This window comes from Occallatibacter sp., assembly GCF_036502485.1.
Lineage (GTDB): Bacteria > Acidobacteriota > Terriglobia > Terriglobales > Acidobacteriaceae > Telmatobacter.
The window spans coordinates 1-94,067 of the sequence record NZ_DASXYM010000016.1 but is presented as its reverse complement, the minus strand read 5'-3'; the positions used below and the strand labels follow the sequence as shown (position 1 = coordinate 94,067).

Below are 94,067 nucleotides of genomic sequence, written 5' to 3'. Positions count from 1 at the left end.
CGTTGAGGGTGGCGAAGTCGACGCCGTCAATGACCACGCGGCCGGCGGTGGCCTGGGTGAGCCCGCCGAGGAGATAGAAGAGAGTGGACTTGCCGGAGCCTGAGGGGCCCACGATGGCCACAAATTCGCCGCGGTCTACGGCGAAGGAGACACCGCGGACGGCGGGGACTTCAATGCGTCCGGAGCGGTAGACCTTGGTCAGGTTTTCAACCTGGATGATGGGCGAAGACGCTGGAGCCTGCACGGAATTGATTGTAAATGGCCTCCGTTGCGCAGGGATCGGGTTTGGTATGGCAGGGTGGCGTGACTCTCGCCAGGTGGCAAGGTTGGTGGAGGGGTGCTGCTTCGGCTGGCAGACCACCTGCGCCACCTGCAGTGGGGCCAACCGCGCCACCTGCGGTGGGGCCAACTGCGGCTTCGCCGCCTCCATTCTCAGAGGAGGGAGGGGGGTGGTGCATTGCAGGATTTTCCGGGGAGAATGCCGCTGTAGAGCTGCTCAACAAGGCGGTCTATCTCTTTTTGATTCATGAGCGGAGGAGTTGTGGAGGGCTTTCGAGGCGCCGCCACCACCTGCGCCACCTGCGCCACCTGCGGTGGGGCCAACTGCGGCTTCGCCGCCTCCATTCTCAGCGGAGGGAGGGGGGTGGGGGGTGGAGCAGGGACAGAGGTGCAGAGGGGCAAAGGGGCAGGGATTTCAGCCGAGGGGGAGGGGGTGGGGGTGGGTTGCTGGGATTTGGATTGGGCGCGGAGGGCTTCGGTGCGGGCGCGGCGGGAGCCGATGGCGGTCTGGGCGGCGTAGAGGAGTTTGGAGGTTTCGGCGGGGGTGAAGACTTCAAGGATCATGCCGTGGGTGACACAGGCGATGAAGGCGTCGATGGCGTCGGGGTCGGGGGTGAGGAAGGGCATGGCTTCGCGCCAGACGCGGCGAGTGCGCCGGAGAGATTCGGGGCTGTAGTCGTTGCGGGCGTCGTCGTGGGCGCAGGCCTTCAGGTAAGCGTCAAGGCAGCGTTGGACGGCGGATTCGGGGGTGGGGGTAGACATGGAGGGTTCCTTTCTTAGCGGGTTGGCGGGCGTTGGCGGTGCAGGAGGGTTCGTGCCGGAGTTGAGTTCCATCCCGCCAAAGCAGAGCCAGGGGGGTCACCCGCGTCCGGTCGAGGGGCAACGAAAAGGCCCGCCGGTTTTGGGCCGGCGGGCCGTGGTTTTTCTGATCTAAAACCAGTATGGCAGAATGCGTGGTTACTTTGACACGTTTTCCACATTTATTTGGCGTTGATTCTGAAGGCAGTTAGGGCGGTTTTAGAGGGGGTGGGGGCTTGACAGGTTTTCCACAGACGCCTGTGGTGGGGCCAACTGCGTTTGGCGCCGGGACAGGATTGTGGCACCCGGAGTCATGAGTCATCCGGAGAGTGTAAAAGCGGGTTCTTCGCTCTGCTCCGAATGACAAGATCTCTCCGGATGACAAGATCTCTCCGAATGACAAGATCTCTCCGGATGATCTCTGGGAATGATCGCTTAGATCTTGCGGGTATTCAGGGGGTGTAGCGCTGTTCGCCGGCTGAGAGGGCGATGGGGAGGCGGTTCTGGTCGGGGGGGAGGGGGCAGGTGGCGTAGGGGGTGTAGGCGCAGGGCGGGTTATAGAGCTGGTTGAAGTCGAGGACAAGGGTGCCCGGCTGGGTGAGGCCGTGGTCGGGGAAGTTGGTGCGGAGGAAGCGGCCGGCCTGGTAGGTGTTGATCTGGCTGGTGGCGTCGCGAAGGATCAAGAAGAGGGTGGTGTCGTTGGGGGATTCGAGGACGGGTTGGAGGCGGAGGGTTTTGCCGTCGAGGGTGAATTCGGCGATCCCGGGCGAGGGAAGGTCGAGGGTGGTTCCTATGACGGTGGGGATTTTGAGGTGGCGGGGCGGGTTGGAGGGGATCCATTTCGCTTCGACGGTGTAGTGGAGGTCGGGGGCGTACCAGTGGAGTCCGCGGAAGGCGGTGCGGGTGGCGGCATTGGCGTCTTTGATGCGGAGGGCGTAGCGGTCGCCGCGGGGGAGGACGACCATGGTGACGGTTTGCCAGACGAGGGTGGAGGGGTGCTGGTCGTCGGCGCTGAGGGGGCCTTCGCGGGCAGGGGCGCCATCCAGAGTGAGCGCGGCGGGAAAGCCGGCGTGGGGTGCGAGCAACTGGACGGTTTTGCCAGAGACGGTGAAGAGGCCGAGGTGCTCGGGGGCGTTGGCGATGTGCACGGAGTTGTCGGAGGCGGAGCCGACGGTGTTGACGCCGGATTTGAGCCAGTCGAGCGCGATGAGGCTGAGCCAGCCGTCGGGGGCTGAGAGCTCCTTTTCGCGCTGGGAGCGCCAGGATTCGAGCTGGTGGCGCCAGTTGGTTTCGGCGTTGGAGGGAGCGGGCGGGGCCTGGGAATGCGCGGGGAGTATGAGGGCGTAGAGCAGGAGGATGGCGGAGAGCTTGCGCATAGGGTCAGGGTAGCGCAGATCTGCGGGGGGAACTGGGGTTCGCGTACACCCGCCCTGGCGGCAAAGACAAAGACGCCGGCACCTGCGGTGCGGCCCACTGCGGCTTCGCCGGCACCTGCGGTGCGGCCAACTGCGGCTTCGCCGGCACCTGCGGTGCGGCCAACTGCGGCTTCGCCGCGTTTAGGGGGGTGCTGCGGGATGGCAAATTCGTGAGGGGGTGGGGGTCAGGAGGGGCGGAAGGCGTGCTGGGCGGTGGGGCGGCGCGTGCGGAGGAGGCGGGTTTTGCGCAGCCACCAGAAAGCGACGGAGAGGATGAGCCACGCGAGGGTGGCGAGGGCGAAGACAGCGAGGGGGGCGAGGCGCGGGAGGCAGAGCCAGCAGAGGAGGGCGAAGCCGGCGAGGCCGATGCAGCCGATGGAGGCGCCGGCGGCATCGATGCCGGCGACGGTGTGGCCGCGCTGGGTTCCGTCGATGCCGGCTTTGGCTTTGTGCTGCTTTTCGTGAGACTCGACGAGGCTTGCGCTGGCGGGGAAGATGGCGGGAAAGGCGAGGAAGAGGCCGCCGATCTCCGGGCCGAAACCTTTGGACATGAGGCCGGCAAGGACGCAGACGGCTCCGCCGAAGAGGAAGCGGATGATCCACTCATGGGGCTTGATGCCTTTGATCGATTCGAATTTGACTTGAACCATCACGGATGGGCCACCAGGTAGAGCAGGCCAAAGGAGACGCCGGCCCAGATGGGCATGAGGGCGACGGTGGCGACTATGGCTCGAGTTTTTTTATGCATGAGGACCCAGCTGCAGGCGCCGGCGTAGCAGAAGAAGCCGATGGCGCCGAGGATCATGGAGCGGGATTCGAGGGCTGCGTAAGGAATGCCGTGCCGGGCGATGGTGATGCCGATGGTGGCGAGGGCGATGGAAGGGGCAGCGGAGAAGAGGCCGGCGAAACTTTTGGGCCGGACCATCTCCGCGAGCACAGCGAAGAAGGAGAGGACAGCGCCGCCGATGAGGAATCTGAGGATGTATTCAGTCATGGCGGTCAGGCGGCGCGCTGAGCCTGTTTGATCAGGCGTTTGGCGTGGGCGGTGTCTTTGCAGCCGAGGAGCTTGTATTCCTTGCCTTCGAGTTTGTGGTAGTTGACGAAGAACTCCTCGAGCTCCTTGATCCATTTGTCGGGCAGGTCGGTTTGTTTTTCGATGTCGGCGTAGAGGTGGTTGGCTTCGGCCACGGCGAGGAGGCGGTCGTTGCGGTTTGTCTTTTTGCCTTCGATCTGCTCGCCCTCAATGACGCCAATGAGGCGGGCGCGGACGACGACGCCCGGGAAGGCTGGTTCGTCCATGAGGAGGAGCACGTCAATGGGGTCGCCGTCTTCGGCCCGGGTTTGCGGGAGGAAGCCGAAGTCGTGGGGGAAGACCATCCCTGCGGGCAGGACCTTCTTGAGCATGAAGATTTTCTGCTCGGGGTCGTAAGAGAACTTGTTGCGGCTGCCTTTGGGCGTCTCCACGATGACCTGCAGAAGGCCATCCTCTTCATCGATAGGGGTGAGCCGGATGGGATTCGCCATGCCCTTAACGCCGTTCTTTGGCAATTTGTAACCTCCTGTTGACCGGACATTCACCAGTACATAGAGCGGTGGGAGGGGGGTTCAGGTTGCTTTGAGGCTGGGTAAGCGAAGGGTTAGCGAGGGGAAGCACGGGCGCCGCGGCGGGGTCAGTATTGCCAGCTCACGCTGATGGATCCGGCGCCGGTGGAGGGGACAGTGTAGGAGTGATTCGATCCGTTCTCCCACACGACATTGCCGTTGGACTGGATGTCAATGAACTTGAACTGCACGGTCTTGCCCGCGGGTAATGCGACGTTGAGGAACCAGTTGGGGTAGCCGGGAGCGAGCATGGGTCCGATGGCGGTCTGGAAGGTAGTGCCCCAGTTACCTAACTCGATGGTATTGCCGGTTACGAAGATATAGTCGCCGGTGTTGGTGGGGGTGGCGTTGTTGACGGTGAAGGTGACCGGGATGAGCCTGGCGGCGAGGACTGTGAAGGCGGCGGTGTTGGCGGCGGTTCCGGCGCTGGTTTTGAGCTGCACGTTGTAAGTGGCAGCGGCGACGGATGGAACTGTAAACGTGACGGAGGTGTTGGACCAGGACTTGATAGTGGCCGCGGTGGCGCCGTAGAGGACAGTGCCTGTGGATGTGCCGAAGCCGTCGCCGGCGAGGGTGACGGTGATGCCGGGCTGGCCAACGTGCGGCCCGATGGAGCCAACCTGGGGGGCGGTGGCGTTGGCCTGGTATTGCCAAACGCTGATGCTGGCGGGCGCGATGGTGTAGTTAGCCGCGGGATTATTGCCGCCGCTGCCGGTAGTTACTGTGAGGCTGTTGCCGCTTTGCAGGCCGAGATAGTCAGAGTAAGTGCCGGCGGGGAGGGAAGTGTTGAGGCCGGTGATGTTATAGGGGGTGGTGTCGTTCTTGTTGATGGCGACCAAAACTACGTCATTGAAGAACTGGCGCTCGTAGATATAGACGTCGTTGTTGATCCAGCGCTGCTTCCATGTGCCGTAGGCGATGGCGTCGTTGGAGGCGCGCAGAGCAGCGAGTTTGGCGATGACCTTATAGGCAGTGGTGCCGGTGTTGTAAGCCGACATCCAGACGCGATTGTAGGGGTCATTGCCTCCGTTGGAATTGTTGAAGAGATACTGCTCGTCTCCATAGAGGAGGATGGGGATGCCGCGGCCGGTTAGGATGAAGGCCATGGCTTCATGCAGGCGTTTCTGGTTGTTGTTGATGGAGAGCAGGCGCGACTGGTCATGGGAATCGAAGAAGGTCACGAGATCGTTGGGATAGGTGAAGTTGGCGTTCTCGGTGTTGATGGTCGAGTCTACTTCGCTCCAGTTGGCGTTGTTCGCGAATACGTCGCGGAGGGCGGTGTTGAGCGGGAAGTCGAGAAGATTGATGCCGCTTTTGTTGGAGAACTTATAGGAGTCGGCGTAGAGCGGGTCGCTGGTGTTGCTCTCCATCCATTCGCCGTAGAGGAAGGCGGGGGCGTTAGTGGAGACGGCATTGGCGAAGGAGTATTCCCATCCCCAGGTGACGTGTTTGATGGCGTCGAGACGGAAGGCGTCGATGTGGTGGTTTTGTAGCTGAAGGGCGGCGTTTTTCAGGTAGGCGTCGACGGTGGCGTTCTCCTGGTTGAGGTCGGCGAGGTCGCTGAGGTTCCAGTACTGGAGCTGGTAGCGATCGTTCCAGTCAGAGATGTTCTGGTTGTGATGGAAGATGCCGTTGGGATCGTTGTTGGCGGCGGCCATGAACACTCCGTTGTTGTAGAGGGAGCCGATCTCGCCGCAGTTATCGGGGCTGGAGTGATTATTGGCCTGGTCGATGATGATCTTCATGTTGTTGGAGTGCAGGGCAGTTACCAGGCTGTCAAAGGTTGAGAAGGAATTGGAGTTATCGCCGAAGTGCTCTTCGATCTGCATGAAATCGCGGTTCCAGTAGCTGTGGTAGGGTGCGGAGACGCCCGAGGAAGAGCAGTTGAGGTTTTCATTGTTGACGACGGGGGAGACCCAGATGGCGGTGGCGCCCATGCCCTTGATGTAAGCGAGTTTCTGCTGGATTCCAGCGAGGTCGCCGCCCCAGTAGGCCTGCCAGTTGGTGTGCGAGGAGTCAAAGAGGCCGGGACTTTCCGCCGGGTTGTCATTGGTGGTGTCGCCGTCGTAGAAGCGGTCGGTGACTACCTGGTAGATCACTTGTTTCTTGAAGTCCTGCGCGTGGGCACAGATGCCAGCGAGGAGAGGCGCGGCCAAGGCGGCAGGAAGGGCGCGAGGGATGCGCTGCATGGGTTTTCTCCTTCAGTGAGCTGAAGTGTGTGGTGAGTTTGTCGGGGATCCGGAATGCAGTGAGCGGGTCTGGCTGCGGGGCGCGTGCGATTGAGCGAACAGGGGAGCGCCGTAGTTCAGCCGGGTGGAATGGTGCGCCGTTTTGGAGGGCGTGTCAAGAAGCGGGAGGGGTTACGAAGGTCTATGGCGGCGGCGGGCGGCGAGTCTTAGCGTTGGTCGCGGAAGATAATCAGCGTTGGTCGCGGACGATATCAGTGTTCGTCGCGCACGAGCAGCCAGCGCACTTGTAACTGCGCGCCGCCGGGGACGCGCTGCGCCCAGAGGTCGAAGTCGCCCATCTGGGTTTTGCGCTTGAGGCTCACGAAGGGGCGGTTCTGCCAGGTGCGTTGCTTGCAGATGCCGCCGCTGTAGCCCACGCCGGTTAGCCAGCGGGGTTTGGCGTTCCACTCGACGCGGGCGCGGTCGACATCGAGGCCCCAGCGTTGCGCGGAGTCGAGGGGAATGGTGGGAAACATCACGGCTTGCGAGGAGAGGTGATGGGGGTAGCGGCCGTCGAGGACGGGCCAGATCCAGAGGGAGCGTTTGTTGTGGGATTCCGGTCCGGCCTCCTGAGTGAAGTAGAACTCCTGCGTCCAGTCGAAGCGATCGCGATGCAGGATCTGCGCGCCGCCGGCGACGAACCAGATCTGATCCTGCGCGTAGCCATTGTCTTTGTAGCCGAGGTCGGGGAGGATCCAGCGGCCGCGTTTCTGCGCCCATTCCACCACGCGATAGGTCACGATGTGCGGGGATTGTAGCTGCTCGCCGAAGCGAACAACGTAGATGTTTTTGACGGGGCTGGAGTGGGGAGTTTCTGCGAACAACGTGGATGCGCAGAGTAAGAGGACGCCCAGAGGACTCGAGCAATGCCTGACCCAGGATTTCATTTCGGCTACCTGGGTTCAGTCTAGGAATGGTTTGGTTGGGGCGCGGTGCGTTACGACACAGGAGTGCGGGCGGCGTGGGGTTTGTCTCACATTGCGGGCAGCGAGTTGGCGAGTCAGCGGGGTGGCGAGTTAGCGGGTGTCAGCCTGCGATCCAGGAAGTCGGCGGCGGCGGTGTAGGCCTTGATCCAGCTGCGGTGGAGGAGGAAGCCGTGAATTTCATCGGGGAAGATGAGCTGCTCGAATTCGACTTTGTGTTTGCGCAGGGCCTCGACGAGTTGCACGGTTTCGGCGAACGGTACGTTGCGGTCGTCGTCGCCGTGAATGAGGAGGACGGGAGAGCGCCAGGTTTCGATGCTGGACATGGGGGAGGACTCGAAGGCCTTGCGGGCGATCTGCTCGTGCTCGCGCGCGTCGTAGGAAGGGACGAAGGTGGGCATTTCGAGGTTCCAGTCGTGGACGCCATGAAAGTCGACTCCGGCGGCGAAGAGGTCAGAGGCGCGGGCGAGGGCGAGGGCGGTGAGGTATCCGCCATAGCTGCCGCCCCAGCTGGCGATGCGGGAGCCATCGACTTGCGGGAGGGAGCGGAGATAGACGCCTGCGCCCATGACGTCATTGAATTCGCTGGCGCCGTCGGCGCCGTAGTTGAGGGCTTCGCGGAACTGCATGCCATAGCCGATGCCGCTGCGGTAGTTGGCGGCGAGGACCACGTAGCCTTTGGAGGCCAGGTACTGGTTCATGGCGTAGGCGTTGGAGTAGTAGTCCATGTAATGGAAGCCGAGGAGCATCTGGCGCTGGCTTCCACCGTGGAAGAAGACCGCGGCGGGGCGGCGCTCGCCGGGTTTGAGATCGGGCGGAAGAAAGAGCTGGCCGTGGATCTGCATGCCGTCAGCGGCGGAGAAGATCACCTGTCTCGGGGTGACGAAGTGCTGGCCGGGGTAATCGGCGGGTATGGCGGAGGGGGCGAGATCCGCAAGGTCGTTGCCGCGCACGAGGGCGGGGTGGATGGGTGTATGGGCATCGGAGCGCAGGACGACTACGGCGCCGTCGCTCGTGACTTCGGGTTGGGTTTCAATTCCTTCGCCGCGGGTGAGGGCCTCAGGCGATCCGGCTTGCGATGCGACGGAGATGCGCCACCCGTGGCGGCGGTCGATGTCGTTCTGGTTGGAGTCGAAGACGAGGGTTTTGCGGTTGTAGCTGAGGGAGACGTGCTCGACTTCGAAAGCGCCGGGGGTGAGCAGGCGCGCGGTTCCGCCGGTGATGGGCACGGCATAGAAGTGCAGCCAGCCGTCGCGCTCCCAGGGGAAGATGATTTCACTGCCGGCGGTCCAGTGCAGTTGATTGGCGGAGGGGGTTTCGCGGTAAGCGCTGCCGATGCCTTCGGCGGCTTTCCAGATTGCGCGGGACTTGCCGGTGGCGGCGTCGGCGATGTGGATGGACCAGGGGAGCGCCTCGCGGTGGGCCATGAACATGAGGGCTTCTTTTTCCGCGGGAACGCGCAGGAAGGCGATCTGTTTGGAATCGGGCGACCAGACGGGGGCGTCATCGCCATCGGTGGAGGGATCCATGTAGGTCCAGGCCTTGTCGTTGACGGAGTAGGAAACGACGAAGCTGTGGTCGCCGCGGCCGCTGACGAAGGCAAGGCGGGCGCCGTCGGGGGACCAGCGGAGGCCGTGATGGGAGCCGCGGATGTTCATGAGTTGCTCGGGCTTGGCCTGGGGGTCGTCGAGGCGAACGGACCAGATTTGCCCCTTGGCGACGTAGGCGAGGGTTTTCCCGTCGGGAGAGACGGCGGGTTCGTGTCCTTCGGCGAGGAGGCGCGGGTCGCCGCCGTTGATGCTGACGAGGGCGATTTGTTCTTTGGCACCCTGGAGGAAGTCGGCGGGGTTGGGGACGGCGGGGTTGAGGCCTTCGGTGTCGCCGCCGCGCACGTAGACGAGGGAGGCGCCGTCGGGGGTGAACTGGACAGAGCTGATCTCCTGGCCATCGTCTTCGGTGTAGGGGGTGACCTGCTTCGCGGAGTTTTGGGTGGCGGGGGCGGCGACCCAGAGATTGCGGCGGCCGGCAATATCGGCCACCCAGGTGACGCGGGCGCCGGAGGGGGCGGCGTGCAGTTCAGAGCAGAAGGGGGCGCTGAGGGCCTGCTGGATGGTGAAGCGCTGGGCGGAGGCGAAGGGGGTTGAGATCGCCAGGATTACGGAGAGAAACAACAGGGGCGTCGAGCGCCGACGCGCGGGGAATGGTTTCTGCACCTTGACCTCCGGAAAGGGCCATTGTGCCATACGGACCCCTGGGGGGAAGCGCGAGGCAATCGGATGGCGGTGGGTTTTGAGCGGACCGGACGGGGCGCGGTGGAAGCGCGTAGAGGGCGGTTTGCCGGACGCGGCGGGGAGCGGTTTACGTCTTGAGTTGATTGGAGTTGAGCGGCGCGGTAATTTCTAACGGTTGACACTCAAATTTAATGATCTTTACACTTTAAGCGGGGCTCTTCGTCTCTGACGCCGTGTTTTGAGCGTGCGAACGCCGGCGGCGGCGGTGGCCAAGGGGAGGACCCGCTCCACGAGGAGCCAGAAAAGTATGGCGGAGATGCGCATCAGCCCGCGGGAGCGGATGGTGCTGACGGCGATTATCGAGTTGTACATAGCGACCGGCGAGCCGGTGGCATCGCAGGCGGTTGCGCAGACGTTTGCGAACCGCGATGGGCTGAGCTCGGCGACGATCCGGAATGTGATGGCTCAACTGGCGGATTCGGGGTTGCTGGAGCAGCCCCACACGTCGGCGGGGCGCGTGCCCACGGCGGCGGCGTTCCGGTTCTATGTGGAACAGCTTATGCAGCCGGCGCGGATTGTGCTGGGCGCGCCGCCAGCGGCGCATCCCTTGAGCGAGCAGCGCAGGGAGCAGATCGAGGACAGTTTCAGCGGGGTGACGAGCACGAACGAGTATCTGCAGCGCACGTCGCAGGTGCTGGCGCTGTTGTCGAGCGGGCTGGGGGTGGCGCTGGCGAGTTCGACGGGCTCGCAGATTCTGGAGCACATTCATTTTTCGCGGCTGGGCGGGAACCGGGTGCTGGCGGTGCTGGTGACGCAGTCGGGCGTGGTGCAGGACCGGGTGCTGGGGCTGGATCGCGATCTGTCGCACCTGGAACTGGAAACGGCGGCGCGCTATCTGAACGAGAATTTCCGCGGGTGGCCGATTGAGCGGATTCGCAACGAGGTGACGCACCGGGTGGAGATTGAGCGCGAGGCGTATCAGCAGTTGCTGACCTCGATTGAGGAGCTGTGCCGCAAGGGGGCGCTGGCGGGCGAGTCGGGCGCGACGCTCTATGTGGATGGGATGGCGAACCTTATCGGCGCCGAGGTGGACCGCGAGCGGCTGCGGCAGATGCTGGTAGCGCTGGAAGCGAAGCAGCGGCTGGTGGAGCTGCTGACGGCGTATGTGGATGGTAAACGGCAGGAGGTTCGCGTGGTGGTGGGGCTGGAGCAGGCGTCGCCGGCGATGCAGGATCTGGTGCTGATTGGGTCGCCGGCGAATCTGGGCCATGCGAATCTGGGTACGGTGGCGGTGATTGCGCCTACGCGGATCCAGTACCAGGAGATGATCCAGGCGGTGCGGTATATTGCGCAGCTTTCGGAGCGGATCCTGGACGTTCCGGCCGAGGGAAGATGATGTAGAGGATGGGTTCGTTGGGTGAAGCAAGGTGGGAGCGGAGCAGTGAACGGGTGCTGGGGAACGGCTTAGCGAACTTTGTGGCACGGATATGGGAGCAGCAGGGGGAAAAGCCCACACGTTCTATGCGGCGCATTCGGCATGACTGAAGTCATGCCCTGTTTACAAAGCCATCTCCTGCCGGGTCTTTCGACCAGTGAACTCGTCCCTTTCAGGGCGACCATTATGTCGGTCGCACATCCAATGACTACGGCGGGAAAACTAGAATTGAAATAGGCGACTTATGTTGCGGAGATTTCGGAGACGTATGCCAAATCAGGAAACGGACATGAAGGAAGTAGAAACGAAGGACGTGGGCGGGAGTGACGACGCGGTGCAGTCGGAAACGGGAACGGTGCCGGGCGGAGCGGAGGCTGCCGCCCCGGAAGATGGCGCGGGGCCCCAGCTTGTGGAGGAGGCGCCGGCTGCCGAGGAGACTGTGGCGCGCGCGCAGTATGAACAGTTGAAGGCCGAGCGCGATCAGCTTGTGGATCGGCTGGCGCGGATGCAGGCGGAGTTTGAGAACGCTCGCAAGAGGACGGAGCGCGAGAAGGCCGAGTATCGCGATTATGCGGCGGCGAATGTGGTGGAGCAGTTTCTGCCGGTGCTGGATAATTTTGAGCTGGCGTTGAGGGCGAAGGGTTCGGCGGAGCAGTTGCGATCGGGCGTGGAACTGATAGTGAAGCAGATGGAAGAGGTTCTGCGGCAGATGAATGTGACGCCGGTACCGGCGGTAGGCGAGGAGTTTAATCCACATCATCATGAGGCGCTGGGCTCGGTGGAGCGGGACGATTTGCCGGATCAGCATGTGGCGGAAGAGATTCGCCGCGGATACAAGATGCGCGAGAAGCTGCTGCGCCCGGCGATGGTGCGCGTCGTTTCGAATCCAAAACAGACGGTAGAATAAAGTGACTGTGAGCAAAGCGGACTACTATGAGGTGCTGGGGGTCAACCGCAACGCCAGCGACCAGGAATTGAAGAGTGCCTATCGGAAGCTGGCGCTCAAGTATCACCCTGACCGCAATCCGGGTGATCATGCATCCGAGGAGAAATTCAAGGAAGCGAGCGAGGCTTACCAGGTTCTGTGCGATGGCGACAAGCGCGCGGCGTATGACCGATTTGGTCATGCGGGCGTGGGCGCAGCGGGAGCAGGCGGCCCGTTTGGCGGCGGCTTCGCGGGCGGCGTGGACATTGGGGACATCTTCGGCGACTTGTTCGGCGAGATGTTCAATATGGGCGGCGGCGCGGGCGGCAGGGGATCGCGGCAGCAGCGTGGCGACGATCTTCGTTTCGACCTGTCGATCGAGTTTGAGGGCTCGATCTTCGGGACGGAGACGGAGGTAAAGATCCGGCGGCTGGAGCCGTGCGGGACGTGCAATGGGCGCGGGAGCGCTTCAGGGCGCGGTCCGAGCATCTGCAGCCACTGCCAGGGACGCGGCCAGATTCGCTATCAGCAGGGATTTTTCAGCGTGGCGCGCACGTGTTCTTCATGCGGCGGGACCGGGACGACGATCAGCGATCCGTGCCAGACGTGTCGCGGCGAGACGCGCGTGAGCAAGGAACTGAAGCTGAACGTGAAGGTTCCGCCGGGTGTGGAAGACGGCACGCGTATCCGGTATGCGGGCGAAGGCGACGCGGGGCGATCGAATGGGCCGCGCGGCGATTTGTATGTTGTGCTGGCGGTGCAGCCGCATGACTTTTTCGAGCGCGACGGGCACGATCTGCGGTGCGTGGTGCCGATCAGCTTTCCACAGGCGGCGCTGGGCGCGGATATCGAGATCCAGGGTGTCGACGGGCCGGTGGCGCTGAAGGTTCCAGAGGGCACGCAGAGCGGCAAGGAGATTCGCGTGCGGGGACGGGGTGTGCCGGTGCTGAACAGCAAAGGGCAGGGCGACCTGGTGGTGAAGGTCGTGGTGCAGGTGCCACGGAAGTTGTCGCGGCAGCAGCGGGAAGTGGTGAACAAATTGTCGGAGATGCTGAGCGTGGAGAACAAGCCGACGTCGCCGAGTTTGCTGGAGAAGATGAAAGATCTGTTTAATTAGTGGTGAACTGGTGATCAGGTGAACAGGTGGCCCTGCGGGTGAGTGTTCGCGGGGCCTTTGTTTTTGGGGGGCTGGTTGCGTGGGCTGAGGATGGCCCGATAGACTTTTGGGCTGACGAACGTGTTGAGCCGGAATAGCTTTGGAATTCCGCATTCCCCAATTGGATGTGGGCGCGGCGGCGCAACGGCCTGTTCGGGCCAGACGCGGAAAGCTTTGACAATCGGAATTGTTTTTGGCGGCGCTGTGGTGCGCTTGAGAGAGCTTGCAAGGAGAGGTCGTTTTTCTAATGAGATTGTTTCGATGGGTGGTGGTGGTTGCCGGGGTGGTTTTCGCGCTGGGTGGCGGGTCGCGCGGGTGGGCGGGGCAGGAGCTGGACTCTGCGCAATTGCTGCATCCTTCGTCCGACTCGTGGCCGCAGTATCACGGGGATTATTCTGGCGAGCGTCATAGCCGGCTGAGCCAGATTTCGAGTACGAACGTGAATACTCTGGGGCTGGCGTGGGCGTTTCAGACCAACCAGGAGGCGTCGATCAAGTCTTCGCCATTGCTGGTGGATGGGATTCTTTACTTCACGGTGCCCGACAACATCTGGGCAGTGGATGCGCGATCCGGGCACATGCTCTGGCATTACAAACATCCGACAGGGGAGGGCGAGCACATTGGGCATCGCGGGGTGGCGATGTACAAGGGGTGGCTTTACTTCACGACGCCGGATGCGCATTTGCTGTCGCTGAATGCGAAGGATGGGAGCGTGCGCTGGGACAAGGTGATCGGCGATGTGAAGAAGGGCTACTGGTCGACGATGGCTCCGCTGGTGGTGAAGGACCACGTGATTGCGGGCGTGGGCGGGGACCTGGATAACTTGCCGGGGCTGCTGCGGTCGTTCGATCCGGATACGGGCGCGCTGCAGTGGGAGTGGCTGGCGACGCCGCCGGCTGAGGAGTCAAAGGTGGGGACGGGGGGCACGACGTGGATGACGGGCACGTATGATGCCGCGCTGAATCTGCTGTACTGGGGCACGGGCAATCCAACGCCGGTGTTGAACGGCACGGCGCGGCCGGGGGACAATCCGTGGACGTGCAGCATTGTGGCGCTCGATCCGGATACGGGCAAGCTGGCGTGGGGATTCTCGGCGTCGCCGCACGATACGCATGACTGGGATGCGGTGGAGACGCCGGTGCTGGTGGATGCGGACTTTCATGGCAAGCCGCGGAAGATGCTGATGCAGAGCTCGCGGAACGGATACTTCTTTGTGCTGGACCGGACCAATGGGAAGAGCCTGCTGACGGTGCCTTACGGGCCGGTGAACTGGGCGTCGGGCGTGGACAAGGATGGGCGTCCGATTCCGAACCCGGACAAGGACCCGCAGCGGGATGGGCGGTTGATTGCACCGGATGAAGGCGGGATGACCAACTATCGTTCGCCGAGCTTTGATCCGAAGACCGGGCTGTTCATCGTGGACACGCGTTTCAGCTACAGCATTTACTTCACCAAGCCGGAGGATGGCGCGTACGGCTGGGCCGGGGCCGACTACGGTTTGTGGGGGCAAAGCTTTATCCAGGCCATCGATTACCAGTCGGGGAAGATCCGCTGGCGGCATGATGTGGGGCCGGGAGCCGGAGCGGGCGTGCTGACGACGGATGCGGGGCTTACGTTCACCGGGGATTCGACGGGGAACATGCTGGCGCTGTCGACGGCGGACGGGAAAACGTTGTGGCATGCGCAGACGGGAGCCCCGATGCAGACGTCGCCGATTACGTATGAGCTGGATGGGCGGCAGTATGTGGTGAGCGGCAGCGGGGGCGTGATGTTTGCGTGGGCGCTGCCGGCGGGGGCGCGCGGGAAGTAGACGGGGCGAGATCGCGCTGATGCCGCTGCGATCATCCGGCCAAGGGAGGAGGAGCAAGTTTCAATCAAACCTGCTCCGCCGCCCTTAGACCGGTCTCGGTTCAACGTCTCATTTCGCCTGCGCCAGCCCTGCAACAACCGCTGCGACCTTATCGAGTATCTCGTTCCAGCCTTCCAATTGACCGCTGTCTTTCGCGCTCTCCATGGTTTCATTTCCAACAAGGGTGAGCTTTGTCTGACCGTCTCCGAAATCCTCAAAAGTAACTACATCGTGCGCACCCTCTATGGCCTCATGTTCTATTCCGTATTGCTCGGCCTCGACCTTGTTTCCATCCGGGTCGGAAAAGTACATGGAATAAACAATCTTCTCGTGCGGAACGATCTCGTGGTATTCACCACCACTCCAGAAATCCTGCCCATCCGGCGATCGCATGCAGCAGAGGAATTTTCCTCCCACGCGGAAGTCTATCCTGCAAAAAGGCGCTGTAAAACCTTTTGGTCCCCACCACTGCATGACATATTCCGGGTCAGTCCACGCCTTCCAAACCAACTCGCGTGGGGCATCAAAAACTCTTGTGACAACCATCCGCTCGGACTCGTTAACCACGTCTTTTGTCATTTCTGACCTCCGCTTTTTTCATCTGCTTCACCACCACGTCCAGCTTGTCGAAACTCTCTTCCCAGAATCGGCGATAGTTTTTAGCCCAGTCGCTGACTGTCTTTATCGTCTCTGGCCTGAGCGTGCACACGCTTTCTCGTCCACGCCTGGTCTTGGTCACAATCCGCGCCCGCACCAGGCAGGCAATATGTTTTGAAATCATCTGCTGCGAGAGTGCAAACGGTTCCGTCAGTCCACGCACAGAGGCAGGCCCATGGGAGAGCCGTTCGATCATTGCCCGCCGGGTTGGATCAGACAGAGCCGCAAATGTCGTGCCGAGATAATCCACAACCACATGGTAGTGAATTGTCTGGGTGAATGTCAATTGGGATTGTTGCGATCGCCGATTGGGGTTTGTGGTTTCCCATCCTGTCGCCAGAAATAAAGCGACAGGATGGGGCACGGGGGGGTGTGGCGGAGGGAGAGGCGGGAAAGCGGGTTCTTCGCTCTGCTCAGAATGAAAAGGTTTGGGGGAGAAGCAGATTCTCTGCGGGAATGACAGAGAAGAAAAGCCAAAGCAAAAAGCGAAAAGCGAACAGCGGGTTCTTCGCGGCGCTCAGAATGACAAGGTTTGTTTGGGGGATGTGGGCGGGGGGTTAGGTGGCGAGGAAGACGATGGCGGCGGTGGCGACGCCGATGAGGAGGCTCATGCGATCTGTGATGGCGAAGACGACGGGATCTTCGTCGAGCTTGCCGCGAGAGGCGAGGAGCCAGACGCGATTGAGCCAGAGGAGCATGAGCGGCACGACGAACCATAGGTAGTTGGGATTGTGGTAGAGCTTGGTGACGTCGCGGCCGCTGATGTAAATGGCGAAGATGACGACGGCGGCGTAGGCGCTGGAGGTGCCGAAGGTGCGTAGCTGCTCGAGGTCGGTGAGGAAATAGCCGCGGCCGTTGCTGGGCTGGGTTCCGCTGGCGCGCAGGTTTTCGAGCTCGGCGAAGCGCTTCACGATGCCCAGGGAGAGGAAGAGGAAGATGGAGAAGCCGGCGAGCCAGTGGGAGATGGGGGTGAAAGTGGCGGCGCTGCCGGCGAGCAGGCGGAGGGTGTAGAGGCCGGAGAGGATGAGCACGTCGACCAGAGGGACGCGCTTGAGATAGCCGGTGTAAGCGATGGTGGTGGCGAGATAGAGCAGGAGCCAGAGAGCGAACGCAGTGGGGAGGAAGCCGGCGCCGAGCGCGGCGAGCGCGAGGAACGAGGCGACGATGGCGAAGCCTTGCGTAGCAGACAGGTCGCCGGCGGCGAAGGGGCGCATGCGCTTGCGGCGATGGCGGCGGTCGGCTTCGATGTCGAGCAGATCATTGACGATGTAGGTGGCGGAGGCGGCGAGGCTGAAGCTCGCGAAGGCGAGCAGCGCGCTCAGCAGGCGCTGGGGGTGGAAATCGTGCGCGAGCAGGAGGGGGAAGAAGATGAGGGCGTTTTTCGCCCACTGGTGCACGCGGATGGCTTTGAGGAAGGAACGCAGGGGATGAGCGCGCTGGTCAAAGCGGCGCACGGGGTGAATGGAGCCGAGCTTGAGGCGGAGGCGCAGGGTGGGGTTGGCGACCATGGGCTCGGCGGAGTGAGCCAGGAGGGGGAGGTCGGGCGTGTCGTTGCCGATGTAGTCGAAGGACTCGCCGGGCAACTGGCTGCGCAGGCGCTCGAGCTTGTTTTTTCCGGTGAGGTTGGTGGCGCCGTCGCTGCCGAGGACGCCGGCGAAGATACCGAGGTGATCGGCGACACGCTGGGCGAGGCGCTGGTCGGCGCCCGTAGCGAGATAGATGTCGCGGCCCTTGGCGCGCTCGGCCTGAAGGTAATGCAGGAGGTCGCGGTTATAAGGCAGGTGGGTGACGTCGAGCGAGACGGTATGGGTGACGAAGGCTTTGAAGGCGGCTTTGCCTTTGAGGACCTGGGCGGGAAGCTGAAGGGCGGTGAAGGGCTTGGAGCGCAGGAGGACGAGCAGGGAATCGATGAGGGTGTCGGATTTGACCAGGGTTCCGTCGAGGTCGACACAGAGAGGAGTGAGCGTAGCCGGACGGGCCGCGGTGTAAGTGGCGGGGGGTGGCAATGGTCCTCCTTTCTGTGCGGGCTGTCGTATGGAGCCGTTTTGGCGGATCGATCTTTCGCAGGGCTAAAGCCCGCGCTCATTGAGTGGTCGACCTGCCGGCACGAATCAAGCGATGCCGGTTACAAAGCACTTTGGCCGGTGTGCAGGGAACCTGAGCCTCTTTCAGTATACAAATGGGTGCAAACCCCTGATAAGCAGGGTGATTCAGGGGTATGTAATGCCCTGTTCAGTGAAACCCGGAGTGAGGGGGTAAGTTTCGTGGGGTGGTGCCGGGTGGCAGCGGATGGGTAGTAGTTCCCAAGTCTCAGAATCAAGACCTGGGGTACCGCGAGACCGCAGCGGTCGGGTTCGTGGTTTCCCACCCTCGCGCCAGGAAAAAGGCGCGGGATGGGGCACGGGGGGTTCGTTGATGAGGGAGGAGGCGCAGAAGGGGGTTCTTCGCCGCGCTCAGAATAACAAGGTTGCGGGAATGATTACTCGCAGCGCTGCTGCTGGTGTTGGAAGGGGAGGAAGAGGGAGAAAACGGTGCCGTTGTGGGGTTCGCGCTGGCTGCTGCGGACGTGGAGCGCGCCGTGGTGGCGGTTGACGATCTCCTGGCAGACCCAGAGACCGAGGCCGTTTCCGGCGGTGCCTTTGGTGGTGTAGAAGGCCTCAAAGATGTGCTTGCGGGTTTCGCGCGACATGCCCGTGCCGGTGTCGGCAATGGTGAGGACGATGCCGGGCTCGTTGGTCTTCCAGTTTCGTCCTTTGCGGCTGCGGATGATGAGGCGGCCGCCGAAGGGCATGGCTTCGAGCGCGTTGGAGACGAGGTTGTTGAGGACCTGGCGCACATCGCCCTGAAAGCAGAGAACGGGTTGTTCTGTGCGGAACTGCTGGTCGATGTGGACGTGGGCGTTGCGCAGGCGGCCCTCGTAGATGCGCATGACGGTGGCGAAGAGATCAGCGCTGGTGGTGGGCTGCGGGTGCGAGGACTGCTTGTGGAAGCGAAGGGTCTGGTTGGCGATGATGGAGACGCGGCGGATCTCCTGGTCGGCGAGATCGAGATAGCCGCGCACGTCAGCGCCTTCCGCGTGGCGGGCGAGGAAGATGAGGTTCATCACCGATTCGAGGGGGTTGTTGATCTCATGGGCGATGGAGGCGGCGAGGCGGCCGACGGCGGCGAGCTTTTCGCTGCTGAGCAGGGCGGACTGGGCGCGCTTGAACTCGGTGATGTCACGGCTCTCGGGCACGATGTAAATGACGCGTCCGGACTCGTCGCGGACGGGGGTGAGGGAGAAGTCGAACACCACGGGTTCGCCGGAGGGGCGGATCAGGGTGAGCTCCGAGCGGAAGGTGTAACCGGTGTTGGCCTGGGCGATGGCGCGGCGGACCAGGGTGGACATGCCGGGAGTGTGGACGAACCAGGGCGTATCGGCGAAGTGCCGGGAGATCACTTCTTCGCGGCGCATGGGGCCGAACGCGAGGGAGGCGCGGTTGCACTCGAGAACCAGGCCGTCGGGGGTGAGCAGTCCGATGTATTCGAGGCTGGTGGCATACATCGCTTTGAGGCGGGCTTCGCTTTCGCGCAGGGCCTCGGCCTCGCGGCGCTGGGAGGTGACATCGCGGAAGAAGATGACGATGCCATGTTCGGCGGGCTGGACGGAGATACGGTACCACGCGTTGTGGGGGGCGGGATAGAAGGCCTGAAAGGTCCCGGGGGTGCCGTGATCCATGGCGCGGTAGTAGTGCTCGATGAAGGGCGATCCTTCAAAGACGGCTTCAGGGAATGCCTCCCAGAACAGGCGAGCGGTGAGTTCGCCGCTGGCGCGCAGCATGTCCTGGGCGCGGCGATTGCGATAGACCATGCGCCAGTTGCGGTCGATGCTGAGCACGCCGTCGGTGGTGGCGTCGAGGACGAGCGAGAGCTGACGGGCGAGGTCGGCGCGATCGCGCTCGGCGGCACGGCGTTCAGTGATATCGCGAAACACGAGCACGGAGCCGGTGAGGGCGCCGTGGTCATCGAAGATGGACGAGGCGCTTTCGTCGATGACGATCTCAGAGCCGTTGCGGCGCAGCAGAACAGGGCACCGGTCGCGCGTGACGGCGGAGCCGAAGTGTTTTACTTCTTCCGCCGAGCTTTCAATGGGATGGCCGGTCTCTTCATCGACGATGCGGAAGATGTCGGCGAGCGGCTGGTTGGCGGCTTCCACGAGGTTCCAGCCGGTGAGCCTCTCGGCCACGCTGTTCATTTGCACGATGCGGCCTTCGGCGTCAGTGACGATGACGGCGTCGGCGATGCTCTGCAGGACGCGCCAGGCGCGGGCTTCATTCTCGCGACGCGACCGGGCGGCCGTGACTTCATCGGTGACGTCATGGAGCAGGCCGAAGAGACCGGCCACGCGGCCGTCGGCAAAGACAGGGCTGTAGGAGTAGTTGAGGTAGAAGTCCTTCATCCCGTCGGGTGTTTCGATGGGGACGCAGAGGCGCTCGTAGGAGAAGGTGCTTCCGCTGGCGAAGGCTTCTTCAAGCAGGGGGCCGACGACGCCCCAGGATTCGCGGTAGACCTCGCGGGCGGGCTTGCCGAGGGCTTCAGGGTGGCGCTTGCCGGGTATGTGGCTGTAGCCGTCGTTATAGATGAGGATCAGGTCCTCGCCCCAGAGGGTTCGCGCGGGGTGGGGAGAACTCAGGGTGAGATTGACGATGGCCACCAGTTCGGCGGACCAGCAGTCGACAGGGCCGAGGGGTGTGGAAGCCCAGTCCAAGGCGCGGACGAGATCGGCCATCTGACCGGCTCCCTTGATGCGGTCCGAGCCGGAACGGGTCGGAGCCGCGGTGGGGAGCGCGGTTGGTGTCAATCCGTTCGGGATCATTCTGGGCATCTCCTGTAGATTCAACCGGAAAAGGCGATCAGAGCCGAGCTTGACGCGCACATCGGACCCGCGCGCAAACCCCGGCTGTCGATTTCGCTACAACGGCACCTTATTTTTTGTTGGATGCTGAAAAGAGGTGCAGTTATGCCACCGGTTCCATTCAGCTTTCGTTGCTCGAGCCGGAGTAAGATGAGGGGACCGGCTACCGAGGTGCGAGCGGTTGCCGTCTTTTTAGCAGAACGCCAGGAGGGGCTGCACCTCTCCGGAGTTTTCTGGATCACTACCAACTGGTTCTACTCCAACGGAACCATTACAGCCTATCCTTCTCAACCGGCCTGGGAAACTCGACGCCATGACAACAGGATTTATTAACAGGATCGCGACCGCCGTCCCGCCGCACGATGTGCATCGGGCCTTTGTGGATTTTGCTCAAACCATGCTGCCGGAGGGCACAGTGCGCAACCTGTTCAAGCGCATGGTGCGGCTCTCAGCGATCGACCATCGGTACTCGTTTGTGGAGCCCGTGAAGAGCGAGGGCGAGCTGTGGCGGGATGCCGAGGAGATTTACGTTCCGGGCAGCTTTCCTACGACGGGACGGCGGATGCAGGTGTTCGAAAAGTTTGCGCCGCGGCTGGCGGAGTGCGCCCTAAAGCGGCTGTGCGTAACGGACGAGGAGCGGCGCAGCATCTCGCACGTGATTATCACGTCGTGCACCGGACTGTATGCGCCGGGGCTGGATTTCGATGTGATCCGGCTGCTGGACCTGAATCCGTCCGTGGAGCGAACCATGATCGGGTTCATGGGCTGCTATGCGGCGGTGAACGCGTTGAAGTCAGCGAACTATATTGTGCGCGCGCAGCCGGACGCGAGGGTGTTGGTGCTGAATCTGGAGCTGTGTTCGCTGCATTTCCAGGAGACTCCGGAGCTGGAGCAGGTGTTGTCGTTCCTGCTGTTTGCGGATGGGTGTGCGGCGAGCCTGGTGAGCGCGGAGCCGCAGGGGCTGGCGATGGACAGCTTTCTGGCGGTGCGGCTGCCGGAGACCAGTGACCTGATCACATGGCGGATCGGGAACGGCGGGTTCGACATGCACCTTTCCGGACAGGTGCCCGGTGAGATCAAGCGGGCGATGAAGGGCCTGGGTCAGGAAGTGACGCGCGGGCGCGGGGCGCAGGGGATCGATCTGTGGGCAGTGCATCCGGGCGGGCGGACGATTCTGGATTCGGTGGAGCAGGGGCTGGAACTGCCGCCAGAGGCACTGCGCTTCTCTCGGGACATTCTGTCGCGGTTCGGGAATATGTCGTCAGCGACGGTGATGTTTGTGCTTCAGCAGGTGATGGCGGAGGCGAAGGCTGGGCAGCAGGGATGCGCGATGTCGTTTGGGCCGGGAGTGACGGCGGAGACGATGTTGTTTCATGGCGCCTAGCGGCGCCATGAAACAGGGAATAGGGAGTGGGGGGCGAATAGGGCCGGTGGATTTTTCGCGGCGGGCGGATCTGGATGAGTTTGCGGAGCTGATGGATCAGCCCTCGAGCCGGGAGGACATGCGGGCTTGCCTGCGCGATCTGGCGCGGGTGAACCGGTGGTTTCTGGGGTACAGGCCGACGCTGGAGTGGCTGGAGGGGTTGCGCCGGGACGGGCGGCTGAGTGGGCAAGGGCCGGTGCGGATTCTGGATGTGGGCTGCGGGTATGGCGATGGGCTGCGGCGGATTGCGCAATGGGCGCGGCGGCGCGGAGTGGCCGTGGAGCTGATCGGACTCGATCTGAATCCGGATATTGTGGCGATTGCGGAAGAGGCAACTCCGGCAGGGAGCGGGATCCGGTGGGTGGCGGGGGACGTTTTCGCATATCCCAGCGCAGACCGCGTGGATGTGGTGGTGAGCGCGCTGTTTGCGCATCATCTGCGGGATGGGGATGTGGTCCGGTTTGTGCGCTGGATGGAGGAGCACGCGAGGTTGGGGTGGTTTATCAATGACCTTTCGCGGGCGGCGGTTCCTTACCACCTGTTTGGCTGGTTTGCGCGGGTGATGGGGCTGCACCGGTTTGTGCAGCATGACGGGCCGGTGTCGTTCGCGCGGGCGTTTCAGGCGGCGGACTGGCGAAGGCTGTGCGGCGAGTCAGGTATCGCGGAGAGCCAGTACCAAATCTTGCCGTACAAGCCGGCGCGGCTGTGCGTGGGGAGGATGAGATAGAGCAGGGACCAGGGATTAGGGAGTAGGTCAACGTGCCGCAATCGGTTGAGTATTTCGTGATTGGCGGGGGGCTGGCGGGGGCGATGGCAGGGCTGCGGCTGGCGGAGGCCGGGCGCGCGGTGTTGCTGGTGGAGCGTGAGCGCGGGCCGCGGCCGAAGGTGTGCGGCGAATTTCTGAGCGCGGAAGCGGTGGAGTATCTACGCAGCGGTGGCGTGGACCCGCTGCGGTATGGCGCGCAGCCGGTGAGAGGGATGCGGTTTTCAGCGGGCGCGCGGGTGGTTGAGACGGAGCTGCCGTTTCCTGCGCTGGCGCTGTCGCGCGCGGTTCTGGATGAGCAGTTGCTGCTGCGCGCGGAGGAGCGAGGCTGCACGGTGAGGCGGGGTGTGACGGTGCAACAGCTCTGGCGCACTGACGGGGCGTGGCAGGCGTTTACCGATGGCGGCGAGATGGTGCGCGCGGAGCAGGTGGTTCTGGCGAGCGGGAAGCACGATGTGCGTGGATGGATGCGTGCGCAGGGCAGGCAGAACGACCTTGTGGGGTTCAAGATGCGGTGGCGGCTGGCGGCGGGCGCAGCGCGGGAACTGGCGGGGCATATCGAATTGCACCAGTTTGCGGGGGGATATGGCGGGCTGGTGACGGTGGAGGACGGAGCGGCGAATCTGTCGGCGGTGGTGCGGCGGCAGTTGTTGCAGCGCGTGGGCGGATGGCCTGGCTTGCTTGTGCACATGCGGACGCAGAACCGCTTGCTGAACGAGAGGCTGACGGGCGCGGCGGCGGCGTGGGAGCGGCCGATGGCGATTGCAGCCATTCCTTACGGGTACATGGCGCGGGAGGCGGATGGGTGCTGGCGCGTGGGCGACCAGGTGGCAGTGATTCCGTCGTTTACCGGGGATGGGATGGCGATCGCGCTGCACTCGGCGAGCATGGCGGTGGAGAGAATGCTGGCCGGTGCGAGTGTGGACGCGTATCAGCGGGAGCTGGCGGCGCAGTTGCGGGGCGGGATGCGGATTGCGACGGCGCTATCTCGGCTAATGGCGAGTGGGGGTGCGCGGTTGGTGGCGCCGATGGCGATGGCGATGTTGCCGATGGTGCTGGGGTCGATTGCGCGGGCTACGCGGATTCCGGCGAGAGCGATGCTGGTGGAAGGGGTCTGAGCGGCATCTTTGCGGGGCGGTTGTGGCGGAAGAAAAGCAGATCCCCTTGGGGGATGACAGGCAAGAAAAACAAGAGCAAAGGCAAGTGCAAGCAAAAGCGGGTTCTTCGCTTCGCTCAGAATGACAAGCAGATGAAATGACAAGCCGGATAGAGGAGGGAATTGGTGGAGCTGAGCGGGATCGAACCGCTGGCCTCCTCGTTGCGAACGAGGCGCTCTCCCAGCTGAGCTACAGCCCCACAGGTGACTTCCCTATCTTAGCAGCCGAAGGGAATTTGGCAAAGGCCGGTGAACCTGATTCGGGACGCGGAGAAAGTCATTCAGCGGAGCGTCGATGGATGGTTCGCGTCCCCAAGGAAAGCAGAGCCGTTCTGCGGGTTTTGATTGTCTTTCTTGTCTTTGCCCCAGGTCCAGTAGAGCCCCAGGTAGGCGTAGTTCTCGGTCTGGCCGGCCACAGAATGGCCGTAACAGAAGAGGAGCTGCTGATTGGGGTTGCGTTTGAAGTGGTAGTATCCGCCGGCGTCGATCATGGTGGAGGCTTCGATTTGCGGGGGGGCGGGGCCTTCGGCTCCGTGGGAGAAGGCTTCGACTCCGAGCTCGAGCCGCTCGCTCAATTGCCGCTTGACCAGGAATCCGCCGTAGGGGAAGTTGTGGAAGCCGGTTTGCGGGATGATGGTCTCACCGGCGCCGCCATCGACGAGCCATTTGCCGAAGTTTTTTTGCATCCACAGCGGAATTTTGTACCAGGTTGTGCCAACTCCCAAGCCTTTGTCGGCATTCCCGGCGGGCAGCTCAACCATGGTGAATGTGCCGATCTGGGGGACGTGTTTCGACTCCTTGATGATGGCGATTTTTGCTCCGATTTCCATATCGAGAAGGCCGAACTCCGTGGGGCCTGTGCCTGACGGCAGGTAGACGGGACGGTTCAGAGGGGCGGCCACGCCGAAGGGAAGAACTGCGTGGAGCTGGACGCGGGGAATGGCGCCCCAGTTGAATTCGAAGGCCGGCCCTAGAGAATCCATCTCCACGGGCGTGCCGTCGGCGGCGCCGAAGATGTAGAACTCGTAGTGCTGGAAGTCCACGGGAACGGGATCATCGGTCTGGTAGGGCGGCCCCTGGGCGCGGAGCCGGGTCGCGAAGCATGCCAGAAGAGCGATGGTGACCAGAAATGCCGGATGGGAGATTCTCCTCATCGAATGTCCCGGTGATGCCTGGAGGGGCGAATAAGGGAAGGCCTCACGATCGATCCTCCAGGAAAGGGAAGGAGAGTCAGTCGCCTTAGAGGATGGCACGGGACGGATTGCGCGGTCAACGGGAGGGCGCGGCTACAGCATTTCTACCGATTGCGCGGCAGCCGGCCGCGTGCTACGGTAGCTGGATCTCTGCGGGTCCGGGGTGAAGAAGATGCGCGTCCGCGGTTTTGAATTCGCGTGCAAAACCCTAGTGTTCATGGGGTTTTTGGCGATCGTGTGGGTTGCGACGGGGAGCCCGGCGGGGGCGCAGGTATTTGATGCGAGCGATATCCAGAAGCCGGTGTACGTGGATGCCGCCTGGAGGGTGCAAGCGGGGGATAATCCGGCATGGGCCAAAGCTGATTTCGATGACTCAAAGTGGCTGCTGGTGGATCCGTACAAGAGCCTGGTGGAGTATTTGCCCGACGAGCGTCCTGAGGTTGTGTGGTACCGGATCCGCTTGAAGGTGTCTTCGCGCCAGTCGGGGCTGGCGCTGGAGGTTGAGCACCTGTCGCATGCGTTCGAGATATACGTGAACGGCGACCGGTTGCTGCGGGCGGGCAGTGTGGCGCCGTACCACCCGTACACCGATTCGGCGCGAAGGATCGCGGCATTCGACTGGGCCGATATGGAGACGGGGACGCTGGTGCTCGCATTGCGCGTGCATATTTCGCGGGGGGAGTGGTCGAGCGCGTTGCCGGGGCTCTACTACGACAACCTGATGGTGGGGCGGCGGCCGCAGCTGCAGGACTATCTGTGGCTGGCGTGGATTTCAAGCTTTGCCGGGTATGCCTTGATCGTGGTGCTGGGGCTGATCACCGGGATCATGGCGTTGGGATTGTACTGGGTGCAGCGCGACCGGACCGAATACCTGTGGATGGCGGTGGTGGCGCTGGGGTACCTGGTGGACCTGGTGTGGAGTGCGCTGCTGCGGGTGCAGAATCTGCCCCTGGAGTGGGCGACGTGCCTGGACGGTGTTTTGCTGCTGTGGGTGCTGCTGGGTCCGGTGTTCATGTACCTGGCGTTTCTGCGGATCAGGATGCCGCGGCGGGTGGCAGTGGCGCTGTTGGTGGCGGCGGGGCTTTCGTTGATCCAGGTGGTGGGCAGGGACTACGAGTGGATGCGTCCGGGTTTGCGGATTGCGCTGTCTGTGCCGCTGTACGCGGCGGCTTACTTTGCGCTCCCGATTGTGCTGCTGGTGCATTGGCGGCGGGGGAACCGGGAGGCGGGAATCTTGTTGATTCCTGCGCTGCTGCAGGCCCTGGAGGCGAATCTGCAACTGTTCTTCGACGCCATGGGAGCGGTGCCGCGCTACAGCACATGGGCGTATAACCTGGGCGTGGCCTGGACCAGTTATCGGCTGGGACCATTCAATGTACAGCTCACGCACATTTCGAATGGCCTGTTCTGGATTTCGCTGGCATTGATCCTGGTGTTGCGGACGATTCGGATCAGCCGCGAGCAGGCGCGGATGGAGCACGATCTGGAAGCCGCGCGGCAGGTGCAGAGCGTGATTTTGCCGCCGGCGCAGGATGTGGTTCCGGGGTTTACGGTGGAGACGGTGTACCGGCCCGCACAGCAGGTGGGCGGAGATTTCTTTCAGGTATGGCCGGCTCCCGACGGAGGGCTGTTGCTGGTGCTGGGGGATGTGGCGGGGAAGGGGCTGCCGGCGGCGATGATGGTGGCGGTGCTGGTGGGTTCGATACGGACGCTGGCGCAGGTGACGTCGGATCCGGCGGAGATTCTTGCGCACATGAATGAGCGCATGCAGGGGCGGACGGGAGGGGGATTCTCAACGTGCCTGGCGCTTTATCTGCACACGGACGGAACGGGATTGCTGGCGAGCGCGGGGCATCCCGCACCGTATATGAACGGGTGCGAGGTGGACGTGGAGGGAGCGCTGCCGCTGGGGATTGCGCCGGGGGTGGAGTATGCGTCGCAAGCGGTGTATCTGGATGGGGGGGCGCGGCTGACGTTCTATTCGGATGGGGTGCTGGAGGCGCAGAATGCACGCGGCGAGTTGCTGGGATTTGAGCGGGTGCAGCAGTTGTCGCGGTTGAGCGCGAAAGAGATTGCCGATGCGGCGAGCGCGTTTGGGCAGAATGATGACATTACGGTGGTGGTGATTGAGCGGGCGAAGGCAAGGACGGAAGGGGCTGCAGCCCGACCGGAGCATATTTCGCTGGTAGCGGCTGGGCAGCGATAGTCCACTTATGGATCGGGCGCTAAAGGACGGCAGCCTGGACAAGTAGGGAACAAAGGCGAAGGCCGGGGGAAACCCCGGCCAACCGAGCCTTGGGAACGAGTCCGGCTAGAGCTGGTTCATGTTCTGGAGGAACTCGGCGTTGTTGCGGACCTTCTCGAGACGGCTGATGAGGAGTTCCATAGCTTCAACGGGCGAGAGCGGATTGAGCACCTTGCGGAGGACCCAGATGCGCTGCAGGTCTTCCTTGGGGATGAGCAGCTCTTCCTTACGGGTGCCGCTGCGCTGGATGTCGATGGCCGGGAAGACGCGCTTGTCGACGAGTTTGCGGTCGAGGATGATTTCCATGTTGCCGGTGCCCTTGAACTCTTCGAAGATGACTTCGTCCATGCGCGAGCCGGTGTCAACGAGGGCGGTAGCGATGATGGTGAGCGAGCCGCCTTCTTCGATGTTGCGGGCTGCGCCGAAGAAGCGCTTCGGGCGCTGCAGGGCGTTGGAATCGACGCCGCCGGAGAGCACCTTGCCGGAGGGCGGCACGATGGTGTTGTAAGCGCGCGCGAGGCGGGTGATGGAGTCGAGGAGGATGACGACGTCGCGCTTGTGCTCGACGAGGCGCTTGGCCTTTTCGATGACCATCTCGGCGACCTGCACGTGGCGGGCGGCCGGTTCGTCAAAGGTGGAGCTGATGACTTCGCCCTTGACGGAGCGCTGCATGTCAGTGACTTCTTCAGGGCGCTCATCGATGAGCAGGACGATCAGAACGACTTCAGGATGATTCGTCGTGATGGAGTTGGCGATGGACTGCAGGAGCATCGTCTTGCCGGTCCGCGGCGGAGCGACGATGAGACCGCGCTGGCCTTTGCCTACAGGGGTGAGCAGGTCCATGACGCGGCCGGAGACGGCTTCGCGCACGGTCTCCATCTTGATGCGTTCCTGCGGATAGAGCGGCGTCAGGTTGTCAAAGAGGATTTTGTTGCGTGTTTCTTCGGGCGACTCGAAATTGATGGCTTCAATCTTGACGAGTGCGAAATACTTTTCGCCTTCGTGGGGGGGCCGGACGTTGCCGCTGATGGAGTCGCCGGTCTTGAGGTCGAACTTGCGGATCTGCGAGGGCGAGACGTAGATGTCGTCGGGGCCGGGCAGGTAGTTGTAGTCAGGAGAACGAAGGAAACCGTAGCCGTCAGGAAGGATTTCAAGGACGCCTTCAGCGAAGATGTGTCCTTCTTTTTCGCTCTGCGCCTGGAGAATCTTGAAGATCAGATCCTGCTTGCGAAGGCCGCTGGCGCCGGGAATCTCGAGGGTGCGCGCAATGCGGCTCAGTTCAGTGATGTTTTTTTCTTTAAGCTCTGCGATGGTCATATTCACCTGCGGGTGGGCGGGATTGTGATGGGAGGAGAGTCGGAGGGATGTACTCCGGAATCAGGAGGGGAATCTAGGCAGCATTGTAACGCAGCTGCTGCGACGTTGGTTCCCCGGGATGAAGTGGAATTTTAGTGTTGCGGCAGTGGGTTTTGAGTTGGGCCTGTTCCCGAATTGCAAGTTTCCCGGTCGGCGCGTGATCTGCGAACCTGTCTGGAAATTTGAGTTGATGGGGACAGGAGGAACCGAAGGGCGGCTGACCTGGAGAGGAAAGCCGCCGGTTCCTGGAGGGAGCGAGCCTAGGCGGCGCGACGTTGCTGAACGGATTCCTTTGCGGGCGCGGCGACGGGCGCCAGCGTGCCGGGATTGGTGCTGCGGAAGCGATGCAGCACGTCATTGGTCGTGTCCTGGAGCCGGGTGTTCGGCTTGTGCAGCTTGCGGGTCGCCTTGCTGGCGAGCTGGCAAAGCTGGTAGCGATTGGACACATGAGAGAGTGCCCCAAAAACCAAATCAGAACGCATTATGAGTTTCTCCTTCTTCGGTCTGCCCGGCCGGAACTGCTTGGCGCCGCCAGTGCAGCCAGCGACCTGTTTTGGTCGCCAAAATTTCCATCACAACAGTTAGACGCACACGTCCGGTGCGCAGTTCAAAAACCTTTGATGCAGTTCTTCACAATGTGAAACGCATTTGCAGATTTTTTTTGGTGAAGCCTTAGCGTTTTCCGTTTTTCGCGGCGGGCAGAACTAAACACGACGCGTCATCAACTCAAAGGCCACAGGCTGCTTTGTTTGATGCTGGAAACGGACAGACGGATTCACCTTGCCGGACCTGTGCGATCTCCCTTGTGGATGGCACCTTTAAAGTTAAACCGGAGCGGGGTCACGGTCAACAGTTTTTTAACGATTTGCACCGGTTTGTGGACGGGGTGTGGATTGTCACGATCAATGGAGATAAGGACATTGATTTGTGTTCGTTAAGGGGGAACAAGGGGTGCAGTTCAGGCACTGAGAGAAGCTTTTGGGGCGATTGGATTTCCACAATTTGGGCTGTCAGTGGAGCAGGCGAAGGGGTCGGATTGCGGAAGAGGACGGGCCTGCCGTCCGGGTCATATAAATAGGATGCGTTGCCGTCCGCCTGACAGAAATGGCGGCGGGTTGACCGTTCCCTGGGCGCGGTGACCCGCTCGTCAAGCCGAAACAACCAGAGGATCAGAAAGCCGAAGATTGGCACCATGAGGATGGCCATATCCCAGTGGTCAAGCATATTGGGGGTGTACATGGGTGCCTCCGTCCAGGCATTTGGAGGATGAGAGGGTTCTCATCTCCTGACCGGCTCATCGGCTGGAATTGGAATTCTCTTAAGAACGGAAGTAATGAAAGGCAGGGAGTAGGGAGTAGAAAGGCCGACGGAGTTACCGAGTTACAGGGTCGCAAAGTTACAGAGTTACGAAGTTTGCGGGGAGGCGTGGGATGAGTTAGGTCAGGACCAGTAGCTGCGGTCCAGGGTGCGGTATTGGATAGCCTCTGCGAGGTGGGAGACGGTGACGCGTTCCGCGGCATCGAGGTCGGCGACGGTGCGGGCAACTTTGAGTATGCGGTCGTGGGCGCGGGCGGTGAGGCCCTGTTGCTGCATGGCGCGTTCGAGGAGGCGCTCGGCATCGGCGCCGAGCTCGCAGTAGACGCGAATCTGGCGGGTGGTCATCTGCGCGTTGGAGTAGATTTTTTCGCCGTGGCTGTGGAAGCGTTCCTGCTGACGGGCGCGGGCGGCGAGGACGCGGTCGCGAATCTCGGCTGAGCCTTCGGCTGCGGCTCCGCCACGCAGTTCCTTGTAGTGCACGGCGGGAACTTCAATGTGGATGTCGATGCGGTCGAGCAGCGGGCCAGAGATTTTGGCGACGTAGCGCTGGATCATGGGCGGGGTACACATGCATTCGCGCGACTTGTCATTGAAGTAGCCGCAGGGGCAGGGGTTCATGGCGGCGGCGAGCATGAAGCGAGCGGGGAAGCTGAGCGACATGCTGGCGCGGGCAATGGTGACGGTGTGGTCTTCAAGAGGCTGACGCAACACTTCAAGAACGTTGCGAGGGAATTCCGGCAACTCATCGAGGAAGAGAAGGCCATTGTGCGCGAGCGAGACTTCGCCGGGGCGGGGAACGACGCCGCCGCCGATGAGGCCGGCGTCAGAGATGGTGTGATGCGGGGAGCGAAAGGGCCGGTGGGTGACGAGTCCGGCTGCGGCATCGAGCACGCCGGCGACGGAATGGATCTTGGTGGTTTCCAGTGCTTCATCGAAACTGAGCGGGGCGAGGATGGAGGGCAGGCGTTTGGCCAGCATGGTTTTGCCGCTGCCCGGGGGGCCGATCATTAATATGTTGTGGCTGCCGGCGGCTGCGACCTCGAGAGCGCGCTTGGCGGTCTGCTGGCCGCGGACATCTTTGAAGTCGACGGTGAACTGTTGCAGTTCGCCAAGGAGCTCTTCGGTTGATACGCGAAAAGGCGGACGCTGCACTTGGCCGAGCAGGGTGGAGTTGAGGAGTTCGACGACATCGAGCAGGGATGTGACGGGAAAGATGTTGACTCCCTCGACTACGGCAGCTTCCGGAGCGTTGTCCGCGGGGAGGATGAGGTTGGGAATGTTTTTTTCGCGGGCCATGATGGCGACCGGAAGCATGCCGGGGACGGCGCGCACTTTTCCGTCGAGGCCGAGTTCGCCGACGAGCAGGAACGGGCTCAGATCGCGAAGGGTGATGGCGTTGTAAGCGCCGAGGATACCGACGGCGATGGGGAGATCGAAGCCGGAGCCTTCCTTCTTCAAGTCGGCCGGCGCGAGGTTGACGGTGATGAAAGTCGGGGGAATGAGGTAGCCGGAGTTCTTGATGGCGGTGCGCACGCGGTCGCGGCTTTCGCGCACGGCGGCGTCAGGCAGGCCGACCATGTGGAAATGTTCTTCATTGGTCGTAGTGCCGCTGTAGTCGACTTCGACGTCGATCAGGTTGGCATCGATGCCGTAGACGGCTGCGCTGAGAGCCCTGAAGTGTGCCATGGATTTGGCCGGAGTGTATCACCGCGTGTAGTGGTGCGGTATGTGACGGATGACGCTGCAGATGGATCGAGGACTTGGGAGCTGGTTGGAGGGCGGTTGCTGGATTCGCAGCATGCGTTGCTGCGGAGAGAACGTGACCAATGCGTGTCGCGATAGAATCTGGAACGTGACGAGTCTGTTTGACTTATATAAGGTCGGTGTCGGGCCATCGAGTTCGCACACCATGGGTCCCATGCGCGCGGCATTCCAATTTGCAACGGAACTGGCGAAGGCGGGGAAGCTTGATCGCGTGTTCCGCGTGCAGGCGGAGTTGTACGGGTCGCTGGCTCTGACGGGCGTGGGGCACGCTACGGATCGTGCGGTGCTGCTGGGGCTGGTGGGATGCGAGCCGGCGACGGTTGCTCCGGAATCGATAGAGCCGACGATCGGCGCGATCCGCGGAGACAAAGAGATCAACCTGGCTGGGAAGAAAAGGGTTGCGTTCGACGAGGCGCGCGATCTTTTGTTTCATCGCTCGACCATGTTTCCGCCGGAGAGCGTGTTGCACCATCCCAACGGATTGCGGCTGACGGCGTTTGATGAGGCGGGGAGTGTTGTCGAACGGCGAACGTTCTTTTCGATTGGCGGCGGATTCATCACCGAGGATGGGGCGGGTGCGGATGCGCGGGCTGCGCAGGGCGAGGCGCGGATTCCGTTTCCCTTTCACAGCGCAGCGGAGTTGCTGGAGCTGGCTGAAACACACAAGCTCACGGTAAGTGAGTTGATGCTGGCGAATGAGTCGGCGCGGTTCGGGCATCTGTCGCGTGCGGAAGCGGAAGAGTGGGTACGCAGCGGAATCGATCGGATATGGGAGACGATGCGCGGATGCATGGAGCGTGGGGTGGCGACGGAGGGCACGCTGCCGGGCGGGCTCAATGTGCGGCGCAGGGCGCATCGGCTTGCGGAGAGGCTGCGCGAGAAGGAAGGCGAAGGGAAGGTAGCCGATCCGCTGGCGCCGCTGGACTGGGTAACGGTGTGGGCCATGGCGGTGAACGAGGAGAACGCCGCGGGCGGGCGCGTGGTGACGGCGCCGACGAATGGAGCGGCGGGCGTGGTGCCGGCGGTGGCGCGCTACTACGAGCAGTTTATTGAGGGCGCGGATCGCGCGGGCATTCATCGCTTCTTCCTGACCTCTGCGGCGGTCGGCATCCTATATAAGGAGAACGCGTCGATAAGCGGCGCGGAGGTTGGCTGCCAGGGCGAGGTGGGAGTGGCGTGCTCGATGGCGGCCGGCGGCTTGATTGCGGCGCTGGGCGGGACCAACGGGAATGTGGAGCATGCGGCCGAGATCGGCATGGAGCATAACCTGGGCATGACGTGCGATCCCATCGGGGGGCTGGTGCAGATTCCATGCATCGAGAGGAATGCGATGGGCGCGGTGAAGGCGGTCCAGGCATCGCGGATGGCGCTGAACGAGACGGAAGGACACAAGGTTTCGCTGGACCAGGTGATTCGCACGATGTATCTCACGGGGATGGATATGCAGTCGCGCTACAAGGAGACCAGCCTTGCGGGGCTCGCGCTGAATGTCATCGAGTGCTGATGGGTTGCGCGCCGGCCGTGCGGCGGATGTAAATTTTTCCTGAAAGGATTTACTTGTCCGATCAAACTTATCCGCCCTCCGCTGAACCGGTGTTCAGCATCACACCCGGATCGACCACCCCGATTGCGCCGGTCTGGCATACGGTTGTGCTGGTCGCGGGAATCCTTCTACTTTCCTTGGCAGGCGCGAAGCAGTTTTCCGGAGAGCATGAGGCGCATGTGAACCGGCTGCAGACGTATGCGACGACGCTTGCGACGGAGTTCGTGATGGTGGGTTGGATCTACCTGGGGATGCGGCTGCGGAAGATTCCGTTTCGGTTGATCTTCGGGAATGTCTCGGGCTCGCGTTCGCTGGGGATCGATGTTCTTGTGGCGGCGGGTTTCTGGATCAGCTCGCTTGCGGCGCTGGCGACGATCAATGCGACGTGGCTGATTACGGATGCGCTGATTCATCATCGTCCGCTGATGAACAATGGCAAGCTTGACCCATCGCAGGAGAAGACGGTCCACACGCTGGCCGGCCTTGCGCCCTCGAACATGAGCGAAATAGCCGCATGGATACTGCTCTGCGTGATGGCGGGCATCAGCGAGGAGATTGTGTTCCGTGGGTATCTGCAGCGGCAGTTCACGGCGTGGGGAAGGGGAGCGCTGGCGATGGGCGTGGTGTTTTCAGCGCTTATGTTCGGCTGCGCGCATGGGTACCAGGGCGTGCATTACATGATTCTGCTGTCGATCTATGGTGCGCTGTTCAGCGTGCTGGCGATCTTCCGCCGCAACATTCGAGCGGGCATGATGGCGCATGCCTGGCAGGACATCATTGCGGGTTTGGGGCTCGCACTTTTGCATTCACGCGGTGTGATTTGAAGTCGCAATCCGATTGCGAATTCAACTTGAAGAAATTGTTACCACTTTTTCCACGTAGTGTTCGTTTTTCTCTTGACACTTGTGACACATGAATCTATACATTCCTCAACTGCAATTCATTTGCAGTATCGATGCGAACCATCGAAAAGGGAGAATAGGCAAATGGCAACTAAGAAGGCAGCCAAGAAAGCACCTGCGAAGAAGGCCGCGAAGAAGGCCGCAAAGAAGAAGTAATTCGCGACCAACAACAAAACAGGCAACACTCAAAGGGGACGCTTAGAGCGTCCCCTTAGTGTTTCTGGAGACGGATGACGGAGCCGACAAAGTACGCAGTTGACGAGAACCATCTCTCAGGGGGTGAAGCCCGCGTCGTCCGGGTGCTTTGCGGCACGACTGAAGTCGCGCCCCTTCAAAGCGCGAATGCTTAGTGTTTCCTGGCAACGAATGACGGACGGTTGGTCGCGTGGTGGCGACTAGAATCTACCGAGGAGAGACGAACGATGACGCGCCGCCGTTGGATTGCCGAACATTGGGATGAGGCCACTGCCACGCTGGTGGGGCCACAGGCCGAACACCTGGCACGCGTGCTGCGCGCACAGCCCGGGATGCAGGCGGACGTGGTGGCCGGCGGACATGTGTATCACGCCGAGGTGGCCGCGGTTGCGGCGAACGAAGTGCGGTTCAATTTGATCCGTGAACTGGATGCCGATCCTGCGCTGCCTATCACGCTGGTAGTTTCCATCTTCAAGTTCGATCACATGGAGTGGGGAATCGAGAAGGCGACGGAGTTAGGCGTGGGCGCGATCGCTCCGGTGATTGCGCGGCGCACGGAGAAGCATCTGGCGCAGGCCGCGGAGAAACGCGTGGAGCGGTGGCGGCGCATTGCGCATGAATCGGCGAAGCAGTCGCGGCGCTCGGATGTGCCGTTTATCCATGATCCCGTTGCGCTCTCCGACAGGGTGCGTGCTGACTCGGAGGCGATGCGGATTGTTCTGGCGGAGCAGGAACGCAGCACTACGCTGCGCGCGCTGGTGCAGGAAGCGATGGATGCGGGGGAGAACCAGATGCCGGTGCTGGAGTTGGCGTTTGGGCCGGAGGGTGGATGGGCGCCGGAGGAAGAGGCGCTGTTCGATGCGAATGGATGGCGGGCTGCTTCGCTGGGGCCGCGGATTCTGCGGGCGGAGACGGCGGCGGTTGCGGCGTTGGCGGTGGTGGCTTCGTTTCTGGAGTAAGGACTGCTTTTTAGACTGCCGGCTGTTGCAGTCGCCTGGAGTGAAGCAGAGAAGCGGGCCCATCCGCTTCGCTTCACTCAGCGTCAGGATGGCAAGGAAGAGGAAGCGGACAGCAGATTCGCTTCGGGAATGACAGAAAGAAAAGCAAACACAAAACCCAAGCCAAGATACGGCTTCATTGAATCCGGTTTAGTCCGGAGTTTAGAGTGACACGCCGCGTTTCCAGGGAATGAAGTCGTATTGGCCTAACTGCTCCGCTCTTGTGAGGCGAGTGCCGTTGGCGACGTCGAGGCAGAACTCCAGCAGCTGCGCGGCGCAGTCGGCGATAGTCGTGTCGCCGGTGATGATGCCGCCGGCGTTGAAGTCGATGATGTCGGCCATGCGCTCGGCTAGCTGCGAGTTAGTCGCTATCTTCACGACGGGTGCGACGGGGTTTCCGGTGGGCGTGCCGAGGCCGGTGGTGAAGAGGACGAGGTTGGCGCCCGCGCCGCTCTGGGCTGTGACGCATTCTACGTCGTTGCCGGGCGTGCAGAGAAGGTTGAGGCCGGGCGTGGTGGCGTACTGCGGGAAGTCGATCACGTCGCGCACGGGTGACACTCCGCCTTTGCGCGCCGCGCCGGCGGATTTGATGGCGTCGGTGATGAGGCCGTCCTGGATATTGCCGGGAGATGGATTCATGTCGAAACCGGAGTGCACGGCCTTGGCGCGCGCGGAGTACGCCTGCATGAGGTCATAGAAGCGCTGCGCGACTTCGTCACTGACGCAGCGGTTGATGAGTTCCTGCTCGACGCCGTGCAGTTCAGGAAACTCCGAGAGGATTGTCTTGCTTCCTAACTGGACGAGGAGGTCGGAGAGATATCCGAGGGTGGGGTTGGCGGAGATGCCGCTGAAGCCGTCAGATCCGCCACACTTGAGACCGACTGTTAAAGCTGACAGGGGAGCGGGCGTGCGCGCAGCGGTGTTAGCCCGCTCGAGAGCGGCAAAGGTGGCATCGAGGGCGGTGCTCATGAGTGCCGAGTCGCGCCCGGACTTCTGCTGATCGAAGACGAGCACGGGCTTGGACATCTGCGGATCGCGCGCGCGGAGTTCGTCCATGAGCATGCGGACTTCGGCGTTCTGACAGCCGAGGCTGAGTACCGTCGCTCCAGCGACATTGGGATGATGGATGTAACCGGCGAGCAGGCCGCATAGGGCCTGCGCATCCTGGCGCGTGCCGCCGCAGCCGCCCTGGTGCGTGAGGAAGCGGATGCCGTCGATGTTGGGAAATACTCTTCTGGTGGAAGCTTTGCTTGCGGCGGTGCCTGGGTCGTTGGCCGCGCTGGTTTGCTTTTGCTCGAGCAGCTTTCGCACGTGCTGGCGATAGCTGTTGGCCTCACTGCCATAGCCGAGTTCTTCTTCGAGGGCTTCTTTCATGCGCTCGACGTTGCGGTTCTCGCAGAAGACGAGCGGCAGCACGAGCCAGTAATTGCGCGTGCCCACCTGGCCGTCCGCGCGGTGGTAGCCCATGAAGGTGCGGTTGGCCCACGCGGTCGGATCCGGTAGCGAAAGAGACACGGAGTGGCGCTGCGCTGAGTAGGCTTCCGCGCGGTGGCGCACGTTGCGTGTGGAGACGAGGCCGCCGCGCGCGATGGGCTGCGTGACTTCGCCGACCACCATGCCGTACATGCGAATGAGGTCGCCCGGCGCCAGATCGACGAGAGCCATCTTGTGCTTGGGCGGAATGTTCTCCGTGACGGGGCTGGTGGCGTGGCCGAAGCGGACGTCGGTTCCCGCAGTGAGGGGCTGAAGGGCAACGAGCACGTTGTCGCGGCTGTCGAGTTGAAGAGCGGTTTCGGACATGGGGTCCTTCGTGGTGGCGATGCGTACAGCCCAGAATACAACTGCCGGCGATAGAAGCCCGCCTCTCCTGGGGCTCCTCAGGAATCCGGCGCGGGGCCGCCGCCCCTACGGGGCTCAGGAGATCTAGTCGATCGCATACCCAGGAATTTGTCCTCGGCTAACCTGCTGACGTCCCGCGGGGACTGTGCGGTGGCAGTTGCGGTATCCAGGTTCATTCCATTTGCAGCACGGCTGTGACGCTGATCGATATGATGGCCTGTGTCCAAGGAGTGACGGATGAAAGCACTGATGCTGCAGGGGCCGGGCGAAGCTGTGGTCGCGGAGGTGAGCGACGCTGTTCGCTCAGGAGAGGATGATGTGCTGCTTCAGGTGCGTCGCGTGGGATTATGCGGCAGCGATCTGAATTCGTATCGCGGACGGAATCCGCTGGTGAGTTATCCGCGGATTCTGGGCCATGAGATTGCAGCGACGGTGGCGGAGGTGAATCCGCGGCATCCCGAGTGGCTGGCCGGCAGTGCTGTGACGGTATCGCCGTATACGAATTGCGGGCGCTGCGCGTCATGCTTGCGGGGGCGGCCGAATGCATGCCAGTTCAATCAGACGCTGGGCGTGCAGAGGGACGGCGCGCTGACGGAGTCGATCGCGGTTCCAGCGGGGCGGCTGTACCGGGCTGAGCTTGGGATTGAGGAGCTTTGCCTGGTGGAGCCGTTGACGGTGGGGTTTCATGCTGTGTCGCGAGGGCGGGTGGCGGCGGAGGATGTGGTTGCCGTGATGGGGTGCGGCGGAGTGGGGTTGGGCGCGGTGAGCGGCGCAGCGTTTCGTGGAGCCACGGTGATCGGCATCGATGTGGACGACGGCAAGCTGGAGACGGCGCGCAAAGCGGGCGCGGCGCACACGATCAACACGGCCGCGGTGGATCTTCATGCGGTGCTGGCGGAGTTGACGGAAGGCCGCGGGGCGGATGTTGTGATTGAGGCGATCGGCCTGCCGCTGACGTTTCGCGCTGCGGTGGAGGAAGTCGCGTTTACGGGGCGCGTGGTTTACATCGGGTACGCGAAGGAGCCGGTGGCGTACGAGACGCGGCTGTTTGTGCAGAAGGAGCTGGATATTCTGGGATCGCGGAATGCGCAGCCGGAGGATTTTCAAGACGTGATCCGCATGCTGGAGGCGAAGCGGTTTCCGGTGGAGGAGGCGATCACGCATCGAGTGGCGCTGGGTGAAGCGCCGGAGATTGTGGCGGCCTGGGATAGGGAGCCGGCGCGGTTCGGGAAGATTGTGGTCGAGGTGAGCTGAGGGTTTTTGGATCAGTGCGAAAGCAGATTCCCTTGGGGAATGACAGACAAGAAAAGCAAGGGCAGAAGCACGTAGAGGCCGCGCTCCCGTCGGTCACCACGGGTGCGCGAACTTCACGAGGACACCGGCGAGTGCGCCGCCGATCAAGGGACCGAGGACGGGGATGGGAGCGTAGCTCCAGTTGGAGCCGCCTTTGCCTGGAATGGGCAGTATGGCGTGGGCGATGCGCGGCCCGAGGTCGCGCGCGGGGTTGATGGCATAGCCGGTGGTGCCGCCGAGCGAGAGGCCGATGCCCCACACCAGGCTGGCGACGAGCCATGGGCCGATGCCGGCTGCGGGTCCTTTCTCCGCGACGCCGGGAGAGAAGATGGCTCCGGCGACGAGGACCAGCAGCGCGGTGCCGATGACTTCGCTGAGGGTGTTCCATATGGGAGCGTTGATTGCGGGGCCGGTGCAGAAGATGCCGAGCTTGGCGGCGGGATCAGGGGACTGCGCCCAGTGCGGTGCATAGTGAAGGGTCATGAGGGTGGCGCCGCAGAATGCGCCCGACATTTGCGCCGACCACATGGCGAGCACCGATCCATATTTGCCGCTAACGATGGCGCCGGCGAGGGTGATCGCTGGGTTGAGCGCGGCGTCGTGGCTGCCGAATCCTTGTGCCACCATGACTCCGCACATCACGGCGAGGGCCCATCCGGTGGTGACGACGATCCACCCCGAATCTGCCGCGTAGGACTTGCGCAGGGTTACGCCGGCGCACACGCCGTTGCCGAGCAGAACAAGGACCAGTGTTCCCATAAACTCGCCGAACCACGGAGAATGCATTGCTAACTCCTCAACTCGTTGGCAAAACGTCAATAGAAATTTCGCAGGCCGAAGTTAGAACCAGGTTTTCTGCTTGTGGGCGGTGGAGGCGGGGGTCGCAATGTTGAGCTTCATACCTCTCGCATCGACGCCGCCCGTGGTTCGGAGCCGCTGCGTTTCAGGGCGCATCAGCCGGGGATTTCTGGAACGAATGCATTCTCTACTGCGAATCGATCGTTTGCCAAGAGCAGGCCGCGACGTCGTTAGCGGAGGTCAGAGTACTTGCTCCAATTTGTCAGCAGTTCATGCACGACGGTGTGGCCGACCTTGTAGGCAGACTCGAGCGCGGGGACATACGCGCTGTAGGTGCCGATGCGCTGTCGCGAAAGGCTCTGGGCGGCATCGAGATCGCGCGGCTGCTGGTCGTAGTTGCTCACCGTGCGCAGCACCAGGACGCGGCGAAAGTCGACGCGGCCGGCGTGAGCGAGAAAGTCGAGGGACTGCAGCGTGCCCGAGTCCTCCATGGCCGTGGTGGCGAAGTCGCCTTTGCCGGCGGTGAAGTAGCGCATCCACTCGGATGCCCAGGCGTCCTGTAGCTTGCCGTGCCAGTAGCGGGAACTGCTTACTTCATCGCCGATGGTGACAAAGGGAGACCGCTGCGCTGCTGCACCGTCGAAGCCGGTGCGGACCTCCTTGAGGTGGTCCGAGTCGGCGAGCGGGATATCTCTGGTGAGCTTGAATGCCCAGTCAGCCAAGGCAGGATTGAGAGCATACACCTGACCGGCGAGTGGTGCGGCGGGCGATTCGAAAGGGCGGGTCTTGCGTAAAGGGAGATATCCGGTGGGCCAGTCCTTTGGAATTTCGCGCGCATCGATGTCGTAGCCCAGGTCACCGTCGACGACCCAGCGTGCCCAGGCTGCGGAGCCGAGGGATATGCGATCCGGATTGCCGCCGGCGATGCCCGCGATGATCCAGTACGCGCGCGAGAGGTCAAAGCGCGGATCGAGACCAACGGCCATGATGGTGGCGGCCGCATGCGCTGTGCCCGGGCCGGTAAGGACTGCCATTTCGCCCTGGTCATTGATGTGCACGGGGTGATAACCGGCAGGCAACGGGTAGACGCGATCGAGATGGTCGCGCTCCACCCAGTACTGCAGCTCGCCGGGCGCGTCACCGGTGTCTTCTCCCACTTCAAACATGGTGACGACCACGACTTTCACGGGGAGAGGGTTTTGTTGGGGGAACGCGGCGCCCGCGACGACGCATAGAAGGACGTAGAGAGAACAATGGCGGAACGAACGAAGCATGTTGCGATCGTATATTCCTGAGGCTGGCGGAATGGATGCGTCTGTGTATCAGATGAGGGAGATCAGTCGCCTGAAGAGGAGGTGTTCTGCTTAAAAGCGCGAAGAACAGCGGCGGCGGGGCGCATGCGGCGGCAGCTCACAGTGGCCGGATAGGCGCGGGCCTGGGGTATGGACGGAGGGCGGCGGGAGAAATCATAATGGCGCCATGGCGCTGAAATTTACCACGTCGTATCTCGAGGATTCGCTGGAACTGTTTCGCCACTATAAGCGGCTGGCTGACCGGGCGATGGCGCAGGTGGCGGACGAGAAGCTGTTTGCGTCTCTGGGCGAAGAGTCAAATTCGATTGCCATCATCGTGAAGCATATGGCCGGGAATATGCGGTCGCGCTGGACGGACTTTCTCTCGAGCGACGGGGAGAAGCCGACACGCGATCGCGACAGTGAATTCGAAGATCCGGCGGCGACGCGCGAAGCGCTGATGCGCGATTGGGAGAGCGGCTGGGCGGCGGTGTTGGGCGCGCTGGAGCCGCTGACGGATGATGATCTGGAGCGCACGGTGACGATCCGCGGCGAGGCGCACTCGGTGATGCAGGCCATCAATCGACAGGTGGCGCACTATGCGCACCATATCGGACAAATTGTGCTGCTGGCCAAGCACTTTGCGGCCGAGGAGTGGGAGTCGCTGACGATTCCACGGAGGCAGTCGGCGGAGTTCAATCGCCGGGTGTCGGCTGGCGAGGCGAGCCAGCGTTAGGGCTTGCGGCCATTTTTTGGCGGGAGAGAAAAGCAGATTCCCTTCGGGAATGACAGAAAGAAAAGCACAATGCACGCCTAGCGGATGGCTTCAAAGCGGCTGCGCGAGCAAAAACAGGACGGGCAGATCCTTGCTTCATCTTCGAACTCGGACGTAAAGCCGCAGACCGGGCACACGTAGAAGTCGCGGACCATGGTGATCCACGCGTCCTCGTCCTCGATCTCGAGCAGAGCGAGAGCTTCATTGAAGAGGCGGGCGTGGGTCTTCTCGGCTGCCAGAGCCCAGGTGAAGGTGCGCACCATGGAGACCTCGCGCGCGGTGCGGGCCATATCCGCGCAGGTGGGATAGATGCTGCCCACTTCGCAGAGTTCGGCGGCCAGAGCGGTGCGGACGTTCTCGATCGTGGTGCCTTCTTCCGTTCTGGCTGGAACGAAATGCAGATCTGGCTCGAACTGGTGCAGGATGCGGCGATGATTCGCGGCGTGGATTTCTTCAGCCCGCGCGACGCCGCGGAACAGGCTGGCTACCCCATGCCATCCTTCGCCGTCAGCCTTTTCGGCAAATTCCAGGTAGCGCAGGTGGGCGTTGGATTCGTTGTCGAGGGCGTTCTGGAGCTTCTCGATGAGGATTTCCTGTTCAGAGGCGACGGCATGCATGGTTCACCTCGTACTTCCGATCCAGCTTGCGGCCAGTTGGAATTCTGCGCTGTGACGGCGGTTACGTAAGGGCAGGGACCAGGAACCGGGGATTAGAAAGGCAGGGAATAGGGGATAGGGAGCAGGCAAAAAAGAGCGGACAGACTTTGGGGTCTGTCCGCTCTTTGAGACGGTGGGAATCGAACGACTAGGGGCGGGCGGCGGCGGCGCCCTGCGGGGTCTCGTGGGCCTGGGCCTTCTCGGCCAGCACCTTGTGGGCGTTGTCTTCGAGAGCCTGGGCTTCAGGGAGGAAGGTGAGGGCCTTCTGGATCTCGGGATCCCAGTCGGCGTGCGCGCGGAGCCCCTGCAACTGGCCGTACTGACTGGTCAGCAGCGCCTGCTTGATATTGATTTTCAGCCAGTCCGCGTTGTCGTTGATGTCTTTCTCAGCGAAGGGGATGTTCATGCTGGTGAGGAACTGCTTGAACTCGTTCATCACCGCATCGTCCACCTTGAAGTCCTTGTCGACGGTGTGGTTTGCCAGGTAGTGCGGGGCGAAGTGGAAGAAAGTGTACTGATAGCCGACTTCATCTTCAAACTTGTTGGCCTTGGGCGAGTCGATCTTCTCGTCCGGGGTGATGCCGCCACCGCCGTAAACCGTGCGGCCGGAGTCGGTCATCTTGACTTCCTGGTTGGTCTTGTCGGCGGGCTGGGCGCCGGCGTGATTGTAGTAGTAGTCGTAGAGCGACACGCCGGAGTAGTTGCGCTGGATAAGGCGGCCGGAGGGCGTGTAGTAGTGATAGGTGGTCAGGGCGAGGCCGGTGTTTTCGCTGAGGTTGTAGACCGTTTGGACCAGGCCCTTGCCGAAGGTCGTTTCGCCCACGATGAGGGCACGGTCGTGATCCTGCAGGGCGCCGGAGACGATTTCCGCGGCTGAGGCGGTGTTGCGGTTCACGAGGACGACGATGGGAAAGCTCTTGCCGTCGTTGCCGTGGGTGGCAGTGTAGTTCTGGTCGGGATAAGCGCGGCCGCGTTGGGAAACGATGGTCTGGCCCTTGCTCAGGAGGTGATCGCAGACCTCGACCGCCTGGCTGAGCAGGCCGCCGGGGTTTCCGCGGAGGTCGAAGACGAGGCCCTTGATGTTGCCGAAGCTGTTGACGGCGTCGATGACTTCCTGGGCGGTGGTTTCCTGAAACTGGGTGAGATGGACATAGCCTACGCCGGGGCGGATCTCATATTTGAGGTCCACCGAAGGGTGGGGGATCTCATCGCGGACGAGGTCGAAGGTGATGGGCTTGGTCTGGCCTTCGCGGGCCATGGTGACCTGAACGTGGGTGCCTTTAGGTCCCTTGAGGGCCTTGGCGACGGCGTCGGACGAGGCGAGCGAGTCGGGATTGTTGCCCTCGGTGACGACCTGCTTGCCGTCCACGGCGGTGATCACGTCGCCGGGGCGGATACCGGCGCGGAAGGACGGCGTGCCCTCGTAGGGAGTAATGACGTAGATCTTGTTCTTCTGCTGCTGTATGACCATGCCGACGCCGTAATAGTGGCCGCGCTGGTCTTCGCGCATTTTGGCGTAAGCCTTTGGATCGTAGAAGTTTGAGTGGGGGTCAAGGGTGCGGAGCATACCCGGGATGGCGCCGTCGTAGATGACGGTGTCGACCTTGTCGCCGGTGATGGCCTCGGCGTAGTTCTGCTCCACCAGCGCGTATACGTTGGTGAACTGCTTGAGGTTATCGCGGATCTGGCTTTCGTCCTCAGAGGACTGGGCGCCCACTTTGCGCTGAAGCATGGTTCCGAGCATGGCGCAGACTGCGAAGAAGAGAATGATGCTGAATAGTGCCCGGCGGGCGCGGGGAGTCATAGGCGGACAGAACCTCCGGCGGCAGATGCAGCGGCGGCAAGAGACACGCCTAGCACAGCAGCCTTTGCACTAAAGTATAGCGCACTGATTGTTGGACGCGGGAGACAGGAATTAGGGAGTAGGGAATACGGTCCTCTAGTTCCTATTCTCTATTCGCTATTCCCTGCCTTCTGTCTTTCCCGCTCGCCCAACATTTACAATGGCGTCTATACCTCAGGTGGGGATCGTTGGACCCCTGCCGTGTGTGCCGACCTATGACCTTGACTTTTCTTCGTATCCCCGCGGTGGCCGCTTTGACGGCAGCCCTGCTTGCAACTTCCGCCCTGGCGCAGACGCGTCCTGCTGAGCCGGCGAGCCCCTACGGCGGCGTCACGGTAGAAGAGATTCTTGCCCGCGTGAATGACCAGATCATCACCCGGTCCGATTACGACCGCGCTCAGAAGGAGCTGGACGACGAGGCCCGCAAGCAGGGCGCGACGATGCAGCAGATCTCCGATGCGCATAAAGACTTGCTGCGTAACCTGATCGATCAGCAGCTCTGGATCTCGAAGGGCAAGGAACTGGGCATCACGGGCGAGACCGAGCTGATCAACCGCCTGAACGAGATCCGCAAGCAGTACAACCTGGGTACGCTCGAGGACCTGGAGAAGGCGGCCCAGGAGCAGGGCGTCAGCTATGAGGACTTCAAAGCTAATATTCGCAACCAGATCGTCACGCAGCAGGTGATGCGCGACGAGGTGGGCCGGCACATCTCCTTCACACCGGGCGAGGTGCAGCGCTACTTTGAGGAGCACAAGAAGGACTATGAGCAGCCGGAGAGCGTGAAGCTGAGCGAAATCCTGATCAGCACGCCGGCCGACGCCAGCGACGCGCAGGTTGCGGCGGCGAAGACGAAGGCTGAGGGGGTCGTGGCCAAGCTGAGGGGCGGCGAAGACTTCGTGCAGGTGGCCAAGGCATCCAGCGAGGGGCAGACGGCCGCGCAGGGCGGCGACCTGGGGACGTACAAGCGCGGACAACTCAACAAGGTGTTTGAGGACGCGACGTTCGGCCAGCCGACGGGAACGATTACCGACCCGATCCGCACGCGCCAGGGATTTGTGATCTTCAAGGTGGTGCAGCACAATGCGGGCGGCGCTCCTGAATATAAGGATGTGGAGCAGCAGGTTGAGCAGGACTACTACGGGTCGAAGATGGAGCCGGCGATCCGCGAGTATCTGACGAAGATGCGCGAAGACGCGTACATCGACATTTCTCCGGGGTTTACGGACACGGGCGCCAGCACCAACAAGCGCGTGAATCCGATTGCCTACTCGGCGTATACGCCGCCCCAGCCGAAGAAGAAGAAGAAGGTTGAGCGCACGCGGTTCCGCGAGAACACCCATTTCCGCTCGAAGACGTCGATGCCTGGACAGACCTCTTCAGCGAGTGGCGAAGCAGCGCCGACGGCGGCTGCCGCGGGGTCGACGCAGACCAGCACGGCCAGCGCGGCTGCTCCGACGATGAAGCCGGGCAAGAAGGAAAAGATCCGCTTCGGGCAGGCGCCGACCAAGACGCTGCCTGCCGGACAGGAAGCTCCGACGGAAGATGCCGGCGCAACCGGGCAGGGCGTGGGCGAGGGAGCTCAGACTGCGCAGGCGGCACTGCCGGAAGCTCCGGTGGAAGCGACGGCTCCGGAGGCGAAGAAGACGCGCTTCAGCGATCGTGCGCGTTTGCCTAAGGAGAAGAGGGAGCAAGAGCACGTTAACCCGCAGAAGGTGAGCTATCCGTCGCAGAACCCGGCATTGGCGCCGGATGCGGCGGAGGTGGCGGATCGCCAGACGCAGTCGTCAGCGCTGGGCTTGCAGGGCGAAACGAAGAAGAAGAAGAAGCAGGCGACGACTACGGGAGAGAAGACCCGCCTGAGCGACAAGAAGAAGAGCGACGAGCCGCAGCAGAATGCGGCCCCGGTTCAGCCCACGCCGATTCCGGCGGTTCCGGGCGCGCCTGCTCCCACCACGGCTCCGCAGCCGGCACCTGCGCAGACTCCGGCGTCCCCGACGCCACCGGCCCAGACACAGCCTCAGCAGTAAATTTGCTCTGTGAGATTCGGCCCTGAACGATGCGTTCAGGGCCGAACTGTTTTTGCGGGAGTGTCAGGCGGGTCTGGATTTCTCGAAGACCAAGGACGTTTTGACCTGGTGATAGCCATCGCGCAGATAGAAGCGATGGGCATCGGCGCGGGTGCTGCGCGAAGTGACGCGCAGGGTGTCGAGGCGGTGATCCCAGGTCCACTGTTCGGCGCGATGGCAGAGCAGGCGGCCGATGCCGCGGCCGCGCACGCGATCGCTGACGACCAGGCCGCCGATCATCGCGAAGGGCTCGGACTGGAGATGGCGCTGAATGGAGACTTCGATCCAGCCAACGATTTCGTCGCGGATGCAGGCGACAAAAGCCGCCTGCCCGGCAGGTTGTTCCGCGAGGCGCGCAATCCAGGCGTTGACGTCGTGGGGAGTGCGTGAATAGCCGAGCTGGGTGGTGAGCTGCGAGACCGATTCGGCATCGCTCTGCCGCATGTCGCGAATGGTGCTGAACTCGGGGATAGAGGGGAGCGCGTCGGGCACGGATTCAGGATACCGGTCCTGGTCAGCTGGCCTGCTGTGAACGGGTCCTTCCGCCCTGTTATTCTTCCCCTCAGCATGAAGGACATCTATATCGCCGATCTGGCTTCCTATGAGGAAGGCAAGCTGTTTGACAGCCATTTTCTTGTGCTGGCGCGGCAGCAGCGCACCACGCAGACCAACAAGCCATACCTGAGCCTGACGTTGTGCGACAAGACGGGGCAGCTCGAGGGGCGCGTGTGGGACGTCAACGATCCCCGGGTTGTGAAGGACTTTCAACGTGGCGACGTGGTGAAGGTGCGCGGGTGCATTTCGCGGTTTAACGATCGCCTGCAGATGAAGGTGGAGCAGTTGCGGAGGGCGCAGCCCGGCGAGGCGGAGAAGGCCGACATGATGCCGGCTACCACCTATGACGTGCAGGAGATGTGGCAGCGGCTGCTGGGATTCATCGATTCGTTCACCGAGCCGCATCTGAAGGCGCTGGTCGGAAACATCTTCAGCAATCTGCAGATTGCCACGGCGTTTCGGGAGGCGCCGGCTGCCAAGCAATTGCATCATGCGTACCTGGGCGGGTTGCTGGAGCATGTCATCAGCCTGCTCACGCTGGCGGATCGCATTGCGCCGCACTATCCGATTTTGCATCGCGATCTGCTGCTTACGGGCGTGATGCTGCACGATATCGGCAAGATCCAGGAGCTCTCGTGGGATGTGGGGTTTGAGTACACCACGGAGGGCGTGCTGCTGGGGCATATCCAAATGGGCGCGTCGCTTGCGGAGAAGACCATGGAGTCGATTCCGGGGTTTCCGCCGCGTCTGAAGACGCTGGTGCTGCATGTGATTCTTTCGCACCATGGAAAGCTGGAATTCGGATCGCCCAAGCTGCCCATGATCCCCGAGGCCCTGGTGTTGAATTTTGTCGATGATCTGGATGCGAAGATGCAGGCCATGCAGGGCGAGTTCGATCGCTGTGCGCGGGAAGGCAAGAGCGCCGAGGAGATGACCGGGAAGGTGTGGGCGCTGGATCAGAGGCAGTTGCTGAGTACGCGGGCGTGGCTGGCGGGGGACGAGACAGTTCCGAGAGAAGCGGCGGAGGCGACAGAGGCGGAACAGAGTCAGGCGGACTTGTTCTTCGGGTCGAAATAACGGCGTGGATGCGAGGCAAGAGCGATGAAGACGCTGAGTGATCCGGAAGGCAGGAGAGAGATTCTGCGGAGGCTGGCTTTGATTTGTCCTGACACGCCGCATCGCTGGGGCAGGATGAATGCTTCGCAGATGATCTGCCACGTGAGCGATGCGTTTCTGGGCGTGATGGGCGACAAGCCGATCGAGATGCCGCGCGGTTTCAACCTGTGGCCGATGATGAAGCCGTGGGTTTTATATGCGCCGTTCAACTGGCCGCAGGGCGTGCCCACGCGTCCGGAAATGGACCAGCAGATCGGCGGCACGCGGCCCGTGGAGTTCGACCAGGATATGCGGAGGCTGCTGGCTGCGATTGAGAGGTTTACGGCTCAGCCGCGAACGTTCCGGTTCCGGCCGCATCCGATGTTCAAGGAAATGAGCGAGAAAGACTGGATGCGGTGGGGATATCTGCACACGGCTCATCATCTGCGGCAGTTCGGGGTGTGATGAAGGCAGGGACCAGGGACCAGGGATCAAAGATCAGGGATTAGGGCCGCTGGGCGGGTCTGTGCTGAAGCGGGTCTTCCGGGACGACAGAATAAGAGCAGTAAAGGCAAGTGCAAAAGCGGGTCCTTCGCTTTCGGCTCAGGATGACAAGCTTGCGGGCGTATCGCGGAAATGTTTTCTACTCGCTATTCCCCTTTCGCTATTCCCTCCTTTCGCTATTCCCTTTTCCCTGTTTATGCCAGGAACCAGTCCCATTGGGCTTCGGTGAGCGGGACGACGGAGAGGCGGCCGATCTTCACGAGAGGTGAGTCGTGGAAGAGGGATGCGGCTTTGATGGCGTCGAGGGTCTTGGGCGATTTGAGGCGCTTTCCGACTTTGACCTTCACGACGGGCACCTTGGGATCGGATGCGTCCACGCTGGTTACGGTGCCGGTTCCGACGGCGCTGCGCTCCTCGCCGGTGTGGTAGAAGATCCATTTTGTGCCCTTCTTCAACTCGCGCAGGTGCTTCACGGCGGTGGGATTGGTAACGCCATCCCAAACCGTCTCGTTGTCGCGGAGGAAGTCGTCGAACGAGTACACCGTGGGCTCGGTTTTGAAGAGGAAGAAGTCGCTCATGGGGTTCATCGTACGGCATGGCGGCGCGGTGGCGCACTGGGAAATTGGGATCGGGTTGTGCGCTGAATGCTAGATTGAGAATCTGTAAATCGCTCGGGAGAAGGGGCCGGGGTGATGAGGTTGCGCGTGGTTCTTGCAGTTGCGGGTGCGTTGGTTGGGTTGGGGATGGCGGCGGCAGCGCAAGGAACGGGCGCGACGGATGCGGCGCGGTGGAAGGATGAAGCTTCGCGCGTGACTATCGTTCGCGACGACTGGGGTATCGCGCACATTCACGGCAAGAGCGACGCGGATGCTGTGTTCGGCATGATCTACGCGCAGTGCGAGGACGACTTCAATCGCGTGGAGACCAACTATCTCACCGCTTTGGGGCTGCGCGCCGAGGATGAAGGCGAGGCCGCCATCTGGCAGGACCTGAGGCAGCGGCTCTATCTGGATCACGAAGAACTCAAGCGGGATTATGCGGAGAGTCCTGACTGGTTGAAGAAGCTGATGGACGGGTGGGCCGATGGGATCAACTTCTATCTCGCGCAGCACCCCGCGATGAAGCCGAAGGTGATCACGCATTTCGAGCCGTGGATGGCCTTGTCGTTCACGGAGGGAAGCATTGGCGGGGATATTGAGCGCGTGGATTTGAAGCGGCTGGAGGCGTACTACGAAAAGAAAGGGATGCGAAGTGCGGGGAAAGAGGGAAAGAGGGAACAAGGGAAAGAGATAGCGGGTTGGGAGGTGCGGCCGCATGTGGCAGTCCCGTGGATGGAGCCGCGGCCGAGCAGTTCAAATGGGTTTGCGATTGCGCCTTCGAACGCGGCCAATCACCATGCGCTGTTGCTTATCAATCCGCATACGTGGTTCTTTTTTCGCAGCGAACTGCAGATGTCGAGCGATGAAGGCCTGAATGCGTACGGGGCGGTGACCTGGGGGCAGTTTTTTGTATACCAGGGATTCAACGAGCGCGCGGGGTGGATGCATACGTCGAGCGGCGTGGATGCGGTGGATGAGTATCTCGAGGCGGTGGTGCTTCAGGACAAGAAGCTGAGTTACCGCTATGGCAGCGAGACCCGGCCGTTCACAACCAGGCAGATTACGATTCGGTACAAGACACCGGAGGGGCTGAAGTCGCGCACATTCATGGCCATGTATTCCCTGCATGGGCCGGTGATTGCGCAGGACGGCGAGCGGCTGGTGACGATGCAGTTGATGAATGTGCCGATTGCGGCACTGGAGCAGAGTTATTTGCGCACCAAGGCGCACAACTACGCTGAATACAAGAAGACGATGGAATTGCGCGCCAACTCGTCGAATAACACCGTGTTTGCGGATGCGGATGGAGAGATTGCGTACTGGCAGGGGGATTTCATTCCCAGGCGCGATCCGCGATTCGACTATGCGAAGCCGGTCGATGGCAGCGATCCTTCGACGAACTGGCTTGGATTGATGACGGTGGAGGAGGTGCCGCACCTGCTGAATCCGCAGGTGGGATACCTGTTCAACGCGAACGATTCACCATGGAACGGGGCCGGGCCTGACTCGTTGAAGAGGAGCGATTTTCCGGCGTATGTGGAGGAGGGGATCGAGACGCCGCGGGGTGTGCACGCGATGCTGCTGCTGGCTCCGGGCGGGAAGCCGCGGCGCGACTGGACGGTGGAGACGCTGCGGGCGGCGGCGTATGACTCCTATCTTCCATGGTTCGCGCGCACGTTGCCGGTCCTGGCAAAGGCATACGACGATTTGCCGGCGAGCGATCCACTGAAGGCGAAGCTGACGGAGCAGGTGAAGATGCTGCGGGCATGGGATTGTCGATGGGGAACGGGTTCGGTGGAGACGGCGCTGGGGATGTTCTGGGGAACGGAGTTGCTGAAGACGGTGGCGAGGCCGGCGCGCGAGGCAAAGATTCCCAGCGAGGAGTGGGTTGCGTCGGAGCTGGGGCCGCATGATCTGGTGCAGGCGCTGGAGACGGCGTCCGATCAGCTTGCCGCAGATTTTGGAACATGGCGCACGCCATGGGGCGAGATCAATCGTTTCCAGCGGCTCACGGATGAACTGGCGCCGAAGTTTACCGATGCGGGCGCGAGTACTCCGGTGCCGTTTGTGCCGGGTGGTTTTGGCTCATTGGCGGCGTTTGTGGGGCGTGCGTATCCCGGCACCAAGCGGTGGTATGGCAATTATGGGAACAGCTTTGTGGCGGTGGTGGAGTTTGGAGACAAGGTGCGCGCAAAGGCTGTGACGGCTGGAGGCGAGAGCGGAGATCCGGCGTCGTCTCATTTCGGGGACGAGGCGGCGCGCTACGCTTCAGGCAATCTGCGCGATGTGTATTTCTATCCTGACGAACTGAAGGGGCATGCGCGGCAGACGTACCATCCCGGCGAGCAGGGAACAGGCACCAGGGATTAGTCTTCAGGGATCAGCAAGAACCAGACAGGCTGTTTTCTCATCTTCTCTGCTTATTTTGTGGAGATTGTAGTCAGATCTGAAAACAAACTTTGTAGTCAGACCTGACTACACACATCAAGGAGCAGGTTTCCTCTCATCAACTGATTTCGAACACATCCTTGCTCGCCGCCGCCGCAGCATCTGCCCGTTCCATCAACTTCTGGGCCACATCGAAGAACGCGGTCGCCTGCGGACTCTTTGGCCCCGCCAGCGCAACCGGCAGACCCTTGTCGCCACCTTCACGAATTGCCGGGATCAATTCGATTGACCCGAGGAACGGCACCTTGAACTGTGCGGCAGTCCGTTCCGCTCCGCCCTTCGAAAAGATGTCAATGACCTCATGGCAATGCGGGCAAGTGAAGTAGCTCATGTTCTCCACGATGCCGAGCACCTCCACATTGACCTGCCCAAACATCTCCAGCGCCTTGCGCGCATCCTGCAGGCTCACGTCGCTGGGTGTGGAGACCACCACCGCGCCGGTCAGGGGAACCGTTTGCACCAGCGAGATCACCACATCGCCCGTGCCCGGCGGCAGGTCGACTACCAGGTAATCCAACTCGCCCCAGTTCACCTGCTGCAGGAACTGCCGGATGATCTGGTGCAGCATGGGGCCGCGCATCACCAGCGGCTTATCGCCGGGCGAAATGTAACCGATGGAGATCGTCTTCAGTCCGTGCGTCTCATTTGGTTCAATGACGTTGCCGGCGCCCACGCGCGGCGACTGGCTCGAACCCATCATCAGCGGCACATTCGGCCCGTAGATGTCGGCATCGATCAGCCCCACGCGCTGGCCCATCTTTGACAGGGCAATGGCCAGATTCACGGCCACGGTGGTTTTGCCTACGCCGCCCTTGCCCGAACCAACCGCAATGATCTTCGATACGCCCGGCAAAGCCACGGGCTGAGGCATGGCATTTCCATGTGCCATAAGATTCGTACACTCCTTCTTTTTACTTCGTTCTGTTTCGTCTCGCGTGGGAGGCTATGCGTTTTCAGCCGTGGCCTTGCGAGCCGCCTTGCGCCGCGCATGCTCGCGTTCGCGATGTTCGCGCCGCAGCAGCGCATCGTGGTGGCGGCGCTCCTCATCCGCCGTCACAGGTTTCAATTCGGGCACGCGCACGCGCCGGCCGTTCTGGTCGACAGCAACAAAGACGAGATAGGCGCTTGCCACGTGCAGCATCACTTGGGTCTGTGTGTTCTCCACCCAAACTTTTACGCCCACCTCCATGGATGTGGAAAACGCGCGGTTCACACTGGACTTCAGCGTCAACAGGTCGCCCACGTGCACCGGCTGAATGAAGTCGATGTGGTCCATCGCCGCCGTCACCACGTGCGTGCGCGAGTGCCGGTAAGCTGCCATTGCGCCTACCAGATCGATGAAGTGCATCAGCCGTCCGCCCAGCAAATTGCCCAGGATGTTGGCATCGTTCGGCAGAATGATTTCGCTCATTTCCGACTGCGATTCGGGGACTGTGCGCGCGCTGGAGGGAACACTTTCAGTGGAACTCATACCTTGCCGGCTCCATTCTTGTTTTCAATCAACCCGAAAACCCTTCCTCCGGCTACAATGGAACGACGGGGACCGAGCATCGGGGCCACTCTGTTCCAGTTTCGGCAATCCCCTTCAATAACGCAAATCGCATAGGTGGCCGTGATTTCTATATGAGCACCATGGACAAAATCGCAGGTTTAAAAGAGATTCTCGCCTTGGATCCCAAAAACAGCTTCGCACGGTACGGGATCGCCGTGGAACTTGCCAGCCGGGGCGAGACCGATGCTGCCATGGCTGAATTCGACGAACTGCTCCGGAAAGACCCTGACTACACAGCCGGATACTTCATGGCCGCCCAGACGCTGTCCAAGGCGGCCCGCACCCCGGAAGCGGTCGCCCGCCTGAAAGACGGTATCAGCTGCGCTGCCAGAACCGGCAACCGCCATGCATTGAGCGAGATGCAGGCTATGCTCGACGAGCTCAACGGCTGACCCCCTCCTCGGGCTGGCTCCTCTCCGGCCCTCTTCTCTCTCATTTCGGTAAATCCTTTGAAAATCACCCGCGTCTATACTATTGATATGCCGAAGTACTCTATCGTCGTCCCTTTCCACAACGAGGAAGAGAATGTCACCGCCCTCTACGACCGCCTTAAGCAGGTCATGGAGCAGGTGGGCGACTCCTTCGAACTGGTTCTCGTAGACGACGGCTCCTCTGACCGCACGTACAAGTTGCTGGAAGAGATCGCCGCCGTTGACAGCCGGGTTCTGGTGGTTAAGCTGCGCCGCAACTTTGGCCAGACCGCGGGCCTTGCTGCCGGTTTCGACCATGCGTCCGGCGAGTTCATCCTGTCAATGGATGGGGATCTGCAGCACGATCCCGACGAGATTCCCAACTTTCTTGAGAAGCTTGAAGAGGGCTACGACGTCGTCTCCGGCTGGCGCGAGAAGCGCATTGACAATTTTGTCATGCGCCGCATTCCTTCGCGCATCGCCAACTGGCTCATGGCCAAGCTTTCCGGCGTGGACATTCACGACTTTGGCACCACGTTCAAGGCCTACCGCCGCGAAGTGATCCACAACATACCGCTCTACGGGGAGATGCACCGCTTCATTCCGGCGCTGGCCGCCTGGTATGGCGCGTCGATCTGCGAGATTCCGATCAAGAACGTGAACCGGCTGCGCGGCAAGAGCCACTACGGCATTGGCCGCACCTTCCGCGTGTTCTTTGATCTGCTGACGATCCGCTTCCTGATCAAATACATGAGCCGGCCGCTGCACTTCTTCGGTTCCTTCGGCGCGCTCGGCATTCTTCTCGGCAGCTTCATCTCCGCACTGCTGCTGGGCATGAAGGTGTTCAACCCGCACGCCAACATCATGGATCAGCACGGCCCGCTGTTTGTCATCGCCGGTGTGCTCATCCTGGCGGGCGTTCAACTCCTCGCGCTCGGCCTGCTGGGCGAACTGCAGGTGCGCCACTACTACAGCTCGCAAAACAACACGCCCTATGCGGTGGATCGCCTGGTCCGCCTGCGCGCCCCTGAAGAGCCGGGCATCCTGAGGGACAGGGATTAGGGAACAGGAAGCAGACAGCAAAGCCCGCCGGTACGCCGAGCGGGCTTTTTTCATGCTGGTTGCGTCAGGCCACGTTGAGGCTTGATGGGCGACGGTATACTTGCGCGGATACTCCTAAAGGACTCCCATGCTGCACATTCGTATCCACACTCTCCTGCTATCTGCATGCCTTCTTTCATCTTCTCTGATCAACGCTCATGCCCAGGTTGCGTCCGATGCGGAACTGGCGACAATCGCGGCGCGCGGGCGTGTGCTTTACGAGTATGACCAGGCCGCATGGCATGCGAGTGACGCCGCCGCCGCGACGCTTCCGCGCAAGGAACAGATGGCGCAATACATTGCGCGAAAAACCGCGGCAGGATGGGAAGTGGCCTTCGGGCAGATCAGCTCCTCTGGCGATGCCTTCCTGATTGCCGTGTTGGCTAAGCAGGGTAAGTCGATTGAGGAATTCACTGCAAAGAAGTTCGACCAGCCGCAGCGTGACACCGGGTTCTATTTGTCAGCGTCGAAGGGTATTCGCGCGGCCACCAGCGACTTTGGCGGGATGAATCGGCTTTACAATGTGGCGGCCGTTCCGGCTACTAACGGCCAGTTGTATGTCTATCTTGTGCCTGCGCAGACGGACGAAGGCGATTACCCGCTGGGCGCTGATGTGCGCTACCTGGTAGCTGCGGACGGCAAGATCATCAACAAGCGCCCCTTGCACAAAGGCCTGATCCCGCATGGCGACGTCCCTCCTGGAACCAAGATGGCGGGAGGAACTCACTCGCACGTGCTGAGCAATGTGCCGGAGGACACGGATGTGTTCTATGTCCTCACACGGAAGCCGTCGATGCCTGAGTACATCAGCACGCAAACTGCTGTTTATTGTGTGAATGCAGACGGGTCCATCAAAGTGGCGGAGCGGGTGAAGAGCCAGCACTGACCTGAGGGCGCTTTCCTTCATCGCCCTGAGGCGTTGCGCCTCGTGGCGTGAGCGCAAGAAGCACCACGCCAATGACAGCGGTGATCACGACATCGGCAATCTGGCGAGGCGTTCCGTTGCGGGCAGCCTCCACCGTCATTACCGTCATCACTGCGCAGTGAAACAGGCTTTGATAGGCCGCGAAGTTGATCATCAGGCGATGCTGTTCCGGGCGGCGCGCCGCGATCACAAGGAACAGCCCAAGCGCGATGAAGAAGCTGATGAACATCGGATCGCATTCCTGGTTGTGCATCTCGATCAGCCAGCGGCTATGGTGCAGGTCGACGAACAACGGATAGATCAGGCACAGGTAGAAACACCCGATGCCGCCGACCACGATCTGTCGTACGCGATGAAGGGACATGGTTTCATCAAAGCACATCGCCAGGACGCACACAATTTCAATGTGTATTCCCCTGCACCTGCTCCGGTCGGGTATTCTTGGCTGTTATGAAAGCCATCCAGATTCGTGAGATCGGGGGGCCAGAGGTCCTCCAACTCGTCGATCTGCCCATCCCCGCACCCGGGGCCGGGCAGGTGCTCCTCCGCGTCGAGTCCATCGGAATGAACTTCATCGAGCTCTACTTCCGCAAGGGCCAGTACAAAGCCACGCTGCCGATGACACCCGGCAGTGAAGCCGCCGGCACTGTGGAAGAATGCGGACCCGGCGTCAACGGCTTCCGGCCCGGCGATTCCGTGGCTGCGGTCGGCGTGCTCGGCAGCTACGCCGAATACGCGCTGGTGCCCGCTGCGCAGCTCGTCAAGGTCCCCGATGGCGTCACGCCCGAGCAGGCCGCCGCGGCGATGCTCCAGGGGATGACGGCGCACTACCTTGCCTACTCCACCTGGCCGCTCAAAGCCGGCGAGACCTGCCTCATCCACGCCGGTGCGGGCGGGGTCGGGCTCCTGCTCACGCAGATGGCCGCAAAGATCGGCGCGCGCGTCATTACTACTGTCTCCACGGAAGAAAAGGCGGAGCTCTCCCGTGAGGCCGGCGCCAGCGATGTGATTCTTTATTCGCAGCAGGACTTTGTTGCCGAAGTTAAGCGCCTCACCAACAACAAAGGGGTGGACGTGGTCTACGATTCCGTAGGGAAGACCACCTTCGAAGGCAGCCTGAATTGCCTTCGTCCGCGCGGGCTGCTTGCTCTCTTCGGCGGATCGAGCGGCCCCGTCCCGGCCATCGATCCTATCCAGCTCTCGAGCAAGGGCTCGCTGTTTATCACGCGGCCCACGCTGTGGCATTACATCCTGACGCGCGATGAACTGGAGCGCCGCGCCAGCGATGTTCTCAACTGGGTGAAGAGCGGCGATCTGAAGCTGCGCATGGAGCACATCTATCCGCTCACGGAAGCGGGCCATGCGCAGTGCGAGATGGAGAACCGCCGCACAACGGGGAAGATTTTGCTGGAGCCGTAGCCGAGTTGTCAGTTCACGGTTCTCGGTTTTCAGTGACGATGTTGGCCGGCCGGCAAACTGTTCGCTTGAAATGGAATTGAAACCTGCCGATTTTGAGCAGAACTATGAACTGTGAACGAAGAGCTATGAACTACGCATGTGAACCATGATCCCCATCTCATCGACTGACCGCGTTTTCGTCCTGACGGGCGCCGGCATCTCGGCCGAGAGCGGCCTGCCTACCTTCAGAGCGTCTGATGGGTTGTGGGCCGGCTACAACATTGAAGAGGTTTGCACTCCCGAAGCTCTGCAGTCCAACCCCGCCCTCGTATGAGAGTTCTACTCGCAGCGGCGCGCGCAGGGAGCTACAGCACAACCCAACGCCGCCCACGTCGCACTTTTTAAGCTCGAGTCGAAACTCGGCGAGCGCTTTTTTCTGTGCACGCAGAATGTCGACGACCTGCACGAGCGCGCCGGTTCGAAGCGTCTCGTCCACATGCATGGGGAACTCGCGAAGTCTCGTTGTGAAGATGAGTGCGGCCGTCCGGCTGTTCCGGACACAACGGCCTACAAGAGCCTCGACGAAGTTCCGCGTTGCGCATGCGGCGCCCGCCTACGGCCGCACATCGTCTTTTTCGGCGAGATTCCTCTCGACATGGACCGCATCCAGAGCGAGATCGACCGCGCCACGGTGATGATTGTCATCGGCACGTCGGGCTCGGTGTATCCCGCGGCCAACTTCGTCAACTGGGCCCGCCATCACGGCGCTAGGACGGTTTATATCGGGCCGGAGCGGCCGTTGAACGCCCAGGCCTTTACCACCATAGTTGAAGGCAAAGCCGGCGAAGTCATGCCTGGGTTGTTCGACGCGCAGTAACCTGAGCGTTTGCCGACTCCGCTAACCCCGCTGCCTGTCAAAATCCAAACCGGTACCGAACCTCTGCCGTCACGGTCCGCGGATCGTTGTAATGAAATCCGCCGATCGTCTCCGAGTTATCCATCAGCACGCGGTGATCCAGCACATTCACGGCGCTGGCTGACACCTTCCACCGCTCGCCGAAGTTGTGCCCGGCCGACACATCGAACGTGGTGTGCGCCGGGAGATAAGCGCCCTGGTACGGCCCGATGCCCGAGTCCTGCATCCCGTTCACAAAGCCAGACCCATAATAGACATTGGTCGCAAACCACGTCCGCAGCGGCAGCCGTGCTGTGAATCCTGTATTCAGAGTGTGCCGCTGGTCATGGTCGAGGGCCTGGTAGTCGAAACCGTCATTGCACGCCGGGTCCGTCGCAAGCCGGCACGTGAATCCGCCGGTAATGCCGCCGCGCTGCTGGGCGATCTGGTTGGAATAAGCCAGGTGGAACTGCGCGTGCCGCGCGATCTGGGGCGAGCGCACCGTCATCTCCCACCCGCGGATCAGCGCGCCGTCAATCGAGATGGGGAAGTAGAGATTTGACTCACCGAGAGTCGCGTGGTCCAGGTAGTTGTTCACGCGCGTGCGGAAGGTATCCACGTCCAGCGTCCACCCGCGCACCGGAATCTGCACGCCGAACTGATGCTCCTCATCGCGCTCGGAAGGCAGCGGCACCAGTGTATTCGGCCCTTGATCGCCCTGCCCCCGCACATAGTTAAGGAGCGCGCTTGACACCGTAAGCACCGGCGCAGGCTGGAAGAACTTCCCATAAAATCCGCGCAGCACCCAATGCAGCTTTGGAATCTCCGCCGTCGCGCCCACTCGCGGAGAAAGCACGTTCTCCGTCAGCGCCTGGTGATAGCTGGAGAAGCGCAACCCGCCCAGCAGCGTGACATACCGGCCCACGTGCAGATGATCTGACACATGCGCCTCGATGAGCCCCGCCGGCATGGCCGCGTTGGTTGTTGCGAGGCCGCCGCCCTCGCTGTCAGTGAGCGCGAAGCGATCGTGCTCCCACTGCGCAAAGGAGTAGAGCCCCGCCGCCAAGTTGTTCGGCCCAGCATCGGCGCGTGCATCGGCCTGCATTCCGGCATAGTTCGACGTCTGGTGCCACGTCGTCGCCACCGGAATGTCGTGCGGAGAGGAATCGTAGTTCGCCAGGTTGTAATGCCAGAAGGGTGCCAGCTCGAACATGGCTTTTGGTGAAATGGTGTGCACCCAATTGGCGATCACAAATGAGTCGCGCTCCGTCTGCGCATCGCGCAGGCCGGACGAATTGTAGGCGCTGTTCTGCCAGTCTTCAGCGTTGGGATCATTCGGCACCTGAAAGTAATCCTGCCGCCATTGTCCGGTGAGGCGAAGCTGATCGCCGGCGGTCTGGTTGCGGATCAGCGACCCGAAGGCGCTTTGGGAATTGGTGCGGTCATGCATTACCTCGGGGATGGGCGTCTCCAACCCATAATCTGCCCGCGATCCCGTGCCGCTCAGATACCAGGCGGTCTTCGCGCTGTGATCGCCCAGCGCCAGTTGCGCTTCCCCGCTTGCGAAGTTTCCGCCCAGCAGCATGAGCTCGCCCTGGCGGCTGAACTGAAACCCGTTACGCGGCAACACGTCGAACACCCCATAGGTGCGGTCGCCTACATCTGCCCCGTAGCTTCCGCGCTGCACTTCCAACTGGTCAATGTCCTTGGGGTCGATCTGCGGGCCGACATTGGCATCGATCTTCGTGTTCGGAATGGAGATGCCATCGATGAGCCAGCTCGCCTGGTGGCCGCCGCGGATGTGCAGCATGTCGTGCGTCATGTAGGCGCCCGGCACGTAATCCGTGATCATCTGCATGCCCAGCGTGCGGCTGGCGCCGGGGGTCGACTGAATGTCCTCGCGCGTAATCAGCGTCGTGGGCGTGGTGGTATCAAGCGCTGCCATGGTTCCATCCGTCGCATGCACCACGACGTTCTGTGCGGCGGCAGCCAACTCCAGCGGAATATGCAGCAAGGGATTCGTTCCTGAGCTGAGCGTCAGAGCCTCCGTCACGTGCGCAAAGCCTGCCGCATCCACCTCGAGCCGGTAATTGCCGATTGGCACGTTGGGCAGCGTGAATCCGCCGTCGGACACGGTCTCCGCAGCGAGGTGAAAATCCGAATCGCTGGCCCGCAGCCACACATGAGCGCCGGAAACCGGCCTGTGCTGCGGATCGTGCACGATCCCATGCACCGTGGCAAAAACGGTGGCAAACGCCGGCGCACCTCCCGCCATCAGCATCGACACCAAAGCAATCAATATGCAGAGAGGAAAACGTCTCATGAAGCCCGACCTCCAAAAGCAGCACGAACGAGCAGCAGCAAAAAGCTGCTTGCGACAGAACCAGGGGAAATGGTTGATTGAAGGGAAGAGAGTGCTGTTTTAGAGGAGGGCGGGAGGGCCGCGATCGGCGGCAGGGCGCGCCTGATGCGCGGTGACGATCTGTACGCTGGGCACGATCGGCTCCGCGGCCGTCGCGTGCGCAATGGAAAATCCCCCCGGTAGAGTGAAACCGCAGCGTGTGGCGGGCGCGGGCCGGTGATACCGGGGGCAACTGGCAGGGGCGCTTACAACGTGCACCGGCCCGGAAGCCTCGTCGATCGACATCACGCAACGGTGTACGCCGTGGCGGCGGCAGCAGGCGGGCAGCTGCGACTCATCGCTGCCGGGCAGGAGGGCGCTCAGAGGCCCCAGCCAGAACAGCAACACCATCGCGATGGAAACGAGCCGCCGCATGCTTTCAATCCTTACATGAGCTTTATCAGCAGTCTTTGTGTTAAGGCAAGCACTCCTTTGGGAGCGCGGCAATCAGATAGATGCGGGACGCGGCTCAGGTATGATCGGCACATCGCATTTTTTCACCGTCCCCCTTTCCGGAGAGGAGTATCCGTGTCTCAAGCAACTGTTCCGTCAGGCTCGGCCGCGGCCCCGCAGGAGGCGCGCAGGCTGCGTCCGCTGCGCGCAGCCATCTTCGGATTCGGCACGGTCGGCAGTTCCGTGGCCCGTATCCTGGCCGAATGCAAGCCTGAAGGGGTGGAGCTGACGCACGTCTTCAATCGCAATGTGGGACGCAAGCGCGCCGATTGGGCAGGGACCGCCGTCCAGTGGAGCGAAGACGCCGACGCGGTTCTGGCGTCCGATGCGGACGTGATCGTGGAACTTATGGGCGGGCTGGACCCCGCAGGCAGCTTCATTCGCCGTGCCCTCGAGGCAGGCAAAAGCGTGGTCACAGCCAACAAGAAGCTCATCGCGTTTCACGGCGTGGAGTTGGAAAAGCTGGCCGCACAGCGCGGCGGACATATCAAGTACGGCGCTGCCGTGGCGGGCGGGATTCCGGTCATTCCCGGCATCGAGCAGGGCCTGGCCGGTGACCGCATTGAGAAGCTGGAGGGCATCCTCAACGGCACGTGCAACTTCATTCTCAGCCAGATGGAAGCGGGCGCGGAATATGCGCCGGTGCTCGCCACGGCCCAGCAGCGAGGCTATGCCGAGGCAGACCCGACGGAAGACGTGTGCGGATTCGACGCGCGCGCCAAGCTTGCCATCCTCATGCGGCTGGCTCTGCGCGTGGAGGTCGATCCCGACGAGATCCATCCGCGGCCTATCACCGAGGTGACGGCGGTTGACTTCAGCTATGCGCGCGATCTGGGCTGCACCATTCGCCAGGTGGCCCGAGCCCAGAAGACCAACGGCGCTGTCGCCGCGACCGTCGGCCCCACGCTGATCGATTTGCATTCGCCCATGGCGTGGTCGCGAGGTACGGAGAACATGGTCATCCTCAGCGGCCACTACGGCGGGGACGTGGTCTTCAGCGGCCACGGCGCAGGCGGGCACCCGACGGCTGTGGCCGTGGTCAGCGATCTGATCGCCCTGGCACACGGATCGCGCCGCGTAGATATCCCGTCGCAGACGACAAGAATCGGGGCGGAGTTTGAAGTGCCGCACTACATCCGTTTTCTGGTCAACGACCGGCCGGGCATTGTGGCTGAAATCACCGGAGCCCTGGCCCGCGAGCGCATCAACATTCGCGCCATCATGCAGAAGGCCGGCTATCCGGCCAATGCGCTGCCTTTCGTCGTCACCGTGGAACCGTGCAAGTCGTCGGCATTGCAGCGGGCTCTTGCCAGCATCCGCACCATGGACTGCCTGCTGGAACCGCCGCTCGATCTGCAGATGCTCGAGTAGCAGGGAGCAGAACCAGGGAGCGGGGCCAGGGATCAGGCACCAGGGACCAGGCATCAGGGTCCAGAAGAGCCTTAGACCCGGGCGTCGCCGCAGCAGCATAACCAACCTAACATCTAACCGTTGTCCTCCGGAGGCTGCCCCCAAATGATTGAAACCAACTATCGTTGTGAGATTTGCGGAGAAGAGAGCCAGAACCCGGTGCGGTGGTTCGTCATCCACTGCGGGGACACGCAACTGGCCATCCATCGCTGGACCAAGGAAGCCGCCAATGCGCCGCACGCACGCCATTACTGCGGTGAGGCTCACGCGCAGGTGTACATCAGCCGCTGGTTCCAGACCTTCTGCGGGTGAGCGTCGCTCGGGGCTGGATGTGTTTACCAGTAAGTAACTTTTGCCCCCGAAAGGTGATTCGGGAAGGTGGGTCTTTTTTCGCCGGACATTCGCAATATCTTCGGGTTCAGGGCGAAAATATGACCTGCGGCCATTTTTCGCATAAACTGTATAAATTTCATCAACTTACGCGCTATATCGGGGTGAAAGGTTTGCAGCGAATGGGGGTAAAACCCTATTAGTTTTGTAGTAAACACTCTCCAGGGCGTGAGGGGCAGGTTGTGAGTTAGGTTACGGGATTGCGCAAGACTGGCCATGATTGGAAGGAGTCCATTGTGCACCAGAGTGACCCTGCGAAGCTGTGCCGGTGGTCACAAGGCTGGCCCGGGGAGCGGTCGTGATTCAGGCCGTGGGCGCAGGTGCGGTGGATTCGCGCACAATCAGCTCCGGCTCCATCGTGATCTCGGCCGGATATTCCTTGTCGCGGTTCGCGATCCGGTCCAGCAGCACCTCTGCGCCGCGCTTGCCCATCTCCAGCAGCGGCTGCCGCACGGTGGTCAGCGAAGGCGTGGAGTAGGCGGCGGACAGGATGTCGTCGAACCCGACCACGGACACATCCTGGGGGACCGAGCAGCCTGAGTCCTTGAGCGCGCGGATGGCTCCGATGGCGGCGATGTCATTGAAGCAGAACATGGCGGTAAAGCTGCGGTGCTTGTCGAGCAGCGCCTTCATGGGCTTGTAGCCGATCTCGGGCGCCATGGGATGATAGCCGGTTTTCATCGACCAGCCTTCGGCATCGATGCGGATCACGTTGGCTGGGTCGATTTTGAGCCCCATCTCCGCAGTCACTTCCTGAATGGCATCCCAGCGGTATTCGGAGTCGGGAATCGCTTTGGGGCCGCGCATGAAGGCGATGCGGCGATGTCCCAGGTCGTAGAGGTGCTTCAGGGCGAGTTCCACCGCGGCGTGGTGATCGAGAACGATATTGGTAACGTTTTCGACCTGGCTGTGGGCGGAGATGGCGACCACCGGCACGGGCACCTGGATCTGGTCTGCCGGCGTGTTCAGCAACAGAAACCCGTCGACGGCGCGCTCCACCAGCATGCGCGGATACTGCTCAATCAGTTCCTTGCGCCAGTCGTGGCAGGCGGTGAAGTAGAAGTAGCGGGCGGCGGTCAGCTCCTGCACAACGCCGTTCATGACGCGGGTGAAGTAGCCTTCGCTGAGGTCGGGGGCCAGCACGCCTACGCTCATGGAGCGGCTCTGCCGAAGCGATCTGGCGAAGTAGTTGGGCCGGTAGTTGAGCTTTTGCGCCGCTTCCATGACGCGCTGCCGGGTTTCCGGCGGAATGGATTTGGCCGAAGGGGAGTTGTTCAGCACCAGCGATACGGTAGTCTGCGAGAGCTCGAGGTACTCCGCGAGCATGCGCAGATTGACGTGTCCCGGAGGCATACTTGTCTTTCCCTTTGGCATGACGAAGTTGTAACACGATTTACCCGCGGCGTGAAACGGTATGACGTCCCTGCCGGTGCTTGATCGGATTCCTTGTCCGCTGCGGACCAGTAGACAGGGAAAAGGGAAAAGGGAAACAGGGACGAAGGGACTACCACGGGGGCATCGCGCCGGCAGGAGGCGTTACTTCATGGGTATCTCGACGCGATTGACGCCGGGCTTGAGCTCCTGCGTTCTGCCATCGAATTCGAATGTCCCATTGAGAGAACCCGGCAGGGTGATCGTGGCGTGGAAGACGGAACCGCCTTTCATCTGCACATTGCGTTCAGCGGGAGTCCAGTGGTACTCCACTGCGATCATTCCCTCCGGATGCGGATACGAAGCGCTGAGGGAAGGCAGGTCGCCCAGATGCGGCGCGATGCGGACGGTCTTGAATCCAGGACTGGCGGGCTCGATGCCGACGACCAGGGTGAGCAGGTCATAGATGGGGTGAGCCGTCCAGGCGTGCGAGTCGGAGCGCGTATTTCCGGGCTGCTCCGGCCAGGTGCTGAAGTGCAACGGCAGCAGACTGCGCCACGCATCCAGCGATTTCAGATAGTCGTCCGCCATGCCGGCGTGGTCCAGGGCTCGGGCCAGGTAGAAGCGGAAATAGAGCGAGGCGCTCTGCATGCCGTTCGGAGTTTCGCCGGGTTGGATGGGAAGCATGCGGGTGAGCACGTCCTTCTGCTGCTCTTTGGGAATCACGTCATAGAGGACGCCGAGGATGTTGGCCTGCTCCGAGAAGTCTTTGCGGTCGGGATTGTCTGCCAGCAGCTTTCTCTCCGTGCTCCAGCACTGCGAGGCCAAGCCTGACCGCAGGCGCGCGGCGCGCTCCCGGTGTTGGCCGGCGATGTGCGGGTCGCCAAAGGCCTGTTCGAGATCGGCGGCATCGTTCAGCGCGCCGAGGTATTCGAGAGAGGTGAGGCACGACTCGCCTTTCGCTCCGTAGCTCCCCAGCTCACCTTTGATCACCCAGTCCACGAACGACCACCACGGCACCTTTTTCAGCAGGCCGTCGGGCTGCTCATATTGCGCGAACCAGTTGAGCACGGAGCGTGTGCCCTGGAGGGACTCCTTGACTGGCGCGGGATCGGGCCGGTACATCCACCAGTCGTGGAGCATGCCAATCCAGAGGAGGGAGAAGGTGGGGATGTTCTGGGGCAGGGAACTGGGATAGCGGGAGCGCGTGATGCCTTCGGGAATGCGCGATGTGTTGAAGGCTTCGAGGGCCTGTCGCCCCAGCCGGTCATCGCCGCCTACGGTGTACGAGATGAGCGCCTGAATGCGCGTATCTCCGATGTATTGAAGCTGCTCGTAGTACGGCGTATCCATATAGGTTTCGTGGGCATCGAGCCGCGCCGTCCGCCAACTGATTTCCCAGATCTTGTCGAGGTCCGGCTTTCCGGTGGTCAGCCTGGCACGCTCTTCAAATGGATAGGCCGTGAACTGCGCTTTCAAGGACTCGAGCGTGAGCGGCTGATCGCCGGTGGCGATGTCGAGATCGAGATACCGCCAGGTGCGCCACCAGAGGGGTTCGAAGGTGCGATGCCGGCCGCCATCAGGAAGGAAAAGGTCATTCAGGCCGGCGGCTTTGCGATCGTGTTTTTGACCCTGCGCGCCGGTGTAGTCGAGGGCGTCGCGGTCACCCTTGTGAAACTTGTCGTCGAAGAGGGCTTCAGAGTAGGTGAGTTGGATTTTGGCGCCTTTTCCGCCGGAGACGGTGAGTTGCGGGTAGGCGGTGGTGAGGGCTTTGCGGTCGAGCAGCAAGGCCAGATGCGCGTGCGCCGGAACGACGCCGGATTCTGCCGGGAAGCCCTCGAACGAACCATGAGGAGAACTCACCGATGCGCTCACTTTGCCTGGCTCGCCCGGGACCGATTCGCCTTTTGTAGCGGTGGCACGGACTACCTTGCCGGGGTCGACGGGAGAGTACGCCATGTGCGGCAGCTCGTCGGGCACAAGTCCCCAGGGGTTGTCGCCGGTCTCGTCGGCGGAGTGGGCGCGGTTGGTGCCGGGGGAGGCGCTGTCGCGCATGGGGTCGCCGGGTTTGACCCAGTTGGATCCGGCCGCGGATTGCGCATCCCAGCTCCAGTCATATTGGGCAGCGTCGAGTTGCTCGCCGGGGCCGGAGGCGTAGTAGGCGGTGTAGGTGAGGCTGGAACGCGGAAGCGGGGTCTGGCCGGGTTCGACTTCGACCTGCCATCCGCCCGGGGTGCTGATGCCTGTATCGCCTGTGGCTTCGCTTTCGAGCAGGAAGGCGGTGCGGTCGCTCATCTGGGCAATGGGGGCAAGGACTCCGAAGTTCCAGACTGTGGCGGTGATGAGGTTGGAGCCGGCGCGAAGGTGCGGTGCGAGATCGAACCGCTCGTAGCGCCAGTGGGTGAGGTCGCCGCGGGCGGGGCCATCGCCGACGCGCTTTCCGTTCACATAGAGGAGGAAGCGATTGTCGGCGCTGACGCGGACGATGTAGGTGGCGGGGGCGGCGGTCAGATGGAGGTCGCGGCGGAAGTGCAGGACGAGGGGATCCCGCAGCGGGGCGGTCGGATGGGTGATCCAGGAGGCATGCCACGGGCGGGTTGGAGGGTCTGGGTTGGCATCCACGGCCGGACCGGAAGGCTGGGGTGTCTGGGCGCCCAGGGGCAGGGAGGCGGCGGCGAAAAGCAGCAGGGCAAGAGTACGGCGCATCGGGCTCCTCAAGAGGTGCATCAGGGAACTAGGGTATCTGACAGGGGGGCTTTTTCACCGGCTGTATGCGTCTGATTTTGCTGGACTGTAACGTTATGTTCATAATTGCCGGGTAGCCTTGTCACTGGTGATCGGACAAGTGCCCGAGATACGTGTACCCCAAATCAAACCTCCGCCTGCACCGGGATCTTCCACGCTGGAAGCGCCCAGGGCGCAAGCACCGGCGCGTGAGTCGGAAGTCCGGAAGTTCCTCCTGTCCCGCGGAAACTCCGCGATGGCGGACAGGGGTTTTCAATGGCTGATGTTTCTGTGCGGATTGAGCATCTTCGCCATTGTGGCCCTGATCGCTTTTGAGCTGGTGCTTCGGTCCGATCTGGCGTGGAAGAACTTCGGATTTCAGTTCTTTTTCAGGGCCGATGTCGACCCGTCGACGCACAAGCCCTGGTACTGGGACCCGGTAAACGGGCATTTCAGCGCGCTGCCTTTTGTTTACGGGACGCTGGTCACATCGTTTATGGCTCTGCTGATTTCCGTTCCGCTGGCCATTGGCGTGGCTGTGTTTCTCACGGAAATGTGCCCCAAGGCACTGCGCACCGCGCTGGCGTTTCTGACGGAACTGCTGGCCGCGATTCCCAGCGTGATTTACGGGCTGTGGGCTGTGTTTGTGCTGGTGCCGCTGTTGCGGCAGTATGTAAATCCCCTGCTGATCCGAAGCCTGGGATGGACCGGAATGTTTGGCGATGACAATCCGACGGGGCTGGGCTATTTTGCCTCGGCGGTAATTCTGGCGATCATGATTTTGCCGATTATTTCTTCACTCACGCGCGAGGTGATGATCGCTGTACCGCACTCGCAGCGCGAGGCGGTGCTGGCGCTGGGCGCCACTCGTTGGGAGATGATACGCACGGGGGTGTTGCGCAATGCTCGGATTGGCATTGTGGGCGCGGTCATCCTGGGACTGGGCCGTGCGCTGGGCGAGACCATGGCGGTGACCATGGTGATTGGCAATACGCCGGAGATCAGCAAATCGGTGCTGGCGAACGGGACATCGATGGCAGCGGTCATCGCCAACGAGTACGCCGAGGCGGTTACGGATCTGCATCGGAGCGCCTTGACGGAGATCGGACTGGCATTGTTTATCGTGACGATCATCGTGAATGCGCTGGCGCGGTTCCTGGTGTGGATGGTGACGCGCGGCGCCCCGGCGCGGGTGCAGTAAGGAGCCAAGGTGCAGACCAGGGAGCATAGCTACAACTCGCGGGTGCGCAGCGTGACCGATCACATGGTGACGTTCCTGGCGATCGCGGCCACGGGGGTGGTGATTCTGCCGCTGTTTGCGATTTTTATCTACCTGGTCTACAAGGGCGCGAGTTCGCTGAATCTCGACTTCTTCACCAAGGTGCAGAAGCCGCCCGGCGAGATGGGCGGGGGCATGGCGCACGCGATTGTCGGCTCGGCGGTGCTGCTGGGTCTGGCGAGCCTGATTGGAGTTCCCATTGGCATCGGCGGCGGTATCTACCTGGCCGAGTTCGGGCGAGGAACGCGCCTGGCACACGGCATCCGGTTTACGGCCGATGTGCTTAACGGGGTGCCTTCGATCGTGATGGGGCTGGCGGCGTATTCGCTGGTGGTGATGCGGCAGGGGCACTTTTCGGCGCTGGCGGGCGGAGTGGCTTTGGGCATCATGATGATTCCCACGGTGACCCGCACCAGCGAAGAGATGCTGCTGATGGTGCCGAATGCGGTGCGCGAGGCGGCTCTGGGGCTGGGGCTTCCGAACTGGCGTTCGGTGCTGTCGATCACGGTGAAGACGGCGTCGCCGGGCATTATCACGGGTTGCATGCTGGCGTTTTCGCGGGTGGCGGGTGAGACGGCTCCGTTGCTGTTTACGGCGCTGGGCAACTCGTTCTGGAGCACCGACCCGAATCGTCCTATCGCGGCGTTGCCGCTGCAGATTTATGTGTTTGCGCTTTCGCCTTACGACGACTGGCACCGGATGGCGTGGGGCGGCGCATTAGTACTGATTCTTCTGATTGTGTTTGCAGTATCGCTGGTGCGGTATGTGACCAGCCGCGGCGTGTTGAAGGGGGCGAGCTAAGTGGGTGTCGGAATCGAAGTGGAAAAGCTGAACGCGTGGTACGGCACGAATCACACGCTGCAAGACATCAGTTTGCATATTCCGGCCAACGAGGCGACTGCGCTGATCGGTCCCTCAGGCTGCGGTAAGAGCACGTTTGTGCGCTGCCTCAACCGGATGCACGAGACCAATCCGGTAGCCCGCGTCACCGGTGTGGTGAAGATGGGCGAAATGGATATTTATGCGGATTCACAGCCGGTATCGATTCGCAGGCGGGTGGGCATGGTGTTCCAGCGGCCCAACCCATTTCCGACCATGTCGATTTACGACAACGTTGCCTCGGGGCTGAAGCTGAACGGCTTCCGCAACCGCCGGGTGCTGGACGAGACGGTGGAGCGCTCGCTGAAGAAGGCAGCGTTGTGGGACGAGGTGAAAGACGACCTGAAGAAGAAGTCGGGAGCGAGCCTTTCGGGCGGCCAGCAGCAGCGTTTGTGCATTGCGCGCGCGCTGGCTGTCGACCCTGAGGTTCTGCTGATGGATGAGCCGGCATCCGCGCTCGATCCCGTATCGACATCGAAGATCGAGGATCTGATTTTTGAACTGAAATCGCAATACACCATTGTGATTGTGACGCACAACATGCAGCAGGCGGCGCGTGTTGCGGAGAAGACCGGGTTTTTCCTGAATGGGCGGCTGGTGGAGTTCGACTCCACGCATAAGATCTTCACCAATCCCAGCGACAAGCGGACAGAAGACTACATCACAGGCAGGTTCGGATGACACGCATCAAATTTCAGCAGAGCCTGGAAGACCTGAAGGAAAACCTGCTGGTCATGGCGGGTCTGGCCGAACAGTCTATCCAGCGGGCGGTAGAGGCATATCGCACCCGCGATCTGTCGATCTGCGATCTGGTAAGCCGCAGCGAGATAGCGATCAACCGCATGGAGCGCGACATCGATCATGCGGCGCTCGATCTGCTGGCGATGGAACAGCCGATGGCCTCGGACCTGCGCTTCATTCTGAGCGTGATCAAGATCAATTCCGATCTGGAGCGCGTGGGGGATTCCGCCAAGAACATCAGCGATCGCGTGCGCCAGATTGAGCAATTGCCCAGTGCCGAACTGCCGGTGGATATTCCGCGCATGGCGACGCTGGCGGCCGATATGGTGCGCAAGAGCCTGCAATCTTTTATTGACGCGAATGCCGAACTGGCGCGTTCTGTGCTCACCATGGATGACGCGGTGGACGCGATGAATCGCAGTGCATACAAGGCACTGACCAAGGTGATGGAAGAGCAGAGCCACCTGGCTCCGCAGGCGCTTAACGCGCTGATGATCAGCCGCAGCCTGGAGCGGGTGGCGGACCACGCCACCAATATTGCCGAAGACGTGATCTTCTGGGTGCAGGGAGCCGATGTGCGGCACCACAAGAGCGTGATGGCGCGGCAGCAGGCGCAGAACAAGCCGACGCCCTCCTCGGCCGATTGAGCAGACAGCCGGGGGCGTTCGGCAGACCAGAGGGCCAGCGGTCACGATAGTCTTGAGTGCAGGTTATGAATCCTGCTCCGGAACGAGACGCGGCGCAAACTGGCGTGGGCACGCCCCGGCCTCCTGAAGCCGAATACAAAAATCAGCTCGAGGGTCTGGAACGGCTGCAGTTGGCGGCGAAGCGACGCGGCCGCATCTACGGCGCGAGCAAGCTTGGTATCGCGGCATTCACGTTGATTGCTGCCGGCTTTCTGATTCACCATGCGACGGGGTTGCTGCTTTTACTGGCGCCGGCACTGGTGTTCGTTGTCCTCGCAATATTGCATGAAAAGCTGCTCGAGTCGATGCGCCGGCGCGCGCGGGCGATCCGTTTCTATCAGGATGGACTGGCGCGACTGCAGGATCAATGGCAAGAGCTGACCCAGACAGGCGAGCGGTTCCTGAAAGGCGATCATCCGTATGCGCGCGATCTCGACATGTTTGGAAATGCATCGGTATTCCAATATTTGTGTACGGCTCGCACGCACAGCGGAGAAGATACTTTGGCAGGCTGGCTGCTGGAACCGGCGCCTGCGAGGGAGATAGCGGCTCGCCAGGCGGCGGTGCGGGAGCTGTCATCGCGTCTGGCATTCCGGGAGAAGATTGCGTCGGCAGGCGAGCCGGTCCGCAATGCAGTGGATCCGGAGGTGCTGATGCGGTGGGGAACCGCGGCGCCGGTGCTTACCTCGGCCGCTACGCGCACGTTGACCTCTGTGCTGGCAGTGCTCTGGATCGGCAGTCTGGTGGCGTGGGCCATGTGGGGAACTCCGGCGCCTGCGTTGCTGATGACGCTGCTGAACTTTTCTTACGCGCACAAGATCGCCGCCCGACTGGATGCTGCCGCGCAGGGAATTGAAAGAGCGGGTGATCTGAGGCTGCTGGCCGCAGTGCTTGCTCTATTTGAAGCGCAAAAATTCGCTGCTCCGAAGCTGAAGGCGTTGCAGTCTGCGCTGCAGCGGCAAGGGGTGTCGCCGTCGCACGCCATCCGCAAGCTGGCGCGCCTTGCAGAACTGATCGAATCGCGGCACAGCCTGTTCGCGCGGCCGCTCGATCTGGTTACATTCTGGAGCGCCCAACTGATTTTTGCCGCGGAGCACTGGCAGCGTAGTTTTGGGCCTGAGCTTCAGACGTGGTTCAACGCGGTGGGCCAACTGGAGGCGCTCGGCTCGCTGGCAAGCTTCGCGTTCGAGCACCCGGATTATGCGTTTCCCGAGATTGTGCCTGAGGGCTCGATCTTCAATGCCGAATGCCTTGCGCACCCTCTGCTGGCGATTGGCAAAGCAGTGGAGAATGACTTCCATCTGGATGGCGAGCGCCAGTTGATGATTCTGAGCGGGCCGAATATGGCCGGCAAGAGCACATTCATTCGCGCCATTGGGGTGAATGCTGTGCTCGCGCAGTGTGGCGCGCCGGTGCGTGCCCGCAGGCTGGCGATGTCTCCTTTGCAGGTAGCGGCGTCGATCTGCATTCTGGATTCGTTGAGTGGGGGCGTGTCGCGTTTTTATGCGGAGATTCGCAGAGTCAAGATGATTGCCGATCTGGCCGCAGGCCCGGTCCCGGTGCTGTTTCTGCTGGACGAATTGCTGTCGGGCACCAACTCGCATGACCGGCTGGCGGGGACGGAGTTTGTTTTGCGCGAGATGGTTCAGCATCGGGCGATCGGGATTGTGAGCACGCACGATCTGGCACTCACGGGCATTCCAGATGGGATGGGCGGCCATGCATTCAATGCGCATTTCGAGGATCGAATCGAAGGCGATGGGCTCATTTTCGACTACAAGCTGAAACCGGGCGTGGTGCAGACCAGCAACGCGCTGAAGCTCATGCGAGCTATCGGGCTGGGCGTCACAGAGTGACGGGGTGTTACGCCTCCCACCAGTCGAACTGCAGCATGCGTGGATAGTAAAGGCCGGCGCGGATCGCGATGTCAGATCCATGCAGCTTGCGCAAGACGCTGGCGTAGACATTGAGCTGGGGTGCGAAGAACTCCCGCAGTTCTGCGACTGAGCCTGCATCGCCGGCATGCGTCTTGTAGTCCACGATCCACCACACGTGCGAGCCCGGTTGGAGCGGGCCGGCTCCGGCGCGGAACACGCGATCTGCCTGCACGGTACGCAAATCGCCATTGAGGATGCCGGTCCAGCTCGCCTCGGCGGCGGCATCGGCGTGCGGCGAGAGGATCCACGCGCCGGGCGGATCGAATGAAACGCGCCGGGCTGCGTCGACGGCTTCCGTGGCGATATCACGTGCGCTCTGGGGATCAATGCCGGTGGCGCGCACGCGGGCGGAGATACGTTCATGGATGTTCTCGAGCTTCGCACGCGCGGTATCCCAGTCATGGGACGAGCGGAGATTTGCGAGGTGCTCGAGTGCGAGGTGAATGGCGGTGCCGCGCGCGCGCGAGAGCAGTCCCCCTTCGTGCCGCTGATAAGGCGCCGTGGCGGGCTGTCCTGTCGCGGCTTCTGCAGCAAGAGAGTCGATCTTCCGAGGCGGTGCGAAGTCGCTGGGCAGACGATGCAAAATTGCGGGCTTGCCCGCCGGCCGGATCGGAATCACATTGTCCGCGGCGGCGGCAAGCGAGAGGGCCTCTGCCGGCTGCGGCGCGGCTTTCCATTGATTGAATAGATCGCGGAGTTCGTCTTCCAGGGCGGGCCATGCTTTCAAGAGAAGGCTCTCGGCGGGATCGCAGAGGGCCGGCTCTTCATCGGAGAGTTTGTAGCTGAGGCGCGCGAACAGGTGCAATTCTTCGCGCGCCCGGGTTGCAGCCACATAAAGGATGCGGCGGGTCTCCTGCGCCTCCTTGGTGCGGTACTGGCAATCAACCCATCCCTTCGATGGGCCGCGGTCTCCTCCCCTGGTCTGGAGAGGCGCGATGAGGAATTCGGTGATCTCGCCGGATTCGTCAGGAGTTTCAACGCCGCGCTCGAGCCAGCCGAACATGGAAGTTCGTGTACTGCCGGAGCGAGCCTGCAGTTCCGGCACGATGACCACTTCAAATTCCAGGCCCTTGGATTTGTGAATGGTCATGAGGTGCACGCCGCAATCAGATTCAGCATCGGGATCAGGAAGGGCGGTGAGTTTATTCAGGGCGGCTGCAAGCGCGGGGCTTGCGAGGTCGCAGTCTCCAGCGGGCAGGTGATCGAGGCTGCGCCACAGCAATTCGATATTGGCGTATGCCGCAGCATCGACGCAGGAGGCTCCCCCCAGGCGCAACCACACCTGCTGCAGCCATGTTCCGGGCGCGATTCCGGGCATGGCAGCGCGGAACGAGGCGGCCTCGTCATATGCATTCAGGAGACGGTCGATGGCGAGCCGGCCGCTTGCACTGAGCAGAGGTCCGCGTTCCCGCATCAGTGTGAGGATGGGCCGAGATTGAATGGCGGGATCGTCGGCGCTGGTCAGCAGGTGCAGGTCAGCGAGCGAGAGCGCACACCACGGCGCACGCAATGTACCGAGCCAGGCAACACGATCCTCGACGTTCTGCAAGGCGCCAGCGAGGGCGAGGGCGTCGAGGACCTCGGGACGATCGCCGAGTTGTTCAAGCTCGACGGCGCGAAAGGGAATGGCTGCGTCGCGCAGCGCGTGAGCAATGGGTGCGAGCGCGGTGCGGGCGCGGCCAAGCACGGCGATGCGATATTTTTCACCACGCGCGCGCGCCTCCTGCATGGCGCCCATGCGGCTGCGAATGAGGTCGACGATCTCGACGATTTGAGCTTCGAGCGCGGCGTCGCATTCGGCAGCCGATTGTTCCTTGAGCGATGCAGAGTCGGGATTGCCGGGATGGGCGCGCACCGCCTGCGGAACGAATTCGACGTGCAGGGAAAACCCGGAACCGGGGTTCTGGCCAGGGGGTCGTGCGGGCTGCGATGGGGTGAAGCGCACGCTGCTGCCATCGTTGACGGAGAAGACGGCTTCGAAGGTGGTGTTGATCCGGCGCACGAGATCGGGGCGGGTGCGGAAGTTGGATTCAAGCTGTATGGATTCGAGTGACAGCGCTTCGCGGGCCGGCAGTTCAAGCCCTGCCTGCTGCACGCGCGGGAACAGCTCGGCGTCGGCGTCGCGGAAGAAATAGATGGACTGCATGGGATCGCCGACAACGAAGAGCGAGCGGTTGACGGTGTCAGGCCACGCCGCTACCAGAGCGGCGAGCAGCTTGTGCTGGCGGCGGCTGGTGTCTTGAAATTCATCGACAAGCAGGTGATGGATGCCATCGGCGATGCGGAGCGCCGCTTCGCTGGGCAGGCGGTCTTCGCCTTCGAGAATGCGCAGCGCGATCTGGGCAATTTCAGAGAAGTCGACGGTGCCCGCTTCAGCAAACGCGACCTGAAGCTGGGCGGCGGCGTGGCGCAGCAGGATGAAGCAGGCGCGCACGATGCGCCAGTCTTCCTCAGAGTATTGGACCGGCGGGAGGTCGCGGACGCCTGCGAGCGCCTGCGCAAAGCCTTCAACACCTCGGAGATTTTTAACGAGCTCCTGGTGGCGTTGTTTCTCGCGCTTGTAGTCGGATGGGAAGCCTCGTCGAGTATCAACTGCCTTCCTAAAGTCGCCATCGTTGGTGAGAAGAAGGTGAGCGAGGCAGGTATACGCCTGGCGCGCGGCCTCAAGATCGCTGGGCGAGGCGAAGGGGGCATGCGGGAAGTCGGCCATCTCCGCCAGTTCACGATAGAGCGAGCCATGCTGTGCGCAACCGAAGCGGGCGAGGTCGTGCGCTTCATCGCAGGCGCCGGGGATGCTGAGAAGCAGGCGGCTTGTGTGCGAGAGGTGTTCGGCAACGGCGCGTGCAAAAGGGCGCTCAAGGAGTTCGCGCAGGGCGTTCCAACTGCTTTCGTCGTCGCGGAAGTCGCGCAGCCAGAATTCCTGCATCCAGCGGTCACGCTGGCGGAGCATGGTGATGAGTTGATTTTCGAGTTCCTGCCAGTTGTTGTCGCGCCAGAGGAGCAGCGCTTCGATGGCCTGCTGCAACTGCGAGGAGCGCTGGGCTGCGCCGAGCTGTTTGAGTGTGCTGCGGGCGGCGTTGCGGTAGAGCTCGTCGGGCTGCTCGGCGATGTCGACACCGCCACCGAGACTGGTGAGGAGCGGGCGCTCGATGGCGATCTCGCGGCAGAACGAATCGATGGTGGAGATGCGGAGCTGGCTGGGCAACTCCAGCAGGTTCCAACGCAGCCGGTTGGAATGCGCGAGGGCCCGCGCCGCGAGAGTGTCCATCGCGAATTCGTCGTGTGTCGCCGGGGACGGATGGGGCGACGATGCTTTCTCGAGCTCAGCGAGGATGCGGTGGCGCATCTCCGCGGCGGCAGCTTTTGTAAAGGTGATGGCGACGACTTCGCCGGGGTCGTTTACTTCCGCGAGAAGGCGAAGAAAGCGGCGGGTGAGCAGGTCAGTTTTGCCGGAGCCGGCGGGCGCCTGCACAATGAGCGATCGAGCCGGATCGAGGGCACGTTCGCGTTGCGCCTGATCGGAAGGCGCGGGGCGGGCGGGGGCTGGGCGCGCCGAGCTAGTCATAGGCCGCCTCCGCTTCCGGTTCGTCGAGGGGGACGGCTTGTTCGCCGATGCGGCAGATGGTCTGCAGGCCGCAGCGTTTGCAGGTTGTCGCGGAGTCCCGTGGATCCACGTCAGCGCGACCGGCGAGGAAGTTGCGCGCGAGCTTTCGGATCTCGTTGCGCCAGGCCATGAGCTGTTCGAGATCGAACGGATTTTTGACGAGGGAGGATGTCGATTTGAGATTGGTGTCGAGGGTAGCCCTGGCGTCGCCGATACGGCCGGCGAAGCATATGTCGCCGGGGCGCACCCTGGCGAAGGTGAGGCCGCCGATGGTCTCGTCTTCGTCGAGGCCGAAGCCGGCATAAAGCGGCAACTGGACGTCCTCGGGGCGGGGAAGGTCCCAGTCTTTCGGCGCGACGTCGCCGGTTTTGTAATCGATGACGAGCACGGCGCCGTTGTTGAGGCGGTCGAGCCGATCAAGACGGAGGTCGAGAGACAGCCCATCAATGGTGCGTGTTTTATCGATTTCAGTACCGACAACTTCGAAGTCGACGCGCTTCTGTTCGAAACGCAGCCACTCGCTGAGAAGACGGATGAGCCGCTCGGCTTCGAGTTCGAGATAGCGGGAGGGCATCTCATCGCGCACGCGCGAAGGGGCGTGGTCAGCGATGGCGCGGCGCACGTGGATGGCGACGAATTCCGGCAGGTCGGCGATGTGATTGAGTTGGCGGGAGGAGCGCATGCCATCAGGAGGGCCGCCCCAGATGGAATGCAGGGCGGCGTGCAGTAGTTGTCCTCGTTCGGCGGCCGTGAGGCCTGTCTGAGCGGGGTCCCACGATTTGGCCTGCAGGCGACCGGTGGCAAAACCTTTGAACGGGCATTGCGACTGTGCCGTGAGCAGGGCTGCACCGCCGCGCAGGGGAACGGATGCATCCGGTAAAGAGGCCGCAGCAAGAGGAAGGGCTTCGATGTCTTCAACGGCATGGGTGAGGTCGGCGGCGATGGGCGAGGGGATCCACTCGGAAGGCAGTGGCTGCGGAGGGCCGGCGAACGCCATAACGATTCGCGAGGCGCGCGCCTCTACGCCTTCGGCCTGGCGCGGGCAAGTGAATATCAGTTCGCCGGCGGATGCGGCGATGCGGGCCGTCATGGTCTGGGCCAGATCCCAATCGAGTTGAGCGGAGGAGTGCGGCATGCCAGCGCGCCGTTGCACATCGAGGGGCAGAAGGGGGTGGGAGTCGCCGGCAGCGGGCCATGCGTCTTCGGTCGCGCCAAGGAACCAGGCGGCGTCGGCAGTGAGGCCGGCTGATTCGGCGGGCCCGGAGATCAGGATGGGGGCATCCTCGGACTGGGGCGCAAACAAGGTTTCGTTTGCCGCGTGCGTCAGCTCGGCGAGAAACTCGCGCCAACTGATGCGGCTGCCGCTGAAGCCAAGCGAACCGCAGGTGTCGAGGACGTCCTGCCAGCGGCCGAGCACCTGGAACTCGGCGCTGGTGAGGGCGTTCGCGCCCGGCCAGCCCGATGCAGCCAGGAGCTGCGGAACGGCGTCGGCCCATTCCAGGGGGCTGCGCCGGCGCTGCATGAGGCTATCAAGCTGCGCCTGCGCCGCCTGCATGCGATGGAGCCACGTTTCCGGAAGGGGTGCGGGGGCGGCGCCCTGGCGGAACGTTTTCAGCGTCCAGTGGGTGCGCTGTAAGCCGCGCTTTCGGAGGGCACGCATGCGTGCCTGCAGGGCAGCGGATTCGAGTTGAGCGGCGGCATACGGGGAGGCGATGAGCCAGTCCACTTCATTCTCGGCGAGCTCGCCATTCAGCCAGCGGAGAAGCAACTGCGCGGCACGAACGGGGGCGGTTTGCGCGAGCGGCAGCCCGAGGGAGAACTCGAAGCGGAAGTGCGGATCAGAGATTGCGTGGTGAAGGAACGCGCGCTCGAACTCGCCGCGGCGGTTTCTGACGTCCTGAGCGATGACGAGGATACGACGGTGCGGGGCTGCGCGGAGTTGGCGGCTGCACCATGCGGCTGCGGCAGCCAGTTCGACAGCAGGATCCGGTGCTGTGAAGAACTGGATGGCCGGTGCCGGATCAGAGGGAGCGACCTGCGCCCACGAACCCCAGGCGGATAAGACGGCAGATTGAACCGGCTCGAGGCGGTCGAAGCCAGCCAGCAGCAGGTGTGGCCGCAGGTCCGTATCGGACTGGAGCAAAGGGATGAGTTGGAGCGGCAGGCGATTTGCGCTGACAGCGTGATGGGCGCGGCAGAGCTCGTCGAACTCTGAGAGCCAGGCGCTGAAGGCGGCGCAATCCTGGTCCCAGGCGGTACGTGTTCTGGGTTCGAGGAACTGCGGCGCGTGCGAACAGAGCAGGGCGTGGCCACGCATGGCCATGGCGGCAAGATTCCGCCGGGGCGCTTCGAGCAGGGCGGCTGCATGGTTTCCGGCGCCGACCAGTTGTTCCCACAAGGTCAGTTCCTGGGTGGGATTGAGGATCAGGGGCGGGGCCGACGCGCGCTCTTCCCATGCGAGCCTGATGAAGGTGTGCCAACTGTAGATTCGGGGGGAAGCCCATGCTTCTTTGCCCTCGGCGCGTCGAGAGCGGTGGTAGGCGGCTGCAAGGGCCCGGGCGGCGCGATCGCTTGCGGCAACGACAGTACCACCGGCGCACAGGTGGGCATCGATCTCAGCCGCTGGTTGGGACCCCATTTCAGCGTTATACGCTGTCCGGGTACGCATTGCCATGCTGCCGAACACAGCTCGTCCGGGGTTGTAGACTGAGGGGTGATCCGCCGATACGCCAGCCTCACAATTCTCGCCGCTACGATCCTGCTGCCGGGGTGCCATAAGGCTGCCAGCAGCGACCAACCCTCCTCAGCGGATTCGTCTTACAAGACCTACAAGCTGAAGGGCAAGGTCATGTCGACGAACCTGAAGACCGGCGAGGTGACGGTGAACCACCAGGCAATTCCTGGCTTCATGGAAGCCATGACGATGCCGTACAAGGTGAAGGACCCGGGCGTTCTGAGCGAACTGCACCCAGGCGATGTGATCACTGCGGACGTGCTGGTGTCGCAGACTCCCGATGCCGATATTCTGCTTGATCATATCGTGGTGGTGGCGCAGGGCAAGCCCGATTACAAGCCCACGTCGCAGTATCATGTGCCCTCGCCTGGCGACGCTGTTCCGGACTTCAAGCTGCGCAACCAGGATGACCGGGCGATATCGCTGAATCAGTTTCGCGGCAAGCAACTGCTGGTTACGTTCATCTATACGCGCTGCCCGATGCCGGAGTTTTGCCCGCGCGTGACGCGGCAGTTTGCGCAGATCGATCGGCAGCTGCAGTCCGATCCCGCGGTGTACAGCAAGACGCATCTGCTGTGTGTGAGCTTTGATCCGGAGAATGACACGCCGGCGCGTCTGCGGGCGTACGGAGCGACATACATCGGCAGCGATGCGAAGAGCGCATTTGCGCACTGGGACTTTGCGGTTCCAGACAAGGCGACGGTCGACAAGATGGCGCAGTTTTTCGACGTCGGGATCACGAAGGATTCAGAGGCGAACATTACGCACACGCTTTCGACGACGCTGATCGGCGCGGATGGCAAGGTGAACCAGTTTTATCCTGGAAATGAGTGGACGGTCGAGCAGGTGCTGGCGGACGTAAAGCACGGCGCGGGCGCATGAGCAGCCCGATATTCCCCAAACAGAAATCAATTCCCTGAGAGCACAAAGGAGCGGAGCGCATGAGCTTGCAGATTCGGAAGGATGCTGAACTGGATTTCCTGTCGCTGGGAGCACTTGTGCATCGGCTCGATCCGGGGATCGTGCCGCTCAGGAAGGCGACGGAGTGTCACATCCACGTGAGTGGCGGGGAGTTCAACGTGGCTGCCAACCTGTCTGATTGCTTTGGAATGAAGACGGCCCTTGCGAGCGCGATGTCGGACTACCCGGTAGGCGACCTTATCGCTGAACGCGTGAAGGCGATGGGCGTGAAGCCGATCTACAAGCACTTTCAGCACAACGGCGTGAACGGGCCCAACATGGCCACGGTGTACAGCGATCGCGGTTTTGGCGTGCGGCCGCCGGTGGTGTTCTATAACCGGGCGAATGAGGCTGCGGCGTTGCTCAAGCCGGGGGATTTCGATTGGAAAGCGATCTTTGCCGGCGGGGTTCGCTGGGTCCATAGCGGAGGCATCTTCGCGGCACTTTCATCCACGACGGCGGAATTGGCGGCGGAGATGATGAAGGCGGCGAAGGAGGCGGGAGCGGTCACTTCGTTCGACCTGAATTTTCGCGAGAAGCTGTGGAAGGTGGCGGGGGGCGAGAGCAAGGCGGTGGAGACGATTCACCGTATTGTGGAGAACGTTGACGTGCTGGTGGGGAACGAAGAGGACCTGCAGAAGGGGCTGGGAATTCCCGGACCCGAAGTTGCGGCAAAGTCAAAGCTCGATGCCAACGCATTTTTCGGCATGATGGAGAACGTGACGAAGAAGCTGCCCCACGTGAAGGTGGTTGCGACGACGCTGCGGGAGGTGCACTCCACCAACCGGCACAGCTGGAGCGCGGTGGCGTGGATGGAAGGGAAGACCTACACCGCGCCCACGGCGGAGTTGGACGTCTACGATCGGGTAGGCGGCGGGGATGGATTCGCGTCGGGTTTCATTTATGGCCTGCTGACCGGGGAGAAGCCGGAAGACGCGGTCAAGCTGGGCTGGGCGCATGGCGCGCTGCTGACAACGTTCCCGGGCGACACGACGATGGCTACGGTGGACCAGGTGCGAGCCTTTGCCAAGGGCGGCTCGGCGCGTATTCAGCGTTGAGCTTCAGGAGGGGGTGCGAGGCAGGTTCTACCGTGTTCCCGTTGCAGTTGAGGCATGCCGGTTGTAGGTCAGGTCATATTCGACAGCCCATGTCTTGCCTCCGTCGCGGGAGCCCTGGCTGAATTGCCTGACCTTATCCGGCCCTAGATTGAAGAACTGCAGGTGGCGACGGAGAGGCGTGCCGTTCGGCTGGGGGATGTCCTCCGTCCAGTAGTCCATGACGCCATCCTTCAACTCACCGTGGAAGAACATGGTGCCTGCCATGTTGTCGACCCAGAACTGCTCCCAGCGGCGCAGGGCGGCGTTGTAAGTGTTGTAGCTTTTGCCGAAGTACGGCGATCCGGCCGAACTCCAGTTTTCCCACACGGCACAGCCGTCCATCTCACGGGCGATGTGGCTGGTCCCGCGGGGTATCCCGTCCTGAGTGGACACGACGTCCCAGTCGCCCAGCCAGAAGTCGAACTGGCGGAATTCCGGATCGTCGCAGGGCATGGCATTGTGGTGAACCTGGCGGGCGAGAGCGACAAACTCGGGCTTCTGACGGAGCGCTTCCCACTCGGGATCATTGGCGAGGCGGTCAGGCTGGAAGAAGCCGCCGTCCGCGGCTGCTTTGAGCTGCTGCAAAGCCTTGTCTGTGTCGCCGCTTCCGGCCAGGGTTTCGGCCACTTCGTAGTCCACGACGGAGGGCAGGAGGCCTTTGCCGGCGCCCAGGTTGCGGGCACGCGCAAATGACTGCAGTGCCGCATCGAAGTGGTGATTGCCGCGTTGCGCTACGCCGAGCCGGAACCACAGACGGGCCGAATCAGGAGATTGCCGGGTGAGCGCCGCATACAGCTCTTCCGCGCGGGGCCATTGCCTGGCGGTGTAGGCTTCTTCGGCCGCTTTGAGGTCTGGGCTGTTCCGGGCGGCGGCTTGAGCGGCCGCGGTTGAGCAACCGCCGCAGAGCAGGGCTATCCAGGCGATCGAGATCAGTATCTGAAATCGCAGCGAGTTTCTCATAAATGATTCCAGGCACAAGGCATGGGAGCTAAGTATGGCTTGAGAAGCGGGGAAATGGGGCCGGTTGTGACGAAGCGACGCGTTTGCGGGATGAGGCGGACGCGCCGTGTGCTCATGAGGATTTGCGATAGGCGCTATCCTGCCTGAATTCTGCGCTTTCTTCGGTTCTTTGCAGCGGCTCGCGCATCCATCCAACTGGTAGGCTGATACCTGAGGTCGTCCATGGCGAGAATGTCGATTGTGTTTGGTGTGGTTTTGATTGCTCTTGGGCTGGTGAGCTATTTCGGAACCGGGAGTCAGCATCCTACGGCGCTGATACCGACGTGGTTCGGCGTGGCGCTAGGGGTGTTCGGTTTTTTGGCGATGAGCCCTGATGAGAGCCGCCGCAAACTGTTTATGCACATCAATGTGACTATCGGCCTGCTGGGGTTGATTGGCGCCGCGTGGCGGGCGCTGAGCGCCTATGGGCATGCGCGTTCGCAGGGTGTCGATCCCGACAAGATTGCGCTGGCGGCCCAGGGGGCGATGGCCGGACTGCTTCTCGTCTATGTGCTGATGTGCGTGAAGTCGTTTATCAACGCACGGCGGCAGCGGGAACTCTGATTGATGCGCGGCGGCGGAATGGGTATGAGTATGCGGGCTGAGCGGGGAACCAGAGGCGGCCGCGCGGGACAGGCTGATCTTCCCAAGCGCAAGCCCGAACTGAAGCGGCTCTGGCCGCAGATCAAGTTGCTGGTGGGGCCCCGCAAAGGCCTGCTGGTGGCGGGACTGCTGCTGATGGGTTTTAACCGGGTGGCCGGACTGGCCATGCCGTACTACAGCAAGACGCTGCTCGACACGGCTCTGAATCCCACCCATCCGGCGCCCAAGGTTCTTGCCAACATTATTGCGATCGTAGCCATGGCCACGGTAGTGCAGGCGCTCACATCGTTCTCGCTCACGCAGTTGCTCTCAAAGGCGGGGCAGCGGCTGATTGCCGAGATGCGGCGGCAGGTGCAGAAGCACGTGGGCCTGCTGCCGGTGGCCTATTACGACGCCAACCGCACGGGCACATTGGTGTCGCGGATCATGACGGACGTGGAAGGTGTCCGCAATCTGGTGGGGACCGGGCTGGTGGAGTTTGTGGGCGGCATTGTCACGGCATGCCTGGTGTTTGTGTATCTCCTTCATCGCAGTGTGACGGTAACGCTGACCGTATTCGCGGTGGTTGGGGCGTTCACCGTGGTTCTGCAATACGGCTTCAAAACCATCCGTCCGATTTTCCGCGAGCGGGGACGCATCAACGCCGAGGTGACCGGCAGGCTTACCGAATCGCTGGGCGGAGTGCGGGTGATCAAGGGGTATAACGCCGAGGCCCGCGAAGCGAGTGTATTCGGGGCCGGCGTGGAGCGTCTGCTGCAGAACGTGATGAAGTCGCTGACCATGACAAGCGTGCTTGGAGCGGCATCGACCACGGTACTGGGACTTGTGTCGGCGATTGTGATGTGGCTGGGCGGTCACAGCGTTCTGAACGGGCATTGGACGCCGGGAGATTATTTCCAGTACAACATTTTTCTGGCGTTCATGATTGCGCCGCTCTTCCAGATTGTGAACATTGGGACGCAGTTGACGGAGGCGTTTGCCGGGCTGGATCGCACGAATGAGATCATGTCGGAGCTTGAGGAGAACCAGGTTCCCGGTCGCAGCACCAGGATGCCCTCGGTCGAGGGTAGAGTGCGATTCGAGGATGTGGAATTTGCTTATGAGCCGGAGAAGCCGGTGCTGCACGGCATCAGTTTCAACGCGCTGCCGGGGACGGTGACGGCACTGGTGGGATCTTCGGGATCCGGCAAATCCACCATCATCAGTCTGCTGTGTGCCTTCCACACGCCAACCCAAGGGCGCGTGCTGGTGGACGATATCGACCTTGCGCAGGTTGACCTCAATTCGTACCGCTCGCAGCTTGGGGTGGTGTTGCAGGATTCGTTCCTGTTCGATGGAAGCATTCGCGAAAACATCATGTTCTCGCGGCCGGAGGCGACGGAGGAGCAATTCCTGTTCGCCTGCCGGACGGCCCGAGTGGACGAGTTCGCGGAGCGGTTTCCCGAAGCGTACGAAACGATTGTGGGCGAACGCGGGGTGAAGCTCTCCGGGGGGCAGCGGCAGCGACTCTCCATTGCGCGGGCACTGCTTGCCGATCCGCGCATCCTCATTCTCGACGAAGCGACGAGTTCGCTTGACTCCGAGTCCGAGGCAATGATCCAGGCTGGTTTGAACCAACTGATGCAGGGGCGTACTACGTTTGTGATCGCGCACAGACTCTCGACGATCCGTCGGGCGGACCAGATCCTGGTTGTGGAGCAGGGCAGGATTGTGGAACACGGCAATCACGCTGAACTGTTTGCGCAAAGCGGTCGCTACTACGACCTCTATACCCGGCAGCATGGGCTGGAGGCGAACCTCTTCCTGGCACCCGGCGAAGGGGATACGGTCCCGGCCTGAGGGGCCTGAGGGCTCCTGATCTCACAGGCTCGCAAGAGTGATTCCCGCATCGCGCCGGGTGTTTTGGCGTCCATAGTTTCAGGCCCCTCACATGAAAAGAAGGGTGAGGCTGGGACGCGGGGCTGGGCCCGTCCCAAAGGTTGACATGCCCCTCCATAATCTGAAAAACTGGGTTAGTCAATTAGCGAAACGGAGAACCACTATGCGAGACTCTGCCCCTACCGGTACTTATAAAGTGCAAGCCCTTGATAGAGCTTTTGCTGTTCTTGATCTGCTTGGTGAAAGCGATACACCCCTCGGTCTGGCGCAAGTGGCATCTTCGCTGCAACTCCATAAAAGTACGGCACACAGGTTCCTGATGGTGCTGGAGCGGCACCACATGGTGGAGCGCACCAGCAGTGGTAAATTCCGCCTCGGTTTGCGTTTATTCGATTTCGGGAACAAGGCTATTGAGCAGTATGATTTGCGTGATCGCGCGCAGCCCCATCTCCGGCGGCTGGTGGCGGAAACCGAAGAAACGGCTCACCTGTGCATCCTTGAGCAGGCCCGCGTGATTTACATCGACAAGATTGAGCCGGCACGCTCGGTTCGCATGATCACACGAATTGGGGCCAGCAATCCGGTGCATTGCACGTCCGTGGGCAAGGCGATTCTGGCGTTCCTGCCGGAAGAGCGCATTGCGGATATCGTCCGTCGCACCCGTTTTGAGCGCTTGACGCACCGCACCATCGCGAATGCCGAGGCATTGCGCGCGGAGATTGAGAAGACGCGCCGCCGTGGTTACGCCGTGGACGATGAGGAATTGGAAGAAGGTCTTCGCTGCATCGCTGTGCCAGTACTGGATGCCCAGCGGCAGCCTGTGGCGGCAGTCAGCATTTCGGGTCCATCGTTCCGCGTGACTGCCCAGAAGCTGCCTTCGATAGCAAATCATCTTCTTCAGTGTGTGCGCGGTATTTCAATGGACATGGGCTTTATCTCGAATGTGCGCGGAAACCGGGCGGCAGCCTGGACCGCATAAAGCTCCGATTGGCTGAGTTCCGGACCATTTCACCCTGTGGTTTTTGCCACAGGCTCAGAGACTGGGAATCGCCGTTTCTGTTACACTCAGACATGTTGCAGCACAGCCCGGATGGTTCAGCAGTGTGCCACCCGTAAGCTGGGGACGTAGCTCAGTTGGTTAGAGCGCTGCCCTGTCACGGCAGAGGTCGCGGGTTCGAGCCCCGTCGTCCCCGCCATAAACCGGTTAGAACCAACGGCTTACGGCGATGATCAAATCTTTTAAGGGTCCTCCGAGGGTGCTGAAGGGTGCTGAAGCACGCCGCGCGGAATGAGATTCGCCACCACCCGGTTCTGAGCCATCCTCTTCTCCCCACTGACAGCCTGCTGATAGATCGCCATCGTGATCCTGGGGTTCGCATGCCGGAGCAGTTCCTGCGCCGTCTTGATGTCAACGCCGTGCTGCCGAAGCATGGTCGCAAGGGTGTGCCGGAAGGTGTGGTACCCGACACGCTTGGTGATCCCGAGCTTCGTCAGAGCCGGCCGGATCTGCCGGTTCAGAATCGTTTCCGGTGAGATCGGCTGATGTCCATTCTTCTCGAGGGACGGGAAGATGAAGTCCGACTCCGCGGCATAGAGCGACTCGTCGCGCCAGAGGGTCAGCTCTTCGACGACAATCGGGTGCAGAGGCACCGGCTTGCGAGATGCCTCGGTCTTGGTATCGCCCTCCACGTTGTGCCACACGGACCTGGTGACATTGGCTTGGGCCGCGTGGAAATCGATATCTCCCCAGCGAAGGCCGATCATTTCTCCCCTGCGCAACCCGGTACTGCCCGCGAGCAGAACCATGAGCCGCGCGCGGGGAGGAAGCTCCTGGACAAGGGCCTGAAACTCCTCGGCAGTGAGGATGTCGGGAACCCGAAGCCGCTTGGAAGAGGTCCGCACTGCGGCGATCGGGTTGCGAGTCGCCCATTCATAGCGAATGGCGTGGCTGAACATCGCGGACATCAGGTTGCGGATCTTGGTCGTGGTACCGGGACTGGCGGGCTTGCCGTTCGAGGAGGTCAGAGCCCGGAGCCAGCCTTCCACCTCGACGCTCTTGACCGCAGCCAAGCTGTATTTCCCCCATTTCGGCAGGATGTGAATTTCGATGTAATTCTTATATCCCTCCTGCGTGGAGTACGCCTTGGATGGAAGCTCGACGCGCTGATAATGCGCTGCGAGCTGCTCCATGTTCATGGGGGCGAAGGCAGCCCCGTCGTTGACGTCAACCCTGAGCTGCGCGACAGCCTTCTCCGCATCCTTACGCTTCGGGAACTCGGTCACAGTGCCCACGATGTGCTTCTTGTACACACTGCGGCCGTTCAGTCTCGCGTAGTAGCGGAAGACCCAAGTGTCGGGTTTTCTCTTGCGCTTTACCATGCTCAGAGATCCTCTCTGATACCGTTGCGCCTGCATTCGGATTTTCTCCTTTGCATGCGCACTGATGGCTGGGACCGAGTCTACATTTCCGTCCTGTGGATGTGAAGGCCGCGAGGTCATGCAGGCTCCGGAAAGTTTGTCTTTGCTACAAGCCACTCCGCGAGTTCACCTTGGAGGAAGCGCCAGAATTTGCGCTTTCCTTCGCCGAGTGGATGCGCCGGCAAGTACCCCTGCCGCGCCCACCTGGTTATGGTTTTCACGTCCATGCCCAAGTAATCGGCTGCGTCCTCCGGAGTGAGAGGTCGCGGTCCGTGGTATTTCGACACGAAGTTGTCGATTACGGGCGCCTGGGGATTGTTACGGGTGTTCACTGCTTCCTCCTCTTTTCCTGCTCTCGTTCATTGAGCTGTGCTTCCATGGCCAAAACTTCAGATGACTCGTGGAACCGAGCCCCGTAGATTCTCATAGCGTTTTCTACTTCTCGGTGCCAAAACACAGTTCGACTGGAGGCACCATGAAGGTGTCTGCGGCGACGTTTGAGTTGCATGTGATCGGTCCGGATCAGTGCCCGTCACGGGGCCGCGATGTTTGGACCGCTTCCGATGGCGTGCGAACCGGAATGTTTAGTGTCGATCGAGCCGGCTCGTGAAGTTCACATCTAGGGCTGTGCGCTTGCGAAGCGGCTCACTGGATTCAGCGTACGGTGATTCGTAAGAGATTGGTATCCGCAAAACTACGCACTTTGCCGCTGTCCCCGCACGATGTGGGAAGAGAGCGTTGACGATCAGCCGTTGCGGTCAGTGGACCGGAGCACCAACGCGAGCACCAGGTTCACGACGTCAATCGCAGCGGTAGCGACCGATACGGCCAGCATCATTGGCGCCGGCGGAAAGGGGGACGCGGTTGATGCCGATCCTCTTTCAAATCCAGGGCATCCCGTCGCTGGAGATCGAGTTGGAACCGCTGAGATTGATGCGCTTCGCAACCATGCGTCCAGATCGGATCGCAGGAACCCGAAATCGTCGGGAGACGATTGGGGTAGCACGGCAGCAGGAAGGTCTCCCTCCCGAGCCATGCTTGCCACTGTGTGGCAATCCACAGGCCAAGGTAGGCAGCCGCCTCGTGTGTCACCAGAAGGGGTTCAATCTCCAGGCGTTCAGCACGACGGCGATCGATGAGACGGGACAGATCATGGGGTGATGGCGAGATGGTGCGTTCAGGCGAAGGCGGTTTGCTGCGAAGTGGATGTGACACCGATTTGCTCGTTATGAGGAGGCCGGGTTGTCCCGGCGCTCATAAGGACGGCCGAAACGGTCCCGGCTTCCTGCCGATGCCGCGCCCGCGGGGTTCGCATCCGGAGCCGCTCTTCGGGCACGCCCAATTGTTCGAGCAATGCATTTCTTCAGGGGTTCACGCTCCATGTGCATCAGTCCTCGTCCCATTGGCTTGAAATGCCTCTCGAGCCTTTTGTCACGCTGTCAGCCCGTGCACTAATCGGTGCCGCGTATTTACGGATTCTCGCGTTGCGCCTGAATGTTCCAAAGGTGACCCGCTGAGGTAAACGGCGAAGTGAAAAATCCACCTCTGATTTCTAACTGACTTCGTAGTCGGTTGCCCGCTACTCGTCCCTTTGACGTCCGTTCGCCTGCCGGGTTCGGCCCCGGTACCCGTAAGGGAAGAGTCGGCGGTGATACGCGCTAGACGTATACGATGGCTATCGGCATAACGTTCGTGATGAGTTCGCATTCACCGCAGCCCGGCTTTGAAGAGGTCTTCACGGTGACCGACTACTATGACGGTCCTCCTCAGGGCATTGCAAATTACCTCGGATCGCCGCACTTCTATGACTGCATTTTCTCTGAGCGGAAACAGGATTTCACCAGCGCTTATCAGCTCACTCCGGTGAATGATCAGATTCTTCAGTTGGCGCTCGAAGATTGGGCCGTCTGGAAACGCTCGGAACACGCATTCAATTCCGGCAAGACGGGCATGGATGCCCATCCTGCGCTGCCTGAAGATGCAGGTCGCCATGGTGAGATCGAACCAGTTCTAGCCGATCATCTCAAGACCGATCCATCGAAGAGCATCGTACGCACTGCCAAGTTTCTGGCCGTTCGTCAAGCCGAAGCCGTGCCCCGCGTACTCCCTGACTTTCTCGTCAAATGGTCGGAGCCGTCAGACACACTCAATGATTAAATCTGGGCAGACTCGCTCGATGCGTTTACGCAATTCGAATCGTTTTGAGTGAGTAGTCGGCTTCCCGTACTTCTCGAGATTGGAGCGAAGAATACGCGAAAACTGCTGAAAGGTTCGGGATGCCGGTCAACCGCTCAGAATCGACTTCTGGCCCTCGATGAGCGACTTGGCGATTTGCACTAAGCCGCTAGCGCGGCAGGGGATGCCTCTGTGGCATTTGGATAGAGTGTTGGACACCCAAGGAGGTGTCCATGACACGTCTACGCCAGCGCATGCAGGAGGATCTCCGGCTGCGCAACTTCTCCGAACGCACGATCCGTCGTTATACCGAGATCGTTGCTGAGTTTGCAAGATACTTCCACAAGTCACCCGATCAACTGAGCGCGGAGCACGTTCGCACTTTCCTGCTGTACCTGCTTAATGAGCGCAAGCTTGCATGGGGAACGATTCAGGGCGCTCGATCGGCGCTGAAGTTCCTGTATTTGCGGACACTGAAGCAGACCTGGTTCGATCAAGAGATCATCAAGCCGAAGGTGCGCCGCAAGCTGCCTACGGTCTGGAGTCGGGAAGAAGTCTGCGCTCTCCTTGATGCCACAACGAACACCAAGCACCGTGCACTGCTGGCCCTGTACTACAGCGCAGGACTCCGCTGTCAGGAAGCACTGGACCTTAAGGTCGGCGATATTGATAGCAAGCGGATGATCATCCACATCCGCGAGGGCAAGGGCAAGTTCCCGCGCCAAGTCATGCTGTCGCCCAAGCTGCTGGAGTTGCTGGCGCTGGCGTAAACCCACGGATTGGCTCTTCCCCGGAGAGGAACCGGGGCAACCTTTGAAGGCCAACACGGTACGCGTGGCTTGTCAGAAGCTGCGCAAGCAACTGGGCATCTCTAAACCGCTCGGCCCCCACGTGCTGAGGCACTCCTTCGCTTCGCATCTTCTCGATGCGGGCACCGATCTGCGCAGCATCCAGCTTCTACTTGGTCACCGCGATCTGGAGACCACTTCCCGCTATCTCCACGTCTCCGAAGCCCGTCTGCACGCGACGGCGTTGAAGGAACTCATGCTGATGGGCGTGGAAGACATCGGCCACTTCGAGCCGATGCCTGCTCATGCGGTTCGGTTCCCTCCTTGGGCAGTAGCAACGGAAGGTGCTGCACGATATCGGCCTGTGCCGCACGGCCGCACTGGGCACCCATCTCGAACGATGCGATCACTGCAACTATGAGACTGTCGCTTACGACTCATGTCGCAACCGGCATTGTCCCAGGTGTCAGTCCTCGGCACGCGATCGCTGGCTCGTGAAGCAGGCATCAAGCCTGCTGCCGGTGCCCTACGCCCATGTGGTCTTCACCGTACCCGAACAACTGGCGCCGCTCGCACTCAGGAACCAACGTAGGTTTTATAGCCTGCTGTTCCGGGCAGTCTCGGAGACCTTGCTCCAGATCGCGGCCGATCCACGCCATCTCGGCGCACGCATTGGCGTACTCGCCGTGTTGCACACCTGGTCGCAGAACCTGAGGCATCATCCACACCTGCACTGCCTCGTTCCCGCCGGCGGACTGGCTTTTAACAACTCCCGCTGGATCGCAACCAGACGCCACGGGTTCTTCCTCCCGGTGCGCGTGCTCAGCCGCATGTTCCGCGGCAAGCTGCTCGCCTTCCTCAAGCAGAGCTATCGGCGCAGCGAACTATGCTTCCCCGGCAAGCTGGCCGAACTCTCAACCCCAGGCGCCTTTCACTCACTGCTTGGTGCCCTGCGCCGGCGAGAGTGGGTGGTCTACTCCAAGCCGCCGTTCGGCGGACCTGAACATGTGCTGAAGTATCTGGCCCGCTACACGCACCGGGTCGCCATCTCCAACGGAAGACTGCTTGGCATCGAAAACGGCCAGGTGCGCTTCCGCTGGCGCGACTCCCGGCACAACAACCGTAGCAGCGTCATGAAGCTCGATGCGGTCGAGTTTATCCGCCGCTTCCTGCTCCATGTCCTGCCTGCCGGCTTCGTTAAGATCCGCCACTTCGGGCTGCTTGCCAACCGAAACCGCCGCCAGGCGCTGGCTCTCTGCAGGCTCCATCTCCGCGCCATAGTTGCGGATCCAAGCACGTTGCTGACGGAACAACAGAAGTCTGCACTCAGCCGGTCATGTCCTCAGTGCAGATGCGGCACTCTGCATGTCGTCGCGCGCTGTTCCGTGCTTGATCCGCCCAGCCCAAGCTTAGTGTTTCACTGCGCAGCCTTCGACTCTTCTTGAGGAACACCGTGCTGAACTCTGTGTCAACCCGGCTCCGCACCGCGACGGACTCTCGCTCCGCCTTCGCTACCCTATGCCTCGAATCGGATCAGCGCAGTTCACCACAGCCACCCAGCCGACTGGCCAGGCGGACAGCGGCAGCGCCAACGCGGTCAGCCATGGCTAACTTTACATCCCCTCATGCCCGGTTGGCCGTCTCAGCTCTCCGCAGGCGGCATCCAATCCCCATACATCCACCGCCCTAGCGGCTTAGCGCAAATCGCCGTATCCACACTGCTCCGCACCAACAGCACCGCCAAGGGCGAACTTCTGCGTGCGGAGCACTGTCGATACGGCACTAGAGATTTGGCACTCGTCCAGACGCATGGCCCACGAGACGTGCGTTAGATTTGCTCGCCAAGAATCAGGGGCACATAGCTTCGGGCGTCTTCCAGCAATTCCTCGCGAGTGATACCAACCTTGGCGCGAAGCTGCACACCCTGCAGCAAGTCAACGAGCAAACGGCCTCGCACCTTGGCAGAGGGTGTGCGAGTCAGGCGCCCCGCCTTTATCTCCTGCTCGAAACGTTTCGTGAAAATATCAGCGGATGTCGTGAAACCCTTCGCGAGCCAGGAACGAATCTCTGTCACCCGCTCCGAATGTCCCAGCGCAGCGGCGGCCAACATGCAGCCGCTGCGAGCGTCGCCGGTCGCGGTGTTAACGGTAGCCTCGCAAAATGCGGTCACGGCCTTGTGGATGTCCGGCTCCGCTAGAAACGCTGCCATTTTAGGAGCTCCATAGATCAGCGCATAGCGCTCGACGGCCCTTAGCAGCAGGGTGGACTTGTCTCCGAAGGCTCGGTATAGCGCGGGCTTGGTGACATTCACGGCACGCGCGATCCGATCCACATCGACACCTTCAAACCCATGCTCCCAAAACATCTCAACGGCACGGTCGAGTGCTTCGTCGGGGATAAAGCCTTTTGGACGTCCCGGGGGACGCTTCGCAATATTAGTTACCATCGCGTACGAAACTCCTTGCATTGCATCTATGAGTATCGTACTCTCGCGTATGTAACGCCGCAAGGCAGTAAAGACAGGAGACGCCAATGGAACATTCGATCGCCCTCGTCACCGGGGCTACTTCCGGGCTCGGTTATGCGGCAGCCCGCTTGCTCGCCGCCAAGGGCTACCGCGAGGTCATGGTCACCGGGCGCAGCCTGGCCCAGATTAGGGAAACGGCCGCTCAGCTCACGGCGGAGACAAAAAGGCCGGTCTTCACGCCGCTGGAGCTTGATCTGAACGACCCAGTCAACGTTCACTCGGCCGTCGCCGCGCTGGTCAAGGATGGTCGGCCCGTCGATTTCCTGCTGCTCAATGCAGGGTTGGTTCCCTTTAAGCAGCGCGTGCTCACAGCGGCGGGCGTCGAAGCTTCTCAGGCTCCGCTCATTGGCCATCATCAACTGACTGTTGGGTTGCTCAATGCCAACATGCTGAGTCCCAACGCGCGGATCGTTATCGCTGGTGCGGAACCTGCCCGCGGGGCGTACCCATGTTCAAGTACACCGACCTGCCAGAATTCGCGGCCAAATATCACCAAGGCAACCGAACCGCCGCTGTGGAAGCCCTGATCCGCAACGGGCCAAACGTGAAATATGTGCCTAACAACACGTATGCCGACGCGAAGCTCATCATCGCTTGGTGGACCGCGGCTCTGGCGCGCCGGCTGCCTTCCGGGATGGCCGTGTACGCTGTCTCGCCCGGTGGGGCGACCGCCACTAAGGTGGTGCGAAGCGCTAGCCCGTTGTTGAAGTATCTGTTTATTCCAATCGTGAACCTCATTCCCGGCATGAATCAGACGCCGGAGACCGCAGCCCGTCGCTACATCCAGGCGTCGGAGTTCGGAACCGACGTCTCAGGGCAATTCTTCGCCTCGGCTCAAGGGAAGTTCTCAGGCCCAATTGAGGCGCAGCGCCAACCACACCTCCACGACCGCGCCAGTCAGGAAGCCGCCTGGCAGGCCGTCGTCAAGGTCTCCGGCGTGGACTTGTCTTAATCCAGCATCCTTGACCACTGCGGCCTGAAGGAGCGCCAACCCGCGCGTCACTGGATGCAAAACAACATTGCCACTTCCCTAAGTTGGAATCACGCCGACAGAACGAAGAACAACCAGTCACCAGGAGAATAAACATGAAACGGTACCAAAACAAAAAGGTGGTAATCATCGGCGGCACGAGCGGCATGGGGCTCGCTACGGCGAAGATGCTCCTCGATGGAGGCGCGCGCGTTGTGGTGACGGGTCGCTCGAAGGAAGGGCTGGAATCGTCCCAGAAAGAACTTGGAAATGACGCCATCGTGGTTTCCAGCGATGCGCGGTCGTTGACGGACCTCGACACACTCGCCTCTCGGGTGAAGGCCGAGTTCGACAACATCGACTTTCTGTTCGTCAACGCCGGGTTCAGCACCCGAGCGCCTTTGGAGAACATCACCGAGGCCATCTACGACGAGATGTTCAACCTGAACGCCAAGGGCCGCTTTTCGCGGTGCAGAAGTTCGCGCCCCTAATAAACCGGGGAGGCTCTGTCGTCCTCACCACCTCAATCGCCAACGTCAAGGGAATGGCTGGCAACGCCACATACGGAGCCGCCAAGGCCGCGCTACGATCATTCGCTCGGACGCTCGCTGCTGAGTTGGTTCCTAGCGAGATTCGCGTCAACGCGGTGACGCCCGGCCCCATTGACACGCCGATCATCGGCAAAGCGTTTCCCGCTGACGCAGCCGCTCAGATTAGGGAAAAGATGATTGGCATGGTCCCGATGAAACGCTGGGGGACGTCGGAGGAAATCGCGAAGGCCGTCCTCTTCCTTGCGTTCGACGCGACCTTCACGACGGGCGCTGAACTTCCGGTCGATGGGGGCTGGTCGCAACTCTAAGGCCTGGACCTCGATTGATCAGCTGACCGATGAGTATCGGCGCGGAGATGCAGACCGGTAAAAGGAGGAGTATGAACATGCACAACCTGGTGGTGAGCTGTTTGGTGGCTGCTTACCTGGCAGCGAACGTATACGCCATCGTGAAGATGCGGGTGTTTGAGTTGGCCCGTTCGCGCAAGCATCTCATAGTCTACGGCGTTCCCTTCATATTATGGGGCTCTGTCATCCAAAGCGATTGTCATTCCATCAAAGCCACCGAGCGGGCTTTGATGCCGAACATAAAACAGCCCGTAGGGCCGATCTACCGGCATTCGGCGGAACAACAGCGCATCCACGATACTGAAGATCGCGGTGTTCGCCCCGATTCCAAGCGTCAGAATCAGGATGATGATCTCTGTGTAAAGAGGATACCTGCGCAACTGTCGGAGAGCAGACCTTACGTCTTCCAGGAGATTCGTCATAGATCCTCCAGCGAATTCACCCGAGGAGTTCTGTGATTGGCGAAAATGCGAAAGAAATCTGACTTTGAAAAAAGCGAAGAACGCCTGAAATTCTATGAGATGGACGGAGCAGTTTCACGTCATCTCGGCCAATGTCTGCATATAGGGTTTTCGGCAGCGCTTAATTCTGCGATTCCCAAGACAAGGCCGTGGAGTGCCCGGCCTTTTTTGTACCAGTTTGAATGAGAGAGACTGGACGAAAAGGAGCGAAAGATGGCGAAGGGCAAGAAGCATACGCCTGATCAGATTGTGAGTTTGCTGCGGCAGATCGAGGTGGCTGTAGCGAATGGGAAGACGACGCCGATCGCGTGTCGTGAAGGCGGCGTCACGGAGCAGACCTACTACCGGTGGCGAAAAGAGTTCGGCGGCTTGCAGGTGGATCAGGCGCGG

The 94,067-nt window shown here is 61.7% G+C and carries 80 protein-coding genes, 2 tRNA genes and 2 pseudogenes; 45 read left to right on the top strand and 39 right to left on the bottom strand.

The genetic code is table 11. The features are described from left to right. The 9 genes from VGL22_RS03005 to VGL22_RS02965 form a co-directional block, all read right to left on the bottom strand. Positions 1 to 280, bottom strand: a 280-nt coding sequence (locus VGL22_RS03005; RefSeq protein WP_465265396.1) for an ATP-binding cassette domain-containing protein, incomplete at its 3' end; no start/stop codon positions are given. Between the two features lie 152 nt (positions 281 to 432). Further along, a complete protein-coding gene (locus VGL22_RS03000; RefSeq protein WP_465265394.1) occupies positions 433 to 1,041 on the bottom strand; it encodes a hypothetical protein in 609 nt (202 codons plus the stop codon). A 488-nt stretch (positions 1,042 to 1,529) separates the two neighbouring features. Continuing rightward, positions 1,530 to 2,453, bottom strand: a complete 924-nt coding sequence (locus tag VGL22_RS02995; protein WP_465265393.1) for a DUF1684 domain-containing protein — start codon at positions 2,451 to 2,453, stop codon at positions 1,530 to 1,532. Positions 2,454 to 2,677: 224 nt separating this feature from the next. Next, entirely contained in the window at positions 2,678 to 3,142 is a 465-nt protein-coding gene (locus VGL22_RS02990) for a DUF3147 family protein (RefSeq protein ID WP_465265392.1), read from the bottom strand. Beyond that, the gene (locus VGL22_RS02985) at positions 3,142 to 3,486 is read right to left on the bottom strand and encodes a DUF3147 family protein (RefSeq protein ID WP_465265391.1); all 345 of its coding nucleotides are present in this window, start codon (positions 3,484 to 3,486) and stop codon (positions 3,142 to 3,144) included. Before VGL22_RS02985 ends, VGL22_RS02990 begins: the two co-directional genes overlap by 1 nt. 5 nt (positions 3,487 to 3,491) lie before the next feature. Beyond that, on the bottom strand, positions 3,492 to 4,040 hold the full coding sequence (locus VGL22_RS02980) for an inorganic diphosphatase (protein ID WP_465265390.1): 549 nt from the start codon (positions 4,038 to 4,040) through the stop codon (positions 3,492 to 3,494). Between the two features lie 122 nt (positions 4,041 to 4,162). Continuing rightward, entirely contained in the window at positions 4,163 to 6,283 is a 2,121-nt protein-coding gene (locus VGL22_RS02975; protein ID WP_465265389.1) for an alpha-amylase family glycosyl hydrolase, read from the bottom strand. Positions 6,284 to 6,534: 251 nt separating this feature from the next. Next, a complete protein-coding gene (locus VGL22_RS02970) occupies positions 6,535 to 7,146 on the bottom strand; it encodes a hypothetical protein (RefSeq protein WP_465265388.1) in 612 nt (203 codons plus the stop codon). A gap of 176 nt (positions 7,147 to 7,322) precedes the next feature. Then, complete coding sequence (locus VGL22_RS02965) at positions 7,323 to 9,458, bottom strand: prolyl oligopeptidase family serine peptidase (protein ID WP_465265387.1); 2,136 nt, start codon at positions 9,456 to 9,458, stop codon at positions 7,323 to 7,325. 325 nt (positions 9,459 to 9,783) lie between these two features. Between VGL22_RS02965 and hrcA the strand changes: the two genes are divergently transcribed. From hrcA to VGL22_RS02945, 4 genes are all read left to right on the top strand, one after another. Then, a complete protein-coding gene (gene hrcA, locus VGL22_RS02960) occupies positions 9,784 to 10,872 on the top strand; it encodes a heat-inducible transcriptional repressor HrcA (protein WP_465265386.1) in 1,089 nt (362 codons plus the stop codon). Positions 10,873 to 11,200: 328 nt separating this feature from the next. Next, positions 11,201 to 11,818, top strand: coding sequence for a nucleotide exchange factor GrpE (gene grpE / locus VGL22_RS02955; protein ID WP_465265385.1), 618 nt, complete (start codon positions 11,201 to 11,203; stop codon positions 11,816 to 11,818). Between the two features lie 7 nt (positions 11,819 to 11,825). After that, complete coding sequence (gene dnaJ, locus VGL22_RS02950) at positions 11,826 to 12,953, top strand: molecular chaperone DnaJ (RefSeq protein WP_465265384.1); 1,128 nt, start codon at positions 11,826 to 11,828, stop codon at positions 12,951 to 12,953. Between the two features lie 286 nt (positions 12,954 to 13,239). Continuing rightward, entirely contained in the window at positions 13,240 to 14,802 is a 1,563-nt protein-coding gene (locus VGL22_RS02945; RefSeq protein WP_465265383.1) for an acido-empty-quinoprotein group A, read from the top strand. Between the two features lie 108 nt (positions 14,803 to 14,910). Here VGL22_RS02945 and VGL22_RS02940 read toward each other — a convergent pair whose 3' ends face one another. The 4 genes from VGL22_RS02940 to VGL22_RS02925 all read right to left on the bottom strand — a co-directional run bounded on the left by VGL22_RS02940 (position 14,911) and on the right by VGL22_RS02925 (position 20,353). After that, the gene (locus VGL22_RS02940) at positions 14,911 to 15,420 is read right to left on the bottom strand and encodes an SRPBCC family protein (RefSeq protein WP_465265382.1); all 510 of its coding nucleotides are present in this window, start codon (positions 15,418 to 15,420) and stop codon (positions 14,911 to 14,913) included. Beyond that, positions 15,401 to 15,784, bottom strand: a complete 384-nt coding sequence (locus VGL22_RS02935) for an ArsR/SmtB family transcription factor (protein WP_465265381.1) — start codon at positions 15,782 to 15,784, stop codon at positions 15,401 to 15,403. The genes VGL22_RS02940 and VGL22_RS02935 overlap by 20 nt, the downstream gene beginning before the upstream one ends. A 271-nt stretch (positions 15,785 to 16,055) precedes the next feature. Next, positions 16,056 to 17,504, bottom strand: coding sequence for a UbiA family prenyltransferase (locus VGL22_RS02930; RefSeq protein ID WP_465265380.1), 1,449 nt, complete (start codon positions 17,502 to 17,504; stop codon positions 16,056 to 16,058). Between the two features lie 473 nt (positions 17,505 to 17,977). Continuing rightward, positions 17,978 to 20,353, bottom strand: coding sequence for a PAS domain-containing sensor histidine kinase (locus VGL22_RS02925; RefSeq protein WP_465265379.1), 2,376 nt, complete (start codon positions 20,351 to 20,353; stop codon positions 17,978 to 17,980). Positions 20,354 to 20,705: 352 nt separating this feature from the next. Here VGL22_RS02925 and VGL22_RS02920 point away from each other — a divergent pair, with 352 nt between their 5' ends. From VGL22_RS02920 to VGL22_RS02910, 3 genes are read left to right on the top strand one after another with little or no spacing between them, the layout of a single operon-like run. Then, a complete protein-coding gene (locus tag VGL22_RS02920; RefSeq protein WP_465265378.1) occupies positions 20,706 to 21,776 on the top strand; it encodes a type III polyketide synthase in 1,071 nt (356 codons plus the stop codon). Then, complete coding sequence (locus VGL22_RS02915; RefSeq protein ID WP_465265377.1) at positions 21,766 to 22,542, top strand: methyltransferase domain-containing protein; 777 nt, start codon at positions 21,766 to 21,768, stop codon at positions 22,540 to 22,542. Before VGL22_RS02920 ends, VGL22_RS02915 begins: the two co-directional genes overlap by 11 nt. Positions 22,543 to 22,574: 32 nt before the next feature. Beyond that, on the top strand, positions 22,575 to 23,696 hold the full coding sequence (locus VGL22_RS02910) for an NAD(P)/FAD-dependent oxidoreductase (RefSeq protein WP_465265376.1): 1,122 nt from the start codon (positions 22,575 to 22,577) through the stop codon (positions 23,694 to 23,696). Between the two features lie 162 nt (positions 23,697 to 23,858). Here the strand turns inward: VGL22_RS02910 and VGL22_RS02905 are convergent. Together VGL22_RS02905 and VGL22_RS02900 are read right to left on the bottom strand one after the other, a co-directional pair. Beyond that, positions 23,859 to 23,934 (bottom strand) — tRNA-Ala (locus tag VGL22_RS02905). Between the two features lie 81 nt (positions 23,935 to 24,015). Then, a complete protein-coding gene (locus VGL22_RS02900; protein ID WP_465265375.1) occupies positions 24,016 to 24,888 on the bottom strand; it encodes a transporter family protein in 873 nt (290 codons plus the stop codon). A gap of 256 nt (positions 24,889 to 25,144) precedes the next feature. On the opposite strand from VGL22_RS02900, the gene VGL22_RS02895 reads away from it, so the two are divergent. Beyond that, positions 25,145 to 27,133: a PP2C family protein-serine/threonine phosphatase gene (locus VGL22_RS02895; RefSeq protein ID WP_465265374.1), complete on the top strand. Its 1,989-nt coding sequence runs from the start codon at positions 25,145 to 25,147 to the stop codon at positions 27,131 to 27,133. Between the two features lie 105 nt (positions 27,134 to 27,238). Here VGL22_RS02895 and rho read toward each other — a convergent pair whose 3' ends face one another. The 4 genes from rho to VGL22_RS02875 all read right to left on the bottom strand — a co-directional run bounded on the left by rho (position 27,239) and on the right by VGL22_RS02875 (position 31,531). Beyond that, on the bottom strand, positions 27,239 to 28,489 hold the full coding sequence (rho, locus tag VGL22_RS02890) for a transcription termination factor Rho (RefSeq protein WP_465265373.1): 1,251 nt from the start codon (positions 28,487 to 28,489) through the stop codon (positions 27,239 to 27,241). A gap of 299 nt (positions 28,490 to 28,788) precedes the next feature. Continuing rightward, a complete protein-coding gene (locus VGL22_RS02885) occupies positions 28,789 to 29,010 on the bottom strand; it encodes a DNA-directed RNA polymerase subunit omega (protein WP_465265372.1) in 222 nt (73 codons plus the stop codon). Positions 29,011 to 29,374: 364 nt separating this feature from the next. Then, complete coding sequence (locus tag VGL22_RS02880) at positions 29,375 to 29,767, bottom strand: hypothetical protein (protein WP_465265371.1); 393 nt, start codon at positions 29,765 to 29,767, stop codon at positions 29,375 to 29,377. A gap of 201 nt (positions 29,768 to 29,968) precedes the next feature. Beyond that, positions 29,969 to 31,531, bottom strand: coding sequence for a YifB family Mg chelatase-like AAA ATPase (locus VGL22_RS02875; protein ID WP_465265370.1), 1,563 nt, complete (start codon positions 31,529 to 31,531; stop codon positions 29,969 to 29,971). Positions 31,532 to 31,664: 133 nt separating this feature from the next. Here VGL22_RS02875 and VGL22_RS02870 point away from each other — a divergent pair, with 133 nt between their 5' ends. The 3 genes from VGL22_RS02870 (at position 31,665) to VGL22_RS02860 (ending at position 35,208) form a co-directional block, all read left to right on the top strand. Next, entirely contained in the window at positions 31,665 to 33,113 is a 1,449-nt protein-coding gene (locus tag VGL22_RS02870; RefSeq protein ID WP_465265369.1) for an L-serine ammonia-lyase, read from the top strand. Positions 33,114 to 33,166: 53 nt separating this feature from the next. Next, positions 33,167 to 33,976: a CPBP family intramembrane glutamic endopeptidase gene (locus VGL22_RS02865; RefSeq protein WP_465265368.1), complete on the top strand. Its 810-nt coding sequence runs from the start codon at positions 33,167 to 33,169 to the stop codon at positions 33,974 to 33,976. Positions 33,977 to 34,476: 500 nt separating this feature from the next. Then, positions 34,477 to 35,208: a 16S rRNA (uracil(1498)-N(3))-methyltransferase gene (locus VGL22_RS02860; protein ID WP_465265367.1), complete on the top strand. Its 732-nt coding sequence runs from the start codon at positions 34,477 to 34,479 to the stop codon at positions 35,206 to 35,208. Between the two features lie 201 nt (positions 35,209 to 35,409). Here the strand turns inward: VGL22_RS02860 and VGL22_RS02855 are convergent, their stop codons facing one another. Then, entirely contained in the window at positions 35,410 to 37,047 is a 1,638-nt protein-coding gene (locus tag VGL22_RS02855; RefSeq protein WP_465265366.1) for a UxaA family hydrolase, read from the bottom strand. Between the two features lie 276 nt (positions 37,048 to 37,323). Here VGL22_RS02855 and VGL22_RS02850 point away from each other — a divergent pair, with 276 nt between their 5' ends. Further along, positions 37,324 to 38,340 carry a zinc-binding alcohol dehydrogenase family protein gene (locus tag VGL22_RS02850; RefSeq protein WP_465265365.1) on the top strand — a complete coding sequence of 339 codons (1,017 nt, stop codon included), beginning with the start codon at positions 37,324 to 37,326 and terminating at the stop codon, positions 38,338 to 38,340. Between the two features lie 93 nt (positions 38,341 to 38,433). On the opposite strand, the gene VGL22_RS02845 is transcribed toward VGL22_RS02850, so the two are convergent. After that, positions 38,434 to 39,165 (bottom strand): MIP/aquaporin family protein, encoded by a 732-nt coding sequence (locus VGL22_RS02845; RefSeq protein ID WP_465265364.1) that lies wholly within the window; start codon positions 39,163 to 39,165, stop codon positions 38,434 to 38,436. A gap of 242 nt (positions 39,166 to 39,407) precedes the next feature. Continuing rightward, complete coding sequence (locus tag VGL22_RS02840; RefSeq protein WP_465265363.1) at positions 39,408 to 40,451, bottom strand: purine nucleoside permease; 1,044 nt, start codon at positions 40,449 to 40,451, stop codon at positions 39,408 to 39,410. Between the two features lie 205 nt (positions 40,452 to 40,656). Here VGL22_RS02840 and VGL22_RS02835 point away from each other — a divergent pair, with 205 nt between their 5' ends. Continuing rightward, positions 40,657 to 41,205, top strand: coding sequence for a DinB family protein (locus tag VGL22_RS02835; protein WP_465265362.1), 549 nt, complete (start codon positions 40,657 to 40,659; stop codon positions 41,203 to 41,205). A gap of 77 nt (positions 41,206 to 41,282) precedes the next feature. On the opposite strand, the gene VGL22_RS02830 is transcribed toward VGL22_RS02835, so the two are convergent. Both VGL22_RS02830 and VGL22_RS02825 read right to left on the bottom strand, forming a co-directional pair. After that, on the bottom strand, positions 41,283 to 41,861 hold the full coding sequence (locus tag VGL22_RS02830) for a rubrerythrin family protein (RefSeq protein WP_465265361.1): 579 nt from the start codon (positions 41,859 to 41,861) through the stop codon (positions 41,283 to 41,285). A 187-nt stretch (positions 41,862 to 42,048) separates the two neighbouring features. Next, positions 42,049 to 43,704 carry a S41 family peptidase gene (locus VGL22_RS02825; RefSeq protein ID WP_465265360.1) on the bottom strand — a complete coding sequence of 552 codons (1,656 nt, stop codon included), beginning with the start codon at positions 43,702 to 43,704 and terminating at the stop codon, positions 42,049 to 42,051. Positions 43,705 to 43,958: 254 nt separating this feature from the next. Here VGL22_RS02825 and VGL22_RS02820 point away from each other — a divergent pair, with 254 nt between their 5' ends. Continuing rightward, positions 43,959 to 45,773 (top strand): peptidylprolyl isomerase, encoded by a 1,815-nt coding sequence (locus tag VGL22_RS02820; RefSeq protein ID WP_465265359.1) that lies wholly within the window; start codon positions 43,959 to 43,961, stop codon positions 45,771 to 45,773. 63 nt (positions 45,774 to 45,836) lie between these two features. On the opposite strand, the gene VGL22_RS02815 is transcribed toward VGL22_RS02820, so the two are convergent. After that, positions 45,837 to 46,304, bottom strand: a complete 468-nt coding sequence (locus tag VGL22_RS02815; RefSeq protein WP_465265358.1) for a GNAT family N-acetyltransferase — start codon at positions 46,302 to 46,304, stop codon at positions 45,837 to 45,839. 75 nt (positions 46,305 to 46,379) lie between these two features. Here VGL22_RS02815 and VGL22_RS02810 point away from each other — a divergent pair, with 75 nt between their 5' ends. Further along, positions 46,380 to 47,444, top strand: coding sequence for a 3'-5' exoribonuclease YhaM family protein (locus VGL22_RS02810; protein ID WP_465265357.1), 1,065 nt, complete (start codon positions 46,380 to 46,382; stop codon positions 47,442 to 47,444). 24 nt (positions 47,445 to 47,468) lie between these two features. After that, the gene (locus VGL22_RS02805; RefSeq protein ID WP_465265356.1) at positions 47,469 to 47,927 is read left to right on the top strand and encodes a DUF1569 domain-containing protein; all 459 of its coding nucleotides are present in this window, start codon (positions 47,469 to 47,471) and stop codon (positions 47,925 to 47,927) included. Between the two features lie 233 nt (positions 47,928 to 48,160). On the opposite strand, the gene VGL22_RS02800 is transcribed toward VGL22_RS02805, so the two are convergent. Next, positions 48,161 to 48,544 (bottom strand): EVE domain-containing protein, encoded by a 384-nt coding sequence (locus VGL22_RS02800; RefSeq protein WP_465265355.1) that lies wholly within the window; start codon positions 48,542 to 48,544, stop codon positions 48,161 to 48,163. Between the two features lie 126 nt (positions 48,545 to 48,670). On the opposite strand from VGL22_RS02800, the gene VGL22_RS02795 reads away from it, so the two are divergent. Then, positions 48,671 to 50,935 (top strand): penicillin acylase family protein, encoded by a 2,265-nt coding sequence (locus tag VGL22_RS02795; RefSeq protein ID WP_465265354.1) that lies wholly within the window; start codon positions 48,671 to 48,673, stop codon positions 50,933 to 50,935. Between the two features lie 136 nt (positions 50,936 to 51,071). On the opposite strand, the gene VGL22_RS02790 is transcribed toward VGL22_RS02795, so the two are convergent. Together VGL22_RS02790 and VGL22_RS02785 are read right to left on the bottom strand one after the other, a co-directional pair. Then, a complete protein-coding gene (locus VGL22_RS02790) occupies positions 51,072 to 51,902 on the bottom strand; it encodes an Mrp/NBP35 family ATP-binding protein (RefSeq protein WP_465265353.1) in 831 nt (276 codons plus the stop codon). A 54-nt stretch (positions 51,903 to 51,956) separates the two neighbouring features. Beyond that, positions 51,957 to 52,484, bottom strand: coding sequence for an acyl-CoA thioesterase (locus VGL22_RS02785; protein ID WP_465265352.1), 528 nt, complete (start codon positions 52,482 to 52,484; stop codon positions 51,957 to 51,959). 152 nt (positions 52,485 to 52,636) lie between these two features. Between VGL22_RS02785 and VGL22_RS02780 the strand changes: the two genes are divergently transcribed. The 3 genes from VGL22_RS02780 (at position 52,637) to VGL22_RS02770 (ending at position 54,962) form a co-directional block, all read left to right on the top strand. Continuing rightward, positions 52,637 to 52,957 (top strand): tetratricopeptide repeat protein, encoded by a 321-nt coding sequence (locus VGL22_RS02780; protein WP_465265351.1) that lies wholly within the window; start codon positions 52,637 to 52,639, stop codon positions 52,955 to 52,957. Positions 52,958 to 53,044: 87 nt separating this feature from the next. After that, positions 53,045 to 54,037: a glycosyltransferase family 2 protein gene (locus tag VGL22_RS02775; protein WP_465265350.1), complete on the top strand. Its 993-nt coding sequence runs from the start codon at positions 53,045 to 53,047 to the stop codon at positions 54,035 to 54,037. Between the two features lie 127 nt (positions 54,038 to 54,164). Continuing rightward, complete coding sequence (locus tag VGL22_RS02770; protein ID WP_465265349.1) at positions 54,165 to 54,962, top strand: hypothetical protein; 798 nt, start codon at positions 54,165 to 54,167, stop codon at positions 54,960 to 54,962. On the opposite strand, the gene VGL22_RS02765 is transcribed toward VGL22_RS02770, so the two are convergent. Beyond that, on the bottom strand, positions 54,928 to 55,398 hold the full coding sequence (locus tag VGL22_RS02765; protein ID WP_465265348.1) for a DUF6632 domain-containing protein: 471 nt from the start codon (positions 55,396 to 55,398) through the stop codon (positions 54,928 to 54,930). The genes VGL22_RS02770 and VGL22_RS02765 overlap by 35 nt on opposite strands. A gap of 53 nt (positions 55,399 to 55,451) precedes the next feature. On the opposite strand from VGL22_RS02765, the gene VGL22_RS02760 reads away from it, so the two are divergent. Both VGL22_RS02760 and VGL22_RS02755 read left to right on the top strand, forming a co-directional pair. After that, complete coding sequence (locus tag VGL22_RS02760; protein WP_465265347.1) at positions 55,452 to 56,420, top strand: quinone oxidoreductase family protein; 969 nt, start codon at positions 55,452 to 55,454, stop codon at positions 56,418 to 56,420. Positions 56,421 to 56,565: 145 nt separating this feature from the next. Next, positions 56,566 to 57,276: pseudogene (locus tag VGL22_RS02755) on the top strand (SIR2 family NAD-dependent protein deacylase). A gap of 37 nt (positions 57,277 to 57,313) precedes the next feature. Here the strand turns inward: VGL22_RS02755 and VGL22_RS02750 are convergent. Both VGL22_RS02750 and VGL22_RS02745 read right to left on the bottom strand, forming a co-directional pair. Further along, positions 57,314 to 59,617: a TonB-dependent receptor gene (locus VGL22_RS02750; RefSeq protein ID WP_465265346.1), complete on the bottom strand. Its 2,304-nt coding sequence runs from the start codon at positions 59,615 to 59,617 to the stop codon at positions 57,314 to 57,316. 99 nt (positions 59,618 to 59,716) lie between these two features. Further along, positions 59,717 to 60,070, bottom strand: coding sequence for a hypothetical protein (locus VGL22_RS02745; protein ID WP_465265345.1), 354 nt, complete (start codon positions 60,068 to 60,070; stop codon positions 59,717 to 59,719). A 153-nt stretch (positions 60,071 to 60,223) separates the two neighbouring features. Between VGL22_RS02745 and VGL22_RS02740 the strand changes: the two genes are divergently transcribed. Both VGL22_RS02740 and VGL22_RS02735 read left to right on the top strand, forming a co-directional pair. Further along, on the top strand, positions 60,224 to 61,519 hold the full coding sequence (locus tag VGL22_RS02740; RefSeq protein WP_465265344.1) for a homoserine dehydrogenase: 1,296 nt from the start codon (positions 60,224 to 60,226) through the stop codon (positions 61,517 to 61,519). 144 nt (positions 61,520 to 61,663) lie between these two features. Then, the gene (locus VGL22_RS02735; protein ID WP_465265343.1) at positions 61,664 to 61,870 is read left to right on the top strand and encodes a hypothetical protein; all 207 of its coding nucleotides are present in this window, start codon (positions 61,664 to 61,666) and stop codon (positions 61,868 to 61,870) included. Between the two features lie 381 nt (positions 61,871 to 62,251). Here VGL22_RS02735 and VGL22_RS02730 read toward each other — a convergent pair whose 3' ends face one another. Together VGL22_RS02730 and VGL22_RS02725 are read right to left on the bottom strand one after the other, a co-directional pair. Continuing rightward, entirely contained in the window at positions 62,252 to 63,301 is a 1,050-nt protein-coding gene (locus tag VGL22_RS02730) for a LacI family DNA-binding transcriptional regulator (RefSeq protein WP_465265342.1), read from the bottom strand. Between the two features lie 183 nt (positions 63,302 to 63,484). Beyond that, positions 63,485 to 66,025 (bottom strand): alpha-L-rhamnosidase-related protein, encoded by a 2,541-nt coding sequence (locus VGL22_RS02725; RefSeq protein WP_465265341.1) that lies wholly within the window; start codon positions 66,023 to 66,025, stop codon positions 63,485 to 63,487. A 274-nt stretch (positions 66,026 to 66,299) separates the two neighbouring features. Between VGL22_RS02725 and pstC the strand changes: the two genes are divergently transcribed. The 5 genes from pstC (at position 66,300) to VGL22_RS02700 (ending at position 71,484) form a co-directional block, all read left to right on the top strand. Beyond that, positions 66,300 to 67,244: a phosphate ABC transporter permease subunit PstC gene (gene pstC / locus VGL22_RS02720; protein WP_465265340.1), complete on the top strand. Its 945-nt coding sequence runs from the start codon at positions 66,300 to 66,302 to the stop codon at positions 67,242 to 67,244. A 9-nt stretch (positions 67,245 to 67,253) separates the two neighbouring features. Continuing rightward, entirely contained in the window at positions 67,254 to 68,123 is an 870-nt protein-coding gene (gene pstA / locus VGL22_RS02715; RefSeq protein WP_465265339.1) for a phosphate ABC transporter permease PstA, read from the top strand. Continuing rightward, positions 68,124 to 68,882: a phosphate ABC transporter ATP-binding protein PstB gene (gene pstB, locus VGL22_RS02710; protein WP_465265338.1), complete on the top strand. Its 759-nt coding sequence runs from the start codon at positions 68,124 to 68,126 to the stop codon at positions 68,880 to 68,882. It begins immediately after the preceding gene. After that, on the top strand, positions 68,879 to 69,589 hold the full coding sequence (phoU, locus tag VGL22_RS02705; RefSeq protein WP_465265337.1) for a phosphate signaling complex protein PhoU: 711 nt from the start codon (positions 68,879 to 68,881) through the stop codon (positions 69,587 to 69,589). The genes pstB and phoU overlap by 4 nt, the downstream gene beginning before the upstream one ends. Before the next feature lie 65 nt (positions 69,590 to 69,654). Next, positions 69,655 to 71,484 carry a MutS-related protein gene (locus tag VGL22_RS02700; RefSeq protein WP_465265336.1) on the top strand — a complete coding sequence of 610 codons (1,830 nt, stop codon included), beginning with the start codon at positions 69,655 to 69,657 and terminating at the stop codon, positions 71,482 to 71,484. A 7-nt stretch (positions 71,485 to 71,491) separates the two neighbouring features. Here VGL22_RS02700 and VGL22_RS02695 read toward each other — a convergent pair whose 3' ends face one another. Together VGL22_RS02695 and VGL22_RS02690 are read right to left on the bottom strand one after the other, a co-directional pair. Next, entirely contained in the window at positions 71,492 to 75,130 is a 3,639-nt protein-coding gene (locus VGL22_RS02695) for a UvrD-helicase domain-containing protein (protein WP_465265335.1), read from the bottom strand. Then, a complete protein-coding gene (locus VGL22_RS02690; RefSeq protein WP_465265334.1) occupies positions 75,123 to 77,843 on the bottom strand; it encodes a PD-(D/E)XK nuclease family protein in 2,721 nt (906 codons plus the stop codon). Before VGL22_RS02690 ends, VGL22_RS02695 begins: the two co-directional genes overlap by 8 nt. 39 nt (positions 77,844 to 77,882) lie before the next feature. On the opposite strand from VGL22_RS02690, the gene VGL22_RS02685 reads away from it, so the two are divergent. After that, positions 77,883 to 78,785 (top strand): SCO family protein, encoded by a 903-nt coding sequence (locus VGL22_RS02685; protein ID WP_465265333.1) that lies wholly within the window; start codon positions 77,883 to 77,885, stop codon positions 78,783 to 78,785. Between the two features lie 59 nt (positions 78,786 to 78,844). After that, entirely contained in the window at positions 78,845 to 79,921 is a 1,077-nt protein-coding gene (locus tag VGL22_RS02680) for a sugar kinase (protein WP_465265332.1), read from the top strand. A gap of 27 nt (positions 79,922 to 79,948) precedes the next feature. Here VGL22_RS02680 and VGL22_RS02675 read toward each other — a convergent pair whose 3' ends face one another. Then, a complete protein-coding gene (locus VGL22_RS02675; RefSeq protein ID WP_465265331.1) occupies positions 79,949 to 80,920 on the bottom strand; it encodes a tetratricopeptide repeat protein in 972 nt (323 codons plus the stop codon). 222 nt (positions 80,921 to 81,142) lie between these two features. On the opposite strand from VGL22_RS02675, the gene VGL22_RS02670 reads away from it, so the two are divergent. The 4 genes from VGL22_RS02670 (at position 81,143) to VGL22_RS02655 (ending at position 84,636) form a co-directional block, all read left to right on the top strand. Next, positions 81,143 to 81,523, top strand: a complete 381-nt coding sequence (locus VGL22_RS02670) for a hypothetical protein (protein WP_465265330.1) — start codon at positions 81,143 to 81,145, stop codon at positions 81,521 to 81,523. A 24-nt stretch (positions 81,524 to 81,547) separates the two neighbouring features. After that, positions 81,548 to 83,401 (top strand): ABC transporter ATP-binding protein, encoded by a 1,854-nt coding sequence (locus tag VGL22_RS02665; protein WP_465265329.1) that lies wholly within the window; start codon positions 81,548 to 81,550, stop codon positions 83,399 to 83,401. A gap of 202 nt (positions 83,402 to 83,603) precedes the next feature. Next, positions 83,604 to 84,419, top strand: coding sequence for an IclR family transcriptional regulator (locus VGL22_RS02660; RefSeq protein ID WP_465265328.1), 816 nt, complete (start codon positions 83,604 to 83,606; stop codon positions 84,417 to 84,419). A 140-nt stretch (positions 84,420 to 84,559) separates the two neighbouring features. After that, positions 84,560 to 84,636: transfer RNA gene (locus VGL22_RS02655), tRNA-Asp, on the top strand. Between the two features lie 43 nt (positions 84,637 to 84,679). Here VGL22_RS02655 and VGL22_RS02650 read toward each other — a convergent pair. Further along, positions 84,680 to 85,819: a tyrosine-type recombinase/integrase gene (locus VGL22_RS02650; protein ID WP_465265327.1), complete on the bottom strand. Its 1,140-nt coding sequence runs from the start codon at positions 85,817 to 85,819 to the stop codon at positions 84,680 to 84,682. Between the two features lie 116 nt (positions 85,820 to 85,935). Further along, positions 85,936 to 86,190 (bottom strand): helix-turn-helix domain-containing protein, encoded by a 255-nt coding sequence (locus tag VGL22_RS02645; RefSeq protein WP_465265326.1) that lies wholly within the window; start codon positions 86,188 to 86,190, stop codon positions 85,936 to 85,938. 535 nt (positions 86,191 to 86,725) lie between these two features. Here VGL22_RS02645 and VGL22_RS02640 point away from each other — a divergent pair. From VGL22_RS02640 to VGL22_RS02620, 5 genes are all read left to right on the top strand, one after another. Continuing rightward, positions 86,726 to 87,019 carry a hypothetical protein gene (locus VGL22_RS02640; RefSeq protein WP_465265325.1) on the top strand — a complete coding sequence of 98 codons (294 nt, stop codon included), beginning with the start codon at positions 86,726 to 86,728 and terminating at the stop codon, positions 87,017 to 87,019. Between the two features lie 510 nt (positions 87,020 to 87,529). After that, entirely contained in the window at positions 87,530 to 88,015 is a 486-nt protein-coding gene (locus tag VGL22_RS02635) for a hypothetical protein (RefSeq protein ID WP_465265324.1), read from the top strand. Positions 88,016 to 88,266: 251 nt separating this feature from the next. Further along, a complete protein-coding gene (locus tag VGL22_RS02630) occupies positions 88,267 to 88,803 on the top strand; it encodes a tyrosine-type recombinase/integrase (protein ID WP_465265323.1) in 537 nt (178 codons plus the stop codon). Positions 88,804 to 88,846: 43 nt separating this feature from the next. Then, a complete protein-coding gene (locus tag VGL22_RS02625; protein WP_465265322.1) occupies positions 88,847 to 89,242 on the top strand; it encodes a tyrosine-type recombinase/integrase in 396 nt (131 codons plus the stop codon). After that, positions 89,166 to 90,266 (top strand): IS91 family transposase, encoded by a 1,101-nt coding sequence (locus VGL22_RS02620; RefSeq protein ID WP_465265321.1) that lies wholly within the window; start codon positions 89,166 to 89,168, stop codon positions 90,264 to 90,266. Before VGL22_RS02625 ends, VGL22_RS02620 begins: the two co-directional genes overlap by 77 nt. Before the next feature lie 383 nt (positions 90,267 to 90,649). Here VGL22_RS02620 and VGL22_RS02615 read toward each other — a convergent pair whose 3' ends face one another. Beyond that, positions 90,650 to 91,267 carry a TetR/AcrR family transcriptional regulator gene (locus VGL22_RS02615; protein WP_465265320.1) on the bottom strand — a complete coding sequence of 206 codons (618 nt, stop codon included), beginning with the start codon at positions 91,265 to 91,267 and terminating at the stop codon, positions 90,650 to 90,652. A gap of 86 nt (positions 91,268 to 91,353) precedes the next feature. On the opposite strand from VGL22_RS02615, the gene VGL22_RS02610 reads away from it, so the two are divergent. From VGL22_RS02610 to VGL22_RS02590, 5 genes and pseudogenes are all read left to right on the top strand, one after another. Then, the gene (locus VGL22_RS02610; protein WP_465265319.1) at positions 91,354 to 91,875 is read left to right on the top strand and encodes an SDR family NAD(P)-dependent oxidoreductase; all 522 of its coding nucleotides are present in this window, start codon (positions 91,354 to 91,356) and stop codon (positions 91,873 to 91,875) included. Further along, entirely contained in the window at positions 91,863 to 92,300 is a 438-nt protein-coding gene (locus VGL22_RS02605; RefSeq protein WP_465265318.1) for a Rossmann-fold NAD(P)-binding domain-containing protein, read from the top strand. Before VGL22_RS02610 ends, VGL22_RS02605 begins: the two co-directional genes overlap by 13 nt. A gap of 134 nt (positions 92,301 to 92,434) precedes the next feature. After that, positions 92,435 to 93,177, top strand: a pseudogene (locus VGL22_RS02600) (SDR family oxidoreductase). Positions 93,178 to 93,254: 77 nt separating this feature from the next. Then, entirely contained in the window at positions 93,255 to 93,674 is a 420-nt protein-coding gene (locus VGL22_RS02595; protein WP_465265317.1) for a hypothetical protein, read from the top strand. 216 nt (positions 93,675 to 93,890) lie between these two features. Continuing rightward, positions 93,891 to 94,067, top strand: a 177-nt coding sequence (locus VGL22_RS02590) for a transposase (RefSeq protein WP_465265395.1), incomplete at its 3' end; no start/stop codon positions are given.

Bases quoted from the DNA above. Each gene is read 5' to 3' on its own strand.
- VGL22_RS03000 (WP_465265394.1), bottom strand. From the start codon at position 1,041: ATGTCTACCCCCACCCCCGAATCCGCCGTCCAACGCTGCCTTGACGCT.
- VGL22_RS02995 (WP_465265393.1), bottom strand. From the start codon at position 2,453: ATGCGCAAGCTCTCCGCCATCCTCCTGCTCTACGCCCTCATACTCCCC.
- VGL22_RS02990 (WP_465265392.1), bottom strand. From the start codon at position 3,142: ATGGTTCAAGTCAAATTCGAATCGATCAAAGGCATCAAGCCCCATGAG.
- VGL22_RS02985 (WP_465265391.1), bottom strand. From the start codon at position 3,486: ATGACTGAATACATCCTCAGATTCCTCATCGGCGGCGCTGTCCTCTCC.
- VGL22_RS02975 (WP_465265389.1), bottom strand. From the start codon at position 6,283: ATGCAGCGCATCCCTCGCGCCCTTCCTGCCGCCTTGGCCGCGCCTCTC.
- hrcA (WP_465265386.1), top strand. From the start codon at position 9,784: ATGGCGGAGATGCGCATCAGCCCGCGGGAGCGGATGGTGCTGACGGCG.
- grpE (WP_465265385.1), top strand. From the start codon at position 11,201: ATGAAGGAAGTAGAAACGAAGGACGTGGGCGGGAGTGACGACGCGGTG.
- VGL22_RS02945 (WP_465265383.1), top strand. From the start codon at position 13,240: ATGAGATTGTTTCGATGGGTGGTGGTGGTTGCCGGGGTGGTTTTCGCG.
- VGL22_RS02940 (WP_465265382.1), bottom strand. From the start codon at position 15,420: ATGACAAAAGACGTGGTTAACGAGTCCGAGCGGATGGTTGTCACAAGA.
- VGL22_RS02925 (WP_465265379.1), bottom strand. From the start codon at position 20,353: ATGATCCCGAACGGATTGACACCAACCGCGCTCCCCACCGCGGCTCCG.
- VGL22_RS02920 (WP_465265378.1), top strand. From the start codon at position 20,706: ATGACAACAGGATTTATTAACAGGATCGCGACCGCCGTCCCGCCGCAC.
- VGL22_RS02915 (WP_465265377.1), top strand. From the start codon at position 21,766: ATGGCGCCTAGCGGCGCCATGAAACAGGGAATAGGGAGTGGGGGGCGA.
- VGL22_RS02900 (WP_465265375.1), bottom strand. From the start codon at position 24,888: ATGAGGAGAATCTCCCATCCGGCATTTCTGGTCACCATCGCTCTTCTG.
- VGL22_RS02895 (WP_465265374.1), top strand. From the start codon at position 25,145: ATGGGGTTTTTGGCGATCGTGTGGGTTGCGACGGGGAGCCCGGCGGGG.
- rho (WP_465265373.1), bottom strand. From the start codon at position 28,489: ATGACCATCGCAGAGCTTAAAGAAAAAAACATCACTGAACTGAGCCGC.
- VGL22_RS02885 (WP_465265372.1), bottom strand. From the start codon at position 29,010: ATGCGTTCTGATTTGGTTTTTGGGGCACTCTCTCATGTGTCCAATCGC.
- VGL22_RS02880 (WP_465265371.1), bottom strand. From the start codon at position 29,767: ATGTACACCCCCAATATGCTTGACCACTGGGATATGGCCATCCTCATG.
- VGL22_RS02875 (WP_465265370.1), bottom strand. From the start codon at position 31,531: ATGGCACACTTCAGGGCTCTCAGCGCAGCCGTCTACGGCATCGATGCC.
- VGL22_RS02860 (WP_465265367.1), top strand. From the start codon at position 34,477: ATGACGCGCCGCCGTTGGATTGCCGAACATTGGGATGAGGCCACTGCC.
- VGL22_RS02855 (WP_465265366.1), bottom strand. From the start codon at position 37,047: ATGTCCGAAACCGCTCTTCAACTCGACAGCCGCGACAACGTGCTCGTT.
- VGL22_RS02850 (WP_465265365.1), top strand. From the start codon at position 37,324: ATGAAAGCACTGATGCTGCAGGGGCCGGGCGAAGCTGTGGTCGCGGAG.
- VGL22_RS02845 (WP_465265364.1), bottom strand. From the start codon at position 39,165: ATGCATTCTCCGTGGTTCGGCGAGTTTATGGGAACACTGGTCCTTGTT.
- VGL22_RS02840 (WP_465265363.1), bottom strand. From the start codon at position 40,451: ATGCTTCGTTCGTTCCGCCATTGTTCTCTCTACGTCCTTCTATGCGTC.
- VGL22_RS02835 (WP_465265362.1), top strand. From the start codon at position 40,657: ATGGCGCTGAAATTTACCACGTCGTATCTCGAGGATTCGCTGGAACTG.
- VGL22_RS02830 (WP_465265361.1), bottom strand. From the start codon at position 41,861: ATGCATGCCGTCGCCTCTGAACAGGAAATCCTCATCGAGAAGCTCCAG.
- VGL22_RS02825 (WP_465265360.1), bottom strand. From the start codon at position 43,704: ATGACTCCCCGCGCCCGCCGGGCACTATTCAGCATCATTCTCTTCTTC.
- VGL22_RS02820 (WP_465265359.1), top strand. From the start codon at position 43,959: ATGACCTTGACTTTTCTTCGTATCCCCGCGGTGGCCGCTTTGACGGCA.
- VGL22_RS02810 (WP_465265357.1), top strand. From the start codon at position 46,380: ATGAAGGACATCTATATCGCCGATCTGGCTTCCTATGAGGAAGGCAAG.
- VGL22_RS02805 (WP_465265356.1), top strand. From the start codon at position 47,469: ATGAAGACGCTGAGTGATCCGGAAGGCAGGAGAGAGATTCTGCGGAGG.
- VGL22_RS02800 (WP_465265355.1), bottom strand. From the start codon at position 48,544: ATGAGCGACTTCTTCCTCTTCAAAACCGAGCCCACGGTGTACTCGTTC.
- VGL22_RS02790 (WP_465265353.1), bottom strand. From the start codon at position 51,902: ATGGCACATGGAAATGCCATGCCTCAGCCCGTGGCTTTGCCGGGCGTA.
- VGL22_RS02785 (WP_465265352.1), bottom strand. From the start codon at position 52,484: ATGAGTTCCACTGAAAGTGTTCCCTCCAGCGCGCGCACAGTCCCCGAA.
- VGL22_RS02780 (WP_465265351.1), top strand. From the start codon at position 52,637: ATGAGCACCATGGACAAAATCGCAGGTTTAAAAGAGATTCTCGCCTTG.
- VGL22_RS02775 (WP_465265350.1), top strand. From the start codon at position 53,045: ATGCCGAAGTACTCTATCGTCGTCCCTTTCCACAACGAGGAAGAGAAT.
- VGL22_RS02770 (WP_465265349.1), top strand. From the start codon at position 54,165: ATGCTGCACATTCGTATCCACACTCTCCTGCTATCTGCATGCCTTCTT.
- VGL22_RS02760 (WP_465265347.1), top strand. From the start codon at position 55,452: ATGAAAGCCATCCAGATTCGTGAGATCGGGGGGCCAGAGGTCCTCCAA.
- VGL22_RS02750 (WP_465265346.1), bottom strand. From the start codon at position 59,617: ATGAGACGTTTTCCTCTCTGCATATTGATTGCTTTGGTGTCGATGCTG.
- VGL22_RS02745 (WP_465265345.1), bottom strand. From the start codon at position 60,070: ATGCGGCGGCTCGTTTCCATCGCGATGGTGTTGCTGTTCTGGCTGGGG.
- VGL22_RS02735 (WP_465265343.1), top strand. From the start codon at position 61,664: ATGATTGAAACCAACTATCGTTGTGAGATTTGCGGAGAAGAGAGCCAG.
- VGL22_RS02730 (WP_465265342.1), bottom strand. From the start codon at position 63,301: ATGCCTCCGGGACACGTCAATCTGCGCATGCTCGCGGAGTACCTCGAG.
- VGL22_RS02725 (WP_465265341.1), bottom strand. From the start codon at position 66,025: ATGCGCCGTACTCTTGCCCTGCTGCTTTTCGCCGCCGCCTCCCTGCCC.
- pstC (WP_465265340.1), top strand. From the start codon at position 66,300: ATGGCGGACAGGGGTTTTCAATGGCTGATGTTTCTGTGCGGATTGAGC.
- phoU (WP_465265337.1), top strand. From the start codon at position 68,879: ATGACACGCATCAAATTTCAGCAGAGCCTGGAAGACCTGAAGGAAAAC.
- VGL22_RS02700 (WP_465265336.1), top strand. From the start codon at position 69,655: ATGAATCCTGCTCCGGAACGAGACGCGGCGCAAACTGGCGTGGGCACG.
- VGL22_RS02695 (WP_465265335.1), bottom strand. From the start codon at position 75,130: ATGACTAGCTCGGCGCGCCCAGCCCCCGCCCGCCCCGCGCCTTCCGAT.
- VGL22_RS02690 (WP_465265334.1), bottom strand. From the start codon at position 77,843: ATGGCAATGCGTACCCGGACAGCGTATAACGCTGAAATGGGGTCCCAA.
- VGL22_RS02680 (WP_465265332.1), top strand. From the start codon at position 78,845: ATGAGCTTGCAGATTCGGAAGGATGCTGAACTGGATTTCCTGTCGCTG.
- VGL22_RS02675 (WP_465265331.1), bottom strand. From the start codon at position 80,920: ATGAGAAACTCGCTGCGATTTCAGATACTGATCTCGATCGCCTGGATA.
- VGL22_RS02670 (WP_465265330.1), top strand. From the start codon at position 81,143: ATGGCGAGAATGTCGATTGTGTTTGGTGTGGTTTTGATTGCTCTTGGG.
- VGL22_RS02665 (WP_465265329.1), top strand. From the start codon at position 81,548: ATGAGTATGCGGGCTGAGCGGGGAACCAGAGGCGGCCGCGCGGGACAG.
- VGL22_RS02660 (WP_465265328.1), top strand. From the start codon at position 83,604: ATGCGAGACTCTGCCCCTACCGGTACTTATAAAGTGCAAGCCCTTGAT.
- VGL22_RS02650 (WP_465265327.1), bottom strand. From the start codon at position 85,819: ATGGTAAAGCGCAAGAGAAAACCCGACACTTGGGTCTTCCGCTACTAC.
- VGL22_RS02640 (WP_465265325.1), top strand. From the start codon at position 86,726: ATGCCGATCCTCTTTCAAATCCAGGGCATCCCGTCGCTGGAGATCGAG.
- VGL22_RS02635 (WP_465265324.1), top strand. From the start codon at position 87,530: ATGGCTATCGGCATAACGTTCGTGATGAGTTCGCATTCACCGCAGCCC.
- VGL22_RS02630 (WP_465265323.1), top strand. From the start codon at position 88,267: ATGACACGTCTACGCCAGCGCATGCAGGAGGATCTCCGGCTGCGCAAC.
- VGL22_RS02615 (WP_465265320.1), bottom strand. From the start codon at position 91,267: ATGGTAACTAATATTGCGAAGCGTCCCCCGGGACGTCCAAAAGGCTTT.
- VGL22_RS02610 (WP_465265319.1), top strand. From the start codon at position 91,354: ATGGAACATTCGATCGCCCTCGTCACCGGGGCTACTTCCGGGCTCGGT.
- VGL22_RS02595 (WP_465265317.1), top strand. From the start codon at position 93,255: ATGCACAACCTGGTGGTGAGCTGTTTGGTGGCTGCTTACCTGGCAGCG.